The following is a 113,033-nucleotide window of genomic DNA, read 5'->3' as shown; positions in this document are numbered from 1 at the left end:
GTGTTTCAGGTCGGGCGACAGCCGCACCTCGGTGACGGTGACCGAGACGCCGGTCAGGGCCGGGTCGCGGATCTCGTTCTCGCGCATCACCTCGACGAGGGCGTGGCGGATCATTTCCGAGGCGCGCAGCTGGCGCTGGCTGACGGTGCCGGCCTTGGCGGCGGGCTTGGAGCCCTTGGGTTTACGGTTGCTCATGGTCGTGTCCTCCACGCTCGCCGGGGATCGGACCCGGCCGGAAAAGCGAAGGGGCGGGGTCTAGGCCGGTGGGGCCCGGCTGTCCAGTTCCATGGCGGCGGGGTGGTCCGCTCGACCGTGCGCATGACCTCGCCGGAGGTCACCGACCGCAGCGGCCGCACCGGCAGACCGGCCGGGACCTAGCGTGGGCCGGCGGGTGGGGCGGCCTCATCGACGGTCGACTGCGGCGGCGGCGCGGCCCATTCGCCGCGCCAGACATAGGACAGTTGGACGCAGTGGCGCAGGGTTCCGTCCGGCCAGCGGCCGACGGCCTGGACAATCAGGGGGCGGACGAGACGTACCCGGCCGGTGACCAGCCAGGCCTCGTCCGCGCCGGGGCACAGGGCTCGGGCCAGACCGCGACCGTCGCCCTCGGTGGCAATACTGTAGACATTGGTCTCGGTGGCGTTGTCGGGCAGGGCCTGACGAACGGCGTCCGGGCCGCCGCGATGGATCCCGGCCGAGCCGCGGCGGCTGGTCGAGATGACGCGACGAACGCTGATGGCACCGAACAGACCGCGCTCGACCTCCAGCGTCACGCCCCGGGTCAGGGCCTGGGTAATGCGGTCGGCGGCGTCATAGGCGAGATAGCGGGTCTCGGCGGCGGCGGGGCCGGCGAGCGTCAGGATCAGCAGGGACAACGTCAGCGAACGGAGCATGAGACGATCATCCCGGTCGGATGCGGCGGAAGTCGGGCACCCCCTCCCCGCCGAGGCGGAGAGGGGGGCCGGATTACAGCGTGCGCTGGATCTCTTCGACGGTGAAACACTCGATGAAGTCGCCGACCTTGATGTCGTGGAAGCCCTGGAAATGCATACCGCACTCCTGGCCCGACGGCACCTCGTTGACCTCGTCCTTGAAGCGTTTGAGCGTGGCCAGGGTACCCAGTTCCAGCACCACGATGTCGTCGCGGATGATACGGACCTTGGCACCCTTGCGGACGACGCCCTCGGCCACCCGGCAACCGGCGATCTTGCCGGTCTTGGAGATGTCGAACACCTGCAGCACGGCGGCGTTGCCGAGGAAGGTTTCGCGCTGGAGCGGGGGCAGCATGCCCGAGAGCACGCCTTTGATGTCGTCCAGCAGGTCGTAGATGATCGAATAGTAGCGGATCTCGACGCCTTCACGTTCGGCCAGGTCGCGCGCCTGTTTTGAGGCACGGACGTTGAAGCCGAGGATGGGCGCGCTGGCCGATTTGGCCAGCTGGACGTCGCTCTCGGTGATGCCGCCGGCTCCGGACATGATGGTACGGGCGCGAACCTCGTCGTTGCCCATCTTGTCGAGCGAACCGACGATGGCTTCGGCCGAGCCCTGGACGTCGGCCTTGATCAGGACCGGCAGTTCCGAGACTTTCTTGGACTGGAGCTTGGACATCATGTCGACCAGGGAGACCTGGTTGATGCCGCCGGTGGCCTTCTCGCGGCGCAGACGGTCGCGATAGTCGGTCAGTTCGCGGGCGCGGGCCTCGGATTCGACCACGGCGAAGGGCTCACCGGGGCCGGGGGCCTCGTCAAGGCCGAGGATCTCGACCGGGATGGCGGGACCGGCCGCGTCCAGCTGTTCGCCACGCTCGTTGAGCAGGGCGCGGACCTTGCCCCAGGCGGAGCCGGCCACGACGATGTCGCCGCGTTTCAGCGTACCGCGCTTGACCAGCACGGTGCCGACCGGGCCACGACCCTTGTCGAGCTTGGATTCGATGACCACGCCTTCTGCCGAACGGTCGGGATTGGCGCGCAGGTCCATCATTTCGGCCTGGACCAGGATCGCCTCGATCAGACCGTCGAGATTGGTGCGATTCTTGGCCGAGACCTCGATGATCTGGGTCTCGCCCCCGAGGCTTTCGGAGATGACTTCGTGCTGCAGCAGCTCGTTGATGACCTTCTGCGAATTGGCGTCCGGCTTGTCGATCTTGTTGACGGCCACGATCATCGGAGCCCCGGCCGCCTTGGCGTGCTGGATGGCCTCGATGGTCTGGGGCATGACGCCGTCGTCGGCGGCGACCACCAGGACCACGATATCAGTGACATTGGCCCCGCGCGCCCGCATGGCGCTGAAGGCTGCGTGACCCGGGGTGTCGAGGAAGGTGACGCGGGCGTCATTGGGCAGGCGAACCTGGTAGGCCCCGATGTGCTGGGTGATGCCACCGGCCTCACCCGAAGCGACGTCGGTGGTGCGCAGGGCGTCCAGCAGCGAGGTCTTGCCGTGGTCGACGTGGCCCATGATGGCCACGACCGGCGCGCGTGGCGTGGTGGCCCCGCTGTCGTCGTCGGCGGCAAGGAAGCCGGTCTCGACATCGCTTTCGGAAACGCGACGCACCGTCATGCCGAATTCGTCGGCCACCAGTTCGGCGGTGTCGGTGTCGATGACGTCGGTGATTTTCACCATCAATCCCTGACGCATCAGGAATTTGACGATATCGACGCCGCGCACGGCCATCCGGTTGGCCAGATCGCCAACGGTGATGATGTCAGGAATGACGACTTCACGCGGGCGGTTCGGCGCATCGGTGGAGCCACCCTTGCGCTTTTCCTTCTCGCGTTCCCGCGCGCGGCGGACCGAAGCCAGCGAACGCATGCGCTCGGCCGTGTCACCGTCACCGGCCAGGGCCTGGATGGTCAGGCGGCCTTCGCGGCGCTTGGGTTCGCCACGGGTGCGGGAAACGGCCTTGCCGGCGTCGGAGAAACGCTTGTCGCGGTCATCCTCGGGCCGGATCGGGCGACCGAAGCCGCCGCCAGGGGCGCGGCTGGGCCGGGCGACCTCGGGTGTCGACGGCGGCTGGTTGGCCCCGCGCGGACCGGCGGCACCGGTGCGGGCTCCTCCCGGACGGGCGGCACCGGGAGCCGGGCGTGGCGTCAGGGCGGAATAGCGGACAGGTTCGGCCGGGCGACCGGTCGCACCTTGCGGACGGTCGGAATAGGCGCGTTCACCGCCGCCCATGGCCTCTTCGCGAGCGGAACGCCCGCCGAAGGCCGGGCGATCGGCGGCGGCAGCCGGAGCCCGGGTCGGGGCCTTGGGCACACGCTTGCCGAAATTGACCACCGGACGCGCGGGCGGCGCGGGCCGCGCCGGGGCAACCGGAGCAGCGGGCGTTTCGACGACCGGGGCTTCGGCGACCGGAGCAGGCGGAGCCTCGACCTTGGCCTCGACCTTGGCTTCGGCCTTGGTCGGGGCCGGAGCTTTTGGAGCCCGGGCCGGGGCCTTGGCGGCCGGCGCGAGCTTGGAGGCTTCGGCACGGGCGGCTTCAGCCGTGGCGCGGGCAGCATCAGCCTCGGCCCTGGCGGTAGCGGCGGCCTTTTCGGTGGCGGAGGCCTGTTCGCGGGCGGCGGCGTCGCGTCGTGCCTGTTCGGCGGCAGCTGCGGCGGCCCGTTCGGCCTGGGCCTTGGTAGCCAGTTCGATGGCGCGGCGGCGGGCCTCCTGCTCCTCGTTCGACAGGCTGCCGCCGGCGGGCTGGGAAGCCGTCGGGCGCGGAGCCTGGGGCGCGGGAGCCTCGGTGCGCGGACGGGCGACGTCAAAGCCTTGCGGTCGCTGATGACCAGGCGTGGCCCCGGGGCGACGCTTGGTCTCGACCACGACGGTCTTGGTCCGGCCGTGGCTGAAACTCTGCCGCACAGTGCCGGTCGATACCGAGCCCGTCGGGCGCGGTTTCAGACTCAGCGGGGCGCGCGGCCCCGTCGTCGACGGCGTTGCCGCCGGCGGAGCTCCAGTTCCCTGGCCTTCGTTGGTCTTGTCGTTCTCGTCGCTCATCCGGTCGCTTTACTCGGGGCGGAGAAGTCCGCCGTCGTCTCGTTCAAACACAAAAAGCCGCGCGTAGCCCCTCCCCCCGTTCAGGAGGCGGAACCCCGCCCGTCAAAACCCATTCCAGGGGTTTCATTCGACCCACTTTCGACATTGTTTTCAGGAGCTTCCTGAAACCAATCCCGAGGGTGGAGCGCTCGAAATCCCGCCAGCCGTTCAACCTCAATGGTCCAGCGATCGGCACGCCCACCCGCAAGCAGGACGGTATGTATCGCATTTTCCAGCCCGAGGGCCAAACTCAAATCGTCGGCGCTGAAAGCCCCGCAGACTTTGGGGGGCGGTTGCTGGTGCCGGGCCAGGCCCAGAAGCTTGCCCCGCCCGTCCTGGGAACTGTCGCTGGCCTCGATCAGCCAGGCCGCCTTGCCGCTGCGGATCGCCGCTGCGGATTTCTCGAAGCCGGACACAAGTGCCCCTTCACGCCGGGCCAGACCCAGCTGGTCGAGAACGCGCCGGACCAGCAGGGTCTCGACCGTGTCAGCGAGGTCCGCCGCAGGCTTGAGTGGGGCCTTGGCGGCGCGCGAAAACAGGTTCTTCTTCACTGCGGCCGCAATCGAGGCGCGGTCGGCGGCGACCCACAGGCCGCGCCCGGGGAGCTTGCGTCCCAGGTCGGGGGCGACCGAGCCGTCCGGGGCGGCGACGAAACGGATCAGACGAGATTCCTCCATGACCTGGTGCGTGACCAGGTCGCGGCGTTCCCTATCGATCGTTGCGTCGCGCAATCCCATGAACGGCCCGGCTTTCCATCACGCGTCGCTGAGGGTTTCGGAGTCCCCGGCGGGGACCTCCGTTTCGGCGTCGTCTTCGGTGGCGGCCGCCTCTTCACCCGATGGGGTGTCGAACACGGCTTCCGCATCGACATAGTCGTCGTCGACCGCGGCCTCTTCCTCATATTCGGGCTCGGGCTGGGGCAGTTCCGAGGCGTCGATCCAGCCGGCGGCCACACGGGCCTGGAGGATCAGCATCTCGGCGTCCGCCTGGGCCAGGCTGAAGCTTTCCAGCACGCCCGGGACCTTGACCCGTTCGCCGTCCTTGATCTCGAAGCCGCCGCGAATTTCGTCAGTGGCCAGGTCAGCCAGATCCTCGATTGTTTTGACGCCACCCTCGCCGAGGGCGACGGCGATCGGCAAGGTCACGCCCGGAATCTGCAGCACACCGTCCTCGACGCCCAGCTCGACGCGTTTGGCGTCCAGCACAGCGGCCTGTTTGGCGAGGAAGTCGTTGGCGCGGGCCTGGAGTTCCTCGGCCGTGTCCTCGTCGAAGCCCTCGATCTCGGAAATCTCATAGGGTTCGACAAAGGCCAGATCCTCGACCGTGGCATAGCCTTCGGTGACCAGCAGCTGGGCGATGACCTCGTCGACGTCCAGGGCTTCCTGGAACAGCAGGGTGCGTTCGCTGAACTCGCGCTGGCGACGCTCGGAGTCCTGGCTCTCGGTGATGATGTCGATCTGCCAGCCGGTCAGCTGGGAGGCGAGGCGGACGTTCTGGCCACGACGACCGATGGCCAGCGACAGCTGCTCGTCGGGCACGACCACCTCGACGCGGTCAGCCTCTTCGTCGAGCACGACCTTGGAGACCTCGGCCGGAGCCAGGGCGTTGACGATGAAGGTCGGCTCGTCCGGGTTCCACTGGATAATGTCGATTTTCTCGCCCTGCAGCTCGGCGACCACGGCCTGGACGCGCGAACCACGCATACCGACGCAGGCCCCGACGGGATCGATCGAGGAGTCATTGGACAGGACGGCCATCTTGGCGCGCGAGCCGGCGTCGCGGGCAGCGGCGCGAATCTCGATGACGCCGTCGTAGACCTCGGGCACTTCCTGGGCGAACAGCTTGGCCATGAAGCCTGGATGGGCCCGCGACAGCATGACCTGCGGGCCCTTGGCCTCGGCACGGACGTCATAGATGTAGGTGCGGATGCGGTCGCCGATGTTGAACACTTCGCGCGGGATCGAGTCGTTGCGGCGCATGATGCCCTCGCCCCGGCCCAGATCGACGATGGTGTTGCCGTATTCGACGCGCTTGACCGTGCCGTTGACGATCTCGCCGACGCGATCCTTGAACTCTTCGTACTGGTTGGCGCGTTCGGCCTCACGGACCTTACCGGTCACGACCTGGCGGGCCATCTGGGTCTGGACCCGGCCGAATTCGAACGGCGGCAGAACCTCGACATATTCCTTGCCGACCTCGGCCTCAGGGTCGCGCTTGGAGGCGTCGGTCAGGCGCACCATGGCGCTGTCGTTGAACTCTTCCAGCTCGTCTTCCGGCTGCCAGTCGTCCTCGACGATGGTGACGTGACGGGTCAGCAGCATCTCGCCGGTCTTGACGTCGATCTTGGCGCGGATGTCGTGGTGGGCCCCGTAGCGCGACTTGGCCCCCTTCTGGATGGCCTCCTCGATCGCCTCGACGACGATCTCCTTGTCGATGTTTTTCTCACGCGCGACGGCTTCGGCGATCTGCAGAAGTTCGAGGCGATTGGCGGAAATACCGGTGACGGCCATCAGGCTTTGTCCCTTTTGGTCTTGGTTGTCTTGGGAGAGGGGGTCTTGAGAAAGGTCTTCTTCGGCTGGGCCACGCCGCGCTGCGGCTGGTCCGGATCGTCGGCCGGGCCACCGCCGGGCTCGTCGGATTCGCCACGGGCGGCGCGCAGGGCGGCCCCACGGTTGAGCAGGGCGTCGGACAGGACCAGCTTGGCGTCATGCAGCCATTCGAACGGCAGCAGGGCTGTGTCGTCCTCGCCGTCGAGGTCGATGGCCACGGTCTCACCTTCGGTTCCGGCCAGCACGCCCTTGAAGCGTTTGCGGCCCTCGACCATCCGGTCGGTCTCGATCCGGGCCTCGAAGCCCGCGAACAGGTCGAAATCCTTGAGACGGGTCAGGGGGCGGTCGACGCCGGGCGAGGAGACTTCCAGCAAATATTCGCCGGCGATCGGGTCCGCGGCGTCGAGCACTTCGGACACGGCGCGACTGAGACGGGCGCATTCCTCGACGGCGATGTCATTGTCGACGGCGCGCTCGGCCATGATCTGCAGCCGCCGGCGCAGGGTGCCGCCCATCAGACGCACACGCACGATCTCCAGCCCGAGGCTTTCAGCGATCGGGTCGAGCATCTCGAGCAGTCTGCGGTCTTCGGGGGTCTTGGCGCGCAAGGGGGGCGTAACTCAATAAAAAAGCGGCTGGCCGTCCGCGGGCCGCCGCTGTGAACGACGCCGTTGGACGCCGGTCTAACGATGTGGGACGCCGTATAGCCCCCGCGAACGGCTTTGTCAGCCCCCCGTGAGTCCGGGCGCGACGGGGGGACTTCAGACCCGGGCGAAGGCCCGTACCGGAAAGGTGCCGAATCCGGTCACCCGGGGCGGGGTGGCGGTGAATCTGAAGGGGCCGTCCGGCAGGGCCGACAGGTTGCACATATGTTCGACGATGGTCAGGCCGGCCCCGAGCAGGGCGGTGTGGACCGGCCGGCTGCGGGTGCGGGTGTCGTCGATATTGTGGGAATCGATCCCGACCAGCCGGGCCCCGCCGGCGATCAGGCGTTCGGCCGCGGCGGCGGTCAGAAACGGGTGATCCTCATAATAGGTTTCGGTACGCCAGTGCCGGTCCCAGCCGCAGTGCACCAGCACCGCGCAACCGGTCACGTCGAGGCCCTCGAAGACTTCGACGTCGATGGCCATGCGATCCGGACAGTGGACCACGATTCCCGGCAGGTCGGCGATACGGTCGAGACCGACATCGGCCAGGTCCTCGCCGTCGGCGAACCGATGAAACGGGGTGTCCAGATAGGTGCCGGTATTGCCGACCATGTCGATCCGGCCGATCTGGAATTCGGTGCCGGGCTCATAGGCGGCGCGAGAGGCGTCACGGGACAGGTAATCACAGACATGGGGGGCCGGCAGGCCCTTGTAGGTCACCATGCCGGCCTCGATCACATGACTCAGGTCGATCAGGGTCATTGTTTGCGGAACTCCAGGAAGATCGGTGCGGTGTCGCCCAGCTTCTTTTCCTCATAGCGGGTCACGACGTGATCGGCGGGCGGGGTCATGGCCCGCTGAGGCCAGTCGCCCTCGCCCGGATCCATATCGACCAGGCCGGGGGTTCGCTGCAGCCGTTCCAGGGCCCAGTCGGCATAGTCCAGCCAGTCGGTGACGAACCGCACCCGACCACCGGGCTTCAGCACCCGGGCGATGACGGCGGCGGTCTCGTCATTGAGCAGCCGGCGCTTGTTGTGACGGACCTTGTGCCAGGGGTCGGGGAACAGGATCATGACCCGGTCCAGCGACCCGTCGGGCAGGGCGTCGAGCACGTCGCGGGCGTCGTCGGCGTGCAGCCGTACATTGGTTAGGTCGCGGTCGTCGATATGGCGCAGGGCCGAGGCCACGCCGTTCAGAAAGGGCTCGCAGCCGATCATCAGGGTGTCCGGGTGGCGGGCAGCCTGTTCGGCCAGATGTTCGCCGCCGCCGAAGCCGATCTCGAGCCAGACCTCGGTGGCCCCGGGCATCAGGGCGGCGGGATCGACCGGGCCGGTTTTGGGGTCGGGCAGGGCGATGGTCGGTAACAGAGTGTCGAACAGCGCCGCCTGCTTCGGCTTGATGGCACGTGACTTGATGCGGCCGAACGAGCGCAGCGGCCGGTCGATGAATTGATTGTCGGGATCGGAGGACATGGGGCGCTTATAGAAAGGTCCGGCCGGCGACGGCACCCTTTAATCCATCGGTTCGACGCCCCAGATCAGGTCTGTCGGCGGAGGGGTGAAATGGGTGAACTTATTGGCTGGGCTGCAGGGGCGGGACTGATCGCCCTGGTCATCTGGGCGACGGTGTCCGTGGCCGGGTCGCGGCCGAAGGGCAAGGGAGGCCTGGGTTTGATGGCCGCCGCATTGTTCGGTTTTGGTGCGGCGCTGGATCCGCCACAACGCCATGTGGCCGAGGCCAAGGAGCCGCCGAAAGGCTCACCGGAGACCGGCGAGCCCGAAATCGACGACTAGACCAGCGCCTTGAGCCGGTCGACCAGATCGGTCTTTTCCCAGCTGAAGCCACCGTCGGCGTCCGGCGTGCGGCCGAAATGACCGTAGGCGGCGGTGCGGGCATAGACGGGCCGGTTCAGGCCCAGATGTTCGCGGATGGCGCGCGGGGTGGCCCCGCCGATCATCTCCGGCAGGGCCGTCTCCAGCACCGATTCCGAGACCGTGCCGGTACCGTGCAGGTCGACGTGGACCGACAGGGGTTTGGACACGCCGATGGCATAGCTGATCTGGATGGTGCAGCGGTCGGCCAGGCCGGCGGCGACGACGTTCTTGGCCAGGTAGCGGCAGGCATAGGCGGCCGAGCGGTCGACCTTGGTCGGATCCTTGCCCGAGAAGGCCCCGCCACCGTGGGGGGCGGCTCCGCCGTAGGTGTCGACGATGATCTTGCGACCGGTGACGCCGGCGTCGCCGTCAGGCCCGCCGATCTCGAAGATGCCGGTCGGGTTGATGTGCCATTCGGTGTCAGCGTCGGTGAAGCCTTCCGGCAGCACCGCGAGGATATGGGGTTTGACGATGGCGGCGACCTCGGCCGCGCTCAGGCCCTTGGCGTGCTGGGTCGACAACACGATCGAGGTGGCGCGCACGGGCACGCCGTTCTCGTAGCGGATGGTGACCTGGCTCTTGGCGTCCGGTTCGAGGCCGGAACCGCCGGCGTGGCGCACCTCGGCAAGGCGTTTGAGGATGTTGTGGCTGTACTGCAGCGTCGCCGGCATCAGCTCGGGCGTCTCGTTTGAGGCGTAGCCGAACATGATGCCCTGGTCGCCGGCCCCCTCGTCCTTGTTGCCGGCGGCGTCGACGCCGACGGCGATGTCGGCCGACTGGCCGTGCAGGCGGTTGATGAACTCGAAGGTCTCCCAGTGGAAACCGTCCTGCTCATAGCCGATGTCGCGGACGGCGGCCCGGACGGCGGCCTCGATCTCCTGTTCCACGCCCGGAGCCCACTGGCCGTCCCGACCCATGATGCCGTTGCCGCGGATCTCGCCGGCCAGGACCACCAGATTGGTCGTGGTCAGGGTCTCGCAGGCCACGCGCGCCTCGGGGTCCTTGGTCAGGAACAGGTCAACGACGGTGTCGGAGATCCGGTCCGCGACCTTGTCGGGATGACCCTCGGAAACGCTTTCCGAGGTGAACAGGAAGGTAGAACGGGACAAGCGAAGGCTCCTGACTTGGGGAACGCACAGGTATCCCGCAAAACATATAAAGATATGTTTATATGATCAAGAGAGGCGTCGACCATCAGGGTTTTTTGCGCGTCCCGGCCTGCGGGAGCGCCAAACGGCGGAGGGACTGCGCCGCCTGCGCCGGTTGACGCCGAGGCGCTGACAGGCCGCGTGGACCTGTTTTTTCACCGCCGTCCCGGACAGTCCGAGAGCGAAGACGATTTCCTGGTTAGAAAAATGGTGCCGCTTAGGTGACTCGAACACCTGACCCCCGCATTACGAATGCGATGCTCTACCAGCTGAGCTAAAGCGGCTTCGGCGTCCGGACGGCAGGGTCCGGCGCGAGGAGCGCTGTTTATACGGGCCGGACGGGGTTGCCAAGCGCCGCGATGAGCGCGGCCCCGGTCGGGACGGTCGCGATACGGATTTCGGCGAAATCCAGCGCCGACAGGGGAGCCGCAGCGGCCGGTGAGATGGCCACCAGCACACAGGAGCGGGCCGTCTCCGGCGACAGACATCCGGCCAGGGCCCGGGCCGCGCGCGGGGACTGGGTCAGGACGATGTCGAAGGCGGCGGGCGGGGCCGTGCCGGTTTCCGTCGCCTGATAGACAGGCAGGGTCCGGACCGCGACGCGACCGGCCAGGGCGGCGGCCAGGTCCGCGGCCGGTTCGCGCGCGCCGGGGGCCAGGACCGGTCCGTCGTCGGGAGACCGGGATGCAGCGATCAGATTGACCAGATCGGCAACGGCCCCGTTGGCCGAACGGACGTCGGCAAACCCGGCCGCGCGGGCGATATCGGCGGTGGCGTCACCGACGGTGAAGGCCGGCCAGTCGCGCCGGGACGTCAGGGCGGCGAAGGCGGTGACGGCGTTGCCACTGGTGAAGGCCAGGGCGGTGATTCCGCTCAGATCGGGATCGATGGCGAGGGGCTCGATCCGCAGCAGAGGGGCGACAATCGGCTGGAAGCCCAGGATGGTCAGGTTGGTGGCGGTGCGGTCCGCCCCCGGTTGGGCGCGGGTGATCCAGACCCGGTTACCGGATGCGCGCGGACCGGTCATGGTCAGAGCGCGATCTGCTGGTCACCGGCGGCGTCGTGGATCTGGGCCCCGACCGAAAGGCCGAGGGCGCGGGCCCAGTTCGCCGCATCGGCGGCATGGATGTCGTCGATCTCGCCCGTCCGCCGCCAACGGCCCGTGCCGTCAGGGCTGAGCATTTCGGCCGCCAGTTTCAGTCGGTCGCCGTCGACGGTGGCATGGGCCCCGATGGCGGAGCGGCACGAGCCTTCCAGCGCCGTCATGGCTCCCCGTTCGGCGGCCACGGCCAGGGCCGTCAGCGGATGGTTCAGGGCCGCGACCCAGGCGGCCCCCATCTCGCCGGCGCGGGTCTGCAGGGCCAGCGCCCCCTGACCCGGTGCGGGCAGGAACTGGTCGGGCGACAGCCGTTCGCGAATAACCTCGGCGCGGCCGAGGCGGTTGAGGCCGGCTGTGGCCAGCAGGATGGCGTCGAAATCGCCGTCGGTCAGACGTTTCAGCCGGGTATCGACATTGCCGCGCAGCATCTCGATGCGCAGGTCCGGCCGCAGGGCCAGGGCCTGGGCCTGACGCCGCAGGCTGGCAGTGCCGAGCCGGGCCCCCTGTGGCAGGTCGGCGAAACAGGCGAAACGCTCACTGATGAAGGCGTCGCGGGCATCCTCGCGCTCGGGCACGGCGGCGATGGCCAGACCGGGCGGCTGTTCGGCCGGCACGTCTTTCATCGAATGGACGGCGATGTCGACGCGGCCGTCGAGCAGGGCCTCCTCGATCTCCTTGGTGAACAGGGCCTTGCCGCCGACCTCGAGCAGACGCCGGTCCTGGATCCGGTCGCCGGTGGTGACGATCTCGACCAGGGGCACGGCGGCGTCGATCTCGCTTTCGGGCACGCCCATGGCGGTGGCGACGGCGCGCTGCATCATGCCCGACTGGGTCAGGGCCAGTCTGGAGCGGCGTGTGCCGATGCGGATCGGAAAGGTCATGAGGCGTTGCGTGCCGGGGAAGGGGTCGTTAGCTGGACCCGATGAACATGGTCGCGGACTATAGCAGCGAGGCAGGACGGGCAACCGGACCGGCGCATCCGCTCACCGTGCTGGGACTCGAGACCAGCTGCGATGAGACCGCCGCTGCCGTGGTGCGGCTGTCGACCGACGGTGGGGCCACGGTGCTGTCCTCGGTGGTGTACAGCCAGATCGACGAGCATGCGGCCTTCGGTGGCGTGGTGCCGGAAATCGCCGCCCGCAGCCATGTCGAGATGATCGACGGGGTGGTCCGGCGTGCCATGGATGAGGCGGGCCTCGACTTTGCCGCGCTGGACGGGGTGGCGGCCACAGCCGGGCCCGGCCTGGTCGGCGGAGTCATGGTCGGGCTGAGCTACGGCAAGGCTGTGGCCCTGGCCCGCGGCCTGCCGCTGGTGGCGGTCAATCATCTGGAAGGCCATGCGGTGTCGGCCCGGCTGGGGCAGAAGGTCGCCTATCCGTTCCTGCTGCTACTGGTGTCCGGCGGTCACTGCCAGTTGCTGGAGGTGCGCGGCATCGGCGACATGAGCCGGCTGGGTTCGACCATCGACGACGCCGCGGGCGAGGCGTTCGACAAGATCGCCAAGGCCCTGGGGCAGGGCTATCCGGGTGGACCGGCGCTGGAACGGCTGGCCGAGGGGGGCGACGACACACGGTTCGCCCTGCCGCGGGCCCTGCTGGGCCGCAAGGACTGTGACTTTTCCTTTTCCGGCCTGAAGACGGCGGCTTCGCGTCTGGCCCAGGCCTGCGAGACCGAGCAGGATCGGGCCGATCTGGCCGCCGGGGTCCAGAAGGCCATTGCCCGCCAGCTGTCCGAACGCGCGCACCGGGCCATGCAGGACTGGCGTGAGGTCCGGGGGACGGTTGCGGCCCGGCCGCTGCTGGTCGTCGCCGGCGGGGTGGCGGCCAACCGGACCGTGCGGGCGGTGCTGGAAGCGACGGCGGCGAAGAACGGCTTTGATTTTCTGGCTCCGCCCATGGCCTATTGCACCGATAATGCGGCGATGATCGCCCTGGCCGGGGCGGAACGTCTGCAGCTGGGGCTGGTTTCGGATATCGATGTGGCGGCGCGTCCGCGCTGGCCACTGGATGAAGACAAGGCGCTCAGCGACCCGATGCACAAGCCGGGCCGCAAGGGTGCCAAGGCCTAGGGAAGACACGGATGGAATTTCGTACCGTAGGGGTGATCGGCGCGGGTGCCTGGGGCACGGCCCTGGCCCAGGTGACGGGCTGGGCCGGTCTGGACACCCTGTTGCACGCGCGTGAGTCCGAGGTCGTCGACAGTATCCGCGATCACCGGATCAATGAGGCCTTCCTGCCGGGGATTACCCTCGACGACCATGTGAAGGTCACCGGAGATCTGGCTGATCTGGGCGGTTGTGATGTGATCCTGGCGGTGCCGCCGGCGCAATATATGCGCGCCACCCTGGCCGCCTTCGCGCCGTTTCACCGGTCCGGGGTGCCGGTCGTGCTGTGTGCCAAGGGCATCGAGCGCGGCTCGCTGAAACTGATGACCGAGGTGCTGGCCGAGACCCTGCCGCAGGCTCCGGCAGCGGTGTTGTCGGGCCCCAGCTTCGCCGGCGAGGTGGCCCGCGGCCTGCCGTGCGCCGTGACCCTGGCCTGTGCCGATGAGGCTCTGGGTCAGAAACTGATGCAGGCCCTGTCGGCCCCGACCTTCCGACCCTATCTGGCCGACGACCTGATCGGGGCCGAGGTCGGCGGGGCGATCAAGAATGTGCTGGCCATCGCCTGCGGCATCAGTGAAGGCCGCGGTCTGGGTCGCAGTGCTCATGCAGCCTTGATCACCCGCGGCTTCGCCGAGATGACACGCCTGGGCGTGGCCATGGGTGGCCGGCCGGAGACGGTGGCGGGCCTGTGCGGTCTGGGCGATCTGGTGTTGACCTGTTCCAGCCCGCAGTCGCGCAACATGAGCCTGGGTCTGGCGCTGGGTCAGGGCCAGACGGTGGAGCAGGCGCTGGCCGGCAAGCGGTCTGTGGCCGAAGGCTATGAGAGTGCCCCGGCGGTGCGCGAACTGGCGGCGCGGATGCAGGTGGAGATGCCGATCTCGGAAGCGGTGGCGGCCCTGTTGAACGGCGAGACTACGGTGGAGGCGATGATCGGCAATCTGCTGTCGCGGCCACTGAAGGTCGAGCGTCACTGATGGGTGAACCCGTTCCCGCCGAGCGCAAGCGGGTGTGGATCACACCGCCCGGCGTGGCCCTGTGTGCCGAGTCCGATATCGCCGACCCTGGATCGCGCGGCTTCGTGCTGCAGATCGGCGAGGCCTTCTTCCATGGTTTCGTTGTGCGCAAACAGGGACAGGTGGCCGGTTATGTCGACCGCTGTCCGCACCAGGGCTTTCCACTGGCGCTCGAACTGGACCGCTATCTGACGCCGAGCAGCGATCTGATCCTGTGTGGCTGGCACGGGGCCGTGTTCACACCCCTGACCGGGGCCTGTGTCGGCGGCCCTTGTGCGGGCGCGAAATTGACGCCGTGGCCGGTGGTCGCCGACGGCGGCGTCATACGCACGGCCTAAAGATCAGGGCTTTTTATCGGTGTGTTTCTCGCCGAAGGCGTCCTTGACCTCGTCCTCGGAGATCCGCTTGGACGGATCGCCCTTCTGGCCGAGATTTTGTTCTTCGGTACCATCGCCCATCATGCCGGGATGTTTGTCGGCGGGCTTGTCGATGTTGGGATGACCCATGATTGTGATCCTTGAGAGGTTGCCCCTCTCAAACGAGTGCGCCACTGTGTCGGTTCCCTAGCACTTCAGTCGTTTGGCGTTGGCCACGGCGGTCTCGTGGATCGGCCGCAGGGCTTCAGCCTGGGCCTTGAGTAGCTCGGTGTTGAGGGTCAGCATCTGACCGGCGGCACGACCCCACCAGTCGAGTGCATAATTGTACTGCAAGGTGGCCAGGGTGGCCGGGTCGGTGGCGGTGACCATGGCCGTGGCGGCGCGGCTGGCCAGATGCGCCTCATTGGCCGCCGACCGGGTCAGGCGGTCGGACAGGTCGCCGAAATTGCGGGTCATGGACGAGGCCGAGGCTGACAGAGCCTCGACCTTTTCCGAACTCATCAGCGAAATTTCCTTCAGGTCGGTCTTGCCTGGATCGGCCAGACCGGCGGCCATGATCTCCAGTCGGGCCGCGATGACCTCGCCGGCGGCGTGCAGCATCTCGCCCCCGACGATGGCCGTGTCGGCGGCGGACTGGTTGTTGCGGGCCATACGTCGGCCGTTGCGGGCCGCCTTGTCGATCTGTGTCATGTTCGAGCCTTGGGCCGCATTCGTGTTCCGGGCAAGGGCTGACTAGACCCCGGGTCGCACTTCGGCCGAAAAGGCGGCGACATCCTCGAGCAGGGCCTTGACCGAGGCGTCGATGATCTTTTGACCCTTTTCCGGACTGGCCTGGGCCGGGTCCGAGCCGATGCGACCGTCGGGGAAGCGGGCACGATAGTCGAGGGCGTCGCGGATCGGACCGACCGGGGCGATCTTCGGTGAATAGTCGGCGGTCTTGATATGGTCGGGATAGGCCGCCTGGGTGACCGCGATCTCGGACGGGGTGGCGTGCATGCCATGCCCGACCGGGAAGATCGAGCTGCACAGGCTGTGGATGCCGGGCAGGTCCCACCAGTTGCTCATTTTCAGCACGAACGGCGGCTGTTCCTCGACGAAGCTCCATTCCGCATGGATCTCGGCGAAGGTGGCGTCGATGGTGGCGCAGTTGCCGCCGTGACCGTTGAGGAAATAGATCCGTTCGAAGCCATGGCGGCTCAGCGACGAAATCCAGTCGGTGATGGCGGCCATGAAGGTCGAGGGCCGCAGGCTGATGGTGCCGGCGAAGGCCAGGTGATGCTGGGCCATGCCGATGTTGAAGGTCGGGGCGACGATCAGGCTGTCGTCGGCCCGGTGCGCGGCGTGGGCGATGATTTCAGGGCACATCCAGTCGGTACCGAGCAGGCCTGTGGGGCCGTGCTGCTCATTGGAGCCGATCGGGACGACAACGGTTCGGGCTTCTTTCAGACGAGCGTCGATTTCGGGCCAGGACGACAGATGGATCAGCATGGGACGCGGTACTCCGGTACGGGCAGGATTCAGGCCTCCTACCGCCTTCGTGCGTTCAGGCCAAACCCCGAGGCCGGATAACGAGGTTCAGTCCGGGGCGAAGGCGCGGACGAAACGGCGGGCGGTCTCCCGGGCCCGCTGCGGAATATGGTCGATCCCGGGCTGGTCGACGCCGAGCAGGGTGCGCAGATGGCTGTGGCCGAGCGCCATGCCCGAGAACATTTCCGCAGCATGGTCGGGGTCGGGTACGCACAGCAGGCCGCGGTTATGCTGGTCGGCCAGCCAGGCCGACAGGCGACGCAGACTCTCGCCGGGGCCGCCGTCATAGATGGCCCGGGCGATGTCGGGCGCTTCGGGCGAGATCAGGGCGACAGCCCGGAGCGAGGCCCCGTTGTTGATGTCGCAGACCTTGGTCAGCAGGGCGGCGGCGAAGGCCGTCAGAACGGTTTGCGGGTCGCCTTCGGTGCGAAGCGGGGCGGTGACGGCATCCGAGCGCCGTCCGGCCAGGGCCCGGCCGACGTCCAGCTTGGACGCGTAGCGATTGTAGAGGGTCTGTTTCGATACCCCGGCACGCCGGGCGATCTCGTCCATGGTCGCGGCCGCGCCCTTTTCGCCGAACAGTTCGGCGGCGGCGTCGAGAATGGCCTCGCTCTTCTTCAGGTCGATCTGGCCGGCGGCGCGGGACATCAGTGGGCCTCCAGTGGGGGGGCGCCGGGCGTCGTCTTCACCGGCCGGGCGAACAGGGTAACCACGGCGGCAACGGCGCAGGCGATGGCCAGCATGGCGAAGGCGTCGCCGAAGGCCAGGGTGGTCGCCTGTCGCTGCAGCATGCCCCAGACGGCCTTCAGGGCGGCCCCGTCCGGATCGATCGAGCCGGAGAAACGCTCGCTCATGCCGGCCAGCATGCCCTGCATCTGCAAATTCGACTGATCGATGCGGTCGGTCAGCTCGCCCATATGGACGGCGGTGTTGGTGATCAGGGAGGTGTTGAGAAAGGCCAGGCCGAAGGCTCCGCCGACGTTGCGACTCAGGTTCACCAGCCCTGAGGCGTTCTTGACCATGTGCGGCGGCAGGGTCGACATCGTCACCTGCTGGGCGGCGATCATCGCCAGCATGACCCCGGCCCCGCGCATGGCCTGGATGCCGGCGAACTGCCAGAAACCCCACTCCTCGGTCACGATGCGGGCGTCCCACATACCCCAGGCGCACAGGATGAAGCCGAAGAACATCAGGATGCGCAGGTCCAGCTTGCGCACAAGCCGCCCGGCGAAGGGCGCGGTGGCGAACATGGCCAGGCCGGAGACCACCATCGTGGTACCCACCTCGGACGGGGAATAGTCGAGCACCCGCGCCAGGAACAGTGGCAGCAGGAAGGTACCGCCGAACAGGGCCGCGCCGACGATGAAGGTCATGATGACGCCGACGGTGAAGTTGCGGTTGGCGAAGGCGCGCAGCTCGACGATCGGATTGTAATAGGTCAGCGAACGCCAGATGAAGGCAGGGCCGGTGATGGCCGCGACCACGGCGAGACCGAGGATGGCGGTGTCGGCGAACCAGTCGTTCTTCGACCCTTCCTCTAGCACGAACTGCATGCTCATCAGGAAGACGGCCATCAGCCCCAGGCCGAACCAGTCGAATCCCTTGGCCAGCGACCGGTCGCCCTTGTCGAAGTCGGCGTAGCGACCGACCAGGAACAAGACCAGCATGCCGGGGACGACATTGATGAAGAACAGCCAGCGCCAGCTGAGCCATTCGGTCAGGTGGCCACCCAGCGTCGGACCGACGGTCGGGGCAAGGGTGACGATCAGGCCCATGACCACACTGGCAGTGACCCGTTTGTCGGGCGGGAAGGCGGTGAAGGCGACGGCGAAGACGGTCGGGATCATGGCCCCGCCGACAAAGCCTTGCAGGGCCCGGAAGAAGATCATCATGTCGATCGAGTTCGACAGGCCGGTGGCCACGCTCATCAGCAGGAATCCGGCACAGGAGGCCAGGAAGACCTTCTGGGTGCCCCACAGCCGCGACAGATAGCCCGACAGGGGGATCATCACGACCTCGGGGATCAGGTAGGCGGTCTGGATCCAGCTGATTTCGTCGGCGCTGGCCCCGATGCCGGCCTGGATCTGCGGCAGGGAGGCGGCGACGATCTGGATGTCGAGAATGGCCATGAACTGGCCGATCACCATCCCGGCGAAGCCGAGAAGCAGGAAGGTCCAGTTGATTTCAGGCGTTGCGGCCGGCGGCGCGGTTGCCTGGGCGGGGGCCGTGCCGGAGCCGTCGGTGACGGCCGCGCTCATTCCCGGGCGACCGATATGGTCGTCGCGTCAGCCAGGCGGGTGTCGCCGGTGCCGGCCTCGGCGAAGCTGGCCCCGCCCGCGCTCTTCAGATCAACCCTGACCTCGACCGACAGGCCGGGGCGCAGCACGGTTGCGCCGGCGGCGCTGTCGACGACGATCCGGACCGGGACACGCTGGGTGATCTTGGTGAAGTTGCCGGTGGCGTTCTCGACCGGGATCAGGGCGAATTCCGAGCCGGTGGCCGGGGCGAAACTGTCGATCCGGCCGTGGATGGGCTGATTGGGGAAGGCGTCGGCGGTGATCTCGACGCTCTGGCCCAGACGCAGGCGACCCAGTTGGGTTTCCTTGAAATTGGCCACTACATAGGCGTTGCCCAGCGGCACGATCGACAGCAATTGGGCCCCGGGGCGGACGTATTGGCCGGGCCGAACACCGCGCGCGCCGACCACGCCGGCGACCGGGGCGCGGACGATGGTGCGGTCCAGAGCGGTACGGGCCCGGTCGACGGCGGCGCGGGCCTGTTCGACGGCGGCGAGGCTCTGGTCACGGGTCGAACCGAGCACGGCGGCGGCGCGCTGTTCGGCGACGAGAGCAGCCTGGGCCTGGGCCACGCCGGCCCGGGCGGTCTCGGCCCCGGCCTGTTCCGTCTGGATGCGTTGCTGTGAGACCCAGCCTTGTTCGGCCAATTTGCCGTAACGGTCGACCTGGGCACTGGCCAGTCCGGCCTGGGCCCGGGCCTGGGCCACCCCGGCGGCACGTGAGGCGATCAGGGCCTGCTCCTGCGCGGCGCGGGCGTCGACATTGCCGACGGCGGCGATCAGGGCCTGAAGACTGGCTTCGGCTTCGGACAGCCGTGCCCGGGCATCGGCGTCGTCCAGTCGAACGAGCACCTGACCGGCCTCGACGCGCTGGTTGTCGGCCACCAGCACCTCGACCACATAGCCGTCGATCTGGGGGCTGACGAGGGTGGTGTCGGCCTGGACAAAGGCATTGTCGGTGGTTTCCCAGCGCTGCTTGCCCAGCCACCAGACCGTGCCGCCAAGGATCAGGGCGAGGCCGACGACGACGCTGATGATCAGCGGCAGGCGCTTTTTGAGTACGGGCGAAACAGTCATGACGGACTCGATGGAATATCAGGATCGGGGAGGATCGACGTTAAAATGGACTATGTCGTCCAAAAATCAATAACGCTGTAGTCCGGTCGGCAAACACATCCTGTTTCAGACTCTGCGCGGCGGGTGACTTGACCGCGGCGGCCGGGGCGGCGAAGGCCTTGACCATGGCCGAGGCAAAACCCCGTTCCCGCAAACCCGGACCCTCCGCACCACTGACGGGGGCCGTGGTCTTTCCGCCGGATCCCGACCGGGTTGAAATGATCTTCGCGCGGCTGGCAGCGATCATGCCCGAGCCGAAGACCGAGCTGCGTTTTCACGACGCCTATACGCTGACGGTGGCTGTGGCCCTGTCGGCCCAGGCCACCGACGTCGCGGTCAACAAGGCCACCGACAGGCTGTTCGCCGTGGCCGACACGCCGGCGAAGATGCTGGCCCTGGGTGAGGCGGGACTGACCCCCTTCATCGCCTCCATCGGCCTGTACCGGAACAAGGCGAAAAACGTCATCGCCCTGAGCCGGATCGTTCTGGAGCAGCATGGCGGCGTGGTGCCGCTGAACCGGGCCGACCTGCAGGCCCTGCCGGGTGTGGGGCGCAAGACCGCCAGCGTGGTGCTGAACGAACTGGGCATCGAACCGGCTATCGCCGTCGACACCCATGTGTTCCGCGTCTCGCACCGGCTGGGGCTGGCCAATGCCGCGACGCCCGACAAGGTCGAGGCCCAGCTGCACCGGATCGTGCCCGAGGCCTGGCTGGCCAAGGCCCATCACTGGCTGATCCTGCACGGCCGCTACACCTGCACGGCGCGAAAACCCAACTGTGCAGGGTGTCCGATTGCTGATCTGTGTCCGTCACGGTCGGGCCTATCGGCGGCGGGATGACCGGGGTCGTGAATTAAAGTCCCGCTTGTTGACCCAGATCAAATCCGGCGAACGCCGATCGCCTAGTGTCGTTCCGTTCAGGAGAAAGACATGGCTCACTACAGCGCGCAGTTTCCGGTCCGCCGTCTGTGGCTGATCTTCGCCGGAACGATGATCCTGATGTTCGGCACGCTGATTTATTTCGGCCATCAGATCTATCAGCTGAAGCCACCGATTCCCGCGGCCGTCGTGTCCACGTCTGGCGAGACGGTCTACAGTCGGGCTGAAATCGAGCGCGGCCAGAACGTCTGGCAGTCCATGGGGGGCATGCAGCAGGGCTCGATCTGGGGTCACGGCAGCTATGTCGCGCCCGACTGGAGCGCCGACTGGCTGCACCGCGAGGCGCTGGCCCTGCTGGACATTCTGGCGCGCGATGAAGGCCGTGACGCCTACGCTACCCTGGCGGCTCCTCAGCAGGCGCGGCTGCAGGCCCTGCTGCGTCAGGAGATGCGCACCAACACCTATGACCCGCAGACAGGGGTTGTCACCGTTAGCGAGGCCCGCAGCGAGGCGATCACTGCCGTCGGCACCCATTTTTCGGATCTGTTTGAGGCCGGCTCGCCTCAGGGGCAGGCCCTGCGCGTGCAGTACGCCATGCCGGTGCACGCGACCCTGTCGGCCGAGGAGGCCCGGACCGTGGACGCCTTCTTTTTCTGGACCGCCTGGGCCGCGACCACCCAGCGACCCGGCCAGGAGATCACCTACACCAGCAACTGGCCGCACGAGCCCCTGGTCGGCAATACGCCCGGGGGCGAGATATTCATGTGGACCTTCATCTCGATCTTCGTGCTGCTGGCCGGGATCGGTGCTCTGGTCTGGTATTATGCCAGGGAGTTCGACATCTGGCGTCGCGACGGCGAGCCGGAAACGGGCTTTGCCACGACGGACTTTATGGCGGGGGTCGTAATCACCCCGTCGATGCGGGCCACCCTCAAATATTTCGTGGTGGTCGTGGCACTGTTTGTGACCCAGATCGGTCTGGGCATCGTCACCGCCCACTATGCGGTCGAGGGCCAGGGTCTCTACGGTCTGCCGCTGGCGGACTATTTCCCCTATGCCCTGACCCGCACCTGGCACACCCAGCTTTCGGTGCTGTGGATCGCCACGGCCTGGCTGGCCACAGGCCTGTATGTGGCCCCCTTGCTGGGTGGGCGCGATCCCAAATGGCAGGTGGCCGGGGTCAATTTCCTCTGGGTCAGCCTGCTGGCCATCGTCGTCGGGTCGTTCGCCGGTGAGTGGCTGGCGATCAACCGGATGATTCCGGATCTGAAGATCAATTTCTGGTTCGGTCACCAGGGCTATGAATATCTCGACCTGGGCCGGTTCTGGCAGGCCTGGCTGTTCATCGGCCTGCTACTCTGGGTCGCCCTGGTCCTGCGCGGGATGTGGCCCAGCTTTCGGGAAAAACAGAGCCGCTCACTGCTGTACCTCGTGGTGCTGGCGACCGTCTCCATCGGCCTGCTGTTCGGCGCGGGGCTGGTCTATGGCCAGCACACTCACATTTCGATCATGGAGTACTGGCGCTGGTGGGTGGTGCATCTGTGGGTCGAGGGGGTGTTTGAGGTGTTCGCCACCGCCATTGTCGCCGCCCTGTTCGTCCGCATGGGACTGGTCCGGGTTTCGGTCGCGACAACTTCGGTCCTGTTCGCCACCCTGATCTTTCTGGCCGGGGGCGTTCTCGGTACCTTTCACCACCTGTATTTCAGTGGCACCCCGGTCGCCGTGATCGCCCTGGGCAGCGTCTTCTCCGCCCTGGAGGTGGTGCCGCTGATGGTGGTGGGGTTCGAGGCCTACAGCCGGGCGCAGCACTCGGCGGTGGCCGACTGGCAGAAGGTCTACCACTGGCCGTTCATGTTCTTTGCCGCCGTGCTGGTGTGGAATCTGATCGGGGCCGGCCTGTTCGGCTTCCTGATCAATCCGCCGCTGGCCCTGTATTACATGCAGGGGCTGAACACGACCGCGACCCATGCCCACGCGGCCCTGTTCGGGGTCTATGGTATGCTCGGCCTCGGCCTGATGCTGTTCTGCCTGCGCGGCCTGACCGACCCGACGCGCTGGAACAACCGGCTGCTGGCGATCAGCTTCTGGTGCCTCAATATCGGCCTGGCGATGATGGTGTTCCTGTCGCTGCTGCCCCAGGGCCTGCTGCAGGCACATGCCAGCTTCACTCGCGACTATGCCTTTGCCCGCAGTGCCGAGTTCATTCACAGCCCGCTGATGGAGACTCTGGTCTGGGTTCGCGTTCCTGGCGACATCGTTTTCAGCGTCGGCGTCTTTGCCTTCGCCGTCTTCCTGGTTCAGGCCGTGATGGGGGCGCGCAAACGGTGAGGGCGGCCATCGGCCCCGCCCCTCGACGGGGCTGACGACGGTCCGGCCGGATCTGGTCCCGGACCTTTACTCTACGCGTCGCATGGGGGAGGTCTGGGGTCGGTTTTCCGGGGGAGTCTCCAATGCGCCTGATCCTCGTCGTCCTGTGTCTGCTGGTCCTGCCCGTCGGGGCTCATGCTCAGGTCCGTGACGCCGAACGCGCCATGGCGCAGACGGTGGCCCAGGAGCGGGAGCGCTCCATCGCCCTGCTGGAACGGTTGGTGAACCAGAACAGCGGCACACTGAACCTGGCCGGTGTGCGCGCCGTCGGGGAGATGGTTGAGGCCGAGCTGGTGCCGCTGGGCTTTGCCGTACGCTGGGTCGATATGGCCGAGACCGGGCGGGCCGGTCATCTGATCGCCACCCACCCGGGGCCCGGGCGCAATGTGCTGCTGATCGGACATCTCGACACCGTGTTTGAGGCAGACGGGCCGTTTCAGGCCTTCGTTCGGGAGGGAAACCGCGCGGTCGGACCCGGCATCGGTGACGACAAGGGCGGGGTCGTGGTCATCATTGCGGCGATGCGGGCGATGCAGGCGGCCGGGCAGCTGGATCGGGCCAATGTCACCATCGTCCTGACCGGAGACGAGGAGCGGATCGGCGCGCCGGCGACGATCGCCAGACGCGACCTGATCGCGGCCGGGCAGGCGGCCGACTATGCACTGGAGTTCGAGAACCTGGCCGTGGATGACGGACAGGAGTTCGGTACGGTCGCGCGGCGCAGTTCATCCAACTGGACCCTGACCACGACCGGCGTGACTGGCCATTCCAGCGGCGTGTTCAATGCGACGCTGGGCTATGGCGCGATTTATGAGATGACCCGCATTCTCGACGCCTTTCAGCGTGAGCTGCAGGAGCCCAATGCGACCTTCAATGTCGGCGTGATCGCCGGCGGCACGCCCGCGGCGATCGACGCCGAGGGCTTCAGTGTCACCGCCTCGGGCAAGACCAATATCGTCGCCGAAACCGCCATCGCCCGCGGCGACCTGCGCACCCTGACCCGTGATCAGGACGAGCGCGTCCGGGCCGGGATGCAGGCCATTGTCGCCGCTCATCTGCCACAGACCGACGCGACGCTGGAGTTCGGCGAGGGCGGCTATCCGCCGATGGCCCCGACCGACGGCAACCGTGCCCTGCTGGTGCGGCTCAACGCCGTCAATCGCGACCTCGACCTGCCGCTGATGGCCGAGTTCGACCCCGGTCGACGCGGGGCCGCCGACAGCGGCTTTGTGGCCCAGGACGTCGATACCCTGGGCGGTCTGGGTGTGGCCGGGGGCGGAGCCCATGCCGACGGCGAATGGGTCGATCTGGACAGTCTGGCCCGTCAGGCCCTGCGCGCGGCGGTGCTGGTGTCGCGGCTCAGCCTCGACGACCCGCGCTAGAGCCGGGCCCGCACCGCGCGGGCGAAGGCGGCTCCGCCGTCGGGCGCATGGTCCAGATAGATGTCGGGCTCGATCAGTTCGGCCTCCATCAGCAGCCAGCGCCCGTCGCCGTCCGGCACCATGTCGATGCGGGCATAGAGCAGGGGCTCGTCGATGGCGGCCAGCACCTGTTGCGCCAGGGCCAGGGCTGCGGCCGGGGGTTGGACCAGGGGGGTGTAGAGACCGCCGTACTGGTCCTGGATGCGGAAATCGCCGGTGGCCGGGCGTTTGTTGATCGCATGGCTGAAGCGGTCGCCGAAGAAGATCAGCGAGGTCTCGCCGGCTGTTTCGATGGTCGGCAGATAGGGCTGGATCATCGCCGCTTCCGTCGGCAGGTCGGTCGGGATCTGGCCGCGCGACACGAGCTGGGTCTGCCACGCTCCGGCCGAGACGGTCGGCTTGACGATCAGCCGTTCGGCCCCGGTGGTGTCGAAGGCGGCGACGACCGTGGCAGTGGTGACGGCGTCACTCCAGATCGTTTCCGGCATCGGCACGCCACGCCCGGCGAGGCGACCCAGATAGGCCTTGTCCGAATTCCACGCCAGAACCGACGTCGGGTTGGCCAGCGGCAGCCCCGCTGCGGTCCAGGTCGCACAGGCCTGGAGCCAACGCGGATGGTCGCGGTGATAACCCCAGACGATCATCGGCAGGACCAGTGAAAACCCGGTCAGGCCAGCAGCACCGGTCACGTGATCGGTCCAGGGTGTGGCCACGGCCTCGATCCCGGCCCCCGCCAGGGCCGCCGACAGACGGTCGCGCACGCCGGGCCATTTGCTCGCATAGGAGGGATCGGTGGGGTCGGGAGTCAGCAGGGCGATACGGGTCATGATCGTCTCCTGACCCGAAACCGGGGGTGCCCGCAACCGTGCGTCGGCCTGTCCCTGTCTGGCCATTTGCGTCCGCGCCCGCTAAGGGGCGCGCCATGACCCAAACAAACACCCCTGCCCGCCATGACGTCTGTGCTGTCGGTAATGCCATCGTCGACGTTCTCGCTCCGTGTGACCCCGCCTTCCTGACCGCCCAGGGCCTGACCCCGGGTTCGATGTCGCTGGTCGATGAGGCCCAGAGTGCGGCCCTGTATGACGCGATGGCCGCCGGGGTCGAGGCCTCGGGCGGATCGGCCGGCAATACGGTGGCGGGCGTCGGCTCGTTCGGCGGGCGCGCCGCCTATCTGGGCAAGGTCGCCGACGACACCCTGGGCCAGGTCTTCACCCATGACATTCGCGCCGCCGGTGTGACTTTTGACACTCCGGCCCTGAGCGGCGGGGCCGGCACCGGCCGCTGCCTGATCAACGTCACCCCCGACGCCCAGCGCACCATGTCGACCTTCCTCGGCGCGGCCAACCAGCTGACCGTGGCCGACATCGATCCGGCCGTGATCGCCGACAGCGCCATTCTGTATCTGGAAGGCTATCTGTTCGACCCGGTCCCGGCCCGCGCCGCCTTCGTGGCCGCCGCCGAAGCCGCTCACGCCGCCGGTCGCAAGGTGGCCATCACCCTGTCGGATTCTTTCGTCGTCGGGCGCTGGCGCGTTGAACTGCTGGCCTTCATTGCGGCCTCGGCCGACATCGTTCTGGCCAATGAGAGCGAACTCCTCGCCCTGTTCGAGACCGAGGATTTTGAGGCTGCCGCCGGACAGCTGGCGGCGATCGTCGAAACCGCCGCCATCACCCGCAGCGCGGACGGTTCGGTTATCGTGCGTGGGTCCGAGCGGGTCGCGGTAACGGCCGCCCCGGTCGGCAAGGTCGTCGACACCACCGGGGCCGGTGACCAGTATGCGGCGGGCTTCCTGCTAGGTCTGGCCCGTGGTCTGTCCCTGGCCGAGGCCGGGGCCCTCGGTTCGCTGGCGGCCGCCGAGGTCATCGCCCACTGGGGCCCCCGGCCCATGACCTCTCTCGAGCGGCTGGCCGTAGCGGCCGGGCTGAAGCTCGCGGCCTAGCCCGGCCGCTTCAGCGTCACATACAGCGCCCCGTCCCCGCCGTGGTGACGGGCCGCGGCGGCGAAGCCCGACACCACCCCGCGTAAGGTCGGGCCGGTCAGCCATTCATGGACCGAACCGCGGATCACCCCGGTGCCGCCGCGCCGACCCTGGCCGGTGATGACCAGCACCGCACGATAGCCGCGCGCCTGGGCCCCGGTGAGGAAGGCGGTCAGCGCATCCTGCGCCTGGAAACGACCATAGCCATGCAGATCGATTCGGGCCTCGATCGGATCGCGTTCGCGCGACAGGCGGCGCTGACGCCGTGGCTCCAGCACCTCGGGCACACCCCGCGGGGTCGCGGTCTGAAGGGCCGGGCGGGAGAGCGGGGCGGATCCGGTGGCGGGCTTTAACGCCGGTTTGGGAGCTGGTCGCGCCAGGCCCGACGCGGTCGGGTCGACCGGAGGCGGACCCGCGACAGCGATGCGCGGGGCCTTGAGCGGACGGGCCGGGGCGACCGAGCCGGTGACCCGGGCCCAGATGCGCCGGTCCTCGCCGGTCAGATCTCCACCGCGCCGGGCGACCATCAGGACTCGTCGTCGTCGAAGCTGACGGTGGCGGGCCCCGGTTCATGCACAATCAGATCGCCCGGCTGGCAGTTCAGCTCGCGGCACAGGGCGTCGAGGGTGGTGAAACGGATGGCGCGAGCCTTGCCGGTCTTGAGGATCGACAGGTTGGCCAGGGTGACGCCCACGCGGTCGGCCAGCTCGGTCAGCGACATGCGCCGTTCGAGCAGGATGCGATCGAGCTGGATGCGGATGGCCATGGCGGGAATCTATCCAATCACGCTCAAATAGTCAGTTCGGATTCGCGACGCAGGCGGGCACCTTCGCGGAACACCTCGGCCAGCACGAAGACGACGAGGACGGAGAAAATCGGCGTCAGCAGGTCGGTGAAGCCCTGGGGGGTCATGATGCCGGGGGCCAGACGCTCGGCGATCAGGCTTTGGGCCAGCCATTTACCGCCGGTGACCACGGCCAGGATCAGGCCGATCTGGCGCAGGCGGCGCACATTGGCGGGCTGGAACGGGTCACCGACCGTCAGGGTGCGGAAGATCATCCGTAGGCTGCGCAGGATCAGCATGAAACTGCCGAAGAAGGCGGCGGCCGAGCCGAGGGCGAACAGCAGCAGGGGGCGGGTCAGGGGCTGTTGCAGCCCGCCGGAATCGTCTGTCACGGTGATGTTGAGGTTGGCCAGGGGAACGAAGATGGCGGCGATCAAGCCGACGATCAGGGCGCTGGTGATCAGACCCAGCAGCACATAGGCGACGTCGAGGGCGATCTTGAGCAGGCTGGCGACCGAGCCTGGTCCGAGGGCCTTCAGGTTCGGGGCGCGGAATCCGTGACCCGGCAGGCGGGACCCGAGAGATGCCATCGTCGGGCGGCGCATACGGTCGAACCTCAGGCCGGGAGAGGGGCGGTGATTGCCGCGTGGGGTCCGGCTGACCCACACGCGGATCTATACATCGCGGGCTTTGAGGGTGGCGTCAAAGTGGTCGGCAATCAAAACGCCTGAACAAGGCAGGCGACCAGGGCGGTCGGGAAGGCGGCCAGCAGGGCGGCGTTGATGATGCCGTGTCCGACCTTTTCCATCCATAAGGATGCGCTCATGGTGTTCATTGTCTGTCTCCATCGAAATAACCGGGACAATTTATGCCCTCGATTCAGTTAACCGCAGCAGGTTTGTTGCTCTTGGTGGCAACCGGGAGAACGTTGCGGCCTCCGTTCTTGATCAAATAGATAGGTCGTGCCGTGCTGGAAGTCATGTTACATATCGTTTAACGATATTAAACTTTGGCAAGGAATTGTTGCGAGGGCGTGATCGGAATGAATCTGAAATTAATCAAGGGAATGCGACTGGTCGCGGCGACCCATAATCCCGGCAAGGCGCGCGAGATCGCGGCGCTGCTTGATGGAAATTACGAGATCGTCACGGCGGCGGCCCTGAATGTGCCTGAACCCGACGAGACCGAGAGCAGTTTCACCGGCAATGCCATGCTGAAGGCACGCCATGCGGCGGCGGTTTCCGGTCAGGTCAGCCTGGCCGACGACTCGGGCCTGTCTGTGGCGGCGCTGGATGGGGCCCCGGGCATCTTTTCGGCGCGCTGGGCCGGGCCGGACAAGGATTTCGCCCTGGCCATGGCCAAGGTCGAGGAACGGCTGGAAGAGGTCGGGTCCCCGGACCGCAGCGCCTGGTTCACCTCGGCCCTGGCTGTGGCCTGGCCGGACGGGCCGTGCGTTGTGGTCGAGGGCCGGGTCGACGGCCAGCTGACCTTCCCGCCGCGCGGCGACCGGGGCTTCGGCTATGATCCGATCTTCATTCCCGACGGCCATGACCAGACCTTCGGCGAGATGGAGCCGACGGCCAAGGATGCCATGAGCCACCGGGCCCGGGCGTTCGAGAAGCTGAAGGCGGCGCTGATTGACTGACGTCCCGCTCCACCCCGGCTCTGACGTCGCTCAGGCAGCGATGCGCCGCGCGCATCGCGATAGCGACCCTGGAGATGACGTCGCCCTCTATATTCACTGGCCGTACTGCGCGCGGATCTGCCCGTATTGCGACTTCAACGTCGTGCGCGAGCGGGGCCGGGCCGAGGAGCAGACCGGACTGGCGGCGGCCATCCTGTCTGACCTTGAGGCCCAGGCGGTCCTGACCGGACCGCGCCGCCTCGCCTCGATCTTCTTCGGTGGCGGCACACCGTCGCTGATGGACCCGGTGGCGGTGGCGGCGGTGATCGCCCGGGCGAAGGCCCTGTTCCCGCCGCGCGGCGAGATCGAGATCAGTCTGGAGGCCAATCCGACCGACGCCGAGGCGGGGCGGTTTGACACCCTGGCCGCCGCCGGGGTCAACCGGCTGTCGATGGGGGTGCAGGCGCTGGACGATGCGGCGCTGAAATTCCTGGGACGCAACCATTCGGCCGACGAGGCGCGCCGTGCCGTCGCTGTGGCCGCCCGGGCCTTCGACCGGCTGTCGATCGATCTGATCTATGCCCGTCCCGACCAGACCGTCGAGGGCTGGACTGCCGAGCTGACCGAGGCGCTCGACATGGGGTTCGAACATGTCTCGCCCTATCAGCTGACCATAGAGCCGACGACAGCCTTCGGCCGGGCCGTGGCGCGCGGCAGCTGGACCCCGCCGGGCGAAGACCTGGCGGCGGCCCTGTATGAGGTGACCCAGACGGTGCTCGAGGGCGCGGGCTTCGACGCCTATGAGGTGTCCAACCACGGGCGTGGCGTCGCGGCCCGCTCGGCCCATAATCTGCATGTCTGGCGCGGCGGCGACTATCTGGGCCTCGGCCCCGGGGCGCATGGGCGGCTGACTCTCAAGGGCGCGCGCACCGCCACCGTCGCCCATCGCGGCATCGCCGACTATGTCGCCGGCGTTGCGGCGGGCACACCATGGCGCGACCACGAAACCCTGAACCCGCGCGCCGCCGCCGAGGAGCGGGTGTTGCTGGGCCTGCGCACGGTCGAGGGGGTGGCGCTGGAATATCTGGCGGTGCTGGACCGGAGCGTGACGGCGGGCCCGCTGGCCGGACTGATCGCCGACGGGTTTCTGACGATGGCGGCAGGTCGGGTGGTAGCCACCGCAGCAGGGCGGCCGGTGCTGGACGGGGTGCTGCGGGCGCTGCTGGTGTGAGCCGCGACCCTCTCCCGGCGGGAGAGGGAGTGGTGTTGAACCTTTCTTGCTCTGCCCTTGAGCCCGCACCCCGCCACTGGCACGGTCCCGGCGATGCCAGATTCCAGCCAAGATCCCGCGCCATTTCCGCCGACCGCCCCGCCGCCGCGTCCTGTCGCGTCCGGCCTGTATCTGGTGGCGACGCCGATCGGCAATCTGCGTGACATGACGCTGCGGGCGCTGGATGTGCTGGCGGCGGCGGATCTGGTGCTGGCCGAGGACACGCGGGTCACGGGCAAGCTGCTGTCGACCTACGGCATCAAGGCGAAGCTGGAGCGGTGCGACGACCATGCTTCGGCCCGGGCGGCCGAGGGGGCGATCGAACGGCTGCAGGCGGGCGAGGTGGTGGCGCTGGTCTCGGACGCCGGCACGCCGATGGTCAATGACCCCGGCTTCGTTGTCGCCCGGGCGGTGATCGCGGCGGGCCTGCCGGTGCATCCGATCCCCGGGGCCTCCAGCCTGCTGGCGGCGCTGTGCATCGCCGGACTACCGGCCGACCGGGTGCTGTTCGCCGGTTTCCTGCCGCCCAGGTCGGGGGCGCGCAGGACCATGCTGGAAGAGCTGCGCACGGCGCGCCAGACGCTGGTCTTCTTCGAGAGCGGGCCGCGACTGGCGGGCAGCCTGGCTGATATGGCGGCGGTGCTGGGCCCGCGCCCGGCCGCCGTGGCCCGCGAACTGACCAAACTCTATGAGGAATGTGTGCGCGGCACCCTGGCCGAGCTGGCTGTCGATCCACGCTGTCAGGGCCCCAAGGGCGAGATCGTCGTCGTCATCGGCCCCGGCGAGATGGAGGTGGCCAGTGAGGCCGACGTCGACGCGGCCCTGGCCGAGGCCATGACCCGGCTGGCCCCCGGCGAGGCGGCGGCGGAAGTGTCGAAGGCGCTGAACCTGCCGCGCAAGCCGCTCTACAAGCGGGCGCTGGAGCTGCAGGGGCGGGGATGAAACGACTGCGCCCCGTTCCGGCTCCGGTGCGGCCCGTTTCGGGTCGGCGGCGGGCGTCGGGGCAGGCGGCGCACCGGAGCGGTCACGCCGGCGAATGGCTGGCCGCCCTGTGGCTGATGAGCCGGGGCTATCAAATCCTGGGCTTTCGTCTGAAGAGCCGGGCCGGAGAGATCGACATTCTGGCGCGGCGCGGGCGGGTGTTGGCCGTGGTTGAGGTCAAACGCCGCGCCACGCTGGACGCCGCCCTGACCGCCCTGGGCCCGCAACAGCTGGCGCGGCTGCGCGCCTCGGGTCAGGCGGTGGCGCGCGGACGGCCGGGTCTGGCGGGCCTGACCCTGCGGCTGGATCTGGTGGCGCTGGCCCCCGGGCGGCTTCCTCGCCATGTTCGCGACATCGACATCGACAGCGACGGGCCTGACGGTCTGGCGGCGCAAACAATGTTGGGTCGTCACACCCCCTCCCCCTTGAGACCGGGGCGGCCGCCGGTCACATAGGGACGGTCCGACACCCGGATCATCCAAACTCCCCGCCACGATGGCCGCGCCATAAAGGAAGACTCCATGCTCAAGGTCGCGATCCAGATGGACCCCATGGAGGCGGTCGACATCCTGGCGGACACCACCTTCATGATGGCGATGACAGCCCAGGACCGGGGCTATCCGCTGTGGGTCTATGATTTCCGCACCCTGGCGCTGGAGGAGGGCCGACTGTTCTGCCGGGCCCGACCCGTGACCCTGCGGGCCGTGGCCGGTGACCATGTGACCTTCGGTGCGGAGGTGCGGCTGGACCTCGGTGAAGACGTTGACGTGATCCTGATGCGCCAGGACCCGCCGTTCGACATGGCCTATGTCACCGCCACCTATCTGCTCGAGACGGTTCATCCGAAGACCCTGGTGGTCAACGACCCGGCCGAGGTGCGCTCGGCGCCCGAGAAGCTGCTGGTCACGCAATTCCCCGGCCTGACCCCGCCGACCCTGATCAGTTCGGACCCGGTCGCCCTTGTCGCCTTCCACAAGAAGCACGGCGATGTGGTGCTGAAGCCGCTGCACGGGGCCGGGGGCTCGGGCGTGATCCGGCTGAAGGCGGACGATCCCAATCTGGAAGCCCTGATCGAGATCCACGCCGTCGGCAGCCGCGACCCGTTGGTGATCCAGAAATTCCTGCCGGCGGTGTCGCAGGGCGACAAGCGTATCCTGCTGGTCGACGGCGCGCCGGTCGGAGCGATCAACCGCATCCCGGCGGCCGGTCAGGTGCGCTCGAACCTGCACGTCGGCGGCACCGCGGCCCCGGTCGAACTGACCGCGCGCGACCGCGAGATCTGCGCCGCCATCGGCCCGACGCTGAAGGCGCGCGGCCTGATCTTCGTCGGCATCGATGTGATCGGCGACTGGCTGACCGAGATCAACGTCACCTCCCCGACCGGGGCCCAGCAGCTCAAGGCCTTCAGCGGCGTCGACGCCGCCGCCCTGATGTGGGACGCGATCGAGGCGAAGCGGGCGGGGTGACATCCGCGGCGGCGCAGGGCGGGGTTATACTGAAAGGTGATCCGTGGATTGGTTCAAGTATCTGGCGCTTATTACAGCGATTTACGCAGTATTCTTTTTCGTTCCGAGCCAAAATATCTGGAGGGCGTCCATGTTCTATGGGGCCGGGATGGCCCGGGTATTTGAAGAATTTAATATCTGGAACAGGCGTAGGGTTGTCATTTCGGCGGGGGGACTGGTGCTGTCTGCGATTGTGCCGGTCTTTTCCGGGGTGTCGCTGTTGATTCCGATAACAGTTGTCTGCGCCCTGATGCTTCTGGCGACGGCGGATTTTTTGCAGGCCCGGGAAATCATTCGACGTCATTCCGGACCGGGTGGGACTTGAACATCTTTTGAGTTCGTGATTTGTTCTTTCCCGCATAACGGGAGGGAGCGATGGTCGCTCGCGTGGTGACGGTGGCCTTCGACGGGGTCGAGGCGCGCCGGGTGGATGTGCAGGTGCAGCTGGTCGGCGCGGCCCAGCCCAGCTTCACCATCGTCGGCCTGCCGGACAAGGCGGTGGCCGAAAGCCGCGAGCGGGTGCGCGGGGCCTTTGCCGGCATCGGCCTGGGCCTGCCGCCCATGCGGATCATCGCCAACCTGGCTCCGGCCGACCTGCCCAAGGAAGGCAGTCATTTCGATCTGGCCATCGGCCTGGTGCTGATGGCCGCCATGGGGGTGATCATCCCCGACGCGCTCGACGGCTGGGCCGCCATCGGCGAACTGGGCCTGGACGGGCAGATTGCCCCGGTCGGCGGGGCCCTGCCGGCGGCGGTGGCGGCCTCGGCCATGGGGCTTGGGCTGATCTGTCCCGAGGCCAATGGACCCGAGGCCGCCTGGGCCGGGGACGTCGCCATCCTGGCCCCCCGTTCGCTGATCGGACTGATCAACCACTTCAAGGGCAGCCAGGTGCTGCGCCCGCCCGAGCCGGGCCCGGTGCGCGCCGGCGGGGTCGTGCCCGACCTGCGCGAGGTCAAGGGTCAGGAGAGCGCCAAACGCTCGCTGGAGATCGCCGCCGCCGGGGGGCACAATCTGCTGTTCATCGGCCCGCCGGGCTCGGGCAAGTCGATGCTGGCCCAGAGGTTGCCGGGCCTGCTGCCGCCGCTGACGCCGGCCGAACTTCTCGAGACCTCGATGGTCTGGTCGGTGGCCGGCCTGATCGAACGCGGGGCCCTGACCCGCGACCGGCCGTTCCGCAGTCCGCACCATTCGGCCAGTATGGCGGCCCTGACCGGCGGCGGGCTCAAGGCCCGGCCGGGCGAGGCCTCGCTGGCCCACAATGGCGTCCTGTTCCTCGACGAGCTGCCGGAATACAGCGCCATTATGGAGCAAACACACCAAGCACTATAGTGACTAATTGGTTGTTCCCATTACGTTCTTCCGCATGGAAAACGAACGCCCTAACACCGTCGCAGGCCTGCTTTCGAAGCGGGCCGAACTCGCGAAGCTCCTTAAGCGTGTCCGCGCTGACGAGCGCCTGATCATCAGTGATCTGGATCATATCGACGGCGCTATTCGGCTTTTTGAGCCGGAAGTTCGTGCCGACCGTGTCGTCCGCTATCCCACCCAACACCGCGCCAAAAAGGGCGAGGTTGTCCGTCTTGTCGCTCGTATGCTGCGCGAAGCCGAACGGCCGATCACCTCATTGGACATCGTCTATGAACAAGTGCGCCTTCGTGGGCTGAAGCCCAACGACGCCACGCTCGTCACGATGCGCAAACGAGTCGGTGCTTGTCTGACCAAGCTGAAGGCGGACGGCACGGTTCGAGTCGTCCCTTTGCCCGGCCTCTATCAGGGGTGGGAGTTGGCCCGATGAGAACGCTTCAGTTCTGGCGCGGGCCGCGCCTCTACCATGTCACCGAGGCCAGAGAGGGTCCCGGCTTTATCGGGCTCTGCGATGGCAGTATCGTCGCCCAGGCACCGGAAGCCAGTTCGGTCATGAGGACGTTGATCATGACTGACCATTGGCGCCGACGGGGGCGAGAGGATGAAGTGGCTGCGGCGGTTACGGCACGAATGGATCAAGAACGACGGCCGGCCCTGGGAGGAATGGGGGCCGGGTCCTGACCTAAAGGACCTTCTGCTGCGTGCCTTGTGCGTCGTCGTCGGCCTGATCCTGATCGGCCTTCTAGGGCTGACGATCCTCCAATGACCTAGAAGGTCACCGGCGTAACGCCCGGCGCGTCGCATACCTGCCCCCACACCGAGTTGACGATCATGGAACCCGCCACGTTCCGCTCGCTCGCGATCTCGGCCGTCACGGTGCCATTAGGCGCGATCGACGAAATGAAGCGGACATAGCCGGTGTAGCCGCCCATCGCGTTGCGGGCATTCACCTCGCCGCAGTAGATCGTCTGACCATTCGGTCGACGGCTGTATCGGACGCTGCGGAATCGCGCGGAGTCGGGATCACGGAGAGATTCCACCACCGCAGCCTTTGCCTGTGCAGACATCGACGGCGTTTGGGCCGCAACGGGTGATGCAATGGCGAGCGTGATGATGATGGCGACGGCGTTCATTTGGTTCGTCACGGCGGGACCTCCAGATTGATTGATCACTATAGTGACTGGTCGGAAGTGAAGATTCCCTTGCCCGTGCGCCCATGCAGTTGGCGCAGGTTTTCGGTCAGAACGTCAGACGGGTGCGACGCGAGCAGGGGGTGACCCTGGAGGCGTTGGCTCATGATGTCGGGCTGGCATACACCTACGTCGGGCAGATCGAGCGGGGTCAGCGAAACCCGACGCTGGATGTGGTCGAGCGGATTGCGATCGTGTTGAAGGTGAATGCGCTTGATCTGCTGAAGGCGTCAGCCTGAGTCATTCGCAGCCGATTCCATCCCCGTCACGATCTAGGTGCCGGCCGTATCCGGGGTCGCCAGCGTATACAGGCGCAGCGCCAGCGGCCCTGGCCGCAGAGCAGTTTGCGAACGCTCCTCCGCGCCGTCGCGTAGAGGAGGCATTGCTGCGCTGCCCGCCGCCTGAGCCTCCACCGCTATACAATGGCCTAATCTCCGCTGGTGGTGGGCTCGACGCTAAATGGGAGTTGGACACCCAGCAGTCTGTCGGACGATCTAGGAACGACCACCCATCGCGCGTTTCGATGATCCCGACGTAGGAGGCGCGGCCGATCGACTCCACTCGCTCTGCCCTAGTTGAAGGGGAGACTCGGCAGTTGAGCGACGAAGGCTGGACGTAGCGATGATAGAGGGTGCGCTGACGGTCGGACGCAGCAGGGGCGTAGCCGTCAATTAGCGACGCGGTTGCCTTGTCTTCCGCGCCACCAGAGCAGCGGCCGATGGCGAAGATTATGAATCCAAGGAGGATTAGTCCGCCGCAACCTGCCCCTTCGTTCTTTGCCATGCCCCCTCCAAGACCGTCTTCCCCTCGAATTTTCTAACGGTGGGTGGTTTCGGTCTATATCCAGACGCTACTTCTTCTTGCGCCCCCGCGCCTGTGTGAGCGCCGATGCGGCAACGCTTTTAACCGCTTTAGACTTTGAGGTTCGAAGCAGCTTGGACGCCTTTGAAGCGACCTTCTTGCTCGTGTGTTCGTTCAAAGGCTTTTTGGCCATCAGACCTCTCCAACCCATAGAACCATCAACGTGGCTCAGCCGAAGCCGCAATGCAACGTATACGAGACGAGGGGCTCGAACCTCTCTACCGGTGCCGGGGAAAGTTCGGTGGTGACTTAGCGAGCTTCGAGAAGTGTCGATCTTGACAATTCACCGTTCTGTGATAGGGTATAAGTTAGCCTCACGGCTTGGCCGTAAATCGCTCAAGCTACCAGTTTTCGACCCATATCTGGTCGCCGATACGAGACGGATTTCTCGGCCCCACAAGCGAGAAGCGATGTCGAACGAGACTCCGCCGGAGGTCGTAATCTGCGGCCCTAGTGACGTAAAAATCTGGGAAAATGGGCGGCTTCTGACCTATGAAGAAGTTGCCGAGGCGTTGGAGAAGGGTCGCCTTTCCCTCTCACCGTTCACGGAACAAGACGCGGTCTCTTCGTCCCAAGAAAGCATAATGGAAAGTGCCTGACGCCCCTTTGGGTTGATCGGCATATCAAACGTCACTCGATCGGCTCGTGGCACCTTCAAATGAACGGTTAGGACGCCATCTGACTGCTTCACAAACTCAACCTCCGCCAAATCCCGGATAGCGGGACCAAAGCGGTATTCCTTCCCGTCGGAAAACCAATCGTCCGGAGCGTCAACAGGGTGCCACTCATTGTGGTAGCTGCTGGGGATCGGCTTCATCTACGCGGCTCCTTTGGGCGCACCTTGACCGCCGACTCCCTACCCTTCGGTTACTAACGCGATGTGGCCCCATGACACCGTCAGGTAGCTGCCCGACTTGCGGAAACGCCCGTTGCCAGCGCTCGTTGGGCAAGGACGGCTGATCTACAAGAGGTTGTTCTGGCATCCATCCTCGAGTCTGGTGCACGATGCCGTTCCCCGGGGAGGGTGGCCGTGTCTACGACATCAGGATTTCTGAGGCAGAAGTGGCGCTTCGCAGCGTTCGCGCTCAACAGCGCTATCTTCTACGGAGCCTATGTGTGGGTTACCGGCCACTGGTATCTGACCGGAGGCGGAGAAACGCTCTGGCTTCTTTCGGCCCTAGGCCTTTGGGGCTTGGGGCTGATCTCTGCGCCCTGGTATCGCCCTCCCCGCGATGCGCTAGGCGCGGCGTTAGGGGTGCTGCTTGCCCTGTTCACACTCGACCTCTCGACCGCGACGAACCTCCAGCACGTTGTCGTGCCGGCGACATCAATCATCGTCGCCTATGGCATTCTGGTTGCCGTGGTAGCTGGGCTGGCGGGCGCTCTCGAAAAGGGCGGTCGCTTAGAGCGATGGAGGGCGCTGTTCTTCAGCATCGCGAGTTTACTGGCCCGAGGCGAACTGCTGTTTGGTGCCACGGCGTTCATCAGCATTTTTGGCTTCTACTCGGACCCTACCAAGATCGCGCTGTTGCTTGCCCTGTGGTTTGGGTTCGCGCTCCTGAAACCGATCGAAGTGCTGTTGCAGGTCGTGTTGAAGCTGACCGGCTTCGTCCAGAATAAATCGGTTCTGCCGCTCGTCGGTCTCGTTCAACGTGTCGACCACCCCAATATCGTCAGGGTGACGCTCACCAGCCAGACGCCATGGGAAGAGGATCGCGCTCATATTGCGACGCTACCGGGCGGACGCATCACCTACGTGCTGCCGTTGTTCACCCAAGTGCAGGAGAACGAACTTGTCGCCACTGGCATCTGCTTCGGCGATGCCTCGCTTGAGGTTGATCAGACCGAGACCGGGGAAGTGTATGAGTGCACGGACGAGGAAACCCTTCCGCGTTTGATCGGAGAACTGGTCGGAGGAGATGAAGCTGTCGAGATGGTCGGATTCGTAGTGGAGGGCTCGAACATCTCGTCGATCCGCTTCGAAGTGGCACGCGAGCGCGGGCTAGAGGAAGGCATGGTGGTCTTCTGCAACCTGCCGAACGGCCGAGTCTTCTACCAGATTCTGGACGCCCAGACAGCGGAGGAAAGCTTCAAGCAGAACCCTCGCGGGACTCATATTGTCCACGCCGCACAATTGGGAACGGTCGATCCGTTGGAGGGCTTCAAGAAATTCCCCTGGCTTCCGCCGATGAACAACCCGGTCTTTAAGTTGGCCGGAGATTTGGATGTCTCCGCCCAACTCAAGACTGGAGAATTCGTCATCGGCACGATCCCCTCCACCAACATCGCGCTGAAGGCCCACCTGCCCGACCTCGTGGAGTATCACTCCGCAATCTTAGGGGTCACCGGCACCGGTAAGACGGAACTCGCACTCGACGTCATCCGCGTGGCCGTTGCCCAGAAGACGAAAGTCTTCTGTGTCGATCTGACGGGCGAATATCGCAAGCGATTGGGCGACCTGGCCCCAAAGGCGATGGGACTCACCCGAAAGGAAACCGTCGATCTCGACAAACTCCTGTTCGATGTCGAGACCGGCGAGTTCGGCGCAAAGGCAGAAAAGAAGGCGTTGAAGACCTTCATCGACGGCGTCAGAACCCGTGTGACGACCCACGTTGCCGAGTTCTTGGAGAGCGACACCGAGTGGCTTGGTCTGTTCGAATTGGCCGAAGTAACGAACACGCGTGCGACCCTGCGGACGACGGAACTATTCCTGTCCGAAATCATGGGTTGGGCGAGAGCGAATCGAAAGAAGCGGCGAACCCTGATCGTTTTGGAGGAAGCGCACACCATCATTCCCGAGACCGCAGGCTCAGGGTTCGACAACGACACTCAGTGGGTGGTGGGGCGTATAGGCCAGATCGCCCTACAAGGCCGAAAATACGGCGTCGGCTTGCTGATCGTCTCCCAGCGCACGGCCCTAGTCAGCAAAACTATCCTGAGCCAGTGCAACACCTATTTCACCCATTCGCTCGTTGATCAGACGAGCCTCGGCTATCTCGCGAATGTCTACAGTCAGGACCACGTGAAGGTGATCCCAAACCTCCGCTTCTTGGAATTTATCGCTTATGGCAAGGCGGTTCGAAGCGAGCGGCCTCTGATTGTGCGCCGACAGTTTGATGAAGCGAAACTGCTGGCGAGCCGAGGGCTCGACACCGTTCCATTGACGGTGCCATCAGCGGGTGAACCTGCCGCCGTGGCCGAGGACTGAGTTTCACCTTCCGTCACTCCTCTGCTTCGTCCAGCCGAGGAACCTTCGGGAAGTTGCCCACCACCTCGGCCGGCACAAACACGTCCGAAATGTCGATGTAGCTAATCCCAATGGCAGCAAGACATTGGAGAAGAAATGCCGCTGTGAAGGATCCCCGACTCAGTTTGTTCCGCAGGTTCGGCTCGGACTCTTTCACACCCTGGCGGGCCAATGCCTCGACAAGATCGGCATAGGTCAAGTCTCGCCGCTTCAATGACGACTTGATGAGGCCGCTGGCGTAGCGCGACCAGTCCACACCCTCGACCACAACCGGGTCCGTCACATGCACATGCGCCAACCGTCTCAAGCATCACCTCCGCTGCAAACATCATCATATGTGATGCATTTGCCATTGACAACGTCGCCCATCGCGCTGCATATGTCATCGTATTCGATACGTTTGCACGGAAGGCCGATTGAAGCAGCACTTTCTCCTCAGCGCCAAAGCGCGGACGCTAAGCGTCGTCCAGGTCGCTCGTATGAGCGAGGACGAGGCGCGTGCCGCGTTCCGGGCGGTCCGCTTTGCGGAAAACGGAGGAGAGCCGTTCTGCCCCCACTGCGGCGTCGACGCGATCTACGAAATCTCCAGCCGCCGGCTGTTCAAGTGCAAAGGCTGTGAGCGCCAGTTTTCGCTGACCTCGGGCACGCTGTTCGCCAGCCGGAAGCTGTCGTTTCGCGACATCCTCGCGGCCATCATGATCTTTGTAGACGGGGTCGATGGCTGCGCAGCGCTGCGGATCGGGCGCGATCTCAACGTCTCCTACAAGACGGCCTTCGCGATGGCCCATAAGCTGCGAGAGGCGATGGGCTCGATGCGCACCGCCGACAAGTTGACGGGCATTGTGGAGATCGACGGCGTCTGGGTCGGTGGTCACATCAAGCCCCGAAACCCAACGGAGGCCCGTAAGGACCGACGGAAGCTCAATCCTAAGGACTACTCTCCCGAAGAGTGGCAGGATGTCCTGACGGCACGGGCCAAACGGAAGGTCCTTGTCTCCGTCCGCGAGCGTCGCCGTGGCGGTCGAACGCTGAGCATGGTTTGCGATCAGGAAAAGGACGCCGTCGCATTCATCTTGGCCGTCACGGATGAGCACGCGACCATCCATGCGGACGAAGGATCAGGTTGGGCGTCACTCCACTTCCATCGCCTGGTCAAGCAGGTCACGCACAAGAAGCGCTACGTCGAGGTCAAGGATGGTCACACGGTCCATACGAACTGGTGCGAGAGCTTCAACAGCCGCGTCCGACGAGCAGAGCGCGGTGTCTATCACCGTATGTCTGGCCGGTATCTCCAAGGGTACGCCGACGAGATTGGTTGGCGGGAGGATTTCCGCCGGGTGAGCAACGGTCAGCAGTTTGCGGCCGTCCTGCGGGCTACCGCGAATGCCCCGGTCTCCAGGTCTATGAAGGGCTACTGGCAGCGCCGCGCAGGCGACGATCTTGGCGCGCGGCCTCGGATGTTGCTTCCAGGATGAAATAGCGCTTCGGAGGCCCCTGGATTACGCCAAGCTGCCTTCCGACCTTACGCGAGAACGATGTGTGGATAGCGTTGTCGAAGCGGGCGACGTTCCGTTCTTCGAGGTCAAAACCGTGAGCCTCACACGCGGCGCGCGCCAGTTCACGGACGGTCATAGGCCGATTGGCTTTCCGTAGAATATTGGCTGCGGAACGGGTGATCTTGCCGGTGCTACCGTCCCGCCGCCTGGGTGCAATGGCGCTAATGCGACCGGCCCGCCAGTCAGGATCGATGGATCGAGCCAGCGTCTCGATGGCGTCCAGCGTCCGCTTCATCAAGACCTTCTCGCTCTCAACTCGATCTTGCGCCTCGATCAATGCGGCGGCACCACCGGTGACCGTTTCGCATTCTTGTTCGATCGTCTCATAGCGACCCTTGATCAGGGCGTAGCGCCGGTTGAGGGCGTTGATGAAGGATTGGTCGGTGTGGCGGCCGGTGCGGTCGCGGGGGGTGATTGGAGTGGCTTTCATGCCTCCAATCTATGCAACGAGCGACTAACCACCCGTCAGCCGATAGCCCTAACAGAACGCTGATAAGTTGCGTTCGCCGCGAACAAAGCTCGAACATCACACTTGTTAAGGGTGCCCAAATCGGCCCATTCAGGTTTAGAATCGGACCGTTCGGTCGCGCTGTCCACCACATGATGCGTTTTTTGTGGAGTTACCCACAACATGGGCTTGTGGAATCGGTTTTGGCAGACCACGATGATGAGTGCCAGCGTGGGGCAGGGCCACGTAACCGAACTGTAGGAGATTGGGATGACCGGCAAATCGCCGCCCAAGGGTCCGCACCGTTCTGCCTCCTCGGGCAAATACGTGACGACGAGAACAGCCGTCCGTAACCCGAAGGGCACGGTGTCGGAACCGCGCAAGAAGTAGCGCGCAAAGACGGCCTGCCTAAGCTGGCGTGATGCGGCTGAGGGTAGGGAGACTGAGAGGAGAGGTCGGTTCCAAAGTTGGTCGCCGAGGAAACCCGACCCTCCCCTCTTTTCACCATCAAGGCTTGCGCTCTCAATGATTCGGACAAGGTAGAATCAGAAGCCTTACCGAATCAACCTGCACGACAGGTCAGAGTTGCGAACGCCGTTCGTTCGAAAGAAACTCACATGACTCCCCAACGTCCATCCCGTCCGAGCGGACCGCCGCCAGGCCGTCCCTCAGTTCCTCAGCCGCCCCAACGACCGTCCTTTCCGAGCGGGCCGCCGGGCTCTCCCGGTCCTCGACCGGGTCGCTGGTAGCTGAACTTTTCCGACCCGGTCGCTCCGCGACCGGGTCATCTCCAACAGATGGAATATGACTATGGCTGATCGTGCTGTGCGTAAAACGGGCAAGAACTCGCAGGGGGATATTACCCGCCTCTGCAACGAAGGCGATGCTTGGTCGCCGCGTTCCAAAGCGGATGCGATCCACGACATCGAGAACGGCGTCCACACCTACCACGTTCCTTGGACGGACGGACGGACTGAGATCAGGGTCGTCAACGACTCCACGAAGGGGAAATATCTCCGGACGGATCGTGACCAGACGACCAAGAACAACCTGGACGACCTTCCCGATTGCTGAGCCATTTGGAGCCATAACGACGAACGGCGTTCGTTGTCATGGTTTCCGATTTCCCCTTACGATGTCCCTCGCTGAATCTCAGCAGAACGCATGGCGATGATATGAAGTGGTTTTGGGGAAGCATCTGGACCGCGCTATTGGCAGCCCTCTCGGGTGCCTTGATCGTCGCGAATGAAGACCGCATCAAAGAGGCCTTCGCACCTCAGAGCGTTATTGCTGACGTCTACATCGGGTTTTGGCAGCCATACCCTTCAAGTCGGGAAAGCGATCCTCACAGACTGCTCGCGCTAAGAGCAATCGAACCCCATCAGGTCGAATACGTGGTCAAGCCCGGCGAACGCCATTTCGCACGGATAAATATTCGGAACAGGGGCGTCTCGGATATTGCCGATGCACGGCTTCAAACCGGAAATCGCCAATCCGATATACTGATAGTTAATGGTGAAGGGGATGGTGATGATAGATCATTTTTCAATGATGTCGAAGAGGTCCGCCTACCCAATATTCCTGCTGGTGGCTCGCTGGACATCTACATGTGGAGCTTCCACGACATGGACTCTCTTCATCTTCTATCTAATCTTCGCATATTTAATGAAGACGGCGTTTTTCTAATAAAATACATTCGAGATCGAGATCGTTACTCGATATATTCACACGAATCAGCATCTTTTGAGTTTATAGATGGGTGGTTGCCCGTTATATTGTTTGTTTTACTTTTTGTCGGTCTCATCGGCGCAATAATTGTTGGCGGCCTATGGGAGGCATATGTCAAAAAACTTCTTAAAGATGACGGTTTTTACATCAATGAGAAGATCAGACACGATGAGAATCCCAAGGCCTTTAAACCTGAAATGGGCGAGCCCCCGAAGGAAGTATGACGCAGCTTCTAAATACGTGAATAGCGCTGTCGGTAGGCTTCACTCCATGAAGCGCAACGGATGAAACAGGTTTCGCGATGCATAGGCGTCTTGATATCCATAAATGCAAAGCACCGTGTCCTAGCGCCTCAACCCTTTTGCGGAGCAAGATACTGATCCTAACGCTTTCGAGTGTGATTGCAGTTTCAGGCTCCGCACCAGCCCCCCCAATAGTCATGCCTCCATGCTGTCAGCGCACATACGGAGGCCATTTTCTTGACGACGTTGCGATGAGGCCTGCTTCTGAATCTCTAGAAGAATTCAGCAGATGGGTGATAACAAATCGACTGATTGACGCAGATTCAACTCAACTAATCACCGTGGTGGCGGCAATCGAGGGTGTCTGCGAAGTCAGTTGCTCCCCTCGCCTTGCCGCTGCCAAGATTTCCGTGAGGGCGCTCTCCGAAAAACGTTCTAAACAGGAGGATCGTCGGCAAACTTGGCTCCTGTTTTTCGGCGGGGCGGTCGTCAGTCTTTTAACTGCGCTTGTAACTGCCTTGGTGACCTACCTTTTGATGCGAGCTCGGCCACGTCGAACGCCACTGACTCCTCCGCTTCAAGCCCGCCGGCCGCGCAGGTAGCTCGCCCCTAGGTGTGTTTGCTCCATAATGGCGGAATACAGCGCCCAGGCCCTCGATTCCCTGCGCGCGCCGCTGGAGACCGGCGAGATCGTCGTGGCCCGGGCCAATGCCCATATCCGCTATCCGGCCCGGTTCCAGCTGATCGCGGCGATGAACCCGTGCCGCTGTGGCCTTGATGGTGGTGGGCGCGGGGCCTGCGGCAAGGCCCCGCGCTGCCAGCGCGACTACCAGAACCGTATCTCCGGCCCGATGTTCGACCGCATCGACCTGACGGTCGAGACCCCGCCGGTGACCGCCGCCGACATGGCCTTGCCGCCTCCGGCCGAGGGCACGGCCGAGGCGGCGGCGCGGGTGGCGGTGGCGCGGGCGCTGCAGGCGGAACGGGCGCGCGCGGCGGACCTGTCCCCCGATCAGGGTCAGAACGCCCGGGCCTCGGGCGAGACCCTCGACCGGTTCGCGACCCCCGACGCCCCGGGCCGGGCCCTGCTGATGCGGGTCGGCGAGGCCGGGGGGCTGACGGCGCGCGGCTGGGTGCGGACGCTGCGGCTGGCGCGGACCATTGCCGATCTGGAGGGGGCAGACGGGGTGGTGCGCCGTCATGTGGCCGAGGCCCTGGTGCACCGTCGCGCGACTGTGGGGACCCGTTTCGACGGCCCGGTCCCGACCCGGCCCGGGGTCGGCATGACGGCGCTTTCGCCTTGAGCCGTCTTTAACCCTTGGGGGCCTATGGTGCTCCCGGGAGACCGGATCAGACATGACACGACGGGCGAAGAACATCGCAGCGGGAATCGGGGCGTCGCTGTCCCAGGCGGACGGCGCGGAGCATCAGTTCCTGCGATTGATGAGCCATGAGATGCGGACCCCGTTGAACGGGGTCATCGGAATGCTGGGTCTGCTGACCCGGACGCGGCTGGACGGAGCCCAGCGCGCCTATGCCGACGCGGCGCGACAGTCGGCCGAACACCTGCTGGGACTGGTCAACGACCTGCTCGACTACGCCCGGCTGGAGGCCGGCAGGCTGGAGTTCGATTCCGCTTCGGTCGACATTGAATCCCTGGTGCGCAGCGTCGCCGAACTGCTGAGCCCGCGCGCTCATGAAAAGGGTCTGGAGCTGGTCTGGTCTGTCGCCGCCGACGTGCCGGATGTTCTGGGCGACGAGGGTCGGTTGCGGCAGGTGCTGTTCAACCTGGCCGGCAATGCCGTGAAATTCACCGAGACCGGCGGTGTTCGCATCGCCGTCGAACGGGTAGCCCGCGCCGGCAACCGGCCGCGCCTGGCCTTCATCGTCGACGACACCGGGCCGGGCATTCCCGACGAGGCGCGGGCCCGTATCTTTGAGGAGTTCGGCCATGTCGACGCTTCGGACGCGACCCGCTTCGGCGGGGCGGGTCTGGGGCTGGCCGTGGTCAAACGTCTCGCCGACGCCATGAACGGCAAGGTGACCGTGTCCGACCGCCCGGCCGGTCCCGGTTCGCGCTTCCGTTTTGAGGCCAGTTTTGACCCGGTCGCCGTATCGGTCGAGCGGGGTCAGCCGCTGGCTCGCCATACCGTGGCCGTGCAGTCTCCCGACGCCCTGGTCCGGGCCGCGGCGACAGAGCAGATCGAGGCCTCGGGCGGCAAGGTCAAGACCACCGCGCCGGTCACCCTGGTCGATCACGCCATGGCCGCCGGCAGCGGCGGTCTGGTCGCGCGGCCCACCAAGGGCCGTGGCATCGTGCTGCTGAAGCCGTCGGAGCGGGATCTGATCGCCCGCTACCGGTCGGCCGGATTCCACGGCTATCTGATCAAGCCTCTCCGGCGGGCCTCGCTGGCCGAACGGGTGCTGGCCGTGGCCGCTGCCGGGACCGCGCCGAAGCCGGGCCTGCCGCCCCCCCCGTCTGCCGATGACGATCGGGTGGCGACCATCCGCTTCGCCGGCATGCGCGTGCTGCTGGTCGAGGACAATCCGGTCGGAGCCCTGCTGGCGGCGACCCTGTTGCGACGCGAGGGATGTACGGTCGAGACAGCGGCGAGCGGTGACGAGGCCGTCGCGGCCCTGACCCGGGCGCGCTACGACATCGTCTTTATGGATATGCGCATGCCGGGCATGGACGGTCCCACGGCGGCGCGCGCCATCCGGGCCCGGGGGGATACGACCCCGATCGTGGCCCTGACCGCCAACGTCTTCGCCGAGGATCGCCGGGCCTGCCTCGAGGCCGGGATGAACGATCATCTGACCAAGCCGCTGGAGCCGGACGCCCTGCGTCGCTCACTCGCCCGCTGGACGAACCGCCCGGTCCACGCCAAGGTCGCCGGCGAATAGACGCCGCGGGCGTCCGAAGCGAGAGACGCCAGCGCCGATGACCGACAACGCCACGCCTGACAAACCTGCAGGCCGCCTCGGAGGCCTTGCGGTCTACGCCGAGCGTCGCGTCTTCATCATGCTGTTGCTCGGCTTTTCGGCTGGGCTGCCCTATCTGCTGATTTTCGACACTCTGTCCGCCTGGTTGCGCGAGGACGGACTGTCGTTGTCCATCATCGGCTTCTTCGGCCTGGCGACCCTCAGTTACACCCTGAAATTCATCTGGGCCCCGCTGATCGACCGGACGACGATTCCGATCCTGACCAAATGGCTGGGACATCGTCGGTCCTGGATGGTGGTGACCCAGGTGATGGTCATGTTCGGCCTGTGGTCGATCTCGGGCCAGAACCCGTCCGGTTCGCTGGCTACTGTGGCCCTGTTCGCCGTGTTGACTGGCGTGTTCGGGGCGACCCAGGACATCGTTATCGACGCCTGGCGGATTGAGGTCGCTGACGACACACGCCACGGGGCCATGGCCGCCGCGTACCAGCTGGGCTACCGGTTCGCCCAGATTCTGGCCGGGGCCCTGCCCCTGGTCCTGGCCGAGGTCTACAATTGGAATGTCTCCTATGCGGTGATGGCGGCCTTGATGGGCATCGGTATCGCCGCTGCCGTATTCGCCCCGCGCGAAAAAGCCCACGCGATCCGGCCCATCCCGGTCGGAGACATTCCGTCCCGGCCACCGCTCGAAATTCTGGAATGGGTCGTGCGCCTGTTGATCATCGTGATCGCGGCCCTGATCATCGGCTCCGGTCTGACCGGCGGAGCCGACATGCTGGCCAGTGGCCTGCAGCTGGTCGGCCTGTCGCCTGCGGACGGGGACACCTTGAAGGCTGTCTGGGTCGCCAAACCCGAGGGCGTCTACATCCAGGTGGCCGCGACCTTCGGCGGTCTGGCACTGCTGGTCTTCGCCTGTTGGCCGATCCCGCGTGTCCCGACCCGGCCCGGGGCCTATCTCGCCGGGTCTTTCGGGGACCCGCTGAAGGACTTCTATGGCCGGTTCGCGGGGGTCGCGACGCTGATCCTGGCGCTGATCTGCGTCTATCGCCTGTCTGACTTCGTGCTCAACATCATGAACCCCTTCTATCTCGATCTGGGGTTCGAGAAGGTCGAGGTCGCCGAGGTGCGTAAGGTCTTCGGCGTCTTCGCCACCACCTTCGGCGTGTTCATCGCCGGCTGGGCGGTCGCCAAGCTGGGGTTGATCCGGACCATGGTCATCGGGGCCTTCATGAGTCCGGTGTCGAATCTCGTCTTTGCCTGGCTGGCCGTGCAGGGACCGGATCTGGGCGCGCTGTTCATCGCCATCGGCATCGATAATGCCGCGACGGGCTTCGCCGGGACGGCCCTGATCGCCTACATGTCCAGCCTGACGTCCCTGGGCTTTACCGCGACCCAGTATGCCCTGTTCAGTTCGCTGTATGGCCTGCCCGGAAAACTGATCGCTTCCCAGTCCGGCCGGGTCGTCGAGGGGTCGGCGCGGGCGGCCGAGACCGGGGGGCTCTTCGCGCCGTTGAAGGGTATGTTCGCCAACCTTCCTGCCGGCTCCCTCGTCGAGGGCGCGGCGACGAGCGGCGTCACGCCCGCGGCCCTGGGCGCGGGCTATATGGTCTTCTTCCTGTATTCGACCTTCATCGGGATCTTCGCAGTGGTACTGGCCTTCATCGTGGCCCGAAAGCAGACCGAGCTTCAGGCCCGTCAGGCGGAACAGGCGGGGGTCGAAGCCGGCGAACCCCGCCCGTCCTGACCCGTCACCCCTCGTGGGGCAGGCCTTCCTCATAGGCGGCGAAGGTGGCGGCGTTGATCATTTCGCTGACCGAGGCCCCGAGTGAGACGATCTGTACCGACTTCTCGAGCCCGACCAGCAACGGGCCGATCACGGTCGCCCCGCCCAGCGCCTGGACCAGCCGGGTGGAAATCGAGGCCGAGTGGATGCCGGGCATGACCAGAATGTTGGCGTCGCGCGACAGGCGCATGAAAGGATAGGACGAGCGGGCTTCGGGATCGAGCGCCAGTTCCGCCGGCATCTCGCCCTCATATTCGAAGTCGACGCCGCGCTGGTCGAGGATGCGGATGGCCTCGCGGATCATCTCGCCGCGGTCGCCCGGAGGGTCACCGAAGGTGGAGTAGGACAGGAAGGCGACGCGCGGACTGCGTCCCATGCGGCGCACGGTAGCTGCGGCCTGGATGGCGATCTCGGCCAGTTCGGCCGCGTCCGGTAACTCGTGGATCGAGGTGTCAGCGACGAACAGGGTCCGCCCCTTGGCCAGCACAACCGACAGGCCGATCAGGCTTGAGGTGACGTCGAGGACGCGCCGGACCTCCTTCAGCACCATGTTGAAATTGCGGGTCGTGCCGGTGATCACCGCATCGGCGTCACCGCGCGCCAGCATGGCGGCAGCGAAATAGTTGCGGTCCTGGTTGATCATCCGCTGCACGTCGCGCCGCAGATAGCCGCGACGCTGCAGCTTGCCATAGAGGAAGTCAGTGTAGTCGATGTTCCTGTCGGAGATGCGGGCGTTGACGATCTCGATGCCCAGGTCGTCGAAATTGAGTCCGGCCTCGGTGGCGTTCTGACGGATCAGGTCCTCGCGACCCAACAGGATGGGGGTGCCCAGCTCGGCCTGTTTGAAGGCCCAGGCGGCACGGATGACCGTAGTTTCCTCGCCCTCGGCGAAGACGATCCGCTTGTTCGGGGCCGCGCGCACCGCCGAGGCGATTTTCTGCATCAGGGCTGCCGACGGATCGACGCGTTGGCGCAGCTGGATGCGATAGGCGTCCATATCCTCGATCGGCTTGCGCGCCACGCCCGTGTCCATCGCCGCCTGGGCGACGAAGGGCGGGATGTACCAGATCAGGCGCGGGTCGAACGGCGAGGGGATGATGTAGTCGGGGCCGAATTTGAGCTTGCGGCCGCGATAGGCGACGGCGACCTCGTCGGGCACGTCCTCGCGCGCCAGCTGGGCCAGGGCCTGGGCGCAGGCGACCTTCATCTCGTGATTGACCCGGCGGGCGCGCACGTCGAGGGCCCCGCGGAAGATGTAGGGGAAGCCGAGGACGTTGTTGACCTGGTTGACATAGTCCGACCGGCCGGTGGCCATGATGGCGTCGGAGCGCACCGAGGCCACGTCTTCGGGGGTGATCTCGGGGTCCGGGTTGGCCATGGCGAAGATGATCGGATTGGGGGCCATCGAGGCCACCATTTCCTTGGTGATCGCACCCTTGGCCGACAGGCCGAGCACGACATCGGCCCCGACCATGGCCTCAGCCAGGGTACGGTGCGGCGTGTCGGTGGCGTGGGCGGCCTTCCACTGGTCGACGTTGGCGCGGCCCTTGTAGACGACGCCGTCGCGGTCGACGATGGTCGTGTTCTCGGCCCGGACGCCAACGGCCTTCATCAGGCCGATCGAGCTCAGGCCCGCGGCACCGGCACCGGCCAGGACCACCTTGATGTCCTCCAGCTTCTTGCCGGTGATATGACAGGCGTTGATCAGGCCGGCGGTCGAGATGATGGCGGTGCCGTGCTGGTCGTCGTGAAAGACCGGAATGTCGAGCAGGTCCTGCAGCTGGCTCTCGATCACGAAGCATTCGGGGGACTTGATATCCTCGAGATTGATGCCGCCCCAGGTGTCACCGATGTTCTTGACCACGGTGATGAATTCGTCCGGGTCAGTGGTCTTGACCTCGACGTCGAAGCTGTCGACGTCGGCGAAGCGTTTGAACAGGACCGCCTTGCCCTCCATCACCGGCTTGGAGGCCATATGGCCGAGGTTGCCGAGGCCGAGGATGGCGGTGCCGTTGGAGATGACGGCGACCAGATTGCCCTTGGACGTATAGTCATAGGCCTTGTCGGGATCCTCGGCGATGGCCAGGACCGGCACGGCCACGCCGGGCGAATAGGCCAGCGACAGGTCGCGCTGGGTCGCCATTGGCTTGGTCGGGGCCATGGAGATCTTGCCCGGGGTCGGCGCGCGGTGGAATTCCAGCGCGTCTTCATCGGAGAAGGTCTGTTTGTCGGTCAGGTCGGGCATCGGCGTCTTTCGCAGTCTTGGGGGACTTCATCTGTTCCTAGAGCGCGCGGCGGAGGGCCACAACCGCGGTTCGGCACCATTCCTTACCCAGGGGCACCCTGGAGGGTCAGGGTGCCGGTGCGTTCGATCTCGACGGGTCCGGTCATCAGCACATGGCCGGTGGTCTCGTCCCAGTCGACGAGCAGCTCGCCGCCGTCGACCTCGATCACCGCCCTGCGGCCGGTCAGGCCGCGACGGGCGCTGGCGACGAGGGCGGCGCAGGCTCCGGTGCCGCAGGCCCGGGTCAGGCCGGCCCCGCGCTCCCACACCCGCAGGCGGATGCGATCGGGAGCCAGGACATTGGCGAAGCCGACATTGACCCCTTCGGGGAACAGCGGATGATGTTCGATCATCGAGCCGGAGCCGCGGACGAAGGTGTCGTCATGACGATCCGTGAAAAAAACCACATGCGGATTGCCCATCGAGACCGCCCCGGGGGTGTGCAGCAGGGGGGCGTCGATGGGGCCGACCTGCAGCTCGATGCCGCGAGTGTCCATCTCCTCCTCCAGCGGAATTTCGCGCCAGTCCAGCCTTGGCGCACCCATATCGACCGTCACCTGAAGGTCCCCGGCCCGGGTCGCTGTGGTCGGGCCGCCGAGGGTGTCGATGGCGATCCGGTCCCGGCCCGTCGACTGCATCAGCAGCCAGCCGACGCAGCGCAGGGCGTTGCCGCAGGTCTCGACCGCACCGCCGTCGGCGTTCCACACTCGCATGAAGGCGTCGGCCGTGGGCACCTCCGGTCCTGGGGGCTCGATGACGATCAGCTGATCGCAGCCCTGACCGGCGTCGCGATCGGCGATGGCGCGGACCTGATCGGCCGTCGGGGCGAACGGGGACTCGAGCGCATTGACCACGATGAAGTCGTTGCCGGCACCATTCATCTTGACGAAGGGGTGAGTCATCAACCCGAGCCTATAGACCCTGAACATCCCGCGGCGAAGCCGTCGCGGTTTCCGGATCGGACAAAGCACGGTATCGCTGCCCCATGAGCCGCTCCGACGACGTCGACAAACCCGAAGGCCTGCGCCTGCGCGCACGGGTCCGGGCCCTGTATCATGGCTCGTCCGAGACGGCGGTGCGGTTCCGGCTGGCGGTGCTGGTGCTCGATGTGCTGATCGTCGGCTTCTTCGTCGCGGCCCCGGTGCTGAAGAGCGACGCACGGGTTTTCTACATCATCGACTATGTCATCGCCGCCGTGCTGGCCGCCGATCTGGCGGCGCGGGCCTGGGCCTTTTCGGATATCCGGGCCTGGCTGAAGAAACCGATCGTCTGGGTCGACCTGTTCGTGCTGGCGACCCTGTTGTTTCCGGCCTGGCTGTTCAATCTCGGCTTCCTGCGGGTGCTGCGGCTGTGGACCCTGATCAATTCGGACTTCTTCTGGCGCACGGTCGGCCGTCGCTATGACGACACCCGGGTCGAGGATTCAACCAAGGCGGTGGTCGCCCTGATCACCTTCGTGTTTGTGGCCACCGGCTTCGTCTACACCAGTTTCATGGGCCGCTATGAGGGCATCACCGGCTATGTCGACGCCCTGTATTTCACCGTCACCAGCCTGACCACGACCGGCTATGGCGACATCCTGCTGCCGGGCAATTGGGGACGGCTGGTGTCGATCGTCATCATGCTGGTCGGGGTCACCCTGTTCGTGCGGCTGGGCCAGACCCTGCTGATGCCACACAAGGTCCATTTTCCCTGTCCGACCTGCGGACTGCAGCGGCACGATCCCGATGCCGTTCATTGTAAGGCCTGTGGCGAGGCGATCTGTATTCCCGATCCGGGCCACTGAGGCGCAGGTGACAAAACCGTAAGGAAGCGGCCACTCGCCTTGCCGGGCGGTGACCGACGGTTAAGGTGCCGCCATCTCATCGTCGGGAACGCCAGCATGATCCGTCCATCCGCCTCGCTCGCCATCCTTCTTGCTTCCACTGCCCTCGCGACAGGTGCCATGGCCCAGACCCCTGCTTCCCCGCCCAATCCGCCCCTCGCCGAGGGAGCCTTCGCCACCTCGGATGCCACCGATCCCTATCTGTGGCTGGAAGAGGTCGACGGCGACCGGGCCATGGCCTGGGTCAATGAACACAACACCCGGTCCCTCGGTGTGCTGCAGGGCGACCCGCGCTATGAGCCCCTGCATCAGCAGGCACTGGAGATCGTCCAGTCGCGCGACCGCATCCCCAACCCCGGGTTCAATCACGCCGGCTCGATCGATAATTTCTGGCAGGACGCTGAGCATGTGCGCGGCCTGTGGCGCACCACCAGTCTGGACAGCTATCGCAGTGCCGCGCCGGTGTGGGAGACCATCCTCGATTTCGATACCCTGTCAGCGGCCGAGGGCAAGAACTGGGTCTACAAGGGGGCGACCTGCCTGCCGCCCGGGGAGACCCGCTGTCTGGTGTCCCTGTCCGACGGCGGCAAGGACGCGGTCACCATCCGTGAGTTCGACCGGACCAGCCGGACCTTTGTGACCGACGGCTTTGTTCTGCCGGAGTCCAAGGGCGGGGCCAGCTGGATCGACGCCGACACCCTGCTGGTGTCGCGCGACTTCGGTCCGGGCAGCCTGACCAGTTCGGGCTATCCGATGATCGTCAAACGGCTGCGGCGCGGCCAGACGCTGGATCGGGCCGAGACCGTCTTCACCGGCCAGCCGGACGATGTCTCGGTGTCCGGCTATACGCTGCGTGACGCCGACGGGGTGGCACAGGCGACCCTGATCAACCGCGGAATCAGCTTCTATGAGGGCGAGACCTGGCGGCTGAATGCCGACGGCACCACGACGAAGCTGGAGCTTCCGGCCAAGTCGGACATCGAGGCCCTGGTGCAGGGCCAGCTGGTCATCACCACCAAACAGGACTGGACCGCCCCCTCGGGCCAGACGTTCAAGAGCGGTGACGTTCTGGCCTGGACCCTCGACGCCTGGCTGGCCGATCCGGCGACGCCGGCGCGGCTGATCATCCGCCCGGGACCGCGCGAGGCCATTGAGGGCATGACCGCTACCCGAAACCGGCTGGTCGTGGCCCTGTTCGAAAACGTGCGCGGCGGGGTCTATGTCTATGAACCCAATGCGAACGGCGACTGGGCCCGCACCCGTCTGGACCTGCCGCAGAACGTCACCGTCGGGGTCGGCTCGGCCTCGGAGATCGACGACCGGCTGTTCGTCAGCGTCGCCGGCTATCTGAACCCGTCCAGCCTGTGGCTGGCCGACGCGGCCACGGGCGCGGTCGATCAGGTCAAGACCCTGCCGGCCAAATTCGACGCCACCGGTATGACCGTCGACCAGTTCGAGGCGCGCTCGGCCGATGGGACCATGATCCCCTATTTCGTGGTTCATCGTGACGCCATGGCCACCGACGGCTCCAACCCGACCCTGCTGTACGGCTACGGCGGGTTCCAGAATTCACTGCTGCCCGGCTATTCGGCCACGGTCGGCAAGCTGTGGCTGGAGCGCGGCGGCGTCTATGTCATCGCCAACACCCGCGGTGGCGGCGAGTTCGGGCCGAACTGGCACGACGCAGCCCTGCAGGAGAACCGCCAGCGGGCGCATGAGGACTTTCAGGCCGTGGCCCTGGACCTGATCGCGCGCGACATCACCAGTCAGCCGAAACTGGGCATCATGGGCGGGTCCCAGGGTGGGCTGTTCATGGGGGCAATGCTGACCCAGCGGCCCGATCTGATCAACGCCGCCGTCATCCAGGTGCCCCTGTTCGACATGCTGCGCTTCAACAAGCTGCTGGCCGGGGCCTCGTGGCAGGGCGAATACGGCAATCCCGACATTCCGGCGGAGCGGGCCTGGATCCAGGCCTATTCGCCCTATCAGAACCTGCGCGCGGGTCAGCCCTATCCAGAGGTCTTTATCCATACCTCGACCAAGGATGACCGGGTCCATCCCGGCCACGCCCGCAAGGCGGCGGCGCGGCTTGAGGAATTGGGCTATCCGGTGCTGTTCTACGAGAACACCGACGGCGGTCACGCGGCCGGGGCCAACCTGCGCGAGACGGCCCGGCGCATCGCGCTGGAATACACCTATCTGACGCGGCGGCTGATGGATACGCAGATCCCTGCGCCGGAATGAATGGAGTTTGAGATGAAACGACTGATCCTGTCCGCCGCGATTCCGGCTCTGCTGCTGGGGGCCTGCGCCACGATGCCGGGCGACGGTGTCGCACCGCCGACGGTCATGGCCGAGCGCGCGCCGCCGCCGCATTTCCCCGCCGACCTCAGCCCGGCCGGGGTGGCCGCGGCCGACGATCATCTGGATCTGGAACAGGTGCATGGCGACGCGGCCATGGCCTTTGTCGCCCGTGAGAATGCGGCGTCGCTGGCGGCCCTGACCGGGGACCGGCGCTATGAGACCTACCGTCAGGAGGCCTTTGCCATCCTGTCGGCCACCGACCGGATTCCGGGGCCCAGCTTCCTCGGCGACGGCATCGGAAACTTCTGGCAGGACGCGGCCAATCCCAAGGGGGTGTGGCGGCGCACGTCGCTTGAGTCCTACCGCTCTGCCGACACGCAGTGGGAGATCCTGCTCGACATCGGGGCCCTGTCGACGGCCGAGGGCAAGGACTGGGTGTTCAAGGGGGCCAACTGTCTGGCCCCTGACGAGACCCGCTGCCTGGTCAATCTGTCCGATGGCGGCAAGGACGCCGTTGTGGTGCGGGAATTCGACCTGACGACCAAACGCTTCGTCGACAATGGTTTCGTCCTGCCCGAGGGCAAGCACCGCCTCAGCTGGCTGGACCGGGACACCCTTCTGGTCGCCACTGATTTCGGACCCGGCACCCTGACCGAGAGCGGCTACCCCTTCATCATCAAGACCCTGAAGCGCGGCCAGACCCTGGCCCAGGCCACCGAGGTCTATCGCGGCGACATCGGCGACGGCGGCTATGGCGTCAGTGCCAGCGTCCTGCGCGACGGCCGGGGTGCGATCCTGGCGGTGCTGTTCAACCGGCCGCTCGACACCTTCAGCAGCGAAACCCTTCAGTGGCTGGACGGCCGCGCGGTCAAATTGAGCCTGCCTTCGAAAGTCAGCGTGCATGGCGCAGTTCGCGACCAGTTGATCTTCAGCGTCGAACAGCCGTGGACCCAGGCGGGTGAAACGTTCAGCGCCGGCAGCCTGCTGGCCGCATCCCTGGCGGGGTTACGTGACGGTCAGGGCCGCGCAGATGCCGTCTTTGTCCCCGGCAATCGCCAGTCGGTCGAGGAGGTATCGGTTTTCGATAACCGGATCGTCGCCACCGTTTATGACAACGTCCGTGGACGGATGATGCGCTTTCTCGACACACGGGGCCGGGGCTGGCTGAAAGCCGACCTGGAGGTTCCGGACAATGTCGCGGTGCATCTGGGCGATGCCGGTCGGGGGTCGGATCGCCAATTCTACAGCTATGAGGGTTTCCTGACACCGGCGACCCTGAACCTTCTGGACCTGCGCGTCGGAACCGCCGGTCGCGCCGAGCCGGTCGCCACCGCCCCCGCTCGCTTCGACGCCTCGACCCATGTCGTCGAACAGTTCGAGGCCACCTCTTCGGATGGCACGAAGATCCCCTATTTCGTCGTCCGGCCGAAGGATCTGGTTATGGACGGCCACGCGCCGACGATCATGTACGGCTATGGCGGGTTCCAGGTGTCCAAGCCGCCGGCCTACATCCCGGAAATGGGCAAGCTGTGGCTCGAGAAGGGCGGGGTCTATGTCAACGCCAACATTCGGGGGGGTGGCGAGTTCGGGCCCGACTGGCACCAGGCGGTGCTGAACGAGAACCGCCAGCTGGCCTTTGATGATTTCGCCGCCGTGGCCCGCGACCTGGAAACACGCGGCATCACCTCGCCGCGGCGTCTGGGCATCTATGGCCGCTCGAACGGCGGGGTCCTGACCTCGGTGACGGTCACCCAGCATCCGGAGCTGATCAATGCGGCGGTGATCGAGAGCCCACTGATCGACATGCTGCGCTATCACGAGCTGCCGGCCGGGGCCTCGTGGATCGGGGAGTATGGCGATCCCCGCATTCCCGAGGAGGCCGCCTGGATCGCCCGCTATTCGGCCTATCAGCAGCTGCGCTCCGAGGTCGCCTATCCGAGGGTCTACATCACCACCAATACCCGCGATGACCGGGTCCACCCGGGCCATGCACGCAAATTCGCGGCACGGCTGGGCGATCAGGGCCATGACCACCTCTATTATGAGGAAACCTCGGGCGGGCACTCCAACGACGCCGATCCGGTGGCCAATGCCCGGCGCTGGGCCCGCCACTATGTCTATCTGGCCCAGCAGTTGATGGACTGAGCTCACGTCTCCTCACGTTAAAATGAGCGGCGGTGATGGCCGGGGGGTGGTTAAGCTGCCGCCGATGAAAGTCAGGGGCTGGATATTCGGTGTGGCGGCGGTGGCCGTCGGTCTCGTCGCGGCGGGCAGCGCCCTGTCGTTCGGCGGCCAGCCGAGCCGCGCACGCCCGGCCAGTCGCGCGGTGATCAGCGAGCCGGTGGTGCTGGAGCTGTTCACCGCCCAGGGCTGTGCCGGCTGTCCGGAAGCCAATCAGCTGGTCGAGACCGCGGCGGGAACGCCGGGCATCATCGTCCTGACCTATGGCGTCGACTACTGGGACTATCTCGGCTGGCCCGACACCTTCGCCCGGCCCGAGTTCGCCGAACGTCAGAACGCCTATCGTCAGGCGCTGCGGTTACGGTCGATCTCGACGCCACAGGTGGTTATCGACGGCCGCCGTCAGGTCTCGGGCACGCGCCCGCCGGAACTGCAGCTGGCCATTGACGAGGAGGCCGCGCGCCGGGTGTTTCCGCCTGAAATCGAATTCCGCGCCGGAGGGCAACGGGTCGGTGTCGGCTCGGGCCGGGCCCCGCAGGGCGGGGCCGAGGTGGTGGCGGTGACCTATACGCCGGGCCTGCAGAGCGTCGAGATCGACCGCGGCGACAATCGCGGCCGCACCGTGCGTCAGCTCAACGTCGTGCGCGGTGTGACCCGTCTCGGTACGTGGAGCGGTCGCTCGACCCTGTTCGACCTGCCGCCGACGGTGAATGAAGGGGATGCTGTGGTGGTGCTGCTTCAGGCCCGCGCCGACCGGCGAATCCTGAGCGCCGCGACGCGCTGATCAGGCCCCGGCCTTTTTCGCAAATCCCCATGCGGCACTGGCCAGGGGTTCGACCTGGGCGGCCATGGTGCGGGCGTGGCTGCTGGCGGCGGTACCGTCACGCACCCGCCCGGCGATGCCCTGGCAGATGGCCGCCAGCCGGAACAGATTGTAGGCGAACAGCCAGTCCAGGTTTTGCGGCCCCGGGACCCCGGCTGCGGCCGCGTAGCGCTCGACCGTCTCCTCGATCGAGGGAATGCCCAGGGCTTTCAGATCACTGCCACCCAGGCCGTTACGCAGGCTGGAGGGAATGACCCAGCCGATCAGCAGATAGGAGAAGTCAGCCATCGGGTCGCCGAGGGTCGACAGCTCCCAGTCCAGCACGGCCCGGACCTCGGCCTTCGTCGGGTCGAGGATCAGGTTGTCGAGACGGAAGTCGCCGTGGACGATACGGGTCGGGCCGTCGGCGGGCAGGCTGTCGGGCAGGAAGGCGATCAGCCGGTCCATGGCCGGGTTGGGCCCGGTCTCGGAGGCGCGGTACTGTTTGGTCCAGCGCCCGACCTGACGCATGAAATAGTTGCCCGGCCGACCATAGTCGCCGAGGCCGATGGTCGTCGGATCGAACCGGTGCAGGGCCGCCAGGGTGTCGGTCTGGGCCTCATAGATGGCGCGGCGCTCGACCGGCTGCAGGCCCGGCAGCTTTAGATCCCAGAAGATCCGGCCCTCGACCTTGTCCATCACATAGAACATCGAGCCGATCACCGCGTCGTCGCTGCACAGGGCGTGGGGCCGGGCGACCGGATAGCCCTGTTTGTGCAGGGCCGAGATGACGGTGAACTCACGATCAACGGCATGGGCCGACTGCAGCAGCACGCCGGGTGGTTTGCGGCGCAGCACATAGGTGGCCGAGGGCGTGGCCAGCTCATAGGTCGGATTGGACTGGCCGCCCTTGAACTGGCGGACGGTCAGGGGCCCGGCATAGCCCGCGACATGATCGTTCAGCCAGCGGTCCAGCGCCGCCTCGTCGAGGGTGTAGCGGGGGTCGACCTCGCGGGTGCCGGAAAAGGCGGTCTGGACGTCGGTCAGGGGGGTATCGGTCATTGTGCGGCGATGATGGCCGCCTTGACCGCGCCGCGCCAGCCCCTGAGCAGGGTGTCGCGTTCCGGGGCCGTCATGCGCGGGGTCCAGACGGCCGGGGTTTCGCTCGGGGCGGTGGCGAGGTCGTCGATCAGGCCGACGCCCAGCGCCGCCAGTCGGGCCGCGCCCAGGGCGGTCATTTCCTGGAAGGCGGGGCGTTCGACGGTGACCTCGCAGATGTCGGCGACGAACTGCATGGCGAAATCATTGGCCGTGACCCCGCCGTCGACCCTGAGCACCGCCAGCGGCGGGGCCCCGTCGGCGGTCAGGGCCTCGAGCAGGTCGCGGGTCTGGTAGGCCAGGGCCTCCAGCGCCGCCCGGACGAAATGGGCCGGGCCGGAATCGCGGGTCAGGCCGGTGACGGTGCCGCGCGCGTCGGGCTGCCACCATGGCGCGCCCAGACCGGTGAAGCCGGGCACCAGATAGACGCCGCCGTTGTCGGGCAGGGTTCGGGCCAGGGCCTCGGACTGGCGCGAGTCGGAAATCATCCCGACTCCGTCGCGCAACCACTGGATGGCGGATCCGGCCGAGAAGATCGACCCCTCGAGCGCCCAGGCGGCATCCTCGCCGATCTGATAGCCGAGGGTACCCAGCAGGCGACGGGTCGAGATGACCGGTTCGGCCCCGACATTGGCGACCAGAAAGGCCCCTGTGCCATAGGTGATCTTGGCGTCGCCTGGCCGCATGGCCCCGTGCCCGACCAGGGCCGCCTGCTGGTCCCCGGCCGCGCCGTGCACCGGCAGGGCCGCGCCGAACAGGGCTGGGTCGCAGTCGCCGAGGTGGTCGCTGCAGCCGCGAATCTCCGGCAGGGCCTGACGCGGGACGTCGAACAGGGCGCACAGGTCGTCGCGCCAGACCCGGGTCTTGAGGTCCATCAGCGCGGTGCGGCTGGCATTGGTCGCGTCGGTGACGTGGCTGCGCCCACCGGTCAGTTTCCAGGTCAGCCAGCTGTCGATCGTGCCCAGCCGCACCTCGCCGCGCGCCGCCCGGTCGCGGGCCCCCGGCACAGCGTCGAGCAACCAGGCGAATTTGGTGGCCGAGAAATAGGGGTCGAGGATCAGGCCGGTGGCGTTCTGGACCATGGGCTCGTGCCCTTCAGCGGTCAGGCGGGCGGTGACGTCGGCGGTGCGACGGTCCTGCCAGACGATGGCCCGGTGCAGCGGTTCGCCGGTGGCGGCGTCCCACAATACCGAGGTCTCGCGCTGGTTGGTGATGCCGATGGCGGCGAAGCGGTCGATGCCACCCGCCTCGCGCACCACCTCGCGACAGGTCTGCAGGGTCGCGTTCCAGATTTCGGCGGCGTCATGCTCGACCCAGCCGGATTGCGGAAAATGCTGGGCCAGTTCGATCTGGCTGACGGCCAGGGCGCTGAAGCCACCCTGTGGCGACACCTCGAAGGCGATGGCCCGGGTCGAGGTCGTGCCCTGGTCGATGGCGAGGATCAGGCGTTTCATGATGCCATCTTACGCAGAGCCGACGACTGGGGTTAAGTGGGTAGATGCGTATCGCCTCCTATGCCGGCGTTCAGGACGCCGCCCGCCAGATCGCCCGCGCCGCCGTGCGCACGCCGCTGATCGAGAGTCCGGCGCTGAACGCCCGGCTGGGCGGGCGGGTGCTGATCAAGGCCGAGACCCTGCAGGTGACGGGGGCGTTCAAATTCCGCGGGGCCTATAATCGTATCAGCCGCCTGACCCCCGAGGAGAAAAGCCACGGGGTGGTGGCCTATTCGTCCGGCAACCATGCCCAGGCGGTGGCGGCGGCGGCGCGGATGATGGGCGCCCACGCCATTATCGTTATGCCCGCGGACAGTCCGAAGGTGAAGATCGAGGGGGTGATCGCCCTCGGCGGCGAGGTGCGCACCTATGATCGCTACAATGAAAGTCGCGAGGCCATCGGCGCGGCGATCGCCGCCGAGCACGGCAGTGTACTGGTCAGGCCGTTCGATGACCCCCTGATCATCGAGGGCCAGGGCACGACGGCGCTGGAGATCATGGAGCAGGCCAAGGCCATGGGGGCGGTGCCGGTCCATCAACTGCTGTGCGGGGCCTCGGGCGGCGGGCTGGTCGCCGGGATCAATGTCGCCCTGACGGCCCTGTCGCCGCACACCCATGTCTTCGCCGTCGAGCCGGACGCCTATAATGACACCCAGCTGTCGCTGGCGGCCGGGGCGCGGCGCACTCATCCGCCGGTCACCCGGCCGTCGATCTGCGACGCCCTGATGTCGGCCCAGCCCGGTGAGCTGACCTTTCCGATCAATCGCCGGCTGAGCGGGGTCGTCACGGTGTCGGATGCCGAGGCGGCGGCGGCCGTGGCCTATGCCTTTCGGGTGCTGAAACTGGTGGTCGAACCGGGCGGGGCCGTGTCGCTGGCGGCGCTGCTGGCCGGCAAGGTGCCGGTCAAGGACCGCACCACCGTCCTCATCCTGTCGGGGGGGAATGTCGATCCGGCCCTGTTCTCTGCCATCATCGAAAATCGTTACACGCCGGAAACCTGGGGAGTCACTGTATGAGCCGCACCGAACGCAAGGGGGTGCCGACACCGCCCGCCGCCCTGGCCGGTCAGGTCGGGACCGAGGTCGGGGTCAGCCGCTGGATCACCGTCGATCAGGCCCGGATCGACGCCTTCGCCGAGATCACCGAGGACCGGCAATTCATCCATATCGACCCGGTGGCGGCCGCAGAAACCCCGTTCGGCGGCACCATCGCCCACGGCTTCCTGACCCTGAGCCTGCTGTCAGCGATGACCTTTGACGCCGTGCCCCCGCTGGAGGGCGTGGTCATGGGCATCAACTACGGCTTCGACAAATTACGCTTCCTCGCCCCGGTGCCGGCCGGCTCGAAGGTGCGGGGCCGGTTCAAGCTTCTGTCCGCCGAGGACAAGGGCGGCGGCCGCTGGCTGCTGAAGCACGAGGTCACGGTCGAGATCGAGGGCAGCGACAAGCCGGCCCTGGTGGCTGAATGGCTGGGGATGCAGGTGGTGGGCGGCTAACGAGATCACTTAAGACTGATAAAAAACTTAACGAAATCAACTGATAATCGGTTGCTTGGGGGCAAGGACATATGACCGTAGATAGTACATCCGAGCCAAAGGACCCTGAAACGGCCCCTCCAGCAAAGAGGTTCGGCTGGTTTCATAGCGCCACCAACATCATCAACCTGTTGCTCGTGACATTCACCTTAGGAGCGGTTGCTGCCGCTTTCTGGCAGGGGAGCATCTCCCGTGACGTCGCAAAGCGTCAGTTGCGCGCCTATGTGTTTATGGACGGGGGCAAATTGAATTGGGAGCAAGGTGCCCCTACGGCGACGCTGTCGATCAACTACAAAAACACTGGCGCGACACCCGCATACAAATTCCGAATAGGCGTCACTTACATGTTCGAAAGTCCCGACCTTCAAGGCGCACTACAGGTGCCCGGTTGGGAGCAAACGGTCGGCTATACAGACTTGGGCCCCAACTCTGTCTTGGAAACAAGTGATCCATCCATTCCGATGCCGCAGGGTGAAACGTCGAGCTGGATCACTGGTAGTCGTCACCTCTACATCTCAACTCGAATTGAATATGATGATGCCTTCGATGAGCATCATATCACGACGAATCGCTTTCGCTTCATCGCCTCTCAGGCCGATGGGGCCGTGGTGGTCAATCAGCAAGCTCTAGGCAGTACGTCTGACTGAGCGACCTACAGCGAAGTTACCCCTCCCCCAAACACCTCAGCGCCACCTCGAGATTGCGCAGCCCGTCCTCGCCGGTCACGGCCGGGGTCTCGCCGGTGCGGATGGCGTGGGCGAAGGCTTCGAGCTCCTTTTTCAGCGGCTCGGCCGGCCAGCTGTTGACCGCGCGGGTCTGGTAGGAGCCATCGGCGGCCTGACCGAAATATTCGGTGACCTGACGGGTGATCAGGTCGGCGACGACGAACTTGTTGCGAGTGGCCACCTGCAGGGTGCGGACCTTGTAGGGGGTGACCCAGTTGGTGGTGATGTGGGCGATGGTGCCGTTGGCGAGGCGGAACTGCAGCAGGGCCGTGTCTTCGCGTTCGGCACGGGTGCGGGCCAGTTGCGGCTGGACCTCGGTGATTTCGGAGTCCGTCAGGTGACGGATGATGTCGATGTCGTGCACCGCCAGGTCGATGACCACGCCGACCTCGCCCATGCGCGGCGGGAAGGGACCGACGCGGGTGATCTGGATCGAGATGACGTCGTCACCGTCGATGGCGCGCTTGACCGCATCGACGGCCGGATTGAAGCGTTCGACCTGACCGACCATCAGCACCCGGTCATTGGCCTTTGCGGCGTCGATCATGCGCTGGGCGTCGGCCACGGTGGCGGCGATCGGTTTTTCGACCAGCACATGGACGCCCTTTTCCAGCAGGGCGACGCTGAGGTCGGCATGGTGCCGGTTCGGCGTGGCGACCACCGCGGCGTCGAGGCCGGCGGTGACGAAATCCTCGGCGGTGGTGAAGGCCCGGGCCTCATACAGACCCGCGACCCCTTCGGCCGTGGCGGCGTCCGGATCGAACACGGCGGTCAGGTCGAAGTCACGGATGTCGCACAGCACGCGGGCGTGGTTGCGGCCCATGACGCCGGCCCCGGCGACGCCGGCCTTGAGCGGGGGAAGATGCTGGGTCATGCGGTTCAGGCCTTGAAGGATGCGACGGCGGCGATGATGCGGTCCTGGGTGGCTTCGTCGAGATCGGCGTGCATCGGCAGGCTGATGACCCGCTCCTTGAGCCGCTCGGTGACAGGCAGACCCTGGGGGCCGCGCGGATACATGTCATAGGCCGGCTGCAGGTGCAGCGGGATCGGATAGTAGACAGCGGTGGGCACGCCCTGGGCCTTCAGATGCACGGCCAGTCCGTCGCGGTCGGCGTGTTCGATCGTGTACTGGGCCCAGTTGGAGACATTGCCGGCGGGCACGTCGGGCACGGCGGCGACATGGGGGCGCAGCAGATCATTGTAGCGGGCGGCGACCTGATTGCGCATCTCGATCTCTTCGCCGAACACCCTGAGCTTCTCGATCAGGACGGCGGCCTGGATGGTGTCGAGGCGCGAGTTCAGGCCGACGCGCATGTTCAGATATTTGGTGTCGTGCTCGAAGGTCCGACCCTCGAGGTCACGGGCGACGGCCTTGCCGTGCACGCGCAGGGAGTCGATCAGCTGGGCCAGATCATCGTCATTGGTCAGCACCGCCCCGCCGTCGCCGTAGCAGCCCAGCGGCTTGGCCGGGAAGAAGCTGGTGGTGGTGATGTCGGCCCATTTCAGCGGATGGTCGCCGTTGATCGTGCAACCGAAGCCCTGGGCCGAATCGGCGATCAGCTTCAGCCCGTGTTTGTCACAGACCGCCTTGATGGCCGGATAGTCGGCGGGCTGGCCGAACAGGTCGACGGCGATGACGGCGCGGGGCTTCAGCCGGCCCTCCTTGATCGTCGCCTCGATGGCGGCCTCGAGATGACCGGGATCCATGTTGTAGGTCTGCGCATCGACGTCGACGAACACCGGCTCGGCGTCGAACCACGGCACGACCTCGGCGGTGGCGGCGAAGGTGAAGCTGGGCACGAAGACGGCGTCGCCGCGACCTATGCCCCAGGCCATCAGCGGCAGGGCCAGGGCGTCGGTGCCGTTGCCGCAACCCAGGGCGTGTTTCGCCCCGCCGAAGGCGGCGAGGCCGGCTTCGAATTCACGCACCTGCGGCCCCATGACCCAGGCCCCGCCGGTGACGGCAGCCTGGACGGCGGCCTCGATCCGGCCGTCGAGGCGGAGGCGCTGGGCCTGGAGGTCGATGAAGGCAATGGTCATGAGGGGCCGGTTCTTTCGTCAGGCGGGAGCCACGCTCCGGATTGCGCCGCCTCCTAGCAAATCGCAACCGGTCCGGACAAACGTCTGAGGGTCACTTCACGTTGCGGGTTGCAACGTCACCGCCGGGTGCCCTAAGCGACGGTGCCCAGGGTGGAGTGCATAGTGACGACCAGATCGACCAGCGCAACCGGTTACCAGACAGGCAGCGGTGTCCCGGCGGTGTTTCTTGATCGCGACGGCGTGCTGATCGAGGACACGGGCTATCCGCATCTGGAGGCTCATCTGACGCTGATCCCCGGTGCGGCCGAGGCGGTGCGACGGCTGAATGCGCTTGGCTATCTGGTGGTCGTCGTCACCAACCAGTCGGGCGTGGCGCGCGGTATGTTCAGCGAGGAGACCATGCACGCCTTCAACGCGCTGATCGTGCGACGGCTGGCGTCCAAGGGCGCGCGCATCGGGGCCGTCTATGCCTGCCCGTTCCACAAGGAGGCCCGTGACGAGCGCTATTTCCACCCCGATCATCCCGATCGCAAACCCAATCCGGGGATGATCCTGAAGGCGATCGAGGCGCATGGCATCGACCCGGCCCGCTCGTTCCTGATCGGGGACCGGCCGTCGGATCTTGAGGCGGCGCGTCGTGCCGGGATTCCGGGCTTCGCGTTCGAGGGCGGCAATCTCGATGACTTCCTGCACGAACTGCTGGGCGGCTGATCGCAATTCCCTGAGCGATGAAATAGGGTCGGGGCCTGTTTCGGAGAGCTCGACATGACCGCCTATGCCGAACGCCGCTGGACGTCCGCTGACGGACTGAGCCTGTTTGCGCGGGACTATGGCGGGGCCGACGGTCCGGCCCGGCTGCCGGTCATCGCCATCCACGGCCTGACCCGCAACAGCGCCGATTTCGACGCCATCGCCCCGCTGATCGCCCAGGGCGGGCGGCGCGTGCTGGCGATCGATGTTCGCGGCCGCGGCCGGTCGGACAGGGCCGTCGACCCCATGACCTATTCACCCGCGATCTACGCCCGCGACGTACTGACCCTGCTGGACCAGGCGGGCATCGACCGGGCGGTGTTCCTCGGCACCTCTATGGGCGGGCTGATCACCATGGCCATTGCGGCGCTCCGCCGGAAAGCGATCGCCGCCGCCATCATCAACGACGTTGGGCCCGAGGTGTCGCCGGTGGGGCTGGCGCGGATCGCCGCCTATACCGGCCAGCCGGTCGATATCCGCGACTGGGCCGGGGCTGCGGCGCATGTGAAGGGGCTGAACGCCGTCGCCCTGCCGCACTATACGGATGCGGACTGGGACGCCTTTGCCCGCCGCACCTTCCGCGAAGGGGCCGGGGGTGTGCCCGTGCCGGACTATGACCCTGATATCGCGGTGCCGATCCGGGCCGCGGGGGCCAGGGCGCTGGTGCCCAATCTGTGGCCCCTGTTCAAACGCCTGAGCCGCGGTCGTCCGGTGCTGCTGGTTCATGGCGAGACCTCGGACCTGCTCAGTCCCGGCATTGCGGCCCGCATGCGCAAGGCGGCCCCCAGGATGGCCTATGTCCAGGTCCCCGGCGTCGGCCATGCCCCGATGCTGGATGAGCCCGCCGCCCGGGCGGCGGTCCTTGGGTTTTTGGACGAAATCGACTGACTCGACCCCGGCGTCGGCGGGACGTCAGGCCTTCTTGACGAACTCGGTGCGCAGCACGAGGCCGCGAACCTTGTCGACATTGGCCTCGATCTCGTCCTCGTCGCCGGTCAGGCGGATGTTCTTGACCAGAGTGCCGCGCTTGAGGGTGACGCCGCCCGAACCCTTGACCTTGAGGTCCTTGATCAGGGTGACGCTGTCGCCGTCGGCGAGGATGTTGCCGTTGGAGTCCTTGGTCGGGGAGTCGGTCATCGCGGGGTCCTCGGGGCCGACCTCAGTGGAGGCCGACGGTCTGTTGCAGGCTGGTGAAGATGGCCGCGGTGTCGTAGCCGACGCCCGCCTTGAACACGAGGGGCATCCGGTCCAGTGCGCCGGGATCAGCGACGGGATCGCCGTCGATCAGGATCAGATCAGCCCGCTTGCCCACCTCGATAGAGCCGACCTCGGTGTCGCGATCGAGGAAGCGTGCCCCTTCCAGCGTCGCCATGTTCAGCGCCTGTTCGAAGCCGAAGCCCGCCTCGACCATCAGCTGCAGCTGGCGCTTTGACGACCAGCCCGGGATGACCCCGCCGAAGCCGGTCGGGTCCGTGCCGGCGACGAGATGGCCGCCCTCGGCGACGAAGCGCCGTTCCAGTTGCATCATCTTCGGCAGCAGGGCGCGGGTACCCGGGTCGTTGCGAGTCTGGATCGCGGCCCAGGTGGTCTCGTACTGGGCCCTGACCTGCGGGATCAGCAGGTCGCGCGCTGCCGCGGGGGCTTCGGGCCGGCCCGGGGTCTGGGTCTCAAACACCGTCAGGGTCGAGGTCAGGGTGACGCCGTGATCGATCAACAGCCGGATCAGCGCCCCGGCCTCGGGGCCGTCCGGATCCAGCGCCGCGAAGGACGCACTGACCGCCGCGCGCGAGGGACAGACGTCGGGCTGTTTGTCGGCCACGAAATCGGTCGCGGCGAAGAAGCCGTGCTCCAGATTGTCGATGCCCGCCTCGGCCGCCTCGCGATAGGTGACCGAGCACAGATGGGCCGTGACCTTCTGGTCGCGCGCATGGGCCAGCTCGATAATGCGGGTCAGTTCGTCCCGGCTGATCTGCATATAGGCCTTGTAGGAGGTGACTCCCTCGGCGGCCCAGTAGGTCACCATCCGTTCGGCGTCGGCGACGTCCCCCAGGGCGTTGACCTTGAGAATCGGCAGGCCGGGGCCGTTCAGATAGGGGGCGGTCACATCCATGTCGGGGCCGGGTGTGCGACCGGCGAGAATGTCGTCGCGCAGGTTCAGGTCGGCATAGGGGGCCATGGTCCCGGCGGTGCGCAGGGTGGTGACGCCGCCGGCCAGATACAGCCTCGGAAAGCTGTAGACCATCTCCGTATAGTTGGCCCGGCCGGTCGGGTAGAACATGTGTTCATGCATCAGCACGAGGCCCGGCAGCAGGGCCTTGCCGTGGCCGTCGATGACAGTGGCGTCGCCCGCCTCAGACAGGTCGGCGACGGGGGCGATGCGGGTGATGCGGCCGTTCTCGACCAGCACACTCATTCCGGTCCGGGCTGGCGCGCCGGTGCCATCGATCAACTGGACGTCGCGGAACAGCAACCGGGGCTGGGCATAGGCCACATAGGCGGCCGGGGTCTGGGTCAGGCCGGGACCCGCAAGGGCGGACAGGGCGAGGGCGAGCGTCAGGAGCAGGGTGCGGATCATGGGTCTCTCCGGGATCAGACGGGGCCGGCGGTCGGACCGTCCGGAACATTGGCCTCGAGGTCGTCGAGCCAGACGCGGGCATTGCCGTCGGACGGGGCCCGCCAGTCGCCGCGCGGTGACAGGGAGCCCCCGGTCACCACCTTGGGCCCGTTGGGCAGGGCCGAACGCTTGAACTGGCTGGTCTGGAAGAAGCGCACCAGGAATTTGCGCAGCCAGCCCTTGATGGTCGCCAGATCATAGGCGACCCGCTCGGCCTCGGGCGTATGGACGGGCCAGTCGCCGGCGGCGGGGTCTTTCCAGGCCTGATGCGCCAGCCAGGCGATCTTTGATGGACGGAAGCCGAAGCGGGTGGCGTGGAACAGGAAGAAGTCGTTCAGCGCATAGGGGCCGACTGTGTCCTCGGTCGACTGGATCCTGCCGTCGGCCCCGGCCGGGACCAGTTCGGGCGAGATTTCGGTGGCCAGCACAGCGTGAAGGGCGGGCGTCGCGGCGGCCCCGACCAGATCGCCGTCAGCGACCCAGCGGATCAGGTGGCGGATCAGGGTCTTCGCCACGCCGCCGTTGACGTTGTAGTGGCTCATATGGTCGCCGACGCCATAGGTGCACCAGCCCAGGGCCAGCTCTGACAGGTCGCCGGTACCCAGCACAAAGGCCTCGTGCCGGTTGGCCAGGCGGAACAGATAGTCGGTGCGCAGACCGGCCTGGACGTTCTCGAAGGTGATGTCGTGCACGGGCTGACCGTCCGCGTACGGATGACCGATGTCAGCCAGCATCCGTTCCGCCGCCGGGCGGATGTCGATCTCTTCGCCGGTGACGCCGAGGGCGCGCATCAGGGCCCAGGCGCTGGCCTTGGTCGTGTCCGACGTAGCGAAGCCGGGCAGGGTATAGGCCAGAATGCCGGTGCGCGGCAGGTCCAGCCGGTCGAAGGCGCGGCAGGCGACCAGCAGGGCCTGGGTCGAATCCAGCCCGCCCGAGACGCCGATCACCAGCCGTTCGGCCCCGGTGGCCGTCATCCGCCGCATCAGGCCCTGCACCTGGATGTTGAAGGCCTCGTAGCAGTCGCGGTCCAGCCGGGCCGGATCGTCGGGCACGAAGGGGAAGCGGTCGAGCGGGCGCAACAGGGTGTCGATGTCGTCGCGGCCCGGGGCGCTGAAGGGCACGACGGTGGCGGCCTCGCCTTCCAGTCGGGCGCAGTCGGCGAAGGTGCCGTTGCGCAGCCGGTCCAGGCCGATGCGTTCGACGTCGACATCGGCCACAGTGAGGTGGGATTCCAGCGAAAAGCGCAGTCCCTCTGCCAGTTTGGCACCCAGCTCATGGATGGTGGCCTGTCCGTCCCAGGCCAGGTCGGTGGTGCTCTCGCCCCAGCCTGAGGCCGCGAAGACATAGGCCGACAGGGTTCGCACCGACTGGCTGGCACACAGGACCGCACGCTCGTCGGCCTTGCCGATGACGATGTTGGAGGCCGACAGGTTGCAGAGGATGCGGGCCCCTGCCAGGGCCGCGCGGGTCGAGGGCGGCAGCGGGGCCCAGAAATCCTCGCAGATCTCGACGGCAAAGACGAAGCCGGGGCGATCGTCGGCCTCGAAGATCAGGCCGGGGGCGAAATCGACGCTCTCGCCGTTCAGGGTCAAGACATCCTCGGCGCGACCGGCGGCCGGGGAGAACCAGCGCTTCTCATAATATTCGCGATAGTTGGGCAGATAGGATTTGGGCACCACGCCCAGCACCTGACCGTTGGCCAGCACGACGCCGCAGTTGAACAGGGCGTCGCCGTTGCGCAGCGGGGCCCCGACGACGACGACCACATCGGCCTCTCCGGCGACGTCGGCGAGGTGGGCAATCTGGCGTTCGACCTCGACCAGCAGGGCGTCCTGCATCAGCAGGTCGTCGATGGCGTAGCCGCTCAGCGACAGTTCGGGGAAGACCAGCAGATCCACGTCCTGCGTGCCGGCCTGACGGATCAGGGCTTCGTGTTCGGCGGCATTGGCGACCGGATCGGCGATATGAACCACGGGGGTCGCAGCGGCGACGCGGACGAAGCCGTGGGTTTTTGCGGCGTGAAACGGATGGGTCTTGGTCAAGGTCGGGATCCTGCTTGGCCCCAGTCTAGCGCGTCCGGGTCGCCGCCGTCACCCGATGGTGCGCCCCGAACGGTTTCTCCGGCGGGTGCGATGCCGGGTGACGCGGCGGGCGGGGTCGGCTAAGGCCCTGACCATGACCGATACGCCGAAAAAGGGCTGGCTCTCGCGGCTCAGTGAGGGGCTCAGCCGATCCTCGAAACAGATGACCGAACAGGTCGTCTCGACCTTCGTGCGCGAGCCGTTGAGCGAGGCGGCGCTGGAGAAGCTGGAAGAGCATCTGATCGAGAGTGATCTGGGTCCGGCAGCCTCGTCGAGGATCGTCGAGCGCTTCCGTGAGCTGCGCTTCGGCAAGGTGTCGGATGAACGCGAGGTCAAGGAGGCGCTGGCCGAGGCGGTCGCTGCCGAACTGCTGCCGCGTCAGGCGACCTATGAGCCGCTGAATGGACCCCGGCCGTTCGTCACCCTGTTCGTCGGGGTCAACGGCTCGGGCAAGACCACGACCCTGGGCAAGATCGCCGCTGACCTGACCGGTCAGGGGGCGAAGGTGATGATCGTCGCCTGCGACACCTTCCGCGCCGCCGCCCGCGAACAGCTGAAGGTCTGGGCCGACCGCGCCGGGGCTGATTTCGAGAGCCGACGCGACGGGGCCGACCCTGCTGGTCTGGCCTTCGACGCCTATACCAGGGCGAAGGCCGAGGGCTACGACGTGGTCCTGATCGACACCGCCGGGCGCTTGCAGAACAAGTCGGCCCTGATGGACGAGCTGCTGAAGATTGTGCGGGTGCTGAAGAAGATCGATCCCGACGCGCCGCACGAGACCCTGCTGGTGCTGGACGCCACCGTCGGACGCAATGCCCTGGCCCAGGAACAGATCTTCGGTCGAACCGCTTATGTTTCGGGTCTGGTGATGACCAAGCTGGACGGCACCGCCCGCGGCGGGGTGCTGGTGCCTGTAGCCCAGGCTTCGGACGCGCCGATCAAGCTGATCGGCGTCGGCGAGGGCATCGAGGACCTGCAACCATTTGACGCCCGTGCCTTTTCGCGCTCGCTGGTCGGGCTTGAGGACTGAGAATGACCGAGATGACGACGCCAAACGCCGATCCGGCCCCAAAATCCGGCCAGTGGATCCGTCAGGCGGTGGATTTCGGGGCCCTGCTGGCCTTCGCTGCCGCCTATTTCATCACCCGCGACATGATCAAGGCCACCTGGGTGCTGGTCATCGCCTCGACCCTGGCCCTGGCCACCGGCTATTTCGTCGAGAAACGGTTCGCGCCCCTGCCGCTGATCACCGGCCTGTTCGCCCTGGTGTTCGGCACCATGACGATCGTGTTTCACGATGAGAGCCTGATCAAGATCAAGCTGACGGTCCAGAACGCCCTGCTGGCGACGGTGCTGCTCGGCTCGCTGCCGCTGAACAAATCGCCGTTCAAATATCTGCTGGGGGACGCCATACGCGTGACCGACCAGGCCTGGCGGGTGCTGACCCTGCGCTACGGCCTGTATTTCGCGACGGTGGCCGTGACCAATGAGCTGATCTGGCGCACCCAGTCGGACGCGACCTGGGTCCAGTTCCGGGTCGGCCTGTTCATTCTGGCGATCGTGTTCGGCCTGCTGCAAGTGCCGTACATCATGAAGAATATGCAGAAGGACGGCGGCGAGCCGGGCCCCATCACGCCCGATCCGGGAATCTGAACCCGGCCTTCGACCTTCGACACGGTGTCGGGGGAGCGATTGTCTTCAAACCAGAGGATGATCCGTCGTCAAATCGTTACGCGACGCGGGTAGCGCTACGGCACATGCCGGAAGGATGCGGTTGATGGTCAAGTCGGGAAAACAGGCGCGTCGCAGCGGGGCGCTGGCGGGGTCGCCGAGCCATCTGATGCACCGTGCCCTGCAGCTGTCGCTCGATATCTATACGGAAGAGGCTGGCCCCGATGGCCTGACCCAGCGCCAGTTCGCAGTTCTGGAGGCGGTGTCGCAGAAGTCGGGCCTGACCCAGACCGATCTGGTGCGGGCCACCGGCATCGACCGTTCGACCCTGGCCGATCTGGTGGCACGCATGACCACAAAGGGTCTGCTGGACCGTGAGCAATCGACCCTCGACGCCCGGGCCAAGGCGGTCAGCCTGTCGGCGGCCGGGGCTGCGGCACTGGATGCGGCCCGGCCGCGGGTGGAGGCGGCGGACAAGCGGATTCTGGCCCTACTGCCCAAGGGCAAGCGTGCCGGCTTTCTGACGCTGCTGGCTGATCTGGCGGCGGCGGCCGACGCGGTGCCGGACAAGGCCCAGGCAATGGCCCGTGAGACCAAGAAGGCCCAGAAGGAGGCGCGCAAGGCCGAGCGTCTGGCGAAAAAGGCGGCGAAGTCCGAAAAACCGTCGCGGGTCGCCAAGGGTCGCAAGTCCTGATCCTCGCGCGGGTCGACTCGAAGCTAGATCCGGATGTCCAGATAGCTGCCCGGACGCAGCGGGCGGGTCGGGTCCGGGGCTGACGTCGGTGTCGTGTTTGTGGTGACCGACGGCCGTTCGGACGCCCGGGCCACAGCCATGGGCGCTGCGGCTGGCGTGGTTGCCTGCACCTGACCGAGGGCGGCCCGGAAGAAGGCGGCGCGCGCGGCATTTCCGGCAGCCTGGGCCGGCGGTGTCAGGCCTGTGCCCGGCAGGGGGGCGGCCGCCTCGGGTCGAATCGCGCTCATGCGAACAGGGTTAACGAGTCTTGTCGAAAAAGGGTTAACGTCGCCGGTGACGACGGGGGATCAGCGACGCGTGGCTGTGGGTAGCGGGCGTGGCGGAGCCTGCAGCGCCGCGGTCAGCTGCGCGATGTCGGCGGCGTCGATCAGCGGTCCCGAATGTTTGGCGACGACCTGACCCGTGGCGTTCACAGCGAAGCTTTCAGGCACGCCGGAGACACCGAGGTCGAGCCCGGCCCGGCCCTCGCGATCAACCAGAACCATGGCGAACGGATTGCCGAATTCCTCGAGGAAGGCGCGGGTGGCGACAGGATCGTCCTTGTAGGCCACGCCGACGATGGCCACGCCCTGCGCTTTCATTGCCAGCAGCGTCGGATTCTCGACCTGACAGGGTGCGCACCACGAGGCGAAGACATTGACGATCATCGGCCGTCCCACGCCTGCGGTCTTGAGGTCGAGCACGCCGGGGCCGGCCTGGTCGCCGGTCAGCAGGGGCAGGACCGTCTCGGGAATGGGCTGGCCGACCAGGGCGTCGGGCTTGAAGGCCGGGTCACGCTTCAGCGACCAGCCGATGAACAGGGCGGCGAGGGCGGCCACTACTGCCAGCGGGATCAGGGACAGCCAGCGGTTCATTCGGAGGCCGGCTCCACGGCCCGGTCGGTGGCCGGGGTCTCGAGCGCTTTCAGTTCCCGGGTCCAGCGCCGGGCGGCGCGGGCGGCGCGGGCGGTCAGGATGCCGAGCACCAGGGCGCTGAGCCCCCAGGCGGGCCAGACGAAGGCGGCATAGGCTCCCATGTCGAGGTCGGGCATCTCAGGCCTCCAGGGCGGCGCGGGCGCGCAGGGTCAGGACCCGGCGGCGGACGACTTCGGTGCGGATGGCGGTCAGCCACAGGGCCAGGAACAGGGCGGTATAGGCGGCGATCATGGTCAGCAGTGGCGTCAGGAACACCTCGCTCATCGACGGACCGCCCATGCGCAACAGGGAAGCGGGCTGGTGCAGGGTGTTCCACCAGTCGACCGAGAATTTGACGATCGGCAGATTGATCAGCCCGACCAGACCCAGCACGGCGGCGGCGCGTCCGGCCCGGGTCTCGTCGTCGATGGAGGCCCGTAGGGCGATGTAGCCGATGTAGAACAGGAACAGGATCAGCACCGACATCAGCCGGGCGTCGCCCCAGGCCCACCAGGCTCCCCACATGGGCTTGCCCCACAGCGAGCCGGTGACCAGGGCCAGGGCGGTGAAGGCGGCCCCGGGCACGGCGGCGGCGCGGGCGGCGGCGTCGGCCAGCGGATGGCGGAACACCAGGGCGAAGAAGCTGGAGATGCCCAACGCCGCATAGGCCATCAGGCCGAGGGAGGCGGCCGGGACATGGACGAACATGATCCGCACCGTGTCGCCCTGCTGATAGTCTTCGGGTGCGGAAAACCCCAGCCAGGTCCCGGCCGCCAGCAGGACGGCGGCGATCGCCCAGAGTCCCGGCACCAGCGGGCGGGTGAAGCGCATGAAGCGCTCGGGATTGGCGAGTCCGAACATCGGGTCTCCTTAGCGGCCTATCGCGTGTCGCGCCACATGGCGGGGCGCGACCGATCGCGCCGGATCCCGGAGGTTGACCTCAGCCCTGGGCGTTGCGGATCGCTGCCGCGCCGGCCAGCGGGCTGATGACCATGGCGAACAGCGCATAGGCGGCCAGCAGGGCCAGGGCCGGAGCCGGGTCCATGCCGTTGGCGGCCCGCTCCAGCGCCCCGGCTCCGAACACCACGGGCGGAATGAACAGCGGCAGAACGACGATGGCGATCAGCAGGCCGCCACGCCTTGTGCCCAGGGCGAGGGCGGCCCCGAGGGCCCCGGTGAAGGCGAAGCCGAGCCCGCCGATCATTGCGGCCACGGCGGTCAGCGGCAGGAGGTCGGTGGACTGGCCCAGCGTCAGGGCCGCGACCGGGGCGGTCAGGGCCAGGGGCAGGCCGGTGGCCAGCCACTGGCTGAAGGCCTTGACCGCGAAGATAGCCTCCAGCGGCAGGGGGCCGGTGGTCAGCAGGTCCAGCGCCCCGTCCTCGAGGTCGCGTTCGAACAGACGTTCCAGCGACAGCATCGAGGCCAGGGCCAGGGCCAGCCAGGCGATGGCCGAGGCCACCGGCTTCAGCCCGACCGGATCGCCGCCGGCGGCCAGCGGCACCAGCACGGTCAGGCAGACGAAGAAGCCACAGGCCAGCAACGGCCCCCCGCCCCCGCCCCAGGCCAGGGACAGTTCGCGCCGGAACAGCACGGACAGGGCGGTGCGGAACGGGCTCATCGTCCCGCTCCCAGATCGAGGGTGCGCGTCGGGATCGGCAGGGGGTCATGGACAGCGGCGAGGATCAGGCCGCCGCCGTGCAGGTGACGGGCCATCATCTCACCGACGATGCCGCGCCAGCGGGCATCGAGCGGGCTGAGCGGCTCGTCCAGCAGCCATAGCGACCGGGGCGAGCCGACCAGCCGGGCCAGGGCCAGACGACGGCGTTGCCCGGCAGATAATTGACGCACTTCCAGATCGAGCAGGGGGGCGAGACCGAGGGTCTCGATCGCCTCGGCGATGCCCCTGTGGCTGTGGCCCAGCCATTCCGACTGGAACATCAGTTCGTCGCGGGCGGTGCGGGCGGTCTTGAGCCCGTCGAGGTGACCCAGCAGATGCAGGCCGTGGCCCCGGGCCTCATGGGGGTCGATCGCCCCGTCGTCGGTGTCGAGGAAGGTGACGGTACCCGACTCGGGCCGGATGAAGCCGGCAATGGCGCGCAGCAGGCTGGTCTTGCCCGCTCCATTGGCCCCGGTCAGGGCGACGGCTTCACCGGCCGGGAGGGTCACATCCAGGCCCCGGAATAGCAGGCGTTCGCCGCGGGCGAGGGACAGGCCGGTGACAGAGAGGGTCGCGATCATGATGCCATATCCGCACGCCGGACACGCGAGGCCAAGTTGAGACCCGTTCTCAATCTCCACAACGCCGTCATGGGTACATGGACGACGGCGTCACCACGCACTATATCCGGCTTTGCCGCAGCAGGCTTTCGCCGCGCGCGGCGGGGACCTGTGTGCCCCGTCGTCTGTCGCGCGATCGCGCAACCGGATGTCCGGGCGGCTTTGACCAGAGGAAGCTCTCCATGCCGTCAGTTGACAGCCTTACCACCCGCCGGGACATGACCGTCGGGCGCAAGAAATACGCCTATTACAGCCTTCCGGCCGCCGAGGAAGCCGGTCTGGCCGGGATTTCCCGCCTGCCGCGCTCGATGAAGGTGCTGCTCGAGAACCTGTTGCGCAACGAGGACGGGGTTTCCGTCACCGAGGCCGACCTCAAGGCCGTGGCCGCGTGGATCGACAACAAGGGTTCGGTCGAGCACGAGATCGCCTTCCGTCCGGCCCGCGTCCTGATGCAGGATTTCACCGGTGTGCCCGCCGTGGTCGATCTGGCCGCGATGCGCGACGCCATGGCCGCCCTGTCGTCCGATCCGGCCAAGATCAATCCGCTGACGCCGGTGGATCTGGTCATCGACCATTCGGTCATGGTCGATCATTTCGGCACGCCGGGTGCCTTCACCCAGAACGTTGAACGAGAATACGAGCGCAATATCGAGCGTTACAATTTCCTGCGCTGGGGGTCATCGGCCTTCAATAATTTCCGCGTGGTTCCCCCGGGCACCGGCATCTGCCACCAGGTCAATCTCGAGAACCTGGCCCAGACCGTGTGGACCGTGGCCGAGGGCAAGGCGACCGTCGCCTATCCCGACACCGTGGTCGGCACCGACAGCCACACCACCATGATCAACGGCCTGGCCGTACTGGGCTGGGGTGTCGGCGGCATTGAGGCCGAGGCCGCCATGCTGGGTCAGCCGATCCCGATGCTGATCCCCGAGGTTATCGGCTTCCGTCTCGACGGTCGCCTGCCCGAGGGGGCCACGGCCACCGACCTGGTGCTGACCGTCACCCAGATGCTGCGCAAGAAGGGTGTCGTCGGCAAATTTGTCGAGTTCTTCGGCCCCGGCGTCAGCAGCCTGACCATCGAGGACCAGGCCACCATCGCCAACATGGCCCCGGAGTACGGGGCCACCTGCGGCTTCTTCCCGGTGTCCCAGGCGACCATCGACTATCTGACCGCCACGGGCCGGGACAAGGCGCGCGTCGCCCTGGTCAAGGCCTATGCCGAGGCCCAAGGCCTGTGGATCGACGAGAGCTCGGAAGACCCGGTGTTCACCGACATCCTGTCCCTGGACATGGCCGAGGTCGTGCCGTCATTGGCCGGGCCCAAGCGTCCGCAGGACCGCGTCGCCCTGACCGATGCCGCCCCGGCTTTCGAAACCGCCATGGGCGAGGTCTTCTCGCGTCCGGACGCGACGGCCCGCTTCCCGGTCAAGGGTCAGAAGTTCGATGTCGGCGACGGTGACGTGGTCATCGCCGCCATCACCAGCTGCACCAACACCTCCAACCCGTCAGTGTTGATCGCCGCCGGTCTGGTGGCGCGCAAGGCCCACAAACTGGGGCTGAAGGTCAAGCCGTGGGTCAAGACCTCGCTGGCACCCGGCTCGCAGGTGGTCACCGACTACCTGACCGCCGCCGGCCTGCAGGCCGACCTCGACGCCCTGGGCTTCAACCTGGTCGGCTACGGCTGCACCACCTGCATCGGCAACTCGGGCCCGCTGGACCCGGCCATCTCCAAGACCATCAACGACAACGGCCTGGTCGCCACCTCGGTGCTGTCGGGCAACCGTAATTTTGAAGGCCGGGTCAATCCGGACGTCCAGGCCAACTATCTGGCCTCGCCGCCGCTGGTGGTTGCCTATGCCCTGGCCGGTTCGATGCGGATCGATATTTCGAAGGATCCGATCGGTCAGGACAAGAAGGGCAAGGATGTCTTCCTGAAGGACGTGTGGCCGACCTCCAAGGAGATCGCCGACATCCAGAAGAAGGCCGTCACTCCGGCCATGTTCGCCAAACGCTATGCCGACGTGTTCAAGGGCGACAAGCACTGGCAGGGCATCAAGGTCACCGGCGGCCAGACCTATGCCTGGGATGACGCCTCGACCTATGTACAGAACCCGCCCTATTTCGACGGCCTGTCGATGGAGCCAACCCCGGTCACCGATATCGTTGAGGCCCGGGTCCTGGCCATCTTCGGCGACTCGATCACCACCGACCACATCAGCCCGGCCGGTTCGATCAAGAAGAGCTCGCCTGCGGGCCAGTATCTGACCGATCATGGCGTCGATGCGCTGGAGTTCAACTCCTACGGCGCGCGTCGCGGCAACCATCAGGTGATGATGCGTGGCACCTTCGCCAACATCCGTATCCGCAACAAGATCACGCCTGAGATCGAGGGCGGGGTGACCAAGCATTTCCCGTCGCAGGACACGATGTCCATCTACGATGCGGCAATGCGGTACCAGTCCGAAGGCCGGCCGCTGGTCGTGTTTGCCGGCAAGGAATACGGCACCGGTTCGTCGCGTGACTGGGCGGCCAAGGGCACGCGGCTGCTGGGCGTGCGCGCGGTCATCGCCGAGAGCTATGAGCGGATCCACCGTTCGAACCTGATCGGGATGGGCGTGGTGCCGCTGCAGTTCAAGGCGGACGGCTGGACCAAGCTGGGCCTGACCGGCGAAGAGATCGTCACCATTCGCGGCCTCTCCGACGTCAACACCGGCAAGCTGCGTCCGCGGCAGGATCTGTGGGTCGAGCTGTTCCGTCCGTCGGACGGCAAGATGGCCCGCTTCCCGGTCCGCTGCCGCATCGATAACGCGACCGAGCTCGACTATTTCAAGGCCGGCGGCGTGATGCCCTATGTGCTGCGCAATCTGGCGCGAGATTAAACAGGACGCCTACGCCGGTGACGGCGTGAGGATATGACGAGGGGTCGGCGCGCAGGTGCCGGCCCCTTTTCACGTTCCAGCGGCCGGATCAGTCCAGCTGCATGGCTTCGGCCAGCAGTCTCGCTTCGGCGGCGCGGCTGGAGCCCTTGCGCCAGGCGACGACGATCTCGCGGCTGGGGGCCTTGGCAGCGATGGGGCGGATAACCACCCCGGGATCATCGGCCAGACCGGCATCGACGGCCATGCGCGGCAGGAAGCTGACCCCCAGACCCGAGGACACCATCTGGACAAGGGTGTGCAGGGAGGTGGCGGCGAACACGTCATCGCCCCGGGCCGGCTCGATGTCGAAGGCGGCCAGAGCCTGGTCGCGCAGGCAGTGGCCGTCCTCGAGCAGGATCAGGTCCTCGGCCTTCAGGGCCCCGGGGTGGATGGCCCCGGGTACGGCCAGCCGGTGATTGACCGGAGCCGCAGCCAGGATCTCGTCGTCGCCGATATGGGCATGGTCGATGCCGGGGGCGCTGTAGGGCAGGGCGATGACGGCGGCGTCGAGCTGACCGGCCTTGAGGCCGGCGATCAGGCGTGGCGTCAGATCCTCACGGATGAACAGACGCAGGGCCGGATAGGCCAGTTTCAGTCCCGGCAATTTGGCCGGCAGCAGGAAGGGGGCGATGGTCGGAATGATGCCGAGACGGAAGCGACCGGACAGGGGCTTGCCTGCACTTTTCGCCGCCTCGACCAGGTCCTCGGTGCGGGCCAGAACGTCCTCGGCCCGGCGTACGGCCTCGGTCCCGACCGCAGTCAGCTGGACATTGCCGCGCGTGCGCTCGACGACCGGGCCCCCGAGAATTTTCTCCAGCTCCTGCACGCCCGAGGACAGTGCCGGCTGGCTGACGTGGGCGGCCTCGGCAGCGCGACTGAACGAGCCGTGTTCGGCCAGGAGCTTGAGATACTGGAGCTGTCGCAGGGTGGGGAGCATGAGAGTGACATAGGGGTTCGCTATCGTGAGATCAAAATCTATCGACTGACTTCATAGACGATGGTTGGGCCGGCAAGCCTTTCCCCGCCGTGCCACCGAAGCACACGACGGGGAAAGGCGAGTCAGCTCATCGTGCCCGGGCTGGCAGATCGAAGCGATCGGCGTTCATGACCCGGGTCCAGGCCGTGACGAAGTCGCGCACGAATTTCCCGCCCGCGTCGGCGGCGGCATAGACCTCCGACACGGCCCGGAGCTGGGAGTTCGAACCGAACACCAGGTCCGTGCGGGTGGCCGTCCATTTTTGCCGGTCGGTCGCGCGATCGGTGCCGATGAAAACGTCATCGCCTTCATCGTCGACCTGTTTCCACGCCGTGCCCATGTCGAGCAGGTTGACGAAGAAGTCGTTGGTCAGCACCTGCGGCCGCTCGGTGAAGACGCCGTGCTTCGATCCGCCGTGGTTGGCTCCGAGAACCCGCAGCCCGCCGACCAGCACCGCCATCTGCGGCGCACTGAGCCCGAGTAGCTGGGCCCGGTCGAGCAGCAGTTCCTCGGTCGGAACGCTGAATTTGACCTGCAGATAGTTGCGGAAGCCGTCGGCCCGGGGTTCGAGCACCTCGAAGCCCTCGGCGTCGGTCTGGTCCTGCGTCGCGTCGGTCCGCCCGGGGGTGAAAGGGACCTCGACGGCATGGCCGCCGTCCCTCGCTGCCTTTTCGACGGCCGCTGTCCCGCCGAGCACGATCAGATCGGCGATGGAGACCGTCTTGCCGAAGTCCGACTTGATGCCCTCCAGCACCTTCAGCACCCGGGCTAGCTGTTCAGGCTGGTTGACGTCCCAGTCCTTCTGCGGGGCCAGACGGATGCGCCCGCCATTGGCCCCGCCGCGATGGTCGGAGCCGCGATAGGTCGAGGCCGAGGCCCAGGCTGTCTCGACCAGTTCCGACACGGACAGGCCGGAGGCGAGGATCGTCGTCTTCAGGGTCGCGATGTCGGCGTCACCGATTACCGGGCCGCTTCGCGCAGGAATCGGGTCCTGCCACAGCAGGTCCTCGGCCGGCACTTCCGGACCGAGGTAGCGGGCCTTGGGGCCCATGTCGCGATGGCACAGTTTGAACCAGGCGCGGGCGAAGGCGTCGGCGAACTGGTCCGGATGGTCGCGGAACCGTTCCGAGATCTTGCGGTAGGCAGGGTCCATCTTCATCGCCATGTCGGCGGTGGTCATCATCGTCGGCACGCGCCGGTTCGGGTTGTGGGCCGCCGGGGCCAGATCTTCCGGCCTCTGGTTGACCGGCTGCCACTGTTTGGCTCCGGCCGGGCTGGTCACCAGCTCATAGTCATAGTCGAGCAGCATGTGGAAATAGCCGCCGTCCCACTGGATCGGATTGGGTTTCCACGAGCCTTCGAGGCCGCTGGTGATGGTGTGGTCGCCGATGCCGCTTTCGTAGGTACTGTGCCAGCCCAGACCTTGCTGGGCGATGTCGGAGCCTTCGGGCTCGGCCCCGACCAGGGCCGCGTCGCCCGCGCCATGGCATTTGCCGAAGGTGTGTCCGCCGGCGGTCAGGGCGACGGTCTCCTCGTCATTCATGCCCATCCGGGCAAAGGTTTCACGGATGTCGCGGCCCGAACCGATCGGATCTGGATTGCCGCCGGGGCCTTCCGGATTGACGTAGATCAGCCCCATCTGGATCGCGGCGAGCGGGTTCTCGAGCACCTTCTCCTGCTCGGGATCGATACGGGTGTCGCCCAGCCATTCTTCTTCCGTGCCCCAGTAGATGTCCTTCTCGGGCTCCCAGACATCAGCGCGGCCGCCGCCAAAGCCGAACACAGGTCCGCCCATCGACTCGATGGCGACGTTGCCGGCCAGGATCATCAGGTCGGCCCACGACAGGCTGGCCCCGTATTTCTGCTTGATCGGCCACAGCAGCCGGCGCGCCTTGTCCAGGTTGGCATTGTCCGGCCAGCTGTTCAGCGGGGCAAACCGCTGCGAGCCCGACGACGCTCCGCCGCGGCCGTCGCCACTGCGATAGGTGCCGGCGCTGTGCCAGGCCATGCGGATGAAGAAGGGACCGTAATGGCCGTAGTCGGCCGGCCACCAGGGCTGGCTGTCGGTCATCAGGGCGGTCAGGTCGCGCTTGAGCGCGGGGTAGTCCAGCGACCTGAATGCTTCGGCATAGTCGAAGCCCGCGTCCATCGGGTCGCCGTTGACGCCGTTCTGGCCGAGGATGTCCAGCGAGAGCTGGTTGGGCCACCAGTCGCGGTTCGTCCGGCCCAGCAGGGATCGGAGCGCTCCACTCCCTCCGGCCGGGCAACCAAGGGAGCCGCTGCCTGTGTTTCCGTCCATGACGCACCTCTTTTTGTCCTGATCGATGGGACAAGCCTAGGCCGACCTTCACCCAAAGGATAATCGATAAAGGTTCTCGGAATGAACGGAAAAATCTATACTCACTCTTCGCTCGACCGGCCAACGCTATAAATGTAATCTATTCGTACTTGCGAAACGATCGATTTGACTTCGCGGTTGCGAAACCCCAGTTTGCGGCAACGGCGGAGAGGTCTCCCTCTCCGCCGCCTTTTTTGTCCCTGGATTGTTAGGATCACATATGCTCGGTGTTGGTGAAAAGCTGCCGGAATTCAAAGTCATTGGCGTGAAGCCGGGCTTCAACGACCATGAAGAAAACGGCATTTCCGCCTTCGAGCCCATCACCGGCGAGAGCTTCGAGGGCAAGTGGAAGGTCATCTTCTTCTACCCGAAGGATTTCACCTTCGTCTGCCCGACCGAGATCGCCGAGTTCGCCTCCCTGGCGCGCGAGTTTGACGACCGCGACACTGTCGTCATGGGTGGCTCGACCGACAATGAATTCGTCAAGCTGGCCTGGCGTCGCGATCACACCGATCTGAGCAAGCTGCCGATCTGGCAGTTCGCCGACAATGGCGGCAAGTTCGCCCGTCAGCTGGGTATCCTCAACGAAGAAGAGGGCGTCGCCCTGCGCGCGACCTTCGTCGTCGATCCGCACAATGTCGTGCAGCACGTCTACGTCACCAATCTGAACGTGGGTCGCGCCCCGGCCGATACCCTGCGCGTCGTCGACGCCCTGCAGACCGACGAACTGTGCGCCTGCAACCGCCCGGTGGGCGGCGAGACGCTCGCGGCTTAAAGGCGGCTGACCAGGTGATGGAAGGCGGCGATGTTTTCGTCGCCGCCTTCCCGCTGCCCACCTTTTTATTTTGGGCGCCACGTTCGGCTCGCGAAACCTCGCGACATGGGCGTGATTGCGCCCGTCAACCAGACGAGCCCCCATGCGGCTCAAGCAGCGAGTGACCGCGTCGCGAGCGGTAGCCGCTTCCCAAAGGGAACCTGACAAATGTCGATCGACGCCCTGCGCGACCTGATGCCCGCCTATGCCAAGGACATCTCGCTCAATCTGTCCTCGCTGGCGAACGAGACGGTCCTCAGCGACCAGCAGAAATGGGGCTGCTTTCTCGCCTGCGCCCATGCGGTCGGCGTGGCCCCGGTGGTGCGGCTGATCACGGCGGCGGCCGGTGAGGCCCTGACCCCGGAGGCGGCCTCGGCGGCAAAGTCTGCGGCGGCCATCATGGGCATGAACAACATCTATTACCGGGCCCTGCACCTGATGCAGAACACGGAATACACCACCCTGCCGGCTCGGCTGCGCATGAATGTTCTGGCCAATCCGGGCGTCGACAAGGCCGATTTCGAGCTATGGGAACTGGCCGTCAGCACCCTGAACGGCTGCGGCTCGTGTATGGATGCCCATGAGGCGGCGCTAAAGACTCACGGCGTGCCCAATACCCACGTCCAGGCCGCCATGCGCATTGCCGCAGTGGTTCATGCCGCCAGTCGGATTGCCGCCTCGGAAGCGGCTCTGGCTGACTAACCGACAGGCGCGGCCCAGTCCGTGCCCTTCAGGGCGGCGGCATAGGTCCGGCTGACCGGGGCTGCCGCGCCGTCTGACAGCATCAGCTGACCCCGGCCTGCCTTCCAGCGCGCGCTCTCGACGGCGGTGCGCGCCACCCACCACGAGCGATGGGTGCGAAAGCCGTCCGCCGTGTCCAGCGCGGCCAGCGCATCGGCGAACCGCATCAGGATCAGGTCCGAGCCGGCTTCAGTGCGAATGCGCAGATAGTGGTCTTCAGCCTCGACCGCGACCAGACGCGCCCGGGCCAGACGCGGCGACAGTCTGGCGCGCAGGGCCGGCGGGGCGATGCCGGCCGCGGCGGGGGGGCGCGGCTCGTGGCGGTGCAGCGCCTTGCGCGTCAGCCAGGCCAGCACCACCACCGCGACATTGATGGTCAGTACATCCGGCATGACCAGAAGGATGTGCCAGCCCGAGGCCGGCATACCGAAGAAGATCAACGGCACCAGCGTCACCCACGCGGCGATCGGCGGGGTCATGGCCACCAGTTGCGCCAGCGCGAACAGGCGGGGCCGACCGGCCAGCCGGCGGGCGACCACCGGTTCGATCAGGGCCGCGATCACACCGCCGCCGATCATGGCCAGCTGCCAGTAGAGATAACGGGGGATCGTGGGGATCTCGCCGGTGTTGAACGGGGCGATCGCACCGAGAAACAGGCCGAACAGGACCAGGGCCGCCAGTTCGGCAACCCCGGACCGGCCCAGTCTGAACGCTGCCAGAACCCTGATCGCCTGTCCTGCCCGCACGCGCCGCCCCGTTGGCGAAGGAAGACGCTCCGTTCGCGAAGGTGAGGCTGACACACCTCCTCGCCGTGGTTCAAGGCGGATCGGTCAATACGGGAGAGATGGGCGTGACGAGAGTGATCGGGACGGTGATGTTCGGGGTGATGGCGCTTATGGCGCTGGGTGTGGCGCTGGTCAGTGCGCGCTATCTGCTACCCGGGTCGCCATTCCCCGCGCCGCTGATGGTGCAGCAGCTGGCGAACTGGCCGGTCGCGGTGATGGCCCATGTCGGCGGCGGCGTCACGGCCCTGGCGCTGGGGTCGTTCCAGCTGGTGACCCGGCGCGGCGCGCGGCGCGCCTGGCACCACTGGGCCGGGCGGATCTATGTCGTCGCCTGTCTGGTCGGCGCGGTGTCGGGGTTCTGGCTGGCGCTGTATGCTTCGGCTGGTCCGGTCGCGACGGCCGGGTTCGGGGGCCTGGCCATCGCCTGGTTCGGAACCACGACAATGGGCTGGAGACAGGCCGTCGCGGGCCAGTACGCCGCGCACCGGCGCTGGATGATCCGTAGCCTGTCGCTGACCTTCGCGGCGGTAACGTTGCGGTTGATGCTGCCGTTGATCCCCCTGACCGGACTGGAGTTCGTCGAGGGCTATCGCGCGATCTCGTTCCTGTGCTGGGTGCCCAATCTGCTGCTGGCCGAGCTCTGGCTCCGGACTGTCGGCCGGGACGTCCGGTCCCGGGGGTTGCCGGTTTCGGTGTAGCGAATTCAGCTAGGCGACGGCCCCCGCCAAGTCAGGTCGGGTTGAAGGTCAGGGGGGCACCCCAGAACCGGGCCACCAGGCCAGACTGGGCCCCCGGTTTGCCGGTGGTGAGAAATTCCCGTCGGCCGGCCTGGCCGAGATCGTAGTCGGGATGCCGCGCGAAATAGCGTTCCAGCGCATCGGCCACGGCGGTCGGCTGGTGGATCAGCGGCGTACCCGGCGGTAAGGCGGCGGCGAACATGTCGGCAACGATCTCATAGTGGGTGCAGCCCAGGATGGCCTTGTCGGGCTGGCGACCGATACGCCGGCGCAGGGCGTCGACATGGTCGTTGACCACCACCTTCAGTTCCTCGGCCGGGGCTCCCAGTTCGATCAGTCCGGCCAGACCGGGACAGGGTTCGGAAAAGACGGCCAGATCCTCGCGACGTTTGTCGATCTCGATCTCATAGACGCGGCTCATGGCTGTGGCGGCGGTGCAGAAGACGCCGGTGACGTCGATCGCCTCGATCTTCTCACCCAGGCGTTCGGCCTCATAGGTCCAGGGCAGGCCGGTGGCGGCCTCTATGGTCGGCACGATGATGCCGAGCACGTTCAGCGGGCGACCATGGCGGGCCCGTGCTGCCGGCACCCAGGTCTGTTGCAGCCGGCGCAGGGCGATGGCGCTGGCAGTGTTGCAGGCCAGGATGATCAGGCTGGCTCCGGCCTCGAACAGCCGCTCACAGCCGGCCTGGGTCAGGTTGACGATGTCCTCGCCGTTGCGGCCCCCGTACGGGGCGTTGGCCTGATCGGCCAGATAGATGAAATTCCGGTCGGGGAACCGTTGCGTCAGTTCGCGGTGGACCGTCAGGCCGCCTACGCCGGAGTCAAATACACCAATCGCCATGGTGCGGCCTTTAGCCGCCCGGCCCGTTCGCGTCCAATGTTCAAGATTACGGCCCGTTCATGTGACGGTCAGCCGCAATGGGCCTAGGGTGGGGTATCCGACCCTTTTCAGATTACGGAGCGATCATGCACAGACGTCACGTCCTCATCGGAGGAGCCAGTCTCTTCGCCCTTACCGGCTGCGCGTCTGCGGATGCAATGATGGCCGACGGCCCCATGCCGCGGACGCTCGCCGCCGATGCGGCTGTGGCCCGCCGGGTTCTGCCTGTGCAGACTCCCCGCGCCGAGTTGTTGCAGCCCTGGACGGGAGGCTATGGCGGCGTGCCGCCGTGGGACAAGGTGACGGCGGCCAAACTGCGTGCCGCCATGATCGAAGGTATAGAGCTGCAGCGGGCCGAGATTCAGGCCATTGCCGACAATCCCGCTCCGGCTACTTTCGCCAACACCATGGTCGCCTTGCAGATGGCCGGCGAACCGCTGGATCGTGCGAACTCGATCTACGGCGTGATGGTCCAGAATATAGGCTCCGAGGACTATCAGGCACTCGATACCGAACTGTCGCCGCTGCTGTCCGCGGCCGGCGACGAGATCACGTTCAACGCCAATCTGTTCCAACGCATCAAGGCGGTGGCCGACGGCGCGGCGGCGATGGGGCTGACCGCTGAACAGACCCGGGTGGCGACGCGCAGCCGGGACGCCTTCGTGCGTAACGGCGCGGCCCTGGACACAGCCGGCAAGGCCGAACTGGGCCGCATCAACACCGCCCTGTCGAATGCCTTCACCAGCTTCAGCCAGAAGGTGGTGGCCGACGAGAACACCTGGACTGTCATTCCCACAGAAGCCGGAATGGCCGGGATGCCGGCGTCAAACAAGGCCGCCGCCGCCGCCGCCGCCCGCTCACGCAACCTGCAGGGCTGGGTCATCGTCAACAGCCGTTCCAGCGTCGATCCCTTCCTCAGCTTTGCCGATAACCGGGCGCTGCGGGAAACCGTATGGAAGAAATTCGTCAATCGCGGTGACAATGGCGACGCCAATGACACCAATGCGATCATCGCCGAGATCGTGAAACTGCGGGCCGAACGGGCCCACCTGCTGGGCTTCGCCAACCATGCCGAATGGCGCATGCAGGACACGATGGCCAAGACTCCGGCCGCGGCGATGGGCCTGATGAACCGGGTCTGGGCCCCGGCCAAGGCCCGGGTCGCTGAGGAGGTCGCGGACATGCGCGCGATCGCCGGCCATGACATCGAGCCGTGGGACTATCTGTATTATGCGGAGAAGGTCCGGAAGGCGAAATACGATCTCGACCAGAACGAGCTCAAGCCCTATTTCGAGCTGAACAACGTCCGCGCAGGCTCCTTCGCCATGGCCGAGCGCCTGTACGGCTTTACCTTCACCAAATTGCCGACGGGTTCGGTGCCGGTCTTCCATCCGGATGTGACCGTCTATGAGGTCAAGGATCACGGGCGACCGGTCGGCCTGTATTACACTGATGACTATGCCCGTCCGGGCAAGCGGTCAGGAGCCTGGATGACGACCTACCGGTCGCATTCGACCTATGACGGCGACGACAATGTGCTGGCCTCGAACAACAATAATTTCACCAAGGCCGAGGGCAACCAGCCGGTTCTGATCTCGCTCGATGACGCCGAGACCATGTTCCACGAGTTCGGTCACGCCCTGCATTATCTGTCGTCGAATGTGACCTATCCGGCGCTGGGCGGCACGCCGCGCGACTTCGTCGAATATCCGTCACAGGTGCACGAACACTGGGTGCTGAGCCGGCCGATTCTCGACGGCTATCTGAAACACGTCGAGACCGGTCAATCGATGCCGCAGTCGCTGGTCGACAAGATCGAGTCCGCGGCGACCTTTAACCAGGGCTATGCCACGGTCAGCTATCTGTCCTCGGCGCTGGTCGACATGGACCTGCACACCCGGGCGACACCGCCGACCGATATCGATGCGTTCGAACGCGAAAGCCTGGCCCGCTACGGCATGCCGAAGGAGATCGTGATGCGGCACCGCCTGCCGCAGTTCAATCACCTGTTCACCTCGGACGCCTATTCGGCCGGGTATTATTCGTACCTGTGGTCGGAAACCATGGACGCCGACACATGGGCCTATTTCGAGGAGTCGGGCGATGTGTTCAATCCGGACATCGCCAGCCGCTTCAAGTCGATCATTCTGGCCCCGGGCAATACTACCGATCGCGGTGAGGCCTATCGCCAGTTCCGCGGTCGCGATCCGGACGTGGCGGCGCTGCTGAAGGTGCGGGGCTTCCCGGTCAACTGAAACGAAATCCGCTGAAACGGAATTCGCCCGGGTCGGTACACGCACCGCCCCGGGCGTTTTTTCGCGAAGCGCCGAGGTTCAGATCACGGCCCGCGCGGGGCGGTCGTTGACCGAACGTACCTGGACATATTCGGCCCGACGGGAGTCCGGCAGGGCGTCCCGGAACTCCTGCGCCAGGATCGCGCGGCACTGTAGATTATTCATCGGAGAGCGACCCGAACAGGCGGAACGGGCGACGCGCCGGACCCGGGCGTCAAACGCGGCGGCACCATGGGCGGTGGAGAGATCCAGATCACCGATCCGGACACGGTGAGACTCCTGGGCCGCGGCTGAACCGGCGGCGGCAAGGGCAACGCAGAGGGCAAACACAAATTTTTGCATGACCGACTTCCAGCTGATCGTCGCGGGGAGTGCGACGGGGCAAGGACTAGACAGTGTCGATGACCGGGACGCGCCCGTCCCGTGATGCTTGGGTCAACTTTTGCTGACGTAGATGAAATATTGGCAGGTCATCACCCGCTGTTTCTCAGTCCCGCAGCCACGCCGTTGATGGTCAGCAAGATTCCCTCGCGTACCCGGGGGTCGGTATCTCCAGCCCGGCGACGGCGGATCAGCTCGACCTGCAGATGGTTCAGCGGCTCGATATAGGGCAGGCGCAGACGGATCAGCCGGTCCAGCTCGGGCTGGTCGCCGAGCAGGTCGTTCTGTCCGGTGATGGCCAGGACGGCGTCGCGGGTCCGGTCCCATTCGGACACCAGGGCCCCGTAGATCCGGTCGGCCAGGGCCGCGTCCGGCACCAGATCGGCATAGCGGCGGGCGATGCTCATGTCGGCCTTGGCCATGATCATCTCCATGTTCTGCACCAGGGTGCGGAAGAAAGGCCATTCGGCGGCCATGGTCCGCAGCTCGCCCATGTCGGTGCCCTGGATGGCCGAGCCGAAGCCGTACCAGCCCGGCAGCATGACCCGCGACAGCGACCAGCTGAACACCCACGGAATGGCGCGCAGGTCCTCGATGGCGGTCGATGAACTGCGCGAGGCCGGGCGCGAGCCGATCTTCAGCTCGGCGATCTCGGCGATCGGCGTGGCGGCGCGGAAATAGTCGACGAAACCATCGGTCTCATAGACGAGGGCGCGATAGGCGGCCATCGAGGCGGTCGACAGACGGCTGACGGTCTCGCCGTGCCGGGCGGTGAACGACTCATCGGCGGCCGGGCGCAGCGAGGCCAGCAACACGCCGCAGGTCAGGGCGTCCAGATTGCGTTTGGCGACGTCGGGCGCGCCGTATTTGTTGGCGATGACCTCGCCCTGTTCGGTGATGCGAATGCGTCCGTCAACCGTGCCCTGGGGCTGGGCCATGACCCCGGCGAAGCTGGAGCCACCGCCGCGACCCACAGCCCCGCCGCGACCGTGGAACAGCTGCAGCCGTACGCCGGCCTCCCGGGTGACGTCGAGCAGGGCGCGCGAGGCCTCGTGAAGTTCCCAGGTCGAGGTCAGATAGGAGCCGTCCTTGTTGGAGTCCGAATACCCGATCATCACCTCCTGCACCCCCCGGGCCCGAGCCACAGCCAGGGCGGACGGTTCGCGCATCAGTCGTTCAAGCGTCGCTTTTGAGGCCCGCAGGTCGTCGATGGTCTCGAACAGGGGGGCTGCCTGGATCGGGCAGGCCCCGGGCTCGGACGGACGGTACAGGCCGACCTCCTTGAGTAGCAGATAGACCTCCAGCAGATCCGAGGCCGCGTCGGTCTTGGAAACGACGTGGGTGCGCAGGGCCCGCGGTCCGAAGCGGGCCAGGGCTCCGGCGGCGACCTCGAGAATGGCGCGTTCCTTCAGGGTCTCGGGGGCATAGTCGGCATAGGGGCTGAACAATGGGCGTTCGGAGGCCAGCTCCGACGCCAGCAGGGCCATGCGCGCCTCTTCATCCAGCGCCAGATAGTCGGCGCAAACCCCGGCGGCGCGGAACAGATCGGCGACGACCCGTTCATGGACGTCGGCATTCTGGCGCAGGTCCATCGTCGCCATGTGGAAGCCGAACACTTCGGCGGCGGTGATCAGGTGGGTCAGGCGGTCGTCGGCGAAGGCGTCACCGTGGTGGGCGATCAGGCTGTCACGCAGCACGCGCAGGTCGGCGCGGAAGGCATCGGGGCCGCTGTAGGCGGGGGCTGTGAACGGGGCCGGCCGGGCGGCCGGCAGGCCGGTCAGGACCGGATGGGTCGCCGACAGCCGGGCGTAGATTTCGGACAGGGCGCGTCGATAGGGCTCGTCAGCGCGATGGGGCGAGACATCGCCGGAGGCGTCGGCCAGGGCGCGCAGATCGTCGCTGATCCCGGCCAGGGAGCCGGCGAGGCTGAGCTCGGCCCCCAGGGCGTGAACCTCGTCCATATAGAAGCGCAGCACCGCCCGGGCCTGGGTGCGGAAGGCGGCTTCCAGCACAGTAGCGTCGACATTGGGGTTGCCGTCCCGGTCACCGCCGACCCAGGTGCCGATGTGAATGAAGGGCGGCAGGTCCGGAGCGTTCAGCCGCTTGCGCCATTCGGCCAGCTGGGCCGGGGCGGCCAGCAGGAAGACCCGTTCAAGGAAGGAGACGACGGTGTCGATCTCGTCCTGGACCACCAGGCCGGTGGTCCGCACCAGCCGGGTCGCCCACAGGATCACCGTCTGGCGGCGCAGGCCCCGGGTCAGGGTGTCCGGGGCACAGGCCAGGTCGTCCTGGTCGCAGGCGTCCAGCAGGTCGCTGACCGCGGCGATGCGATCGAGCACACTCTTGCGCCGGACCTCGGACGGGTGGGCCGTCAGCACCGGAGAGATCAGGGCCCCGGCCAGCAGGGCGCGGGCGTCTTCGGGTGTGCGGTCACCTTCGGCCAGACGCGCCAGCGCGCCTTCGGGCGTATCGGCGCGGGCCCCTTCGGCGGACAGGGCGCGGGCATGGCGTTTGCCGGCCCGGTCCTCGGCGACATTGGCCAGCAGGGAAAAGGTGGCGAAGCCGTGGGCCAGGCCGACGGCCTGATCCAGCGACAACTCGGCCAGCAGGGCCTCCAGCGGCTTGGTGTCGTGTGTCTCCGGATCGCGATGATAGGCCACCGAGGCCTGCCGTACCGCCTCGATCCGGTCGAACAGGGCCGGACCACCCTCATCCCGGATCACATCGCCGAGCAGACTGCCCAGCAGTCGGACTTCTTCGCGCAGGCGGTCGTCGGTGGCGGGGGACATGGGAGAGTCTTTCGGGGAGGATTGGAACAGCGCATGCTAGCAGGGGATCAAGAGTGGGGCATTACCGGCCGCGATGATGAAACGGAATGTGTGACCGTCGGCTCTTCCGGATTCCGCACGGATTGTTTGTCGAACAGCCACAACGGGTTGAATTTTAAAAACACGCACTTGTGAGTTGTGCTTATGTTGGCGTTCCACAACAGTTTATGCTGCGAGATTTTCTCGCAGGAGAACGAAAATGGTAAGAAAGTTCACCTCGGTCGCCGCAATTTTGTTGTTCTCGGCGAGCGCAACCCTTCTGACTGCCGCCGTGCCAGCGCCGGCGGCAAATCTTTATTACAGTTATGTATTCTACAGTGATGCGAGTTATACCGCCGTTGTTGGTTATTATACCCAAAGATGTGTAGGGTACTATATCGAAACGCCGCTGGTTACTGGTGAAACGTCGTCTTATGTGGTTCGTGAGCCGATCGGCACATGTCCCGGGCTGCCTTGGTAACGGGTCCAGTCACACAGACTGACAAGTCGAATTTAGGAAGCGGTACGGTGGTCGGTCACGCCTGCCCATCGTACCGCTTCGGTACGGTCCACGACCACAGATACATATCGTCCGGCGAAGGGGTCGGTTGATTTTGCTGGCCGAGTGCCGCATAAGCCCCGGCTTCCGGCGCAAGTGAACCTCGCGTCTCCACCCACACGACCCCCGACCTGTCGGGACGAGGTGGGCGAGAACCCCCTGCCGACGTGATCGTCGCCAGGGGATATTTCTCTATGGGGACCGAGCCATCTCGTCGGAGCTGAGCGCTCATTTTCTGAATTCAGGTCATTCCGACCAGAAGCGAAAATGGGCATGAGGTTTGTATGTTCGAGGCCCTGAACGAGCGACTGACAGGCGTTTTCGACCGGATCACCGGGCGCGGCGCGCTGTCCGAAAAGGACGTGGCGGAAGCCATGCGCGAAGTGCGCGTGGCCCTGCTGGAGGCCGATGTCGCCCTGCCGGTGGTCAAGGACTTCATCACCTTCGCCACCGAACGCGCCACGGGCGAGGATGTGATCCGTTCGGTCAAGCCGGCCGATCAGGTGGTCAAGATCGTCTATGACGGTCTGGTCGAGATGCTGGGCGGCGAGGAGCCGACCCCGCTCAATATCAACGCCACGCCGCCGGCCGTGATCCTGATGGCCGGCCTGCAGGGCTCGGGCAAGACCACGACCTCGGCCAAGCTGGCGCTGCGTCTGACGAAGTTCGATCGCAAGAAGGTCATGATGGCCTCGCTGGACACGCGTCGTCCGGCGGCGATGGAACAGCTGGCCACCCTCGGCAAGCAGATCGAGGTCGCGACCCTGCCGATCGTCGAAGGCCAGTCGGCGGTCGAGATCGCCAAGCGGGCGCTGCAGTCGGCCAAACTCCAGGGCTTCGACGTCCTGATCCTCGACACCGCCGGACGCATCACCCTCGATGAGGCCCTGATGAACGAGGTGGCCGAGGTCGCCCGGGTGTCGAAACCGGTCGAGACCCTGCTGGTCGCAGACAGCCTGACCGGTCAGGACGCGGTGCGTACCGCCGCCGCCTTCCACGAGCGCCTGCCGCTGACCGGCCTGGTCCTGACCCGCGCCGACGGCGACGGGCGTGGCGGGGCCATGCTGTCGATGCGGGCGGTCACCGGCCTGCCGATCAAATACCTCGGCTCCGGCGAGAAGGTCGACGCGCTGGACGTGTTCGACGCCCGCCGCGTCGCCGGTCGCATCCTCGGCCACGGCGACATTGTCGCCCTGGTCGAGAAGGCCAGTCAGGAGCTGGACCAGTCCAAGGCCGAGGCCATGGCCCGCAAACTGGCCAAGGGCCAGTTCGACCTGAACGATCTGGCGGCCCAGCTGCAGCAGATGACGAAGATGGGCGGGCTTCAGGGCATCATGGGCATGCTGCCGGGCGTGGCCAAGATGAAGGCCCAGATGGCCGACAACAACATCAACGACAAGATGATCGCCCGCCAGATCGCCATCATCAGCTCGATGACCAAGACCGAACGCAAGAAGCCCGATCTGCTGAACGCCAGCCGCAAGAAGCGGGTCGCCGCCGGTTCGGGTGTCGAGGTGCAGGACATTAACCGGCTGCTGAAACAGCACCGGCAGATGGCTGACATGGTCAAGTCGCTGTCGCGCGGCGGCGGCAAGAACCTGCAGAAGATGGCGGCCATGATGGGCGGCATGCCCGGTATGGGCGGGGGCGGGGCCGACATGGCCCGGCTCAAGGCCATGGGGGGCGGCAAGATGCCGGAACCCTCCGCCGACGAAATGAAAGCCATCCAGGACCGGCTCTCCGGCCTGGGCGGCGGACAACTGCCGGGAGGCCTTCCGGGCCTGCCGGGCTTTCCTTCCAAGAAATCGAACGACTAAAGAAAGAGACTGAAAATGCTGAAGATTCGTCTGGCGCGCGGTGGTGCCAAGAAGCGCCCCTACTACTATATCGTCATCGCCGATTCCCATTCGCCGCGTGACGGCAAATTCATTGAGCGCGTCGGGACCTACAACCCGATGCTGCCGAAGGACGGCGACAAGCCGCGTGTCACGCTCAAGGTCGAGCGCATCGCCGAATGGCTCGGCAAGGGGGCCCAGCCCACCGACCGCGTCGCTCGCTTCCTGAGTCAGGACGAGACCCTCGGCAAGACGGTCAAATGGACCCAGTCGAACAACCCCAACAAGGCGCTCCCGGGCAAGAAGGCCCAGGAACGCACCGCCGAGCGCGCCCAGCGCGAGGCCGATCGCGCCGAGGCCGAGGCCGCTGCCAAGGTCGAAGCCGCTGAAGCTGCCGTGAAGGCCAAGGAAGAGGCCGCCGCCGCCGCCGAAGCCGCCAAGAACGCCCCGCCGGCTCCGGAGCCGGAAGTCGTCGCCGAGGAGGCCCCGGCCGCCGAAGCGGCTGCTGAAGAGGCTCCGGCTGCCGAAGCCGCTGCCGAAGAGGCCCCGGCCGCTGAAGCTGTCGCTGAAGAGGCTCCGGCCGCTGAAGCTGCTGCCGAGGAAGCTCCGGCTGAAGAAAAGACCGAGGCCTGAGTTGAACACCCTCTCCCAGCGGGAGAGGGCGGGGCCCGCGCGCGTTAGCGCGTGGGAGGGTGAGGGTTTACGGTGTGTCCTGCGGAAACGCCGTACCCCCTCACCCCAACCCCTCTCCCCAAGGGAGAGGGACTTCATAAGATGACCACAGACAGCACTCTCATCCTCGTCGGCCATGTGGCGGGCGGCTTCGGCGTGCGCGGCGAGGTCAAGATCACCGCCTATACGGCCGACCCGCTGGCCCTGACCGCCTATGGGCCGCTGCTGCGCGCCGACGGCAGCCATGCCCTGACGGTGACCACGGCCCGCCCGACCAGGGACGGCATCGTCGGCCGGGTGAAGGAGGTCGAGACCAAGGAGCAGGCCGACGCCCTGCGCAATCTGAAACTCTATGTGCCGCGCGACCGCTTTCCCGAGCCGGACGAGGACGAATTCTATCTGGCCGATCTGGTCGGGCTGGAGGTCCGCGACCCGGCCGGTGAGCGGCTGGGTACGGTGCGGACGGTGCAGAATTTCGGGGCCGGCGACATGCTGGAGATCACCCCGTCGACGGGCGGACCGACCTGGTTCGTGCCCTTCACCCGCGCGGCGGTGCCGGAGCTACACATCGTTGACGGCTGGCTGCTTGTGGTGCGCCCCGAAGAGGTCGGCGAGCGCGAACCGGACTGACCGTAGCACCATCTGAGGTCGGGCTGTTGTCCTCCCCCGGCGCATCGTGGCCTGGCGGGAGAGTCCGGGGTGCCGCTGAATTCCGCTTTGAACCCGGCCCCGCCGGCCGCGTTACCTCCGCACACCAACAAGGAGGACGACGGATGAGCATCTTCTCTTCGATCTGGAACAAGATCACCGGCCACAAGCCGAAGGCGGCCCCCGCGCCGGCTCCCGGCGCAGCACCGACACCGGGCGGGACACCCGTCGATGTCGAGGCGGTGCTCAGCGACCTGGCCGCGAGCCGGGGCGGCGGTGGGAATTGGCGCACCTCGATCGTCGATCTGCTCAAGCTGCTGGATATCGATTCCAGTCTCTCGGCACGCAAGGAACTGGCCGAGGAACTCAATGTCCACGCCGGCGCGCATGGTTCAGCCGAACAGAACATCGCCCTGTCCAGAGCCGTCTGGAAGAAGCTGGCCGAGAACGGTGGCCGGGTCCCGGCCTCGCTGCGCGACTGACCGGCACAGCCCACCCGGTGTGCGACGGTTACGCACGCCGGGTGGGCTGAATGCGTGTCACCCGGGTGACGTCGCGACTTCAGCCCTCCTCGTCGCCGGCCAGGCCCATCATGTGGAAGCCGGCGTCGACGTGGATGATCTCGCCGGTGGTCGACAGGCCCAGGTCCGAACACAGCCACAGGGCGCAGCCGGCGACCCCCTCCATCGAGGTGTCCTCCTTCATCGCCGACATGGCCCGGCCCTGGCTGATCATGCCGCGGCCGCCCGAGATGCCGGCCAGCGACAGGGTGCGCATGGCCCCGGCCGAGATGGCGTTGACGCGGATGCCCCGCGGCCCCAGGTCGCGGGCGATGTAGCGGGTCGCCGCCTCCAGCGCCGCCTTGGCCACGCCCATGGTGTTGTAGTTGGGGATGGCCCGTTCGGAGCCGAGATAGGTCATGGTGATCATCGACCCGCCGTTGGGCATGATCTTCGAGGCGCGGCGGGCCACGTCGACGAAGCTGAAGGCCGAGATGTTCAGGGCCAGCAGGAAACTGTCGCGGCTGGTGTTGTCGACGAACGAGCCCTTGAGCTCGTCCTTGTTGGCGAAGGCCACTGAATGGACGACGAAATCGAGGGTGCCGAATTCCTTTTCCAGCTCGGCGAAGGCGGCGTCCATCGAGGCATCGTCGGTAACGTCGGCCTGGATCAGCAATTTGGCCCCGACGCTTTCGGCTAGCGGCCGCACGCGGCGCTCCAGTCCCTCGCCCATATAGGTGAAGGCCAGCTCGGCCCCCTGGGCGGCCAGTTGCGAGGCGATGCCCCAGGCGATGGAGTTCGAATTCGCGACTCCCATGATCAGGCCCTTCTTGCCCTTCATGAGGTCACCCTTGGGCATGTTCCAGCCGCTCTCGCTCGCCATGGTCTGTCTCCTGATCTGTTGGGCCGAGCGTTAGCAGGGGGCCGCGCGCGGGGAAAGCGTCAGCTGATGGTCGTTGGGTCCTCGCGGCCCCGGCGGCGGGCCAGCCGCATCAGCATCGGACTGGCACTGACCCCGTGGATCAGAATCGAGGCCAGGATGATGAAGCCGACGATGGCCCACAGTCGCTCGCTGTTGCCGAAGCGACCGTGGTTGATGGCATAGGCCACATAGTAGATCGAACCGATGCCGCGGATGCCGAGGAAGGACAACAGCAGCCGTTCGCGCCACGGCTGGGGCGAACCGATCATGGCGATCAGGCCGGCCACCGGCCGCACCACCAGCAGGATGACCAGGCCGATGGCCGCGTCGGTCCAGGTCAGGGCGTCGAGCAGGCCGTTGGCCAGCGCGCCGCCGAACAGCACCAGCAACAGCATCATCAGCAGCCGTTCGAACTGGTCGGAGAAGTCGTGCATCTCCTTGTGGAAGTCATTGTCGCGCTCCCAGGCCCGGATGGTCAGGCCGCAGATGAAGACGGCAAGGAAGCCGTAGCCGTGGGCCAGTTCGGTCAGGGAATAGGCGAGGAAGGTGGCGGCCAGGGCTACGAGGCCGTCGCCGAGGCGCGACAGGCCCGCCTTCTGGCTGTGAAAGATCAGAAAGCCGAGGCCGCGCCCGACCAGATAGCCGACCCCGGCCCCGGCCAGCAGCTTCCACACCACATTGATGGTGAACCAGTCGGTCAGGGCGGCGGTCGAGGCCAGGCCTCCGGCGGCGGCGAGAATGGCCAGATGCACGAAGGGAAAGGCCAGGGCGTCGTTGAGGCCGGCCTCGGAGGTCAGGCCGAAGCGGACCTCGTCCTCGTCACCGGAGCGGGGCGGCCCGACCTGGACATCTGCGGCCAGCACCGGATCGGTCGGGGCCATGGCCGCCCCCAGCAGCAGGGACATGGCCAGGCTGAACCCCAGTCCCGCCATGCCCAGCCAGGCGGTGGCGATGATGGTCAGGGGCATGGCCACTGCCAGCAACCGCCAGGTCGAGCCCCAGCGCCGCCAGCCCAGCGGCCGGTCCAGCTTGAGCCCGGCTCCCATCAGGCTGATGATCACCACCAGCTCGGCCAGCCGTTCGGTCAATGTGTCCCAGGTGCGCGGGTCGGGATTGAACGACAGCACGCCGGTACTGAACACCACCACGCCGATGCCGACACAGAGGATGGCGAGGGTCAACGGCCAGCGCTTGAGCCCGACGGGGGCCCAGGACACCATCAGCACGACGGCCCCGAGGCCGAGCAGGAACAGGACGTAGGGATCGGCGGTCAGGGCGGTCACCTCATGCAACAGATCAGCCTAGCGCGCGGGTGCCGGTTTGGCTCCCGTTCTCAGACCTTGCTGAGGATCAGCGTCCCGTTGGTGCCGCCGAAGCCGAAGCTGTTGGACATGACGTGTTTCAGCTCACCGTCGTGGCGTTTCCTGAGGATCGGCATGCCCTCGAACTCGGGGTCGAGGTTTTCAATATGGGCGCTCTCGGCCGCGAAGCCGTGCTTCATCATCAGCAGGCAGTAGATCGCCTCCTGGGCCCCGGCCGCGCCGAGCGAATGGCCCGTCAGCGACTTGGTCGAGGATATCATCGGCATCGCATCGCCGAACACATTGCGGACCGCCCCCATCTCCCTGGAGTCGCCGACCGGGGTCGAGGTGCCGTGCGGGTTCAGGTAGTCGATCTTCGGACTGCCGGCCATGTCGAGTGCCAGCTTCATGCAGCGCTCGGCACCCTCGCCTGAGGGGGCGACCATGTCATAGCCGTCGGAGTTGGCGGCATAGCCGGTGACCTCGGCATAAATGGTCGCGCCACGGGCCACGGCCCGCTCGTATTCCTCCAGCACCACGATACCGGCCCCGCCGGCGATGACGAAGCCGTCGCGGGTGACGTCATAGGCCCGCGACGCCCTTGCCGGCGTGTCGTTGAAGTTGGAGGACATGGCCCCCATCGCGTCGAACATGTTGGACATCGACCAGTCGATATCCTCGCAGCCGCCGGCGAAGACCACGTCCTGCTTGCCCCAGGCGATCTGTTCGGCACCTGCGCCGATGCAGTGGGCGCTGGTCGCACAGGCCGACGAGATCGAATAGTTGATCCCCTTCAGCTGGAACCAGGTGGCCAGCACGGCCGAGGGTCCCGAGGCCATGGCCTTGGGTACGGCGAACGGGCCGATGCGCTTGGGCGAACCCTTCTCGATCGTAGTGGCTGCAGCCTGCAGGATGATCTGGGTCGAGGGGCCGCCCTCACCGACGATCAGACCGATGCGCTCGGACTGGATCTCCTCGGCGGTCATGCCGGAATCCTTCAGCGCTTCCTCGAAAGCGATGTGGGCCCAGGCCGTGCCATTGGCGAGGAAACGGGCAGCGCGCCGGTCCACCAGGGACGCCCAGTCCTCGGCCGTGGCTCCCAGAGAGGGCGGAGCCCAGACCTGCGAACGGAAGCCGTGTTCGATGTGATCGGGGGCGGCGACCACGCCCGAGCGCGCTTCGCGCAGGGAGGCGGTGACCTCTTCGGCCCCATGACCGATGGAAGAGACGATACCCAGACCGGTGACGACCACACGCCGCATGTTTGTTCCTTACCTAATCCCGCCGCGTCGGCCGCGGCCAGCTCCGCTGGAGGCCGATCAGCCGCTGATCGAATCGCCGGATCCGTTGGTGGCACCGAACAGGCCGACCCGCATATCCGAGGCAGTATAGATGGGGATACCGTCGGCTTCGAGCACCCCGTCGGCGATTCCCATCACCAATCTGCGATTGATGACCCGCTTGAGGTGGATCTTGTAGACGACCTTCTTGATGTCCGGCTGGACCTGACCGGTGAATTTGACCTCGCCGACCCCGAGGGCGCGACCGCGGCCGGGACCGCCGATCCAGCCGAGGTAGAAACCGACCAGTTGCCACATGGCGTCGAGGCCGAGGCAGCCCGGCATGACCGGGTCACCGATGAAGTGGCACTGGAAGAACCAGAGGTCGGGGTGGATGTCGAGTTCAGCCTCGATATAGCCCTTGCCGTGATCGCCGCCGTCGGCGGTGATGGTCACGATGCGGTCGAACATCAGCATCGGCGGGGCCGGAAGCTGGGCGTTGCCCGGACCGAACAATTCGCCCCGACCCGAGGCCAGCAGGGCCTCGTGATCGAATGACGACGGATATTTAGACTGGGTCACGCAGAGGCTCCGGATGTCTTCAGGTCTGGCGCGTCCAGCACCGTGTCAGGGCAATTCGGGCCGCTGTCGGGCCGGGTTACACGAGCCGGGCGAGCGGCTCAACCGGGCGATGTCGTTGTGCCCGGCGAAGGCCGGCCCGGTCCGGCGGGACGGGCGGCATTGCACAGGGCGTGCGTCTGGGTGCCGAACACGGCGTTTTCACGGACCCAGCCGTGCAGTTTGCGGGCCCGGACACGGCACCATCCCGCTTCGCACTCATCCAGCGAAAGGGTGGCGCGGACCGACAACAGGGCCCGGACCGCCGAGGTTTCCGATCGTCCGCTGTGGACCGGCACCTCATCGGTCGAGAGGTTAAACACGCTGCGGCGGCCCGAGGCGACGGTCCGGTGAATCCAGGCCACCGAACCTTCGGGGTCGCAGATTTTTCGCCATTCGCGTGTTTCGGCGATGACCTGGACCGGCAAGGTAGCCGCGCGGTATTCCCACAGGATACGATAGTCGAGCCCCGGTCCCTGTCGGGCGCGCACGCGGGAGGATTTCAGCGTCACCCAGCGCGGTACATCCAGACCTGTGGGGGTGGGGCGCCCGTCGGGCATGGTGGCCCCCGCGCCCGCCAACAGGCCCACGGCGATCGCGGCCATGCCGACCCACAATCGTCCCGGCAGGCTTTGGAGGCGGCGTGGAGCTTTGCTAGACACCTGTACTGAATCCGTCACGTGCGGGCACAGTGCCCGCTGTCGCAAGCCGCCCGTCAATCCGAAGGCCCCGAATGTCCGTCCGCAAGCTTAAGGTCGTATTAACCAGACGCCTGCCCGACGCGGTCGAGACGCGGATGCGGGAACTGTTCGACGCCGAACTGAACCTGACCGACCGTCCGATGGACAGGGCTGCACTGGAGGCCGCCGTCCAGCGCGCCGATGTGCTGGTGCCGACTATCACCGACGAGATCGACGCGACCCTGATCGCCGGGGCCGGTGAACAGCTGAAGATGATCGCCAATTTCGGAGCCGGGGTCGATCATATCGACGTTGAGGCGGCCGTCGGACGGGGTCTGATCGTCACCAATACGCCGGGCGTGCTGACCGAGGACACGGCAGACCTGGCCATGGGGCTGATCCTGACCGTGTCGCGTCGCATCATCGAGGGGGCCCAGGTGGTGGCCGACGGGAAGTTCGAGGGCTGGTCCCCGACCTGGATGTGCGGCCGCAAATTGTGGGGCAAGCGGCTGGGCATCGTCGGCATGGGCCGGATCGGCCAGGCCGTGGCGCGGCGGGCCCGGGCCTTCGGCATGCAGGTCCACTATCACAATCGCAAACCGGTCCCGGACATGATCGCTGAGGAGCTGGGGGCGACCTGGTGGGACGATCTCGATCAGATGCTGGCGCGCATGGACCTGATCTCGCTGAACTGTCCGGCCTCGAAAGAGACCCACCACCTGATCTCGGCCGAGCGACTGGCGCGGCTGCAGCCTCATGTGATCCTGATCAACACCGCGCGGGGCGAGCTGATCGACGAGGCGGCCCTGGCCGACGCAATCCGGACCCGGGCCATCGCCGGGGTCGGGCTGGACGTGTTTGAACAGGAGCCGGCGATCCATCCCGGGTTGCTGGGGCATGCCAATGTGGTGCTGCTGCCGCATCTGGGCTCGGCCACGATCGAGGCCCGTCAGGACATGGGCGACCGTGTCATCGGCAATATCCAGACCTACCAGAACGGCCACCGCCCGCCGGACCGCGTCATCCCCGCCATGCTGTGACGCGGTAGCTTGATGGTTCGGTTGTCAGGGCCGGGGTCCCATGAATAGCCTTTGGTATCCCGCCCGACCTCAGCGGCGTTCCGGATCGCCGCACACCGGACAGGTCGGGTCGGCCGCCACGGTTACGGTTCGTGCCGTGCCGGCGAGGCCGTCATAGAGCAGCAGACGGCCGGTGAGCGGGGTGCCGGCCCCGGTGATCCGCTTGATCGCCTCCAGTGCCGCCATCGTGCCGGTGACGCCTGCGAGGGCCCCGATCACCCCGACCCGGGCGCAGGTCTCGGCGTCGGGCGGGATATCGGGCACCAGACAGCGATAGCAGGGCCGCCCCTCGAACACGGCGACCTGCCCGCTCCAGCGGCCCAGCGCGCCTGAAACCAGTGGAATACCGGCGGCGACGCAGGCGGCATTGACGGCGAAGCGGGTGGCGAAATCATCGGTGCCGTCGAGCACCAGGTCGCAGCCCTCGATCAGACGGGCCGCATTGGCCGCGTCGAGGCGTTCGGTCACCGGTTCCATACGGACATGAGGGTTGAGCGCAGTCAGGGTGGCGGCCCCCGCCTCGACCTTGGGTTGACCGATCGCGTCGGTGCTGAAGGCGATCTGTCGTTGCAGGTTGGACAGGGCGACCGTGTCGGGATCGATCAGCCTCAGGGTGCCGACCCCCGCCGCGGCCAGATACAGGGCCGCCGGCGCGCCGACGCCGCCCAGGCCGACCAGACCGACGCGCGCGGCCTTCAGCCGCTGCTGGCCAGGCCCGCCGACCTCGGCCAGCACCAGGTGGCGCGCATAGCGCTCGATTTCATCGTCGGAAAAGATCACCCGCGATCCCTAGAGCATTTTCGTCCCCGACTGAATCGGCCAGACGCGCAATGTGGCGCAGAACCTGACCTCTGACCGATGGCGGGGATCTGGACCGTGCCCACCGCTGTCACAGCTCAGCCCGTGGTCACGATCACCGGATCGGGGGGGCACCATGCGCACGACGTGAAGGGGGGATACCGAGCAGGGCTGTGGCTTCAGCCTCGGTGACGCCGGTCAGGGGTCGGGTATCCAGCAATTGGGTCACGATCTCGCTCGATGGGGTGCACAGCGTCATCGGGCGGGTCAGCAGGCGCTCGGTGATGGGGACATCCGACACGATCCGCACGCGTTTGTGGCGGGGGTCTGAAGCGAGTCGACGCATCAACCGGTCGATGTCGTTCCGGTCTCCCTCAATGGCCTGGAGGACCCGGCCATCGTGAAACAGCATGGCGCTGCACAGTTCGTCACGGCGATTATTGTTTTCCGAAACACCGAGAATCTGGGCGATCGAGAGGGTCGAGGACACCGTCGGTTCGGCGGTGTCGCTCACATAGATTACGCGGTGCAGCAAAGCCTCACCCTTTACTGAATTTAGTCGATACTGCAGACACTGTAACGGGTTACGAGATCAAAAATAGACCCTCAGGGGCATTCGCGGTTCATATTTTTAACCTTGATTGCTGCGCCTCAGTCTCCATCTGCTCCGGATGACCCAACCCCACCCGAATTTCCCCGACTGGCACGGCACCACCATTCTGGCGGTGCGAAAAAACGGTCGCACCGTCATCGCCGGCGACGGCCAGGTCTCGATGGGACCGACCATCGTCAAGGGGGCCGCCCGCAAGGTGCGGACGCTCGCCGGGGGCAGGGTTCTGGCCGGGTTCGCCGGGGCCACAGCCGATGCCTTCACCCTGATCGAGCGGCTGGAGGCCAAGCTGGAACAATATCCGGATCAGCTGGCGCGAGCCTGCGTCGACCTGGCCAAGGACTGGCGCACCGACCGCTATCTGCGGCGACTGGAAGCCATGTTGCTGGTCGCCGACGCCACCTCGATCTTTACCGTCACCGGGGTCGGCGACGTGCTGGAGCCGGAACACGGGGTGGCGGCAGTCGGGTCGGGCGGGAATTTCGCTTTGGCGGCGGCCCGGGCCCTGATGGAACACACCGAGCTTGATGCCGAGCAAATCGCCCGCAAGGCGATGGCGCTCGCCTCGGAAATTTGTGTCTACACCAACGGCAATCTGACGGTGGAAACCCTGGATGACGGGGGTGCCCGATGACCGATCTGTCGCCGCGCGAGATTGTTTCCGAACTGGACCGGTTCATCGTCGGTCAGGATGACGCCAAGCGCGCCGTGGCCGTGGCCCTGCGCAATCGCTGGCGGCGCAAGCGGGTGCCTGAGGACCTGCGTGACGAGGTCACACCCAAGAACATATTGATGATCGGCCCGACCGGGGTCGGCAAGACCGAGATCGCCCGACGGCTGGCCAAGCTGGGTGGCTCGCCCTTCCTCAAGGTCGAGGCGACCAAATTCACCGAGGTCGGCTATGTCGGCCGCGACGTCGATCAGATCATGCGCGACCTGGTCGAGAGCGCCCTGGTGATCGTGCGCGACAAGCGACGCTCGGGCGTCAAGGCCCAGGCCGAGGGTCAGGCCGAGGAGCGTATTCTCGACGCCCTGGTCGGGCCGGGCTCGCAGCCGGCGACCCGGGACAGCTTTCGCAAGAAGCTGCGGGCCGGAGAGCTGGACGACAAGGAGATCGAGATTGCCCTGACCGATACGACCTCACCGCTGCAGGGGCTCGACGTGCCCGGCGGCGGCAATGTCGGCATGATCAATCTCAGCGAGATGTTGGGCAAGATGAGCGGGCCGCGCAGCAAGACGGTCAAACTGCCGGTCCGGGACGCCGTGGCTCCGCTGGTGGCCGAGGAGAGCGACAAGCTGCTGGATCAGGACAGTCTGACCAAGGAGGCCCTGCTGCTGGCCGAGAACGAGGGCATCGTCTTCCTCGACGAGATCGACAAGGTAGCGGCGCGTCAGGGCGCATCCGGAGCCGATGTGTCGCGCGAAGGCGTCCAGCGGGATCTGTTGCCGTTGATCGAGGGGACCACCGTCTCGACCAAATACGGGCCGGTGCGGTCGGACCATGTGCTGTTCATCGCCTCGGGGGCCTTTCATGTGTCCAAGCCCAGTGACCTGCTGCCGGAACTGCAGGGCCGGTTGCCGATCCGGGTCGAGCTGAAGGCCCTGACCCGCGACGACCTGAAGCGCATCCTGATCGAGCCCGAGGCCAATCTGATCCGTCAGAACCAGGCGTTGCTGGCCACCGAGGGGGTGACGCTGACGTTCACCGACGACGCCGTTGAAGCCATGGCCGATGCGGCGGTAGCGGCCAACGGCGCGGTCGAGAATATCGGCGCGCGTCGGTTGCAGACCGTGCTGGAAAAGGTGCTGGAGGAGACCAGTTTCAAGGCCGCCGACCTGTCCGGCCAGACCGTCACCTTCGACGGGGACGCGGTGCGGGCCAGGGTCGGGGATCTGGCGAAAAATGCGGATCTGAGTCGGTTCATTCTCTAGCCGACATCACCAGGTGATCAGGCCGAGGTGCTCCAGCAGGATCCGCGTCCCCATGCCGATCAGCAGGATGCCGCCGATCAGTTCGGCGACCGGACCCAGCCGGCTTCCGGCGACGCGGCCGATGAGCATGCCCAGGGTCGCCAGTATGAAGGTGGTCAGGCCGATAGATACGGCGACCACGCCGATATTGACGCCGAGAAAGGCGAGGGAGACGCCGACGGCGGCTGCGTCCAGGCTGGTGCCGACGGCGGTGGCGACGAGGGCCAGCCGACCCCGGCTCCGCGGTGCGGCGGCGGCTGCGTCGGGCGATTCCCGTCGGGTCGCTTCCCAGATCATCTTGCCGCCGACCGCGCCCAGCAGGCCGAAGGCAATCCAGTGGTCAACCGACTGGACGAAACCGGCCGCGGTCAGGCCGAGGGCCCAGCCAATGACCGGCGTGACGGCCTCTATGGCCCCGAACACCAGCCCGGCCCGGACGGCCGCGGACAGGGTTGGGCGGTGAACAGCCCCGCGCCCGATCGCGGCGGCGAAGGCGTCGGCGGACAGGCTGAGGGATAGCAACAGAATGGTGATTGGGGACATGGGTCAGGGGCTCCACCGGATGCGTGACAGCACGCCCCGATTCGGCCGGTGCCGGACCGAAGGCGCGCTGGTCTCGCAAGGCGGATGATCCGCTGATCGCACCACGCGCCGCGAGGGCGCGAGTGTGTTGATACGATCCCGGCTGGGCGGTGCCGGCTGCTACTCCCCAACGCCGCGGCTTCTAGAGTTGACGGCGGTGAAGATCAAGCGTCACCGGTGCGCCTTAAATCCAGCGCGATCTGTGTTATAAGGCCCGCCTTCCCCGTTCTCGCAGGATCTAATGCCTTGAGCGTCACGCTCGATCTTTCGCGTGTCTCCACGCCCGCCACCCCCGTGCCCGTCACCCTGTCCGGGATGACGCGGACGGCCCTGCGCGAGGCCCTGATCGCCGCCGACATCTGCCCGCCCGAAAAGGCGAAGATGCGAGCCACACAGGTGTGGCGCTGGATCCATTTCTACGGGGTCACTGACTTCGCGGCGATGACCGACATCGCCAAGGACACACGGGCGAAACTGGCCGAGGTCTTCACCGTGGCCCGGCCCGAGATCGTCGAACGCCAGGTGTCCAAGGACGGCACCCGCAAATGGCTGATCCGCACCGCCCCGGGCATCGAGGTCGAGGCCGTCTACATTCCCGACGTCGGCCGGGCCGGGGCCCTGTGCGTCTCGTCCCAGGTCGGCTGCACCCTGAACTGCACCTTCTGCCATACGGGCACCCAGAAGCTGGTGCGCAACCTGACCGCGGCCGAGATCGTCGCCCAGGTCCAGGTCTGTCGCGACGATCTCGAGGAATGGCCGAAATTCGGCGAGGACGTCACCGACCAGGACGAGCGCCGGCTGTCGAACATCGTCTTTATGGGCATGGGCGAGCCGCTCTATAATCTCGACCATGTCGCCGACGCCATCGAGATCATTTCCGACGGCCAGGGCATCGCCCTGTCACGGCGACGGATCACCGTTTCAACCTCGGGCGTGGTGCCGCAGCTGGAGCCGCTGGGTACGCAAACCCAGGCCATGCTGGCGATCAGCCTGCACGCCACCAATGACGCCCTGCGTGACGTGCTGGTGCCCGTGAACAAGAAATATCCGCTGGACCAGCTTATGGCCGGCATCCGCGCCTATCCCGGCATCTCCAACGCCCGGCGGGTCACGTTCGAATATGTGATGCTGAAGGGCGTCAACGACAGTCCGGAGGAGGCGAGGGCGCTGGTGAAGTTGATCGAGGGCATCCCCGCCAAGGTCAATCTGATCCCGTTCAACCCGTGGCCCGGCACCGACTACGAGTGTTCGGACTGGAAGACGATCGAACGGTTCGCCGCCATCCTCAACAAGGCCGGATACGCCTCGCCGATCCGCACCCCGCGCGGGCGCGATATCCTCGCCGCCTGCGGTCAGCTGAAGTCCGAGAGCGAGAAGGTGCGGGCCTCGGCCCGACGCTTACCACCGGCCACTGTCGGAGCGGCGTGAGCGTTTTCACTTACTGGCTGAAACCCGGGGTCACGTTTCGTGACCGGGTGTGACCTTACAGGTCTTGCGGATTGGGGCCACAATCAGGCAAGTGTGTTTTGCTTTCGTTCGCCTGGATGATCATGGACCCGACCTCGCTTTCCAACGCTCTTTCCAGCCCGGAGGTCCAGGCGTTTGCCAGTGGCTTTCCGGTCATGGTCATGCATCTGGGACTGACGGTCGGCCTGCTGGTCGTGGGGGCGGCCGTCTATGCGGTACTGTCTCCCTGGAAGGAGATCGGCCTGATCCGCGAGGGCAATTCAGCCGCCGCCGTGGCCTTCGCCGGAATTCTGCTTGGTCTGGCCGTGCCGCTGGCCGTGTCCCTGTCCGTGTCGACCTCGTTGCGGGACATCGCCATCTGGGGTGTGGCGACCGTGATCCTGCAGCTGTTCGCCTTCCGCGTTATCGACACCCTGCTGACCGGCCTGCCCCAGCGTATTCGTGACGGCGAGGTTTCGGCGGCCGTGCTGCTGGTCGGTGCCAAGCTGTCGACCGCCCTGATCCTGGCCGCGGCCCTGACGGGCTGAGGCGGCCATGCATTTTCCTCGCCTGCCGGACTGGCTGATCTACGGAACGGTTCTGGCGGTGCTTGTCATGGCGTCCCTGGGCAGGCGTGAGAATGCGGATGCGCCGCCGGCCGTGCCGCCGCCCGATGATGTCGAGGTCGCCCTGCTGGGACCGGTGACACCGTTTGACCCCGCCGTGACGGTCAATGCCCCTGATGCGGCGTTCCAGCCGATGACGGGCACGGCCTTCTCGATTGCCGGCGACGGTCGCTGGGTCACGGCCCGCCATGTGGTCGAGGGCTGTCGCAAGCCGGCCCTGATCGTCGGTGGCGGCCGGGCCGTGGCGGCGGCAAAACGTCTGGCCCCGCGGGCTGATGTGGCGGTGTTGATCACCGAGGGCGGGCCGCCGGCCGTGCCGGTCGTCGTCGCGCCCTCGCTGCATCCGGGCCAACGCGCTTTCCATCCCGGCTTTCCCCAGGGGCGGGCGGGTGAGGTCACGACCCGGCTGTTGGGTCGCGAAACCCTGAAGGGGCAGAGGCGGGGCCGGCGCGATGAGGCTGTTCTGGCCTGGGCCGAGGTCGGTCGCACGGCGGGAATGGAAGGGACCCTGGCCGGGCTGTCCGGCGCGCCGGTGCTGGACCGTCAGGGACGCGCCCTGGGAGTCACCATCGCCGAAGCGCCGCGTCGGGGGCGTATCTACACCACGATCCCCGCCGCTTTCGGAGCCGCCGTGCGGGGGATGCAGGAGGCCGACGAATTGCCGCTGGGCGAGCCGGTCACGATCGACAACTACGGCCGCGTCGCCGATGCCATGCGCCGCGACCTTCGGGTGGCCCAGGTGGTGTGTCTGCCGGGGTGACCGTCACCCCCCGCCCGTCATGCGAGCGGGGGATGGAGTGTTTCAGCGCAGCGTCGCGTCGTCCAGGTTCAGGTCGGACAGGGGAATGACCTCGACGCCGGGATGTTTGGCCCTGAGCGCGTCGATGAATTGGGCCGCATCCCCGACGATCACCAGGCTGGCCTCATTGACCGGCAGGTGGCGGGCGAAGGCGGCCTCCAGCTGTTCCGGTGTGACGGCGCGGACCCGGCCCGCATAGGCGGCCAGTTCGCTCATCGGCAGGTCATAGAGGGCCAGGTTGGCGACCAGGCCGCCGAGACCATCGACTGTTTCCAGTGACCGGCCGAAGCCACCGATCAGGGTGGCCCGACGCGGGGCCAGGTCGGCCTCGGTGGCCGGGGTTTCACCCAGGCGGGCGATCTCGGCGAGGATCAGGTCCGACACCTCGACGGCGGCATCGTTGCGGGTCTGGGCCGAGGCGGTGAACACCCCGGCGTCCTGACGGGCCCCCAGTGACGATCCGGCCCCGTAGGACAGGCCGCGCTTGATGCGGATTTCCTGGTTGAGTCGTGACGAGAAGCCGCCGCCCAGCAGGGTGTTGCCCACGGTCAGCGGGAAATAGTCGGCATTGGTCCGAGACACGCCCCGGATGGCGGCCACGACGGCGGCCTGACCGGCCCCGGGCTGGTCAATGACGATGATGCGCGGGCTCAAGGCCGTGCCGGCGGGATGGGCGGCGGTGGTGGCGGTGTCGGCCGGGTTGCGCCAGTCGCCGAAAGCCTGCTGCGCCAGCACCCGGGCTTCGGCCGGAGTGATGCGGCCCGAGAAGACCAGGGTGGCGTCTGACGGCCGGTAGTGGGCCCGGTGGAAGGCGGCCACATCCTCACGATTGATGGTCGGGATGCTGTTGACCGTGCCGGCGGACGGGGCCCCATAGGGAGCCCCCCCGTAAATGACCCGCGCCACGGTCTGGGAGGCGATGGTGCCGGGCTGGCTCAGGGCCACGCGCAGGCCGTCCAGGGTCTGGGTCTGCTGACGTTCCAGCTCCTCATCGGCGAAGGCCGGGTTGCGGACCAGGTCGGCCATCAGGGCGACGGCCTGCGGAAAGACGTCGGCCGGGGCATTGGCATAGACGTTGGAGAAGTCGACGCCGGACCCGGCCCCGACCGTGGCCCCCAGCTGTTCGATCTCGGTGGCGATTTCGGGGGCCGATTTTTCGGCCGTGCCCTGGGTCAGCAGGGCGGCGGTCAGGGATGCGACCCCGGCCTTGCCCGCAGGATCCTCGGCCGAGCCGGCATCGAAGCTCAGTCGCGCCGAAACCAGCGGCAGGCCGTCGGTGGCGGCGACCAGGACACGCAGGCCATTCGACAGGCGGAAGTCCGAGACCAGCGGCGTGACCGGCGCGATCTCGGTCCCCGGCTGGGGCAGGGACAGCCGCTGGTCCGCTGGCAGCAGCGTCGCCGGCGTGCCGGCCGGGGCCAGGGACGCCAGGGTCACCGGGGCGTCGACATTCATGTTCTGCACCGAGGTCGGATGGTCGTCGTCGGTGGACAGATAGCGCATGGTGACGCTGCGGTTCTCGGTCAGATAGCGACGGGCCACGCGTTGCACATCGGTGACGGTGACCGCCTGGATATCGGCAATTTCACGGTCGGCCACAGTGGCATCGCCGGTCATGATCAGGACGTTGCCCAGGGTGGTGGCGCGGTCATCGACCGATTCCCGGCCGCGCAGGGCGTTGGCGACCAGCTCGTTCTTGGCCTCGGCCAGTTCTGCGGCGGTCACCGGCTCATCGCGCAGGCGGGCGATCTCGACCTTCAGGGCTGCGATCCCGACTTCGGGCGACTGGCCCTGGGTCATGATGGCATAGGCGGTCAGATTGCCGGCCTGCTGGGAAAAGTCGGGGTTGGAGCCGGCCTGGGCGGCGATCTGCTGTTCATAGACCAGTGACCGGTACAGGCGGCTGCTCTCGCCGGTGGAAAGGATGCCGTCCAGCACCGTCAGGGCGGCACGGTCATCGTTGCGATAGGCGACGGTCGGCCAGGCCATGACCACGGCGGGCAGCGGCACATTGGGGGCGTAGAAGGTCGCCTCGCGCGGACCGGTCGGTTCCGGTTCGATCACATTGTTGACCGGCATCGGCGTCGCGGGCCGTTTCAGCGGGCCGAAATACTGGTCGATCCAGGCGTTCATCTGCGCCGGGTTGAAATTCCCCGCGACGATCAGGATGGCGTTGTCGGGCCGGTAGTAGGTCTGGTGGAAGCGCAGCACGTCGTCGAGGGTCGCCGCGTCCAGCTCCTCGATCGAGCCGATGCCGGGGCGACGGTAGGGCGAGTCCTGATAGATGGTCTGGGGCGCGAACAGGCCGAACAGCCGCCCGTAGGGGCTAGCCAGGATGCGTTGGCGGTATTCTTCCTTTACCACGTCGCGTTCGGAATCGAAGGTCGGCTCATCGACGACGAGAGAGCCCATCCGTTCGGCCTCGGCGAACAGCATCCGCTGCAGATGATTGGCTGGAACGACCTCGTAATAGGCGGTCATGTCGTCGGCGGTGAAGGCGTTGTTGAAGCCGCCGACATCCTCGGTCAGCCGGTCAAAGGTCTCCGGCGGCAGGTTGCGCGTGGCCTTGAACATCAGGTGTTCGAACAGGTGGGCGAAGCCCGAGCGACCGGCCGGGTCATCTTTGGAGCCGACCCGGTACCAGACCTGGACCGTGACGTTCGAGGTGTTGGGGTCGAGGGCGGAATAGACTTCCAGCCCGTTGGCCAGGGTGCGCCGGGTGAAGCCCAGCGGCGGCACCTCGATACCGGCCGGGGTGGTGGTGGCGACGGGCGCGGCGGAGGCCGGGGCGGCGACCTCTAAGGCCCAGGCGGGGCTGGATGACAGCAGGGCGACCACGGCGGCGGTGGTGATCAGACGAAGTTTCATGCGCGAGATTCCCGGATGGCCCGGACAGGGGCTTTTCGCGACCCTATCAGGGCCGTGCGACCACGCACGTTACGGAGCTGTAATGTCGACCGGGGTCTAGCCGAACACCTCGACACCGATCTCGCCGTCGGCGGTCAGCCAGGCGCGTTTCATGCCCTGGCTGTTGAACGGATGGGCGATGCGGCCCTCGCGGTCCAGCGCGATCAGGCCGCCGTCGCCGCCCATTTCGCCGATTTCGGCGATCACCGCGCGGGTCGCCGCCTCGAGCGTGGCCCCGGCGGCCACGCGCCAGCTGACCTGGGCGCAGGCGGCGGTGCGGATGAAATATTCGCCCTGGCCGGTGCCGGAGACGGCGACATGGCTGTCGGCCCAGGTGCCGGCGGCGGGAATCGGGGCGTCACCGACCCGGCCCGGCATCTTGCCGAAGACGCCGGCGGTCGAGGTGGCGGCGGCCAGGCGACCGGCGGAGTCGAGCACGCAGCAGCCGACCGTACCGTGGGACAGCGCCCCGGCCAGCACGTCAGGCGAGGTGCCCGGCGGATGATTGTCCTCGCCCTTGCCGGCATGGGTGAACCAGGCGGCCTCGTCGTTGATCGTCTCCAGCCCCTGGTCATGGGCGAACAGGGCAGCACCCTCGCCGGCGAGCATGACGTGCGGCGTATGATCCATCACCGCCCGGGCGGCGCGGATCGGGTTACGAAACCCCTGCAGGGCGGCTACGGCCCCGGCCTTGCGCGTGGCCCCGTCCATCAGGCTGGCGTCCAGTTCATAGGCCCCGGCCAGATTGGGGGAGGCTCCGCGACCGGCCACATACAGTCCGGCGTCCTCGAGCATCACCGTGGCCTCGACCGCCACGTCGATCGCGGACGCACCGGCATCCAGCCGCGCCTTCATGGCCTCGACCACCGCGCGCATATTCTCGACTTCACGATCATAGTTGCGCTCGGGCCGGGCTCCGGCACCACCGTGCAGAATGAGGGCGTGGCGGGTCATGACTGGCTCTTCCCTGGTGCGGCGGCGACCGCTAGCGTCGTATTTCGCATCTTGCCTCTCCGCCGCGCGTACTGTGATCCTGACCCGTCCATGCGCGTGATCCGGCGGTGTGCGCAAGCTCCGGAGCCCTCTGGTGTCGTCCAATATCGGCGATTCCAGGTCTTCCGATTTGACCCACGACCCAGGAACCCCTCCATGCGCGCAGTGCTCTCCAAGATCCCCGGCGGCCCCGAAACCCTGGTGGTAGAGGATATCCCGGCCCCGACCCCGATGAAGGGGGAGGTGATGATCGAGGTGAAGGCGGTGGGGATCAATTTCCCCGACACCCTGATCATTGAGGACCGCTACCAGTTCAAGCCGCAGCGACCCTTCGCGCCGGGCGGCGAGGTCGCCGGCGTGGTCGTGGGGGTCGGTGACGGGGTCAAACATGTTCGCGAGGGCGACCGGGTCATCGCCGTGCCGGGCTGGGGCGGGCTGGTCGAGTATCTGACCGTGCCGGCGGCTGCGGTGGTTCCCATGCCCGACGGCATGGATTTCGAAACCGCCGCGGCCCTGATCATGACCTATGGCACCAGCTATTATGCGCTGAAGGACCGGGCCGGATTGCAGGCGGGTGAGACCCTGCTGGTGCTGGGGGCGGCAGGTGGCGTCGGGGCCGCGGCGGTCGAGCTGGGCAAGGTCATGGGCGCGCGCGTCGTGGCGGCGGCCTCGACCGCTGAAAAGGTCGAATTCGCCCGGGACCTGGGGGCGGATGACGGGCTTGTCTATCCGTCCGGCAAGATGGACCGGGATGTGCAGAAGGACCTGTCGGGCGGATTCAAACGGGCCACCGGTGGCGACGGTGCCGATGTGATCTATGATCCGGTCGGCGGCGACTATGCCGAACCGGCGCTGCGGGCCATGGCCTGGAACGGACGCTATCTGGTGGTCGGTTTTCCGGCCGGTATTCCCGCCCTACCGTTGAACCTGACCCTGTTGAAGTCGGTCTCGGTCATCGGCGTGTTCTGGGGCGCAGCCGTGATGCGCGACCCAGCAGCTCATGTCGCCAACATGGGCGACCTGATGCGGTTCTGGAGTGAAGGCCGGATCAAGCCGCGGGTCAGCCGGACCTTCCCGCTGGAACGGGCGCATGAGGCCATTCAGGCCTTGGGTGACCGCAGCGTTCTGGGCAAGGTGGTGGTGAGGGTCGGGTCGTGACTCCGGGGGGCAGGCTCAGTTCGACTTGAGCCGCTCCAGTGCCGCCTTCGCCGCGTCGAGGTGACGACGTTTGATATTGGCACCCAGCATGGCGATCACGGCCGTGATTAC

107 protein-coding genes, 1 tRNA gene and 4 pseudogenes (2 of these 112 running past the window's edge) are annotated in these 113,033 nt (G+C 66.4%); 53 read left to right on the top strand and 59 right to left on the bottom strand.

All coding sequences use genetic code 11. The features are described from left to right. The 8 genes and pseudogenes from rbfA to trmB all read right to left on the bottom strand — a co-directional run. A pseudogene (gene rbfA / locus AAC050_RS05925) lies at positions 1-195 on the bottom strand (30S ribosome-binding factor RbfA) (its annotated part extends 261 nt beyond the left edge of the window); the annotation flags it as partial. Positions 196-374: 179 nt separating this feature from the next. Beyond that, positions 375-893, bottom strand: coding sequence for a hypothetical protein (locus AAC050_RS05920; RefSeq protein ID WP_339914135.1), 519 nt, complete (start codon positions 891-893; stop codon positions 375-377). Positions 894-966: 73 nt separating this feature from the next. Continuing rightward, positions 967-3,978: a translation initiation factor IF-2 gene (gene infB, locus AAC050_RS05915; RefSeq protein ID WP_339914134.1), complete on the bottom strand. Its 3,012-nt coding sequence runs from the start codon at positions 3,976-3,978 to the stop codon at positions 967-969. An 80-nt stretch (positions 3,979-4,058) separates the two neighbouring features. Beyond that, on the bottom strand, positions 4,059-4,754 hold the full coding sequence (locus AAC050_RS05910; RefSeq protein WP_339914133.1) for an RNA-binding protein: 696 nt from the start codon (positions 4,752-4,754) through the stop codon (positions 4,059-4,061). Positions 4,755-4,772: 18 nt separating this feature from the next. Beyond that, positions 4,773-6,527: a transcription termination factor NusA gene (gene nusA / locus AAC050_RS05905; RefSeq protein ID WP_339914132.1), complete on the bottom strand. Its 1,755-nt coding sequence runs from the start codon at positions 6,525-6,527 to the stop codon at positions 4,773-4,775. After that, a complete protein-coding gene (rimP, locus tag AAC050_RS05900) occupies positions 6,527-7,174 on the bottom strand; it encodes a ribosome maturation factor RimP (protein WP_339914131.1) in 648 nt (215 codons plus the stop codon). The genes nusA and rimP overlap by 1 nt, the downstream gene beginning before the upstream one ends. Before the next feature lie 153 nt (positions 7,175-7,327). Continuing rightward, positions 7,328-7,975, bottom strand: coding sequence for a cyclase family protein (locus AAC050_RS05895; RefSeq protein WP_339914130.1), 648 nt, complete (start codon positions 7,973-7,975; stop codon positions 7,328-7,330). Continuing rightward, positions 7,972-8,685 (bottom strand): tRNA (guanosine(46)-N7)-methyltransferase TrmB, encoded by a 714-nt coding sequence (gene trmB / locus AAC050_RS05890; RefSeq protein ID WP_339914129.1) that lies wholly within the window; start codon positions 8,683-8,685, stop codon positions 7,972-7,974. The genes AAC050_RS05895 and trmB overlap by 4 nt, the downstream gene beginning before the upstream one ends. A gap of 90 nt (positions 8,686-8,775) precedes the next feature. Here trmB and AAC050_RS05885 point away from each other — a divergent pair, with 90 nt between their 5' ends. Then, entirely contained in the window at positions 8,776-9,006 is a 231-nt protein-coding gene (locus tag AAC050_RS05885; RefSeq protein WP_339914128.1) for a hypothetical protein, read from the top strand. Here the strand turns inward: AAC050_RS05885 and metK are convergent. The 4 genes from metK to hemC form a co-directional block, all read right to left on the bottom strand. Further along, positions 9,003-10,196 carry a methionine adenosyltransferase gene (metK, locus tag AAC050_RS05880; RefSeq protein WP_339914127.1) on the bottom strand — a complete coding sequence of 398 codons (1,194 nt, stop codon included), beginning with the start codon at positions 10,194-10,196 and terminating at the stop codon, positions 9,003-9,005. The genes AAC050_RS05885 and metK overlap by 4 nt on opposite strands. Before the next feature lie 247 nt (positions 10,197-10,443). After that, positions 10,444-10,519 (bottom strand) — tRNA-Thr (locus tag AAC050_RS05875). A 41-nt stretch (positions 10,520-10,560) separates the two neighbouring features. Beyond that, positions 10,561-11,262 (bottom strand): uroporphyrinogen-III synthase, encoded by a 702-nt coding sequence (locus tag AAC050_RS05870; protein WP_339914126.1) that lies wholly within the window; start codon positions 11,260-11,262, stop codon positions 10,561-10,563. A 2-nt stretch (positions 11,263-11,264) separates the two neighbouring features. Continuing rightward, complete coding sequence (gene hemC / locus AAC050_RS05865) at positions 11,265-12,215, bottom strand: hydroxymethylbilane synthase (protein WP_339914125.1); 951 nt, start codon at positions 12,213-12,215, stop codon at positions 11,265-11,267. 47 nt (positions 12,216-12,262) lie between these two features. Here hemC and tsaD point away from each other — a divergent pair, with 47 nt between their 5' ends. From tsaD to AAC050_RS05850, 3 genes are read left to right on the top strand one after another with little or no spacing between them, the layout of a single operon-like run. After that, positions 12,263-13,402, top strand: coding sequence for a tRNA (adenosine(37)-N6)-threonylcarbamoyltransferase complex transferase subunit TsaD (gene tsaD, locus AAC050_RS05860; RefSeq protein ID WP_339914124.1), 1,140 nt, complete (start codon positions 12,263-12,265; stop codon positions 13,400-13,402). Positions 13,403-13,413: 11 nt separating this feature from the next. Then, complete coding sequence (locus AAC050_RS05855) at positions 13,414-14,412, top strand: NAD(P)H-dependent glycerol-3-phosphate dehydrogenase (RefSeq protein ID WP_339914123.1); 999 nt, start codon at positions 13,414-13,416, stop codon at positions 14,410-14,412. Continuing rightward, complete coding sequence (locus AAC050_RS05850; RefSeq protein WP_339914122.1) at positions 14,412-14,789, top strand: Rieske (2Fe-2S) protein; 378 nt, start codon at positions 14,412-14,414, stop codon at positions 14,787-14,789. The genes AAC050_RS05855 and AAC050_RS05850 overlap by 1 nt, the downstream gene beginning before the upstream one ends. 3 nt (positions 14,790-14,792) lie before the next feature. Here the strand turns inward: AAC050_RS05850 and AAC050_RS05845 are convergent, their stop codons facing one another. From AAC050_RS05845 to AAC050_RS05820, 6 genes are all read right to left on the bottom strand, one after another. Further along, on the bottom strand, positions 14,793-14,957 hold the full coding sequence (locus tag AAC050_RS05845) for a hypothetical protein (protein WP_339914121.1): 165 nt from the start codon (positions 14,955-14,957) through the stop codon (positions 14,793-14,795). 57 nt (positions 14,958-15,014) lie between these two features. Next, positions 15,015-15,518, bottom strand: a complete 504-nt coding sequence (locus AAC050_RS05840; RefSeq protein ID WP_339914120.1) for a phasin family protein — start codon at positions 15,516-15,518, stop codon at positions 15,015-15,017. A 42-nt stretch (positions 15,519-15,560) separates the two neighbouring features. Then, positions 15,561-16,316 carry a creatininase family protein gene (locus AAC050_RS05835; RefSeq protein ID WP_339914119.1) on the bottom strand — a complete coding sequence of 252 codons (756 nt, stop codon included), beginning with the start codon at positions 16,314-16,316 and terminating at the stop codon, positions 15,561-15,563. A gap of 87 nt (positions 16,317-16,403) precedes the next feature. Next, positions 16,404-17,003, bottom strand: coding sequence for a TetR/AcrR family transcriptional regulator (locus AAC050_RS05830; RefSeq protein ID WP_339914118.1), 600 nt, complete (start codon positions 17,001-17,003; stop codon positions 16,404-16,406). Continuing rightward, complete coding sequence (locus AAC050_RS05825; RefSeq protein WP_339914117.1) at positions 17,003-18,613, bottom strand: DHA2 family efflux MFS transporter permease subunit; 1,611 nt, start codon at positions 18,611-18,613, stop codon at positions 17,003-17,005. Before AAC050_RS05825 ends, AAC050_RS05830 begins: the two co-directional genes overlap by 1 nt. Further along, entirely contained in the window at positions 18,610-19,728 is a 1,119-nt protein-coding gene (locus AAC050_RS05820; RefSeq protein ID WP_339914116.1) for an HlyD family secretion protein, read from the bottom strand. The genes AAC050_RS05825 and AAC050_RS05820 overlap by 4 nt, the downstream gene beginning before the upstream one ends. Before the next feature lie 164 nt (positions 19,729-19,892). Here AAC050_RS05820 and nth point away from each other — a divergent pair, with 164 nt between their 5' ends. The 3 genes from nth (at position 19,893) to AAC050_RS05805 (ending at position 24,394) form a co-directional block, all read left to right on the top strand. Next, positions 19,893-20,606 (top strand): endonuclease III, encoded by a 714-nt coding sequence (gene nth, locus AAC050_RS05815; RefSeq protein ID WP_339914144.1) that lies wholly within the window; start codon positions 19,893-19,895, stop codon positions 20,604-20,606. Between the two features lie 90 nt (positions 20,607-20,696). Then, positions 20,697-22,973 (top strand): nitric-oxide reductase large subunit, encoded by a 2,277-nt coding sequence (locus AAC050_RS05810; protein ID WP_339914115.1) that lies wholly within the window; start codon positions 20,697-20,699, stop codon positions 22,971-22,973. A gap of 122 nt (positions 22,974-23,095) precedes the next feature. Continuing rightward, complete coding sequence (locus AAC050_RS05805) at positions 23,096-24,394, top strand: M20/M25/M40 family metallo-hydrolase (RefSeq protein WP_339914114.1); 1,299 nt, start codon at positions 23,096-23,098, stop codon at positions 24,392-24,394. Here the strand turns inward: AAC050_RS05805 and AAC050_RS05800 are convergent. Beyond that, the gene (locus AAC050_RS05800; RefSeq protein ID WP_339914113.1) at positions 24,391-25,260 is read right to left on the bottom strand and encodes a transporter; all 870 of its coding nucleotides are present in this window, start codon (positions 25,258-25,260) and stop codon (positions 24,391-24,393) included. The genes AAC050_RS05805 and AAC050_RS05800 overlap by 4 nt on opposite strands. Positions 25,261-25,355: 95 nt before the next feature. Between AAC050_RS05800 and AAC050_RS05795 the strand changes: the two genes are divergently transcribed. Then, complete coding sequence (locus tag AAC050_RS05795; RefSeq protein WP_339914112.1) at positions 25,356-26,372, top strand: adenosine kinase; 1,017 nt, start codon at positions 25,356-25,358, stop codon at positions 26,370-26,372. Here AAC050_RS05795 and AAC050_RS05790 read toward each other — a convergent pair. From AAC050_RS05790 to AAC050_RS05780, 3 genes are read right to left on the bottom strand one after another with little or no spacing between them, the layout of a single operon-like run. Further along, positions 26,369-26,938, bottom strand: coding sequence for a Smr/MutS family protein (locus AAC050_RS05790; protein ID WP_339914111.1), 570 nt, complete (start codon positions 26,936-26,938; stop codon positions 26,369-26,371). The genes AAC050_RS05795 and AAC050_RS05790 overlap by 4 nt on opposite strands. Then, positions 26,938-27,177: a helix-turn-helix transcriptional regulator gene (locus tag AAC050_RS05785; RefSeq protein ID WP_339914110.1), complete on the bottom strand. Its 240-nt coding sequence runs from the start codon at positions 27,175-27,177 to the stop codon at positions 26,938-26,940. Before AAC050_RS05785 ends, AAC050_RS05790 begins: the two co-directional genes overlap by 1 nt. A 23-nt stretch (positions 27,178-27,200) precedes the next feature. Further along, the gene (locus tag AAC050_RS05780; RefSeq protein ID WP_339914109.1) at positions 27,201-27,800 is read right to left on the bottom strand and encodes a DUF2975 domain-containing protein; all 600 of its coding nucleotides are present in this window, start codon (positions 27,798-27,800) and stop codon (positions 27,201-27,203) included. A gap of 437 nt (positions 27,801-28,237) precedes the next feature. Between AAC050_RS05780 and rdgB the strand changes: the two genes are divergently transcribed. The 8 genes and pseudogenes from rdgB to AAC050_RS05740 all read left to right on the top strand — a co-directional run bounded on the left by rdgB (position 28,238) and on the right by AAC050_RS05740 (position 34,370). Further along, positions 28,238-28,840, top strand: coding sequence for an RdgB/HAM1 family non-canonical purine NTP pyrophosphatase (gene rdgB / locus AAC050_RS05775; RefSeq protein WP_339914108.1), 603 nt, complete (start codon positions 28,238-28,240; stop codon positions 28,838-28,840). 40 nt (positions 28,841-28,880) lie between these two features. Then, positions 28,881-30,050 carry a radical SAM family heme chaperone HemW gene (gene hemW / locus AAC050_RS05770; RefSeq protein WP_339914143.1) on the top strand — a complete coding sequence of 390 codons (1,170 nt, stop codon included), beginning with the start codon at positions 28,881-28,883 and terminating at the stop codon, positions 30,048-30,050. A 93-nt stretch (positions 30,051-30,143) separates the two neighbouring features. Next, positions 30,144-31,031, top strand: coding sequence for a 16S rRNA (cytidine(1402)-2'-O)-methyltransferase (rsmI, locus tag AAC050_RS05765; protein ID WP_339914107.1), 888 nt, complete (start codon positions 30,144-30,146; stop codon positions 31,029-31,031). Then, positions 31,028-31,423: pseudogene (locus AAC050_RS05760) on the top strand (YraN family protein); the annotation flags it as partial. The gene rsmI and the pseudogene AAC050_RS05760, both read left to right, overlap by 4 nt. A gap of 168 nt (positions 31,424-31,591) precedes the next feature. After that, a complete protein-coding gene (gene gshB, locus AAC050_RS05755) occupies positions 31,592-32,536 on the top strand; it encodes a glutathione synthase (RefSeq protein ID WP_339914106.1) in 945 nt (314 codons plus the stop codon). Positions 32,537-32,579: 43 nt separating this feature from the next. Continuing rightward, positions 32,580-32,900 (top strand): hypothetical protein, encoded by a 321-nt coding sequence (locus AAC050_RS05750; protein ID WP_339914105.1) that lies wholly within the window; start codon positions 32,580-32,582, stop codon positions 32,898-32,900. A 50-nt stretch (positions 32,901-32,950) separates the two neighbouring features. Next, a pseudogene (locus tag AAC050_RS05745) lies at positions 32,951-33,868 on the top strand (ATP-binding protein); the annotation flags it as partial. A gap of 70 nt (positions 33,869-33,938) precedes the next feature. Beyond that, on the top strand, positions 33,939-34,370 hold the full coding sequence (locus AAC050_RS05740; RefSeq protein ID WP_339914104.1) for a hypothetical protein: 432 nt from the start codon (positions 33,939-33,941) through the stop codon (positions 34,368-34,370). A gap of 337 nt (positions 34,371-34,707) precedes the next feature. Here the strand turns inward: AAC050_RS05740 and AAC050_RS05735 are convergent, their stop codons facing one another. Next, positions 34,708-35,073, bottom strand: a complete 366-nt coding sequence (locus tag AAC050_RS05735) for a hypothetical protein (protein WP_339914103.1) — start codon at positions 35,071-35,073, stop codon at positions 34,708-34,710. Between the two features lie 83 nt (positions 35,074-35,156). Here AAC050_RS05735 and AAC050_RS05730 point away from each other — a divergent pair, with 83 nt between their 5' ends. Beyond that, positions 35,157-35,369 carry a helix-turn-helix transcriptional regulator gene (locus AAC050_RS05730; protein WP_339914102.1) on the top strand — a complete coding sequence of 71 codons (213 nt, stop codon included), beginning with the start codon at positions 35,157-35,159 and terminating at the stop codon, positions 35,367-35,369. 611 nt (positions 35,370-35,980) lie between these two features. On the opposite strand, the gene AAC050_RS05725 is transcribed toward AAC050_RS05730, so the two are convergent. Together AAC050_RS05725 and AAC050_RS05720 are read right to left on the bottom strand one after the other, a co-directional pair. Continuing rightward, positions 35,981-36,124: a hypothetical protein gene (locus AAC050_RS05725; RefSeq protein ID WP_339914101.1), complete on the bottom strand. Its 144-nt coding sequence runs from the start codon at positions 36,122-36,124 to the stop codon at positions 35,981-35,983. A gap of 357 nt (positions 36,125-36,481) precedes the next feature. Then, positions 36,482-36,808 (bottom strand): hypothetical protein, encoded by a 327-nt coding sequence (locus AAC050_RS05720; protein ID WP_339914100.1) that lies wholly within the window; start codon positions 36,806-36,808, stop codon positions 36,482-36,484. A gap of 213 nt (positions 36,809-37,021) precedes the next feature. Here AAC050_RS05720 and AAC050_RS05715 point away from each other — a divergent pair, with 213 nt between their 5' ends. After that, entirely contained in the window at positions 37,022-39,199 is a 2,178-nt protein-coding gene (locus AAC050_RS05715; RefSeq protein ID WP_339914099.1) for a DUF87 domain-containing protein, read from the top strand. 13 nt (positions 39,200-39,212) lie between these two features. Here the strand turns inward: AAC050_RS05715 and AAC050_RS05710 are convergent, their stop codons facing one another. Further along, positions 39,213-39,545, bottom strand: a complete 333-nt coding sequence (locus AAC050_RS05710) for a DUF6471 domain-containing protein (protein WP_339914098.1) — start codon at positions 39,543-39,545, stop codon at positions 39,213-39,215. A gap of 109 nt (positions 39,546-39,654) precedes the next feature. Here AAC050_RS05710 and AAC050_RS05705 point away from each other — a divergent pair, with 109 nt between their 5' ends. Beyond that, on the top strand, positions 39,655-40,713 hold the full coding sequence (locus AAC050_RS05705; RefSeq protein ID WP_339914097.1) for an IS1595 family transposase: 1,059 nt from the start codon (positions 39,655-39,657) through the stop codon (positions 40,711-40,713). Here AAC050_RS05705 and AAC050_RS05700 read toward each other — a convergent pair. Next, positions 40,640-41,224, bottom strand: coding sequence for a hypothetical protein (locus tag AAC050_RS05700; RefSeq protein ID WP_339914096.1), 585 nt, complete (start codon positions 41,222-41,224; stop codon positions 40,640-40,642). The genes AAC050_RS05705 and AAC050_RS05700 overlap by 74 nt on opposite strands. An 828-nt stretch (positions 41,225-42,052) precedes the next feature. On the opposite strand from AAC050_RS05700, the gene AAC050_RS05695 reads away from it, so the two are divergent. The 5 genes and pseudogenes from AAC050_RS05695 (at position 42,053) to AAC050_RS05675 (ending at position 47,899) form a co-directional block, all read left to right on the top strand. Continuing rightward, positions 42,053-42,316, top strand: a complete 264-nt coding sequence (locus AAC050_RS05695) for a DUF3892 domain-containing protein (protein ID WP_339914095.1) — start codon at positions 42,053-42,055, stop codon at positions 42,314-42,316. 101 nt (positions 42,317-42,417) lie between these two features. Continuing rightward, complete coding sequence (locus AAC050_RS05690; protein WP_339914094.1) at positions 42,418-43,194, top strand: hypothetical protein; 777 nt, start codon at positions 42,418-42,420, stop codon at positions 43,192-43,194. Between the two features lie 653 nt (positions 43,195-43,847). After that, positions 43,848-44,516: pseudogene (locus AAC050_RS05685) on the top strand (ATP-binding protein); the annotation flags it as partial. 52 nt (positions 44,517-44,568) lie between these two features. Beyond that, positions 44,569-46,116: a response regulator gene (locus AAC050_RS05680; protein WP_339914093.1), complete on the top strand. Its 1,548-nt coding sequence runs from the start codon at positions 44,569-44,571 to the stop codon at positions 46,114-46,116. A gap of 37 nt (positions 46,117-46,153) precedes the next feature. After that, entirely contained in the window at positions 46,154-47,899 is a 1,746-nt protein-coding gene (locus AAC050_RS05675) for an MFS transporter (protein WP_339914092.1), read from the top strand. Positions 47,900-47,903: 4 nt separating this feature from the next. Here AAC050_RS05675 and AAC050_RS05670 read toward each other — a convergent pair whose 3' ends face one another. Continuing rightward, a complete protein-coding gene (locus AAC050_RS05670) occupies positions 47,904-50,183 on the bottom strand; it encodes an NADP-dependent malic enzyme (protein WP_339914091.1) in 2,280 nt (759 codons plus the stop codon). An 83-nt stretch (positions 50,184-50,266) separates the two neighbouring features. Then, positions 50,267-51,124 (bottom strand): diaminopimelate epimerase, encoded by an 858-nt coding sequence (dapF, locus tag AAC050_RS05665; protein WP_339914090.1) that lies wholly within the window; start codon positions 51,122-51,124, stop codon positions 50,267-50,269. 83 nt (positions 51,125-51,207) lie between these two features. On the opposite strand from dapF, the gene AAC050_RS05660 reads away from it, so the two are divergent. The 4 genes from AAC050_RS05660 (at position 51,208) to AAC050_RS05645 (ending at position 57,316) form a co-directional block, all read left to right on the top strand. After that, a complete protein-coding gene (locus AAC050_RS05660) occupies positions 51,208-52,008 on the top strand; it encodes a potassium channel family protein (protein ID WP_339914089.1) in 801 nt (266 codons plus the stop codon). Between the two features lie 96 nt (positions 52,009-52,104). Then, a complete protein-coding gene (locus tag AAC050_RS05655) occupies positions 52,105-54,291 on the top strand; it encodes a prolyl oligopeptidase family serine peptidase (RefSeq protein ID WP_339914088.1) in 2,187 nt (728 codons plus the stop codon). Between the two features lie 12 nt (positions 54,292-54,303). Beyond that, positions 54,304-56,496: a prolyl oligopeptidase family serine peptidase gene (locus AAC050_RS05650; RefSeq protein ID WP_339914087.1), complete on the top strand. Its 2,193-nt coding sequence runs from the start codon at positions 54,304-54,306 to the stop codon at positions 56,494-56,496. Between the two features lie 64 nt (positions 56,497-56,560). Continuing rightward, positions 56,561-57,316: a DUF1223 domain-containing protein gene (locus tag AAC050_RS05645; protein ID WP_339914086.1), complete on the top strand. Its 756-nt coding sequence runs from the start codon at positions 56,561-56,563 to the stop codon at positions 57,314-57,316. Here AAC050_RS05645 and AAC050_RS05640 read toward each other — a convergent pair whose 3' ends face one another. Continuing rightward, the gene (locus tag AAC050_RS05640) at positions 57,317-58,396 is read right to left on the bottom strand and encodes a phosphotransferase (protein ID WP_339914085.1); all 1,080 of its coding nucleotides are present in this window, start codon (positions 58,394-58,396) and stop codon (positions 57,317-57,319) included. Next, positions 58,393-59,886 (bottom strand): glycerol kinase GlpK, encoded by a 1,494-nt coding sequence (glpK, locus tag AAC050_RS05635; RefSeq protein WP_339914084.1) that lies wholly within the window; start codon positions 59,884-59,886, stop codon positions 58,393-58,395. The genes AAC050_RS05640 and glpK overlap by 4 nt, the downstream gene beginning before the upstream one ends. Positions 59,887-59,930: 44 nt before the next feature. Between glpK and AAC050_RS05630 the strand changes: the two genes are divergently transcribed. The 3 genes from AAC050_RS05630 (at position 59,931) to AAC050_RS05620 (ending at position 62,106) form a co-directional block, all read left to right on the top strand. Next, on the top strand, positions 59,931-60,941 hold the full coding sequence (locus tag AAC050_RS05630) for a threonine/serine dehydratase (protein WP_339914083.1): 1,011 nt from the start codon (positions 59,931-59,933) through the stop codon (positions 60,939-60,941). Beyond that, positions 60,938-61,420: a MaoC family dehydratase gene (locus tag AAC050_RS05625; RefSeq protein ID WP_339914082.1), complete on the top strand. Its 483-nt coding sequence runs from the start codon at positions 60,938-60,940 to the stop codon at positions 61,418-61,420. The genes AAC050_RS05630 and AAC050_RS05625 overlap by 4 nt, the downstream gene beginning before the upstream one ends. Positions 61,421-61,491: 71 nt before the next feature. Next, positions 61,492-62,106, top strand: coding sequence for a hypothetical protein (locus AAC050_RS05620; protein ID WP_339914081.1), 615 nt, complete (start codon positions 61,492-61,494; stop codon positions 62,104-62,106). Between the two features lie 16 nt (positions 62,107-62,122). Here the strand turns inward: AAC050_RS05620 and AAC050_RS05615 are convergent, their stop codons facing one another. Together AAC050_RS05615 and AAC050_RS05610 are read right to left on the bottom strand one after the other, a co-directional pair. Then, complete coding sequence (locus AAC050_RS05615) at positions 62,123-63,058, bottom strand: Gfo/Idh/MocA family oxidoreductase (protein WP_339914080.1); 936 nt, start codon at positions 63,056-63,058, stop codon at positions 62,123-62,125. Between the two features lie 5 nt (positions 63,059-63,063). Then, complete coding sequence (locus tag AAC050_RS05610; protein ID WP_339914079.1) at positions 63,064-64,224, bottom strand: DegT/DnrJ/EryC1/StrS aminotransferase family protein; 1,161 nt, start codon at positions 64,222-64,224, stop codon at positions 63,064-63,066. Positions 64,225-64,386: 162 nt separating this feature from the next. On the opposite strand from AAC050_RS05610, the gene AAC050_RS05605 reads away from it, so the two are divergent. Both AAC050_RS05605 and AAC050_RS05600 read left to right on the top strand, forming a co-directional pair. After that, positions 64,387-64,935 carry an HAD family hydrolase gene (locus AAC050_RS05605; RefSeq protein ID WP_339914078.1) on the top strand — a complete coding sequence of 183 codons (549 nt, stop codon included), beginning with the start codon at positions 64,387-64,389 and terminating at the stop codon, positions 64,933-64,935. A 54-nt stretch (positions 64,936-64,989) separates the two neighbouring features. Beyond that, complete coding sequence (locus AAC050_RS05600) at positions 64,990-65,862, top strand: alpha/beta hydrolase (RefSeq protein WP_339914077.1); 873 nt, start codon at positions 64,990-64,992, stop codon at positions 65,860-65,862. Positions 65,863-65,886: 24 nt separating this feature from the next. Here AAC050_RS05600 and AAC050_RS05595 read toward each other — a convergent pair whose 3' ends face one another. The 3 genes from AAC050_RS05595 to AAC050_RS05585 are packed head-to-tail and all read right to left on the bottom strand — an operon-like array spanning position 65,887 to position 69,630. After that, positions 65,887-66,111 (bottom strand): alkylphosphonate utilization protein, encoded by a 225-nt coding sequence (locus tag AAC050_RS05595; RefSeq protein WP_339914076.1) that lies wholly within the window; start codon positions 66,109-66,111, stop codon positions 65,887-65,889. A 22-nt stretch (positions 66,112-66,133) separates the two neighbouring features. Beyond that, positions 66,134-67,549 (bottom strand): amidohydrolase family protein, encoded by a 1,416-nt coding sequence (locus tag AAC050_RS05590; RefSeq protein WP_339914075.1) that lies wholly within the window; start codon positions 67,547-67,549, stop codon positions 66,134-66,136. Positions 67,550-67,563: 14 nt separating this feature from the next. Further along, positions 67,564-69,630 carry an NAD(+) synthase gene (locus tag AAC050_RS05585; RefSeq protein WP_339914074.1) on the bottom strand — a complete coding sequence of 689 codons (2,067 nt, stop codon included), beginning with the start codon at positions 69,628-69,630 and terminating at the stop codon, positions 67,564-67,566. A 133-nt stretch (positions 69,631-69,763) separates the two neighbouring features. Between AAC050_RS05585 and ftsY the strand changes: the two genes are divergently transcribed. The 3 genes from ftsY to AAC050_RS05570 all read left to right on the top strand — a co-directional run bounded on the left by ftsY (position 69,764) and on the right by AAC050_RS05570 (position 72,034). Further along, entirely contained in the window at positions 69,764-70,699 is a 936-nt protein-coding gene (gene ftsY / locus AAC050_RS05580; protein ID WP_339914073.1) for a signal recognition particle-docking protein FtsY, read from the top strand. A 2-nt stretch (positions 70,700-70,701) separates the two neighbouring features. Beyond that, positions 70,702-71,322: an inner membrane-spanning protein YciB gene (locus tag AAC050_RS05575; RefSeq protein WP_339914072.1), complete on the top strand. Its 621-nt coding sequence runs from the start codon at positions 70,702-70,704 to the stop codon at positions 71,320-71,322. A 124-nt stretch (positions 71,323-71,446) separates the two neighbouring features. Further along, positions 71,447-72,034, top strand: coding sequence for a helix-turn-helix domain-containing protein (locus AAC050_RS05570; protein ID WP_339914071.1), 588 nt, complete (start codon positions 71,447-71,449; stop codon positions 72,032-72,034). Between the two features lie 23 nt (positions 72,035-72,057). Here AAC050_RS05570 and AAC050_RS05565 read toward each other — a convergent pair whose 3' ends face one another. The 6 genes from AAC050_RS05565 to ccmA all read right to left on the bottom strand — a co-directional run bounded on the left by AAC050_RS05565 (position 72,058) and on the right by ccmA (position 75,225). Next, complete coding sequence (locus tag AAC050_RS05565) at positions 72,058-72,321, bottom strand: hypothetical protein (protein ID WP_339914070.1); 264 nt, start codon at positions 72,319-72,321, stop codon at positions 72,058-72,060. Positions 72,322-72,381: 60 nt separating this feature from the next. Continuing rightward, on the bottom strand, positions 72,382-72,948 hold the full coding sequence (locus tag AAC050_RS05560; protein ID WP_339914069.1) for a DsbE family thiol:disulfide interchange protein: 567 nt from the start codon (positions 72,946-72,948) through the stop codon (positions 72,382-72,384). Then, positions 72,945-73,124: a heme exporter protein CcmD gene (gene ccmD, locus AAC050_RS05555; protein ID WP_339914068.1), complete on the bottom strand. Its 180-nt coding sequence runs from the start codon at positions 73,122-73,124 to the stop codon at positions 72,945-72,947. Before ccmD ends, AAC050_RS05560 begins: the two co-directional genes overlap by 4 nt. Position 73,125: 1 nt before the next feature. Further along, positions 73,126-73,848: a heme ABC transporter permease CcmC gene (gene ccmC, locus AAC050_RS05550; RefSeq protein ID WP_339914067.1), complete on the bottom strand. Its 723-nt coding sequence runs from the start codon at positions 73,846-73,848 to the stop codon at positions 73,126-73,128. 79 nt (positions 73,849-73,927) lie between these two features. Further along, a complete protein-coding gene (gene ccmB, locus AAC050_RS05545) occupies positions 73,928-74,605 on the bottom strand; it encodes a heme exporter protein CcmB (RefSeq protein ID WP_339914066.1) in 678 nt (225 codons plus the stop codon). Beyond that, positions 74,602-75,225 carry a heme ABC exporter ATP-binding protein CcmA gene (ccmA, locus tag AAC050_RS05540; RefSeq protein ID WP_339914065.1) on the bottom strand — a complete coding sequence of 208 codons (624 nt, stop codon included), beginning with the start codon at positions 75,223-75,225 and terminating at the stop codon, positions 74,602-74,604. The genes ccmB and ccmA overlap by 4 nt, the downstream gene beginning before the upstream one ends. Positions 75,226-75,446: 221 nt before the next feature. Between ccmA and acnA the strand changes: the two genes are divergently transcribed. Beyond that, a complete protein-coding gene (gene acnA, locus AAC050_RS05535) occupies positions 75,447-78,143 on the top strand; it encodes an aconitate hydratase AcnA (protein ID WP_339914064.1) in 2,697 nt (898 codons plus the stop codon). 88 nt (positions 78,144-78,231) lie between these two features. Here the strand turns inward: acnA and AAC050_RS05530 are convergent, their stop codons facing one another. Both AAC050_RS05530 and katG read right to left on the bottom strand, forming a co-directional pair. Continuing rightward, positions 78,232-79,119 (bottom strand): hydrogen peroxide-inducible genes activator, encoded by an 888-nt coding sequence (locus tag AAC050_RS05530; protein WP_339914063.1) that lies wholly within the window; start codon positions 79,117-79,119, stop codon positions 78,232-78,234. A gap of 127 nt (positions 79,120-79,246) precedes the next feature. Next, a complete protein-coding gene (gene katG / locus AAC050_RS05525) occupies positions 79,247-81,457 on the bottom strand; it encodes a catalase/peroxidase HPI (RefSeq protein WP_339914062.1) in 2,211 nt (736 codons plus the stop codon). Between the two features lie 259 nt (positions 81,458-81,716). Between katG and AAC050_RS05520 the strand changes: the two genes are divergently transcribed. After that, the gene (locus AAC050_RS05520) at positions 81,717-82,271 is read left to right on the top strand and encodes a peroxiredoxin (protein WP_339914061.1); all 555 of its coding nucleotides are present in this window, start codon (positions 81,717-81,719) and stop codon (positions 82,269-82,271) included. A 207-nt stretch (positions 82,272-82,478) separates the two neighbouring features. Continuing rightward, entirely contained in the window at positions 82,479-83,012 is a 534-nt protein-coding gene (locus tag AAC050_RS05515) for a carboxymuconolactone decarboxylase family protein (protein ID WP_339914060.1), read from the top strand. Here AAC050_RS05515 and AAC050_RS05510 read toward each other — a convergent pair. Next, positions 83,009-83,797 carry a LytTR family DNA-binding domain-containing protein gene (locus AAC050_RS05510; protein WP_339914059.1) on the bottom strand — a complete coding sequence of 263 codons (789 nt, stop codon included), beginning with the start codon at positions 83,795-83,797 and terminating at the stop codon, positions 83,009-83,011. The two genes, AAC050_RS05515 and AAC050_RS05510, sit on opposite strands and share 4 nt — an antisense overlap. Before the next feature lie 104 nt (positions 83,798-83,901). On the opposite strand from AAC050_RS05510, the gene AAC050_RS05505 reads away from it, so the two are divergent. Beyond that, entirely contained in the window at positions 83,902-84,534 is a 633-nt protein-coding gene (locus AAC050_RS05505; RefSeq protein WP_339914058.1) for a DUF2306 domain-containing protein, read from the top strand. A 31-nt stretch (positions 84,535-84,565) separates the two neighbouring features. Here AAC050_RS05505 and AAC050_RS05500 read toward each other — a convergent pair whose 3' ends face one another. Further along, on the bottom strand, positions 84,566-85,417 hold the full coding sequence (locus AAC050_RS05500; protein ID WP_339914057.1) for an aspartate/glutamate racemase family protein: 852 nt from the start codon (positions 85,415-85,417) through the stop codon (positions 84,566-84,568). A 125-nt stretch (positions 85,418-85,542) separates the two neighbouring features. Here AAC050_RS05500 and AAC050_RS05495 point away from each other — a divergent pair, with 125 nt between their 5' ends. Continuing rightward, the gene (locus AAC050_RS05495; RefSeq protein WP_339914056.1) at positions 85,543-87,711 is read left to right on the top strand and encodes a M3 family metallopeptidase; all 2,169 of its coding nucleotides are present in this window, start codon (positions 85,543-85,545) and stop codon (positions 87,709-87,711) included. Between the two features lie 78 nt (positions 87,712-87,789). Here AAC050_RS05495 and AAC050_RS05490 read toward each other — a convergent pair whose 3' ends face one another. Both AAC050_RS05490 and ppc read right to left on the bottom strand, forming a co-directional pair. After that, complete coding sequence (locus tag AAC050_RS05490; RefSeq protein ID WP_339914055.1) at positions 87,790-88,092, bottom strand: UrcA family protein; 303 nt, start codon at positions 88,090-88,092, stop codon at positions 87,790-87,792. Positions 88,093-88,223: 131 nt separating this feature from the next. Beyond that, positions 88,224-90,920: a phosphoenolpyruvate carboxylase gene (ppc, locus tag AAC050_RS05485; RefSeq protein WP_339914054.1), complete on the bottom strand. Its 2,697-nt coding sequence runs from the start codon at positions 90,918-90,920 to the stop codon at positions 88,224-88,226. A gap of 238 nt (positions 90,921-91,158) precedes the next feature. Here ppc and AAC050_RS05480 point away from each other — a divergent pair, with 238 nt between their 5' ends. The 5 genes from AAC050_RS05480 (at position 91,159) to AAC050_RS05460 (ending at position 95,134) form a co-directional block, all read left to right on the top strand. Next, positions 91,159-91,419 (top strand): hypothetical protein, encoded by a 261-nt coding sequence (locus AAC050_RS05480; RefSeq protein WP_339914053.1) that lies wholly within the window; start codon positions 91,159-91,161, stop codon positions 91,417-91,419. A 362-nt stretch (positions 91,420-91,781) separates the two neighbouring features. Further along, positions 91,782-93,314 (top strand): signal recognition particle protein, encoded by a 1,533-nt coding sequence (gene ffh, locus AAC050_RS05475; protein WP_339914052.1) that lies wholly within the window; start codon positions 91,782-91,784, stop codon positions 93,312-93,314. Positions 93,315-93,329: 15 nt separating this feature from the next. Then, entirely contained in the window at positions 93,330-93,965 is a 636-nt protein-coding gene (gene rpsP / locus AAC050_RS05470; RefSeq protein WP_339914051.1) for a 30S ribosomal protein S16, read from the top strand. Positions 93,966-94,106: 141 nt separating this feature from the next. Continuing rightward, positions 94,107-94,634 carry a ribosome maturation factor RimM gene (gene rimM, locus AAC050_RS05465; protein ID WP_339914050.1) on the top strand — a complete coding sequence of 176 codons (528 nt, stop codon included), beginning with the start codon at positions 94,107-94,109 and terminating at the stop codon, positions 94,632-94,634. Between the two features lie 143 nt (positions 94,635-94,777). Beyond that, positions 94,778-95,134: a DUF3597 domain-containing protein gene (locus tag AAC050_RS05460; RefSeq protein WP_339914049.1), complete on the top strand. Its 357-nt coding sequence runs from the start codon at positions 94,778-94,780 to the stop codon at positions 95,132-95,134. A gap of 79 nt (positions 95,135-95,213) precedes the next feature. On the opposite strand, the gene AAC050_RS05455 is transcribed toward AAC050_RS05460, so the two are convergent. The 5 genes from AAC050_RS05455 to AAC050_RS05435 all read right to left on the bottom strand — a co-directional run bounded on the left by AAC050_RS05455 (position 95,214) and on the right by AAC050_RS05435 (position 99,935). Further along, entirely contained in the window at positions 95,214-96,011 is a 798-nt protein-coding gene (locus AAC050_RS05455; RefSeq protein ID WP_339914142.1) for an enoyl-ACP reductase, read from the bottom strand. Positions 96,012-96,094: 83 nt separating this feature from the next. Further along, positions 96,095-97,357 carry a cation:proton antiporter gene (locus AAC050_RS05450; protein WP_339914141.1) on the bottom strand — a complete coding sequence of 421 codons (1,263 nt, stop codon included), beginning with the start codon at positions 97,355-97,357 and terminating at the stop codon, positions 96,095-96,097. A gap of 50 nt (positions 97,358-97,407) precedes the next feature. Continuing rightward, positions 97,408-98,637: a beta-ketoacyl-ACP synthase I gene (gene fabB / locus AAC050_RS05445; protein ID WP_339914048.1), complete on the bottom strand. Its 1,230-nt coding sequence runs from the start codon at positions 98,635-98,637 to the stop codon at positions 97,408-97,410. Between the two features lie 57 nt (positions 98,638-98,694). Then, positions 98,695-99,237, bottom strand: a complete 543-nt coding sequence (gene fabA / locus AAC050_RS05440) for a 3-hydroxyacyl-[acyl-carrier-protein] dehydratase FabA (protein WP_339914047.1) — start codon at positions 99,235-99,237, stop codon at positions 98,695-98,697. Between the two features lie 98 nt (positions 99,238-99,335). After that, on the bottom strand, positions 99,336-99,935 hold the full coding sequence (locus AAC050_RS05435; protein ID WP_339914046.1) for an SH3 domain-containing protein: 600 nt from the start codon (positions 99,933-99,935) through the stop codon (positions 99,336-99,338). Positions 99,936-100,006: 71 nt separating this feature from the next. On the opposite strand from AAC050_RS05435, the gene AAC050_RS05430 reads away from it, so the two are divergent. Next, entirely contained in the window at positions 100,007-100,993 is a 987-nt protein-coding gene (locus tag AAC050_RS05430) for a D-glycerate dehydrogenase (protein WP_339914045.1), read from the top strand. A 69-nt stretch (positions 100,994-101,062) separates the two neighbouring features. Here the strand turns inward: AAC050_RS05430 and moeB are convergent, their stop codons facing one another. Then, on the bottom strand, positions 101,063-101,812 hold the full coding sequence (gene moeB, locus AAC050_RS05425; protein ID WP_339914044.1) for a molybdopterin-synthase adenylyltransferase MoeB: 750 nt from the start codon (positions 101,810-101,812) through the stop codon (positions 101,063-101,065). A 133-nt stretch (positions 101,813-101,945) separates the two neighbouring features. Continuing rightward, complete coding sequence (locus AAC050_RS05420; RefSeq protein WP_339914043.1) at positions 101,946-102,365, bottom strand: BLUF domain-containing protein; 420 nt, start codon at positions 102,363-102,365, stop codon at positions 101,946-101,948. A gap of 136 nt (positions 102,366-102,501) precedes the next feature. Here AAC050_RS05420 and hslV point away from each other — a divergent pair, with 136 nt between their 5' ends. Together hslV and hslU are read left to right on the top strand one after the other, a co-directional pair. Then, the gene (gene hslV, locus AAC050_RS05415) at positions 102,502-103,074 is read left to right on the top strand and encodes an ATP-dependent protease subunit HslV (protein ID WP_339914042.1); all 573 of its coding nucleotides are present in this window, start codon (positions 102,502-102,504) and stop codon (positions 103,072-103,074) included. After that, a complete protein-coding gene (gene hslU / locus AAC050_RS05410) occupies positions 103,071-104,372 on the top strand; it encodes an ATP-dependent protease ATPase subunit HslU (protein ID WP_339914041.1) in 1,302 nt (433 codons plus the stop codon). Before hslV ends, hslU begins: the two co-directional genes overlap by 4 nt. Positions 104,373-104,378: 6 nt before the next feature. Here hslU and AAC050_RS05405 read toward each other — a convergent pair whose 3' ends face one another. Further along, positions 104,379-104,954, bottom strand: coding sequence for a manganese efflux pump MntP family protein (locus AAC050_RS05405; protein ID WP_339914040.1), 576 nt, complete (start codon positions 104,952-104,954; stop codon positions 104,379-104,381). A 285-nt stretch (positions 104,955-105,239) separates the two neighbouring features. Here AAC050_RS05405 and rlmN point away from each other — a divergent pair, with 285 nt between their 5' ends. From rlmN to AAC050_RS05390, 3 genes are all read left to right on the top strand, one after another. Next, on the top strand, positions 105,240-106,421 hold the full coding sequence (rlmN, locus tag AAC050_RS05400) for a 23S rRNA (adenine(2503)-C(2))-methyltransferase RlmN (RefSeq protein WP_339914039.1): 1,182 nt from the start codon (positions 105,240-105,242) through the stop codon (positions 106,419-106,421). A 122-nt stretch (positions 106,422-106,543) separates the two neighbouring features. Further along, a complete protein-coding gene (locus AAC050_RS05395; RefSeq protein WP_339914140.1) occupies positions 106,544-106,987 on the top strand; it encodes a DUF350 domain-containing protein in 444 nt (147 codons plus the stop codon). A 7-nt stretch (positions 106,988-106,994) separates the two neighbouring features. Next, entirely contained in the window at positions 106,995-107,825 is an 831-nt protein-coding gene (locus tag AAC050_RS05390) for a serine protease (protein WP_339914038.1), read from the top strand. 42 nt (positions 107,826-107,867) lie between these two features. Here AAC050_RS05390 and AAC050_RS05385 read toward each other — a convergent pair whose 3' ends face one another. Further along, on the bottom strand, positions 107,868-110,732 hold the full coding sequence (locus AAC050_RS05385; RefSeq protein WP_339914037.1) for a pitrilysin family protein: 2,865 nt from the start codon (positions 110,730-110,732) through the stop codon (positions 107,868-107,870). A 96-nt stretch (positions 110,733-110,828) separates the two neighbouring features. Next, a complete protein-coding gene (locus AAC050_RS05380) occupies positions 110,829-111,725 on the bottom strand; it encodes an isoaspartyl peptidase/L-asparaginase (protein WP_339914036.1) in 897 nt (298 codons plus the stop codon). Positions 111,726-111,920: 195 nt separating this feature from the next. Between AAC050_RS05380 and AAC050_RS05375 the strand changes: the two genes are divergently transcribed. Beyond that, on the top strand, positions 111,921-112,922 hold the full coding sequence (locus AAC050_RS05375) for an NADPH:quinone oxidoreductase family protein (protein WP_339914035.1): 1,002 nt from the start codon (positions 111,921-111,923) through the stop codon (positions 112,920-112,922). Between the two features lie 15 nt (positions 112,923-112,937). Here AAC050_RS05375 and AAC050_RS05370 read toward each other — a convergent pair whose 3' ends face one another. Further along, positions 112,938-113,033 carry the 3' end of a YkvA family protein gene (locus tag AAC050_RS05370; protein ID WP_339914034.1) on the bottom strand. Its footprint extends 303 nt past the window's final position, so the window shows 96 of its 399 coding nt (coding positions 304-399); the start codon falls outside the window, past its right edge; it ends in the stop codon at positions 112,938-112,940.

Source organism: uncultured Brevundimonas sp. (assembly GCF_963974615.1).
In the GTDB taxonomy this organism is placed as follows: domain Bacteria; phylum Pseudomonadota; class Alphaproteobacteria; order Caulobacterales; family Caulobacteraceae; genus Brevundimonas.
Note: the sequence above shows the minus strand (reverse complement) of the source record. Positions and strands in the feature narration are given on the sequence as shown.

Coding starts and splice junctions, on each gene's coding strand:
- AAC050_RS05395 (WP_339914140.1), top strand. CDS start 106,544: ATGGACCCGACCTCGCTTTCCAACGCTCTTTCCAGCCCGGAGGTCCAG.
- dapF (WP_339914090.1), bottom strand. CDS start 51,124: ATGACTCACCCCTTCGTCAAGATGAATGGTGCCGGCAACGACTTCATC.
- AAC050_RS05570 (WP_339914071.1), top strand. CDS start 71,447: ATGGTCAAGTCGGGAAAACAGGCGCGTCGCAGCGGGGCGCTGGCGGGG.
- tsaD (WP_339914124.1), top strand. CDS start 12,263: ATGGTCGCGGACTATAGCAGCGAGGCAGGACGGGCAACCGGACCGGCG.
- AAC050_RS05845 (WP_339914121.1), bottom strand. CDS start 14,957: ATGGGTCATCCCAACATCGACAAGCCCGCCGACAAACATCCCGGCATG.
- AAC050_RS05385 (WP_339914037.1), bottom strand. CDS start 110,732: ATGAAACTTCGTCTGATCACCACCGCCGCCGTGGTCGCCCTGCTGTCA.
- AAC050_RS05375 (WP_339914035.1), top strand. CDS start 111,921: ATGCGCGCAGTGCTCTCCAAGATCCCCGGCGGCCCCGAAACCCTGGTG.
- AAC050_RS05675 (WP_339914092.1), top strand. CDS start 46,154: ATGACCGACAACGCCACGCCTGACAAACCTGCAGGCCGCCTCGGAGGC.
- AAC050_RS05455 (WP_339914142.1), bottom strand. CDS start 96,011: ATGCCCAAGGGTGACCTCATGAAGGGCAAGAAGGGCCTGATCATGGGA.
- AAC050_RS05895 (WP_339914130.1), bottom strand. CDS start 7,975: ATGACCCTGATCGACCTGAGTCATGTGATCGAGGCCGGCATGGTGACC.
- AAC050_RS05720 (WP_339914100.1), bottom strand. CDS start 36,808: ATGAAGCCGATCCCCAGCAGCTACCACAATGAGTGGCACCCTGTTGAC.
- AAC050_RS05615 (WP_339914080.1), bottom strand. CDS start 63,058: ATGACCCAGCATCTTCCCCCGCTCAAGGCCGGCGTCGCCGGGGCCGGC.
- AAC050_RS05735 (WP_339914103.1), bottom strand. CDS start 35,073: ATGAACGCCGTCGCCATCATCATCACGCTCGCCATTGCATCACCCGTT.
- AAC050_RS05390 (WP_339914038.1), top strand. CDS start 106,995: ATGCATTTTCCTCGCCTGCCGGACTGGCTGATCTACGGAACGGTTCTG.
- rdgB (WP_339914108.1), top strand. CDS start 28,238: ATGAATCTGAAATTAATCAAGGGAATGCGACTGGTCGCGGCGACCCAT.
- rsmI (WP_339914107.1), top strand. CDS start 30,144: ATGCCAGATTCCAGCCAAGATCCCGCGCCATTTCCGCCGACCGCCCCG.
- AAC050_RS05885 (WP_339914128.1), top strand. CDS start 8,776: ATGGGTGAACTTATTGGCTGGGCTGCAGGGGCGGGACTGATCGCCCTG.
- AAC050_RS05515 (WP_339914060.1), top strand. CDS start 82,479: ATGTCGATCGACGCCCTGCGCGACCTGATGCCCGCCTATGCCAAGGAC.
- AAC050_RS05680 (WP_339914093.1), top strand. CDS start 44,569: ATGACACGACGGGCGAAGAACATCGCAGCGGGAATCGGGGCGTCGCTG.
- AAC050_RS05530 (WP_339914063.1), bottom strand. CDS start 79,119: ATGCTCCCCACCCTGCGACAGCTCCAGTATCTCAAGCTCCTGGCCGAA.
- trmB (WP_339914129.1), bottom strand. CDS start 8,685: ATGTCCTCCGATCCCGACAATCAATTCATCGACCGGCCGCTGCGCTCG.
- AAC050_RS05780 (WP_339914109.1), bottom strand. CDS start 27,800: ATGCGCCGCCCGACGATGGCATCTCTCGGGTCCCGCCTGCCGGGTCAC.
- AAC050_RS05520 (WP_339914061.1), top strand. CDS start 81,717: ATGCTCGGTGTTGGTGAAAAGCTGCCGGAATTCAAAGTCATTGGCGTG.
- AAC050_RS05630 (WP_339914083.1), top strand. CDS start 59,931: ATGCGTATCGCCTCCTATGCCGGCGTTCAGGACGCCGCCCGCCAGATC.
- AAC050_RS05460 (WP_339914049.1), top strand. CDS start 94,778: ATGAGCATCTTCTCTTCGATCTGGAACAAGATCACCGGCCACAAGCCG.
- AAC050_RS05835 (WP_339914119.1), bottom strand. CDS start 16,316: ATGCTGATCCATCTGTCGTCCTGGCCCGAAATCGACGCTCGTCTGAAA.
- AAC050_RS05405 (WP_339914040.1), bottom strand. CDS start 104,954: ATGTCCCCAATCACCATTCTGTTGCTATCCCTCAGCCTGTCCGCCGAC.
- ccmD (WP_339914068.1), bottom strand. CDS start 73,124: ATGCCCGACCTCGACATGGGAGCCTATGCCGCCTTCGTCTGGCCCGCC.
- AAC050_RS05695 (WP_339914095.1), top strand. CDS start 42,053: ATGGCTGATCGTGCTGTGCGTAAAACGGGCAAGAACTCGCAGGGGGAT.
- AAC050_RS05610 (WP_339914079.1), bottom strand. CDS start 64,224: ATGACCATTGCCTTCATCGACCTCCAGGCCCAGCGCCTCCGCCTCGAC.
- hslV (WP_339914042.1), top strand. CDS start 102,502: ATGACCCAACCCCACCCGAATTTCCCCGACTGGCACGGCACCACCATT.
- rpsP (WP_339914051.1), top strand. CDS start 93,330: ATGCTGAAGATTCGTCTGGCGCGCGGTGGTGCCAAGAAGCGCCCCTAC.
- AAC050_RS05490 (WP_339914055.1), bottom strand. CDS start 88,092: ATGCAAAAATTTGTGTTTGCCCTCTGCGTTGCCCTTGCCGCCGCCGGT.
- nusA (WP_339914132.1), bottom strand. CDS start 6,527: ATGGCCGTCACCGGTATTTCCGCCAATCGCCTCGAACTTCTGCAGATC.
- gshB (WP_339914106.1), top strand. CDS start 31,592: ATGCTCAAGGTCGCGATCCAGATGGACCCCATGGAGGCGGTCGACATC.
- ccmB (WP_339914066.1), bottom strand. CDS start 74,605: ATGAGCCCGTTCCGCACCGCCCTGTCCGTGCTGTTCCGGCGCGAACTG.
- AAC050_RS05800 (WP_339914113.1), bottom strand. CDS start 25,260: ATGACCCGTATCGCCCTGCTGACTCCCGACCCCACCGATCCCTCCTAT.
- AAC050_RS05830 (WP_339914118.1), bottom strand. CDS start 17,003: ATGTCCCGCGCCGCCGGCCAGATCGACCTGAAGAAGAGCGAGGCCATT.
- AAC050_RS05850 (WP_339914122.1), top strand. CDS start 14,412: ATGGGTGAACCCGTTCCCGCCGAGCGCAAGCGGGTGTGGATCACACCG.
- AAC050_RS05805 (WP_339914114.1), top strand. CDS start 23,096: ATGCGCCTGATCCTCGTCGTCCTGTGTCTGCTGGTCCTGCCCGTCGGG.
- AAC050_RS05500 (WP_339914057.1), bottom strand. CDS start 85,417: ATGGCGATTGGTGTATTTGACTCCGGCGTAGGCGGCCTGACGGTCCAC.
- AAC050_RS05600 (WP_339914077.1), top strand. CDS start 64,990: ATGACCGCCTATGCCGAACGCCGCTGGACGTCCGCTGACGGACTGAGC.
- ppc (WP_339914054.1), bottom strand. CDS start 90,920: ATGTCCCCCGCCACCGACGACCGCCTGCGCGAAGAAGTCCGACTGCTG.
- AAC050_RS05660 (WP_339914089.1), top strand. CDS start 51,208: ATGAGCCGCTCCGACGACGTCGACAAACCCGAAGGCCTGCGCCTGCGC.
- fabB (WP_339914048.1), bottom strand. CDS start 98,637: ATGCGGCGTGTGGTCGTCACCGGTCTGGGTATCGTCTCTTCCATCGGT.
- AAC050_RS05690 (WP_339914094.1), top strand. CDS start 42,418: ATGAAGTGGTTTTGGGGAAGCATCTGGACCGCGCTATTGGCAGCCCTC.
- ftsY (WP_339914073.1), top strand. CDS start 69,764: ATGACCGATACGCCGAAAAAGGGCTGGCTCTCGCGGCTCAGTGAGGGG.
- AAC050_RS05640 (WP_339914085.1), bottom strand. CDS start 58,396: ATGACCGATACCCCCCTGACCGACGTCCAGACCGCCTTTTCCGGCACC.
- AAC050_RS05920 (WP_339914135.1), bottom strand. CDS start 893: ATGCTCCGTTCGCTGACGTTGTCCCTGCTGATCCTGACGCTCGCCGGC.
- ffh (WP_339914052.1), top strand. CDS start 91,782: ATGTTCGAGGCCCTGAACGAGCGACTGACAGGCGTTTTCGACCGGATC.
- AAC050_RS05575 (WP_339914072.1), top strand. CDS start 70,702: ATGACCGAGATGACGACGCCAAACGCCGATCCGGCCCCAAAATCCGGC.
- nth (WP_339914144.1), top strand. CDS start 19,893: ATGGCCGAGGCAAAACCCCGTTCCCGCAAACCCGGACCCTCCGCACCA.
- ccmA (WP_339914065.1), bottom strand. CDS start 75,225: ATGATCGCGACCCTCTCTGTCACCGGCCTGTCCCTCGCCCGCGGCGAA.
- AAC050_RS05870 (WP_339914126.1), bottom strand. CDS start 11,262: ATGACCGGTCCGCGCGCATCCGGTAACCGGGTCTGGATCACCCGCGCC.
- AAC050_RS05650 (WP_339914087.1), top strand. CDS start 54,304: ATGAAACGACTGATCCTGTCCGCCGCGATTCCGGCTCTGCTGCTGGGG.
- AAC050_RS05825 (WP_339914117.1), bottom strand. CDS start 18,613: ATGAGCGCGGCCGTCACCGACGGCTCCGGCACGGCCCCCGCCCAGGCA.
- AAC050_RS05430 (WP_339914045.1), top strand. CDS start 100,007: ATGTCCGTCCGCAAGCTTAAGGTCGTATTAACCAGACGCCTGCCCGAC.
- AAC050_RS05595 (WP_339914076.1), bottom strand. CDS start 66,111: ATGACCGACTCCCCGACCAAGGACTCCAACGGCAACATCCTCGCCGAC.
- AAC050_RS05625 (WP_339914082.1), top strand. CDS start 60,938: ATGAGCCGCACCGAACGCAAGGGGGTGCCGACACCGCCCGCCGCCCTG.
- AAC050_RS05740 (WP_339914104.1), top strand. CDS start 33,939: ATGGAAAACGAACGCCCTAACACCGTCGCAGGCCTGCTTTCGAAGCGG.
- hslU (WP_339914041.1), top strand. CDS start 103,071: ATGACCGATCTGTCGCCGCGCGAGATTGTTTCCGAACTGGACCGGTTC.
- AAC050_RS05565 (WP_339914070.1), bottom strand. CDS start 72,321: ATGAGCGCGATTCGACCCGAGGCGGCCGCCCCCCTGCCGGGCACAGGC.
- AAC050_RS05730 (WP_339914102.1), top strand. CDS start 35,157: ATGCAGTTGGCGCAGGTTTTCGGTCAGAACGTCAGACGGGTGCGACGC.
- AAC050_RS05820 (WP_339914116.1), bottom strand. CDS start 19,728: ATGACTGTTTCGCCCGTACTCAAAAAGCGCCTGCCGCTGATCATCAGC.
- acnA (WP_339914064.1), top strand. CDS start 75,447: ATGCCGTCAGTTGACAGCCTTACCACCCGCCGGGACATGACCGTCGGG.
- AAC050_RS05795 (WP_339914112.1), top strand. CDS start 25,356: ATGACCCAAACAAACACCCCTGCCCGCCATGACGTCTGTGCTGTCGGT.
- AAC050_RS05725 (WP_339914101.1), bottom strand. CDS start 36,124: ATGGCCAAAAAGCCTTTGAACGAACACACGAGCAAGAAGGTCGCTTCA.
- AAC050_RS05480 (WP_339914053.1), top strand. CDS start 91,159: ATGGTAAGAAAGTTCACCTCGGTCGCCGCAATTTTGTTGTTCTCGGCG.
- AAC050_RS05700 (WP_339914096.1), bottom strand. CDS start 41,224: ATGAAAGCCACTCCAATCACCCCCCGCGACCGCACCGGCCGCCACACC.
- AAC050_RS05560 (WP_339914069.1), bottom strand. CDS start 72,948: ATGAACCGCTGGCTGTCCCTGATCCCGCTGGCAGTAGTGGCCGCCCTC.
- AAC050_RS05495 (WP_339914056.1), top strand. CDS start 85,543: ATGCACAGACGTCACGTCCTCATCGGAGGAGCCAGTCTCTTCGCCCTT.
- AAC050_RS05810 (WP_339914115.1), top strand. CDS start 20,697: ATGGCTCACTACAGCGCGCAGTTTCCGGTCCGCCGTCTGTGGCTGATC.
- hemW (WP_339914143.1), top strand. CDS start 28,881: ATGCGCCGCGCGCATCGCGATAGCGACCCTGGAGATGACGTCGCCCTC.
- AAC050_RS05645 (WP_339914086.1), top strand. CDS start 56,561: ATGAAAGTCAGGGGCTGGATATTCGGTGTGGCGGCGGTGGCCGTCGGT.
- AAC050_RS05855 (WP_339914123.1), top strand. CDS start 13,414: ATGGAATTTCGTACCGTAGGGGTGATCGGCGCGGGTGCCTGGGGCACG.
- katG (WP_339914062.1), bottom strand. CDS start 81,457: ATGGACGGAAACACAGGCAGCGGCTCCCTTGGTTGCCCGGCCGGAGGG.
- AAC050_RS05790 (WP_339914111.1), bottom strand. CDS start 26,938: ATGGTCGCCCGGCGCGGTGGAGATCTGACCGGCGAGGACCGGCGCATC.
- rimM (WP_339914050.1), top strand. CDS start 94,107: ATGACCACAGACAGCACTCTCATCCTCGTCGGCCATGTGGCGGGCGGC.
- AAC050_RS05380 (WP_339914036.1), bottom strand. CDS start 111,725: ATGACCCGCCACGCCCTCATTCTGCACGGTGGTGCCGGAGCCCGGCCC.
- AAC050_RS05655 (WP_339914088.1), top strand. CDS start 52,105: ATGATCCGTCCATCCGCCTCGCTCGCCATCCTTCTTGCTTCCACTGCC.
- AAC050_RS05910 (WP_339914133.1), bottom strand. CDS start 4,754: ATGGGATTGCGCGACGCAACGATCGATAGGGAACGCCGCGACCTGGTC.
- glpK (WP_339914084.1), bottom strand. CDS start 59,886: ATGAAACGCCTGATCCTCGCCATCGACCAGGGCACGACCTCGACCCGG.
- AAC050_RS05840 (WP_339914120.1), bottom strand. CDS start 15,518: ATGACACAGATCGACAAGGCGGCCCGCAACGGCCGACGTATGGCCCGC.
- ccmC (WP_339914067.1), bottom strand. CDS start 73,848: ATGTTCGGACTCGCCAATCCCGAGCGCTTCATGCGCTTCACCCGCCCG.
- AAC050_RS05670 (WP_339914091.1), bottom strand. CDS start 50,183: ATGCCCGACCTGACCGACAAACAGACCTTCTCCGATGAAGACGCGCTG.
- hemC (WP_339914125.1), bottom strand. CDS start 12,215: ATGACCTTTCCGATCCGCATCGGCACACGCCGCTCCAGACTGGCCCTG.
- AAC050_RS05620 (WP_339914081.1), top strand. CDS start 61,492: ATGACCGTAGATAGTACATCCGAGCCAAAGGACCCTGAAACGGCCCCT.
- infB (WP_339914134.1), bottom strand. CDS start 3,978: ATGAGCGACGAGAACGACAAGACCAACGAAGGCCAGGGAACTGGAGCT.
- AAC050_RS05785 (WP_339914110.1), bottom strand. CDS start 27,177: ATGGCCATCCGCATCCAGCTCGATCGCATCCTGCTCGAACGGCGCATG.
- AAC050_RS05590 (WP_339914075.1), bottom strand. CDS start 67,549: ATGATCCGCACCCTGCTCCTGACGCTCGCCCTCGCCCTGTCCGCCCTT.